The sequence below is a fragment of the Enterococcus sp. DIV1937 genome (genome assembly GCF_050535975.1).
GTDB classification, from domain to species: Bacteria; Bacillota; Bacilli; order Lactobacillales; family Enterococcaceae; genus Enterococcus; species Enterococcus faecalis.
This window is the reverse complement of sequence record NZ_CP172909.1, coordinates 2325001-2440343: the sequence shown is the minus strand read 5'-3', so window position 1 is coordinate 2440343 and position 115343 is coordinate 2325001. Positions and strand designations below refer to the sequence as shown.

The window sequence follows — 115343 nt, the reverse complement described above, 5'->3', positions numbered from 1 at the left end:
AAGGCATTTTAACAAAGTACAGTATTTTTAGAATCGTCTATGTGTCGGTACTCATTATGGTGCCAGGTTACCTCATGGCGTTACAATTTGAGGGCCAAGCCTTACAGCAAACGTTCCTCTTACAAAGTATCGTCTTAGCGCAAGCAGCGTATATGATCAACTGTCGTAAGTTGGTTGATCCGTCGTTAAGCACAGGATTTTTCCAAAATAAAGTGTTGTTTGCTTCATTAGGAATCCTCTTTTTACTACAAGCGCTAGTAGTTTACTGGCCAGTAGCGCAGCAATTAATTGGCACAACTTCTTTAAATGGCCTTCAATTAGCAATGATTTTCGTCCATGTTGTGAGTCTGTTTTTCCTTGTTGAAGGGGAAAAATATATAACCAAACGATTCATGACGAAAGAAAGCAAAAAAACTAGCGAATGTCCTCGCTAGTTCCTTTAAAAATAAGAATGAAGAGTGAGCTCTGCTAGTCGGCGGAGTTCATTTTTTGTTGGAATTAAAGAGAGATAAAAGACAGGAAGATCAAGATGATCCAAGGGAAAATTGGAAATAATTATGTCGACTTCATTTAACGTCAACTGGCTTAGTTCCACATATTCAATGGCTTGTAATTTCACACGAGTACCTAAATAAGCAGCTAATTCTTGTTGTAAAAAAGCTTTCCAAGCAGGTTCCCCTTGAAAGAGGAAATAGGCAGTCATCGTTTGCGTCTGAATAGAATAACTGGCTTGTTTTTCTAACAAAGAAGCCAAACTAAGAAAATAAGTCGGTTCTTCAATCGTGGTGTAGCGAGATAAAATCTCCAAAAGTTCTTGGTTGCTCTTTGATAACGCAAGGTCCTCTGCGGCTTGTTCGGTCATTAATTCTTGATATTCCAATTGAAATTGCTCAGAAAGTGTTGGGGACTCGGTATATTTAATGAATAACAATAACAGATTATCCAATAAATTTGTTTGGATTAAATCAGGCCGGGCTTCTTCAGTGGACAAATTAGTGACAAACTGTTGTAACGACTTTCGCAGCTGACTGTAATGAGTGTGGAGCGCAGAAGCCAACGTTTCGCCATAGACATTATCGTAATTCCAACTTTCTAAGAAACAAAAGAAGGCGAAAAAACTTTCTTCTCCTTGCAAATAGATGCCTTCAGAAGCATAAAGCTTTGCCAAGGACGGTTGATAAAGTTGAAACAAGACATCTTTTGAATCAAAAGAAAATTGACTCACTCGGCAATTGGCTTTGTTGCGAATCGTGTTAATGAAAAACCAACAAGCACCAAAAATTTCTTCCGTTTCCACCGTCAACTCACTACTGTAAACTTGTTTCAAAAATTGGAAATAATGCTCCTCATGAATAGAATAATCGTCAAAAAAATAATTATTATGAGTAAAAGGCACCAACAAACGATGATAAAAAATCCGAATATTGCTTTCTGCCCCGATTAACTGAATGGTGGCTGTGGTTAGCTGAATCGTTAAATGAAAATCACGTAAGGCCAGATTCATCTTTTTGATATGTCGCTTCAAAGTTTCATAAGAAACACCACTAGTGCTCAAAAAAGAAGTTGTCACTAACTCTTTCGTAAATAGTAGCTCTTTTAATAGTTGAATACTAATGGATTGAGGTAAAAATAATGACCAAAGCTCATTGGTTTGCGCATTCCCCTGATTGCGTAACCGAATACCACTGCTATCGGTTTCAATGGACCAGTCGGCGGGTAATTGACTGCGAATATACTGTAAATCCGAAAAAACGGTTCGCTCTGTCGTCTGGATTTGCGTGGCTAAACGCTTGGCTGTCAGCTGAGGAACATTTAACAACTGTTCCAACAAACGAATTTGCCGAAGCAAATCTTTTTCCGTTATCACACGTTTTAACATGGAGTACATGGCAAAACCTCCTTTTGCTTAAGAATACGGATAAAAAGGGGATTGGTCAATTAAAAAAAGAAGCGAATCGTCATTCGCTTCTTTTTATTCACTATACAAAAATATCAAATGTATGCAAAACGGCTGACAATAAAATGGTTACAACAGCCATTCCTGATACAAAGCCGACAGCACCAGGAACAAACGGAGGTAATCGTTTAGCAATATAGCTACCGACAGGGGCCGCACTAATTCCTGCTAAAACGGCGATGGTCAGGGAAAGCCAAAAGCCACCACCCATCATTAAAATCACACCAGGAACAATGCTGACCAGTGGCATAAACGTTGGATACCAACCTTCTTCAGCGAAATGTTTTCGATAAAGAAAAACACCAACAGCCGAAGCAATCATTTGTCCCATTAAAATGTCAGGAACCAAGCCAGAACCATTTGTAATATGATTAATATTGACAAACCAATCTGTTAAAACGCCTAGAATTACCAAACCTCCAACTAACTCATTTCCATAAAACCAAGCTTCGGAGAAGTCAGCAAAAGTGCGTCGTATTGACCATTGAAAGGTTTGCGTATTTTCAATTTTAGGTTGTTTTTGCCGCTTCTGAGCGGAAGGAACCATCCAAGGAAGTTGATGACAGATGGCTGAAACAATCCAGCCAACAAAAGCCATTGTGGTAACGTTGGAAACTGTCCCAGGTACATTTAAAAGGGGCATCAATTGCGCATTCAGCCAATTGGCAAACGGAAAGGTGAAAAGCGCACTCAACAGAGAAATCGTTCCTAATTTTTTCCAGCCAGGACCATAAACGAGCGTTAAAGCTGGCGGCGTGCCGACCACCACAATAAACGTTGGTAACCACAACACTTCTTTTGTAAAAAAGCGTGTAAAATCAAAAACATAAATAGTTAAAAAGAGGGAAAGTAGCTGAGAAGCAAGTACCCAAGGCCAAGCACCAGAACCACCAGCAATTGCAAATCCCTGCCATTTTGAATTTTTCCGATAAAGTTGCCAAGCAATCAGACCGCCGATTAGTAAGAAAAGCGTTGTAAAAAGTCCACCGTAAAATTCCCCTTCCGTGAAGTTCATAACAAAATAGATAAATTTGTAAAATCCCTGCTGATTCACTTTGGTAACTACGTCATTGTAAGGAAAAAAGTTAGACACATGTCGAAAGCCATTCATGATCCAATACAGGAACATTCCCAAAAAAATTTTTACAACAAGAGCTAAAACGGCTTCGTAATTGATCGATTTATTTTTCATATGATCGCTCCAAAAAAATGACATTTTACTAAGTTTTTGAAATTAGTTTATTTTAGCTACTAAAGCTTTTAGTGCCTCGTTAAAGACATTTGCTGGCGGATTAGTCAATCCAGCGCCAATCATACCAATCCCCGGTTCTTTATGAGCAATAGCAGTATTAATGACAGGCAGCATCCCTGTTTCTAAGACTTTTAAGACATCGATGCCTGAAGGAATCCCCATAAAATCTAAAACAGGAATCGTGACATTGGGATTTTCTTTCGTAGTAATTTCCAGCATTTCTTTTGAATAATTCAATGCTTCTGCCACTGTTCCGCCAACTAATGGGACAATTGCTGGTGCAGCTGCCATGGCAAATCCGCCAACACCATACGTTTCTGTAATAGCACTATCGCCCATATCCAAACCAGCATCTTCTTGTGTGTAACCAGCAAACATCGGACCAATCACCCGTTGGGCAGGCCCCTTAAACCAGTGATTTCCACCAATCCCACTGACACGAATCCCAAATTCGACCCCGTTGCGACACATGGTGGTGACAATTGTACTATTCTCCACATTATGACCAGCATCTAACGCACATTTAGCGGCACCCATCCAAGTTGGACCAGAAAAATAGTCAGAACTGCCAAGAAATTCAAATACTTCTTTTAATTGTTCACGAGAAAAATCAGTTTGAACCATGTAAGGTGTTAATGCTTGGACTAACAACGTACTTCCAGCTACATTGCGATTATGACACTCATCGCCCATATGCAAGGCTTGCGAAAGCATTAAGCGTAAATCAATGCCTTCTGGACAAAAAGTCATGGCATCATGAAGTAATGGACCTAAAACATCGCGCATCCAAATCAGACGATTCACGACGGATTGATCATTTGCACCAAATCGTAAAACTTTCGCCAATTGTTCACTTAAATTAGTAAAAGCCGTGTTGCCGTACGTTTCATTTTTGATAATATGAACGTACATATTCGGAGAAGTCACGCCAGCCATAGAACCAACGGCATCATGTTCATGACAAGGAGAAAACGTAATCGCGCCAGAACGAGCAACCCGATCGGCATCAGCTAGATCTTTTGCTAATCCTTCAAAAACAAGCGCTCCTTGAACGGCACCTTTCATCGGTCCGCACATATTTTCATAAGTAATGGGTGGCCCAGCATGTAAAATGGTCTTTTCAGTCATATCGGGCATGACATTAATTGCTTTATCAAATCCTACTAAAATAGGTTTTGATTGAATAATGCGGGTAACCGCTTCTTCGTTGGCTTGTTGGATTTTTTCATAAAGTGTTGGATTTTTTAATTGATCCAATAATTTTAATAGCTCTGGGTCACCATTGGCTGGCGGTGCCCAATTTACTTGATGTGAAGGAATCCCTTGTTTTTTCATATCTTCATGAATAAAGTCAATGCCTACATTGATCGTATCTAAAGGCTGGTTAAAAAGATCATTTCTGCTCATGTTCGTTCGCTCCTTTTACAAAAGTTTTGGTGGCTTCGCAAAGTTGATGACTGCTGTCGACAACGAGAACCTCTAAATCTTCTAAAATTTTCCGCTGTTCATGAATATCTTGTGGATCTTCTTCGGTCCCTAAAACATAGCCAATAATGGCTAACTCACGACCATCTGCTTTCGCTATTGCTTTGGCTTCCTTTAACGCCTCCGCTAACACGCCAACAGGATTTTCGTGAGAACCATAACCTAATTCAAAATCTAACGCTAAAACTGCCACTTCAGGATCTTTGGCTTCTTGAAGAATGCGAGTAATCCGAGAAGTCGGATCGATCATTGGATGTGGGCGGCCTTCTGTGAAACGATCATCACCGAAATCAATCAATGTATGTGCTTGGCTGTGGTCAGGATTTGCTAATTGTCGTTCAGGAATTTTATGAATATTACTATAAACATCATCAGAGACTTCTGTTAAAGCATATAAAAGTTCATCACAAAGAGTGCCACCACAGAACAACCCACGAACAAATTTTTGAGAAGGGGCTTGTTGCTGTTGGATGGCTGTTAACGTTGCGCCTGTCGGATTTTGATAGAGGCTGGTTTCCGCTTCCTGTGTTTGACTAAATTGAATCACTTTTTGAACTGCATCCAGAGAAGAAGTAGCAAAAGTGACGTTGTCTATTTTTCGTTCCGTTTGTTCACTGCCGATAAAATAAATAACAACTGGTTTAGTTGAAACAGCTAATTTTTTTAAAATTTTCTCTGTTACTTCTGGAGCAGGCGGTTTAGAAATAAGCAAAATTGCCTTAGTTTGTTCGTCAGCCATTAAAGCATCCAGCCCGTCAAGCATCATCAGCCCACCAATTTCAGCAGACAAATCACGGCCACCAGTACCAATTAATTGTGAAATCCCATAACCATATTTATGGATTTGAACACTAACTTCTTGGCTGCCTGTACCAGAAGCGCCGACAATTCCAATATCTCCTGAACGTACCTCGTTAGCAAAACATAACCCGACGCCATTAATAATCGCTGTTCCACAATCAGGGCCCATCACAAACAGTTCTTTTTCGTGTGCTTTTTGTTTTAACGCTAATTCCTCGTCAACCGTCACGTTATCACTAAAGAGCATGACGTGTTTTTGCTGATCTAAAGCTTTATGCGCTTCTCGTGCAGCAAATTTTCCATTGACAGAAATTACAACTAAGTTGGCATCAGGCTCTTCATGAAGGGCTGAATCTAACGTCTTATAGGTTACTTCAGAAGAAGCGGTTTTCTTTTTCTTCGTAAATAACTCGTCGACTTGCTGTAAAATTTCTTCTGAGTTCGCTTGGTCATCAAGATCTAAAACAATTAATAAATCGCCCGTTGTAACATGATCCAAGGCGGGTGTATATAAACCAACATTCCGAATCACTTCAAGATTCATGTCGGTTCCCATCCCAATCATTGCGGTTTTAACTCCAGCCAGTTCATTGGCTCGTGTTGAAATGGTCATTAAAGTAACTGAATCAAAATAGGCGTTCTCTTTAATTACTGTTTGAATTGTCATGATTATTCTCCTCACAAAATAGTTTTAAACCAAAAATAATGCCGCAAAGTATGTCGCTTCCTGAAGTTGAGCCCACCTCCTCTAAAGCTGAAACCGCTTGAGCCATTTCGTTTGTATTTCCACTTTCAATTGATAAAAAAACACGCTGAACTAGCTGAGAAAACCGCTCGTTCACTGCTTCATGGATTTCCGCATAACTGACCGCATTCGTTCGTTCCTTGGCTAGCACAGCCAGCTGTTGGAAATTCGAGGGAAGTTGCTGTAATGCAGAAAAACTAGCAAGTAATCCTGTGATAAAATCATCGCCAGTGGGGGTTAAACCAATCCCCAATCCCAAAATCTTCGTTAAACAATCAAGAGCTATTTTAAAAGATTTTTGCTCCCAAGCCTGTTGAAAATGAATCATTTCTTTTTGAATCTGGGTCCGACTATAAGAATCAAAAAGAAAGGTTGACGGCGAAGCAGGAAAAAGCGCTTGCCAAGGATTGAAACGAGTTTGCTGAATATACGTTAAAAAAATAGCTATTTTTGTTTTACTGGGTGTTAAATAAAGTGGCGTTGGTTGCCAAATTTGGGCATCGGCTAGTGTTAATTGTCGTCGGCCTAACCGGATAAACAGGGGCTCAATTTGGACAGGTAAATCAGCGAAATGGCTAAGTTTTTTTTCATCGAGTATAATCGTGTTAGGTGCTATATGTTCGGGATGCGTTGAAATGGTCAAGAGAATTTCTTGGGTGTCTACATGACCATAATTAATAGCGTGCGTAAAACATTGCAAACTAGTCAATGTTTGATGAGGGAGTTTCGATAAAATCGTTTGGTCATAAGCTAAAATTTTTGTCATTCCAACGACCTCCTTTTTAATAGCGCTTTCACGACTTCATAATAAAAGAATCCAGCACGCTAAACAATTGCTAAAAATGACATTGATTTACAAGTTTGAATGGACAATTTGTACATTGGGAGGATAAATGATGTTAAAAGTGAGTGATTTATTAACGTTAGAAGAATTACCTGGCATTACCTTAGTGGCAGGACATAAAAATCAGGACCAACCGATTTTAAAAGTCAATATTTTAGAAAATCCTGATATTTTAGATTGGCTAACAGCAGGTGAGCTGCTGTTAACGACAGGGTACATATTTAAAGATGATCGGAAATTACAGAAAAATTTTTTGAAAGAACTAGCCAAACACCATTGTGCTGCCTTGGGATTTAAAACCCAACGTTATTTTGAAGAAGTTCCACCAGACCTAATCAAATTAGCAGATGAAATGAACGTTCCTATTTTAGCAATTCCTTACAATTATACCTTTTCGCAAATTGCTGACGTATTGAAAAGTCGTGTCACGTTAGAACAATTTGACATGAATGCGCAAGAAACCGCATTGCATAATAAAATTTATCAAATCTTAGAAACGGGAAGTAGCAGTTTTCATTTGCTGCAGGATCTAGCAGAAACCATTCAAAATCCTGTCTTGTTATTGAATGACCATTTTGAAGGAGTTAATTTTTTTGACTTGCCTAAAAATCCAATTCGTATTTCTAGCATTTTAGAAGATAGACATGAAACCTCAGAGTTCCAAAAACAATTGCTGGAACAAAGTCATCCATTATTACGCTTTTATCAAGAACCGATTCATTTACAGTTGAAACTCCAGAACCAAGTGGTGCCAATTGAAATTTATCCAATTAAAAAGAAAAATGTTATTTTATATTATTTACTCGTCTGGAACACCTTGGCCCCATTACGACCAGTCGACGTGGCTCATTTTAAAATCACAGCTCATTACTTACTTTTACAATTGCAATTGGAATACTCACGGAAATTTGAAGAATACCAACAACGAAACGAATTATTTTTTAAGCTGATTGCGCATGAAAAAAGGGACCAAGCTGTTTTCCAACAATTTCAACAATATTATCGCTTGGCAATAGATAAGCCCTATGCGATTTTGCTAATTTCATTAACCTTAAATGAACGCCAAAGGCAAGAAAGAATGTCTATTTTAGGTAACCAGCTAAACCAAGTTATTTTAGGGGACAAACAAAAAATTGTTTGTATTGAAATTGACAGTTCCTTTGTCTTATTAGTTGAAAATCCACCTGAAAAAGAAGGCGATTATCTGAAAATGATGCAACGCCTAGCACAAAGTAGTATAAATCAGTTAATGAAAGTACAAGAAGATGTGGAACTTTTCCTAACAATAGGACCTAAGATTCAAGGTCTGACCCAGATTCATGAATCTTATCAACAAGCGATTGACGTTTTAGCCTTTCAACGCCAATTCGTTGCAGAAAAACCTGAAATGAGGATTGCTTCCTACGCGAATTTTCATTTTAGACAGACATTGCAACGTTATTTTTTAGCAGAAGGACAAGCAACCCTCAGAAAAAAATATCTTCAACCATTGCTGAAAAGTGATCAACAGCAACATACAGACTTTGTCCATACACTGAATGTCTATTTTCAATCAAAACGAAACTTGTCTCAAACAGCCAAAAAGCTCTTTATTCATCGTAATACTTTGTTACAACGATTGGAGAAAATTGAACAGCTAGTGCTGTTGGATTTTGATAAGGAAGTGGACTTGTTGGCGCTGGAAGTGGCGTTGTTTTTGAAAGATAAAAGGAGTACACTGTAAGAGAATTTATGCGTAAAAATAGGAGGCCTACAGTTGGAAGAAGAAGTATTAGCGTTGAAAGTAGTGAATGAGTCGTTAAAATTACCTGGTGTCAAAGTGAATCGAAATGCTTTTTTGACAAAAATGTTTCAAGATAAAGTGGACAATGTACAAGAATTATTTGATGACGGACCAGAAAAAGTCTTATCAAAAAAAGAACTAGACCGAGCCGCCCAAAAATGTATTAACCAAGCAGTTATGCAGTCGAGCGCAATTTCATTTGCGACAGGAATTCCAGGTGGTCTGGCTATGGCAGCTACCATTCCCGCAGATATTGCGCAATTCTATGGCTATTCTTTGAAATTAGCGCAAGAAATTTCTTATATTTATGGCTACCATGATTTATGGAACAATCAAGATGAATTGACAGAAGAAGCCAAAAATACACTGATTTTATACCTGGGAATCATGTTAGGGGTAACGTCAGCTGGTTCGGTCGTTCGGATTTTGTCTAATAGGTTGTCTATTCAAGCGCTAAAACGTCTACCACAAAAAGCTTTGACAAAAACGTTTCTCTTCCCAATATTGAAAAAAATATTAGCTGTTTTTGGGGCAAAATTAACAAAAGCAACTTTTGCGAAAGGTGTTTCTAAAGCAATTCCCGTTTTAGGCGGCGTTGTTTCCGGCGGCATTAATTATGCCTCTATGAAACCAATGGCTATGAGGTTAAAGGATGAATTAAGTAAAAACATAGGCTATACTCAAGAAGATGCAGAAAAAGATTTAGAAATTTTAGAAGCCGATTTTGAAGTTATTTCAGAACAACCTGAAACAGAAACAACTAAACATGCGGACGATATTTTTAGTAAACTAGAGCGAGCACATGCCTTATTTGAGAAAAAGATTTTGACAGAAGCCGAATATATAAAGCTAAAAGAAACGATTATACAAGAAGGATAATTTAATCAATAAAAAATGGAATCTTTTCAATAAAGATTCCATTTTTTATTGAAAAAGTTGGGGTAATTCATTACACTTACACTGTATGACAGCGTAAGTTCTTGTTGTTAGAGCGAGAGAAAAGGCTTTATTTACGGAATTTGTTCTCATTAAAAGCGAGAGGAAGTATTTAATTGGCAGAAGCAAAATTTGAAGAAGCGTTAATAAAAAAGCTTGAGTCTGAGGGTTGGACTTATCGTAGAGACTTATCGAATGTAAGTATTAAAAAGTTAGAGCAGCATTGGCACGATGTATTAAATGAAACAAATGCACATAAATTAAATGGTACACCGTTATCTGATAATGAATTCAAAATGATTCTCCAAGAATTACAACGTATTCGAACACCTTACGATGCTCAATTATTATTGGTTGGAGCAGGTGGTGTTGGCTCAATTCCGCTTGTTCGGGATGATGGATCAAGTTTAGAAATTGAAATTTTTTATTCAGATGATGTGGCTGGTGGTCGTTCACGTTATGAGGTTGTTAGCCAAGTAATGTTTAATAATTTACCTAAAGGTTTAACATCCAAGAGAATTATTGATTTAGCGTTATTGATTAATGGAATTCCTGTTGCGCATATCGAAGAAAAAGATGAACATTTACAAAATCAATGGCATGCATTTGAACAATTGAAAGGCTATCATGGCGATGGATTATATGAGGGCTTATTTGCTTTTGTACAAGTCCAATTTATTTTAAGTCAACACTCAGCGCATTATTTTGCACGACCTAATGCCTTTGAACATTATAATAAAACATTTGTTTTTGGCTGGCGTGATGAAAGAAATAAAGATATTACAGATGCTTTTGAATTTGCTCACCAAGTCATGGGGATTCCTGCATTACATCGGTTAGTCACTGTCAATATGATTCCAGATGCATCAAATGATAATTTGATGGTTATGCGTAGCTATCAAATTCAAGCAACACGAGGCATTTTACAACGTATGAAAGAAATGGAATCCAGTGGCCTAATTGAAAAAGAAGGCGGTTATATTTGGCATACGACGGGTTCAGGTAAAACGGTGACCTCTTTTAAAGTTGCTCAATTATTAGCTTCTGCGCCAAGAGTTCGCAACGTTTTGTTTATTGTTGATCGTGTCGATTTAATTGACCAGACATTAGAAAACTTTAAAGACTTTGCGTATATGCACTTTAAAAAACGAATCAAAAAAGTTAATGGCCGTGAACTTAAACGAGAACTAAAACATAAAGGTGCTTCACAAATTTTACTAATTTCTGTTCAAGGTTTAACAAAAGCGGTGAAAAATGGTCTAACAAATGATGAGTGGAATGTCATTATCATGGATGAAGCGCATCGAAGTGCCAGCGGTGAATCTGTTCAGTTAATAAAAAAAGCATTTAAGAAAACAACATGGTTTGGCTTTACTGGAACGCCCAATTTTTATAGTGATGAAATTAACGATGTGACAACATCAAGAGACATTTCAACACATGATATTTTTGGGAAACGATTGCATACCTATACCATTAAAGATGCAATTGGTGATGGCAATGTTCTAGGCTTTGACGTCACTTATTTCAAGCCTCATTGGGTCGTTGAAAATGCAGAAAGTGATTTTTCTGAACAAGAATATGAAAAAGAAGTCTATCAAAGTGATGTTTACCGTCGTCAAGTCGTTCAAGACATTTTGGACAATTGGAAAAAAACCTCTAGCGGACCGTTAATAGGTGGGGTCCGAAAAGAAAATACTTTTCAAGCAATGTTAGCAGTCTCTGGTAAACAAGCAGTAGTACATTACTACAATATTTTTAAAGAAAAAGCACCGCACTTAAATGTAACCATGACTTTTTCAACGGATGAATCAAATAAAAATGGTACAAAAGAGCAAAATGAAGCTTTAAAAAAAGCAATTAAGGCTTACACAGAAAAATTCAATGTACCAAGTATTCTTTCTGCGAAAGACCCAGCACGTGCGTATATGATTGATATTACTAAACGACTAGCTCGTAAGAAACCATACAATCAAGGAAAAGAAGAAGATCGTTTAGATTTAGTGATTGTTTCAGATCAACTGCTCACAGGTTTTGATTCAAAATTTATTAACATGATTTATATGGATAAAATGCTTAAAGAAGGTATGCTGATTCAAGCGATGTCGCGTACCAATCGAACGCTGAACCGTGACAGTAAACCACATGGAAAAGTTCGCTTCTATCGCCAAGGCGATGCCATGAAAGAATATGTAGAAAATGCATTGCGTATCTATACACGAGGCGGAAACGATACATTACAAGAAGCGGAAGAAGAAGCTGGAAATCAAGAACTTAAAGATTTAGAAAATGATGATATTTTAGCTAAACCACAAAGTCATCAAATCCAAGAATTAGAAGGAACAATTGCTCGTCTAAAAGAACTAGCAGGGGATGATTTTAGCCAAGTGCCTCGTGGAACTAATGATATCAGAGAATTTGTCAACTTGGCTTTTCCAGCGCAGAGTAAGATTCAACAATTGATTCAGCAAGGATATGAGTTAGGAACCGAGATTGATGTTTTAGATGATAACAATGAACCAACTGGTGAAATGATCCGTTTAGATATTGCCAATACTGACGAATTTGGCGCGTTACAAGCGAGATTATATGATACTAAAGAAAAACTACCTGAATCAGAACGCCCCGATTTAACTGAAATTAAAATAGGAATTGAATTTTTTGACCATGAAATTATTGACTATGATATGTTAGTTGAATTGTTAAATAACTTTATGGATGAAAAAACAGAGCATAATCGAGAAGCGATTGATAAACATATTACTCCAATGGATGATGAAAGTCGTCAAGAAATTAATGAAATTGTCGATGATATTGAATCTGGTGAAATTACGGAACACTTCACTACTGAAACGCTTCAACAAGAGCGTAAGAAAAGACGGACAAATCTTCGAGAATTGAAAATTCGGCGATGGGCGGCTGACCAAGATGTAAATGGAAATCGAGTAGTTGAGGCATTTGATTTATTTTTACCTGGTCACACACTCATTGATAATCCTAATTTGGCAGATTTAGTTCGTGAAATCGAAAAAGAAGAAAATATTGACTTTTTTGGTGCCGCCGAGTTTGAAGAGGCCCTAATGAAATTTTTCAATTCATTATAATTAGAAAGAAGGACAGAATACGATGGCTTTATCACAAGAACAACAAACGAAGATGTGGGCGATGTTGAATCAAACACGTGGACAAATTGGTTTGACAGCATATAAAGATTATATTTTTGGTATTTTATTTTATAAATACCTATCAGAAAAAGCAACACGTTGGCTAGATGATGTCACACGTGGAGAAACTTGGGAAAACATTTATGCACAGAATCCCTCAAAAGCATTAGAATATATGCAAAAAAACTTAGGTTATGCGATTCAACCAAATGATTTTTTTGATGATTGGAAAAAAGCAATCGATGAAGATCGTTTTAATATTGGGATGATGACTGATACATTTGGTCATTTCAATCAGCAAATTGCCTTTGAAGCAAAAGGCGATTTTGAAGGGATTTTTGATGGTATGCGCTTTGATAGTGCCGATTTAGGCGCGAATGCACAAGCTCGTGCTAGTGTCATGATTTCAATGATTGAGCTGCTTTCTTCACCAGAATTTGATTTGTCAGGTAGTGATGATACAGTATCAGATATCTATGAATATTTAGTTGCTCAATTTGCAACAGTCTTGGCTTCTGATATGGGTCAATACTATACACCGAAAGAAATCTCTAACGTAATGGCACGAATTTTAACATCTGGTCGTGAGGAAGAGGAAAGTTTTTCAATTTATGATCCAACGGTTGGTTCGGGGTCGTTGTTGTTAACAACAGCTAGCTATATGAAAAATTCACATAAGCGAGGTATGATTAAATATTTTGGGCAAGAAAAAGATGCCACACCGTATCGCTTATCGCGAATGAACTTAATGATGCATGGTGTAGAGTACAATGATATCAGTATTAATCATGCGGATACACTTGAAAGTGACTGGCCAGATGGCGTAGTAGATGGGAAAGATAATCCAAGAATGTTTGATGCGGTCATGGCAAATCCACCCTACTCAGCTCATTGGAACAATAAAGATCGTGAAGATGATCCTCGTTGGCGTGAATATGGTATTGCGCCGAAAACCAAAGCGGATTATGCGTTTTTACTCCATTGTTTATACCATTTAGAAGACAATGGCCGAATGGCGATTATTTTACCTCACGGCGTATTATTTAGAGGAGCCGCAGAAGGTCGTATTCGAAAAGCGTTAATTGACAAACACCAAATTGAAACAGTGATTGGATTCCCAGATAAATTATTCTTGAATACATCTATTCCAGTTTGTGTCTTGATTTTAAGAAAAAATCGTACGGCTTCTGATATTTTATTTGTTGATGCAAGTCGAGAATTTGAAAAATTAAAAAAACAAAATCATTTGCGCCTAGAAGATGTCGATAAAATTGTCGATACTGTGGTTCAGCGCAAAGAAATAGAGAAATATTCACATCTCGCAACGTTAGATGAAATTAAAGAAAATGACTATAATTTGAATATCCCTAGATATGTTGACACATACGAAGAAGAGCCACCTGTTGATTTAGTGGCGCTAAACAACGACATTAAAAATACTAACGAGGAAATAAAAAAAGTAGAAGCTGAGTTATTATCTATGCTTGATGACCTAGTGGTAACGGAAGAAACCCAAGCACTGATAGATGCCACGAAAGAGGTGTTTGGAGGATGAGGGACGAGATGAAAAAGGTCCCTCGACTCCGGTTTCGTGGGTTTAGTGAAGAGTGGGAACAGTGTAAGGCTGAAGAGTTATGTAAAATTTCTACAGGTAAGGGGAATACACAAGATAAAGTAGAAAATGGAAAATATCCTTTTTATGTACGTTCTGAAAATATAGAACGAAGTAATTATTTTCTTTATGACCAAGAAGCTGTACTTACAGTCGGAGATGGAGTTGGTACAGGAAGAGTTTTTCATTATGTGTCTGGGAAATACAATTTGCATCAACGTGTATACAGAATGTATGATTTTAATAAACAAATTTCGGCAAAATATTTTTATTACTATTTTTCTTTAAATTTTCACCGTAGAGTTCGTTCTCTAACAGCGAAAACATCTGTAGATTCTGTTAGATTAAATATGATTGCAGATATGGAAATAAAATATCCATCAGAGCTAGAACAATTGAAGATATTTTCATTTTTGGATTACCTTATTAAATCTATCACTCTTCATCAGCGTAAGTTAGAACAGCTAAAAGAGTTGAAGAAGGCTTATTTACAGCTGATGTTTCCAAAGAAAGATGAGACTCTTCCTCGGGTGAGATTTGCTGATTTTGAGGGAGAATGGGAACAGTGTAAGTTAAAGAATTTATTTTTAAAAGGCGGTTCTGGTGGAACACCAACTTCTAGTAATTCTGACTATTATAATGGAGATATACCTTTTTTGAGTATATCAGATATAACTAAATCAAATGGATATATTTATACAACTGAAAAATGTATTAGTTTAGAGGGACTTAAAAATTCTTCTGCTTGGATTGTTCCAAAAGAATCTATATCTTTAGCTATGTATGCTTCAGTAGGAAAAGTTGCTATTTTAAAGTTAGATATAGCAACATCACAAGCTTTTTACAATATGATATTTGAAGATATTAATACAAGAAATTACATTTATCACTATTTAATAAAAAAAGAAGTATTCAATGAATGGATTACTTTAATCTCCACAGGAACACAAGCAAATTTAAATGCTGATAAAGTTAAGAATACTTTTGTTCTGATTCCTTCTAATAATGAACAAAAAAAAATAGCAGAGTTATTAAGATGCATAGAAGTATCTATTGATATTCAACAGAAAAAAATCCATATCCTAAAATCCCTAAAAAAATCCTACCTCCAAAATATGTTCATATAAAACTGAATATTTACACACTTTCCTACCTCCGAGATAATAAAAAAGATGATTCGTTCATCAACAATTATCAAGGAGGTTTTATTTTGGTTAAGAGAAAGAGAACAGAGCAGTTATTTCATGAGTATTTTAGTGAATGGGTGGAGCTATATAAGGTAGGGGCGATTCGGGATATTTCGTTGCAAAAATATTATATTGCGGAACAACGGCTTGCTGAGTTGGCACCTGGTTTAAAAGTAAAACATTTGGATCGGCAACGGTATCAGCAGTTATTAAATGACTACGCATTAACCCACGAACGGCAGACAACCATGGATTTTCATCATCAATTAAAAGGAGCAATTTTAGATGCAGTCGATGAAGGACTTATTTCAAAAAATCCAACACGAAAAATTGTCATTAAAGGAAAAGCACCACGTCCTAAAAAATCAAAATTTTTAAATCAATTTGAAGTTCAAGCTCTTTTGAAAGAATTAGAGTTAGGCGAGCAACTAAACTGGGATTGGTTTATTTTATTGGTAGTTAAAACGGGCCTACGCTTTTCCGAAGCATTGGCGCTAACGCCAAAAGATTTTGATTTTTCTAAACAAAAAATAACTATTGAAAAAACATGGAATTATAAGAACCCCACTGGTTTTTTCCAATCAACAAAAAATGAATCTTCTAAACGCAAAGTACAAATTGACTGGCAAACAGCAATGCAATTTTCTCAATTGATAAGAAATATGCCACCAATGGAACCAATTTTTGTGAAAGGACGTGTCTTTAATTCTACGATTAATAGTCGCTTAAAAGTCTTATGTAAACGTGCGCAGATTCCAGTGATTACCGTCCATAGTTTACGCCACACACATGCCTCGCTATTATTATTTGCTGGTGTTTCAATTGCCAGCGTAGCGACTCGGCTAGGCCACTCTAGTATGACAACTACGCAAGAAACTTATCTGCATATTATTCAGGAACTAGAGAATCAGGATAACGATAAAATTATGCGTCATTTGGCGATGTTGATGTAAAAAAAATAACTCCTCGCGGATTGCGGGGAGTTATTTTTTAGATGAACATGTTTTGGAGGTAGGATTTTTTTAGGGATTTTAGTTGGTTGAGTTTATTTTGAGTAAGAGTTATGAGAATATCTATATTTTTTAAGAATAGTCCAATGAATTTTTGTTCATTATCAGTAGTTTTTTGAATTTCTAGATTCATTAAAGTTGGTTTCTGAATGTTTGGTAAACCAGTTCCTACTCTCAAACGCATTATTTCTTCTTGAATAGAACACAAATAAAAAAATAAAAATAAAGTATCAGTTACATTGTTAACTATTGTATAATTATGTCCACCAGAGAAAAATTTTTCTTGTACGAAGTTAACAAACCCAGCAGAATTCCCCCCCTCGGATATAGTTATAGCATTTTCTCTATTATAAATATTAGTGTATCCAGAAGGATTTATTCCTCCGTTATACACAGGATAAGGGGTACAATTATTTTGATTAGTTGATAACTCAGACTTGCTTTTTTGTGTTCCCTTAATTATATCTAAAATTCCAATTAACTTACACAATTCCCATTCTCCTTCAAAATCAGCAAACCGTAACTTTGGTACTCGTTCCTCTTTTGTAGGAAACATCAACTGTAAATAAGCCTTCTTCAACTCTTTTAGCTGTTCTAACTTACGCTGATGAAGAGTGATGATATCATCGAGTTGTTTGAAGAGAGTGCCGATTTTTTCCTGTTCATCAAAAACTGGGAGATGTATTGTTGTTTCTAAAATATTTTTATTATACAGTCGCTTAATTGTACTTCCCTCTAATCCATGCCATTTAACAATGCTATAAAATTGTTTTAAAAATAAATTATTTATTCTATCATCGTGTTTAAGCCATACAATATTGGAGTCTTGAAAATATTCATCGTTACCTTTATATTCTACAACTCTGCCAATACTTCCAGAGGCAGAAATCAACAAATCCCCTATTTTAGGATATGGATATTTTTTCTTATACGTTTCAAATAACTCTCTTGAAATAAATGCATCTGCAGTAGCGCCAAAAGTTCCTATTTTATAAAAAGGAATGTCGCCACTTTCCGAAGTTTGTTCTTTGAAAATTCTTTTATTCATTGCAACAGAACCTAAATCCCCCAACTTACACTGTTCCCAAACACCTATCAGCGTAAATCCAATCAACAAATTCAAATAATAATAATAATGTAAAACGATAGCTTTTTATAACCTCAATTTTTTCAAAAAAATAAATCCTTCCCAAAATCTTCAAACACAAACCACTAACTATCTGCTACTATAAAAGAAACAACTATCATTTGGAGGAAGTATGCGTAACAGAAAAATGTGGACAATTATCGTCAGCGGGTTATTTTTAAGTAGTATCATCGCGGGAATTTCAGGAGCGTTTTTAATCATTGAAGGAGAGCTAACGACTCTGCTCTGGGAGGTGTTGCCAGCGCAAATGAAGTGGCCAATCCTCTATTATTTTGTCTTGTGTGTGCTAGGAGCGTTGGTATTGAGTTATCTGAAGAAACGCTTCGGGCAAGTACCACAAACGGCGCATGAGGCGCTGACAGAATTGAAGGCGAAACAATCGGTCGATTATTCAGGTGTGTTTAGAAATTTATTGGCCGCCTTGGTAATTTTAATTTTCGGGGCTGGTGTCGGTCCTGAAGCTGCATTGTTGGGAGCAATTATTTCGTTGTCAGTCTGGCAATCTGATAAGTTATGGTACCTTTATTTTCATTATGACGAGCAAGAACAGCAAGCATTTTGGACAAAAATCCAGCGCTTGCTACATCCGCAACAGTTTGTTCAGCGCTACGATACGATGCTCGCTCCTGTAGATAAAAAGAAACTGAAACAAGTGATGAACGGGTTATTTATTGTGAACGGGTTGGTGGTGTTTACCTTTTTAATGAAATTGGTGGGACACCCATCGTTTATTACGAAGTTAGGAACTGGAAAAATTGAAATGGCTTCGTTATGGCTGATTTTACCCGCTTTATTAACTGCTTTTGTGATTGGTAACGCCTATCAATGGTTGCAAGCTGCTCTGGCTAAACTATGCCAACCTTTTGAAGAAAAGCAAAGCATACTGGTAAGCTTTGGTGCAGCCTGTATTTTTCTTTTTGTTATTTTAATGCCAAGATTACTATTTTCAGGACAATCTTTTATGCATTTAGTTCCTAGTTTTGGTAGTCAACAAGCCTGGTATATCTTGGTGGTCGCTGCGATAATGAAACTAGTATTTTTACAAGTTTGTTTACAGACAGGTTGGATAGGTGGCGATATTTTTCCCGTCGTTTTTTCAGCTATTTTAATCGGGTTTGCGGTCGCACAATTTTTCCCAACAATTGACTCGCTTTTTGTTGTCGCAATTTTTGCTACGAGTTTAACAACCCAGATTTTAGGGACGATTCTTGTACCAGGCATTTTTGTGGGGCTCTTTTTCCCAATCACGCTTTGGCCAATTGTAGTCCTTGTGTTATTTTTACAATGGCTATTGAAAAATAAAATTATTAAGAGTAATTAGAAGATACTAAAAAGAGGGAATAAAATGAACCTAACCCATCAAGACTTCAATCTATTCAACCGAGAAATCTTCACATTTAAACAACTCAAAGAGCAACAAACATCAGCAGAAATCGATGACTTAAAGCAAACCTACAAGCAACATTGGGAAAAGTGGAAAGCCTTAAACCTCGCAATCGCTCAAGGTTTACCAGCTGAACTCGGCATCACTAAGCCGAAAATCGAAAGCTGGACCAACGGCTGGAATTTACGCAGTCATTTCTGGGTTGCGTATCGCAGTGAGCAACGTCAAGCGGAAAATGCTTGTCTGGCATTGTTATTAAATAAAAAGCAATTTCAAGTATATTTGATGTTTCAACATTACAAAAGTGAGGAGCGGGCAGGCTCAGTCGTCGCTTACAATCAATTGCTTAATCGTTTAGAAGCTTGGAGTCAAACCATCGACTGCGAAGGCTATTATATTTGGCCGCAGGAGGAGCATGAACTAGTGGACCATTTGCCTTTAAAAGATTATTTAGCAGATGAAAAACAACGGAAAATTCTAGAAGAGCGGATAGGCAATCGCTCATTTCAGATCGGTAAGTTGTGGTTTGCGACGGAAAAGCTTGAAACGATTGAAGAAAAAAGTTGTCAGGCGCTTCAAGAATTAGCGCCGTTGTATAACGCATTATCTGAAAAATGAACGAAACAACGTCTCTGACCAATTACCTGGTCAGAGACGTTGTTTGTGTTTTTATTGATTTAAATCTGTTAGTAGTAGCTCGTTAGAAACAGCAAAAGTAGTAACTTCTGTTAAAGCTGGATCCAAAGTGTATTTTGTAAATGAGGTAGTACTTTCTGGTTGGACATACATGGTTAGATTAGTCACATCATATCCTGACCAATAATGTGTGAAATCAGACAGAGAATTACTTTGACCTAAATGGCCAATTCCCCGAGGAATCATCACTGTTTGGAAGGCGCGATAGAGTTGCATAATCCCTTCAGAGCTATCAAATTCTTGGAGATTGTCAGAATAGTATAACGCACGAATGAAGCGTGACGGCGAAGTGAAGTCTCCTGGGATTCCTAATAGTCCGTAAGAAGTCCCACCTTCAATTGGGTCAAGTGTTGCGCCTGATTTTAAAGTGTAAGGTTCTTTAATAGCGTAGTTGCGCATTCCGATATAGTTTCGTGCATTGGTTAAATGATAATTGTATTCTGGGCTGTTTGTGACTACGCCAATCGAATCATAAATGACGAACGCTCCGTTATCTGTTGGTTGCAAAACGATACTATTATTATTTTTATCATTAATGGTCCAGTGTAAGGTGAAATGAACTTCCCCCAATGAATCAAGTTGGAATTTTTGATCTAACAGGCCGATTTTTTCAAAAGCTACTTTTACTTCGTCAACGCTTTCAAAATTACTCAAAATATAAGCAAGTACTTCTTCTGCAATATGAGGTGTTAAACCACGATCTGCTAAACTTTCAGCAGGTGCTGTTGAAGATTCCATTAAATATTGAATATCACCAGATAAGCCGGCTTCGTTGATACCATCTGTGATAGCAAGGCTGACGGTTTTACCATCGTTCGCTGGTTGATCTGTGCCTGACATTGCTAGTCCCATAAAGGCATATTTTGCCGTCCAAGGATTTAGTTGGCTGTTTAGAACTGTACCTTTTGGAAATTGAGCAATTAGAGTAGGGATTTTTGGTGCAATTGGATCTTCGTTGCCAAAAAAGTCAAACGTAAAATCCATCGTACGTCCATAAAAAATATCATTTGTTTTGGAAATAATCTTGATGCCTGTACACATAATAGTTTCCCCCAATTAATGTAAGTTTGTGAAGCCTGTTTACTAGTTAAGCATATCATACTCTAGGAAACAGCGGTGGCTAAATTCTTAAAATATTAGACAATTTTGTCTAAATGAGGTGAAAAAAATTTTTAGCGATTTCCTTCACAAAACACCTTATTATCTTTCCGAAAATATGATATCTTTAGAATGGAAATTTCATGAAAAGAGGATGCGAATGTTTAAAAAGTACACACAAATGATAAGGGATGAATTTAAAGGGTATAATCAAAAAAAATTGAAAAAAGATTTCTTGGCAGGTTTGACTGTCGCAGCCGTCGCGTTGCCGTTAGCGTTAGCGTTTGGGGTCTCTAGCGGCGCCACTGCAGCAGCTGGCATGATCACGGCGATTATCGCTGGAATTGTGATTGGGAGCCTTTCGGGTGGGTTTTATCAAATTTCAGGACCAACAGGTGCGATGGCAGCTATTTTAATGTCAATTGCGGCAGTGCATGGCATGCAAGGGATTTTGTTGGCCACCTTTTTGGCGGGAATTTTCTTGCTTTTGGCAGGGACTTTGCGTTTAGGGAGCTTGACTTCTTTTATTCCGTCACCGGTCATTACCGGGTTTACTTCAGGAATTGCTATTATTATTGCGTTGGGGCAGCTTGATAATTTCTTTGGGGTTCGTTCAGAAGGCCACAATTTAATTGAGAAAATCAGCAGTTATCGTTCATTGGGCTTTGATTTAAGTATACCAACGACGGTTATGTCGATTTTAGTGGTGCTTGGATTAGTGTTCTTTCCGAAAAAGTGGAATGCGATGATACCAGCTTCATTGGTGATGATTATTTTAGCTACGTTAGCAACAGTGGTTTTTCAACTGCCAGTGGCCACTGTAGGGAAAATTCCGACAAGTATTTTTAGTGATACACGTTTGGAACTTGGTTCGCTTCAATTAAGTGCGTTTCAGGATATTTTGGTGCCTTCGATTAGCATTGCTATGTTAGGTATGATTGAAAGTTTGCTTTGTGGCGCTTCGGCTGGTCGCATGACAGGGAAACCATTAGACAGTAATCAGGAACTAGTGGCACAAGGAATTGGCAACTTAATTTTGCCATTTTTCGGTGGCGTGCCTGCGACGGCAGCGATTGCCCGGACGAGCGTAGTGATTAAATCTGGTGCGCAAACACGTTTAGCGGGTATTTTTCATGCGGTCTTTTTATTGTTATCGATGTTGCTTTTATCGCCAGTCATGTCTAAAATTCCCATGCCTGCGTTAGCTGGTGTTTTAGTGGTGACAGCGTGGCGAATGAATGAATGGTCGGTGATTAAAGAATTCTTCCAGAAACGTTTCCACACAGCCTTATGTTTATTCTTTTTAACGATGGTAGCGACCGTTATTTTTGACTTGAGTTTAGCGATTGTTTTAGGGGTCTTAGCGGGTTGCCTGTTTTTCATTGCGAAAAGTGCCGTGATTACGATTAATGTCGAGGAAGTTGATTGGTCAAGAATGGGGCTAGTACCGACCGATTGTACGGAAAATTGGGTGGTGGTTTATTTGAGTGGCCCGTTATTTTTCATGTCTTCTGAACGATTGAAACAAACGTTACTGCAATTGGAAACAAAAAGTGGTGTAGTATTTTCAATGCGAGGAGTTCCTAGCATTGATAGTACGGCGTTAGATATTTTAGAAGAATTTTGTCTCGCAGCAGAAGGTCGCGGACAACAAGTTCAGTTTGCCGCTCTGCAACCAGAAGTTGAGAAAATGATTCGAACCATTCAAGGAAATCAAGAGAAAGAATACCATTTCTCAGTCGCAGAATTTTTACAAACGGTGCATGTTGCAGAACAATAATTCATTTTTAAATGAAATGTTCTATTTTCTATCGCGGGCTTAATGGGTGAAGAAATAAGAAAAATAAGTGGGGACTAAAACGAGTTTCTAGAGGAGTTCCTAAAAAATAATAAAGAGAAAACTTCTAAGTATGAAGTTTTCTCTTTATTATTTTTTAGGTTATTTATTGAATTACTTCTAACATAACGTCTTTTTGATCATCCGTAACATTGCCTGCGTAGTTAGGAGTGATTAAAGATTTCGAACCATTTTTATTGTTGAATAAGTATAAAGTGCCCGATCTATTTTGTTCATCGTTTGAAGAAATATTAGTTCCTAAAATTAATTCTGTATTTACTTTAACGGTGCGAATACTGTTATCGGCCGCTGAAAATATTCTAATCTCTTTTGTAGGAATTGTATTTATAGATAGCTCATATTTATTAATGGCTTCTTTCACTTGACCATTTTCAGCCCCAAACAATTTAGTTCGGAAGGTAGCAGTTGGTGTTGAATTTAAGTTTTCTAACGTAATTGAAGTTGGCACATTCATTCCTTTAAAATTAAATACGAGTGGATTGTTTAAACTACTAAGATCGACAGCATAAGGTGTTGCTTCTAAAGAATTTGTTTCTTCGACATTTGTGGATACTTCATTTTTAGACTTTGACGAAGCCTGAGCGGTACTGGCACTTTCTGAAGTTTTTTTTAGTTTATTATTAGAGCTTGTTTCTGTGCTAGAACTGTAATGATTAGTACTGCTTTTCATTGATGTTGTATGATTGGTAGAATTTTCTTGTTTTTTAGGTTCATTCGCTTTTTGAGAACTACAACCTGTTAAAAAAATAACTAAAATAACACAAAATAATTTTTTCATACTATTCCTCCTATAGACGCTATAACTAATTTTATCTTACTTGTTAATATAACAAAAGGAATAATTATTTTATTTTCACAAATGCTCAAATTGTTTAAATCTGTAGTTTTTATACTTATTTTTGTTGCATTTGCAACAAAAATAAGTTAAAGTAATGACAATCATAAAATATTAGCGAAAGGAAGTGTCCTAGTGACAGATATTTTAAGAGAAATTGGCATGATTGCGCGGGCCTTAGATTCAATCAGTAATATTGAATTTAAGGAATTATCTTTAACACGAGGACAATATCTTTATTTGGTCAGGGTCTGTGAAAATCCTGGAATTATCCAAGAAAAGATCGCCGAACTGATTAAAGTTGATCGAACCACAGCAGCGCGGGCGATTAAGCGTTTGGAAGAACAAGGCTTTATTTATCGTCAAGAAGATGCAAGCAACAAAAAAATTAAGCGGATTTATGCCACAGAAAAAGGGAAAAACGTTTATCCAATCATTGTGCGCGAAAATCAACACTCGAATCAAGTTGCTTTGCAAGGCTTGTCAGAAGTGGAAATTTCACAATTGGCAGATTACTTAGTCCGGATGCGTAAAAATGTCAGCGAAGATTGGGAATTTGTCAAAAAAGGGAACACTCGAAATTATTAAGGAAAGGACGACTGATTGATGGGAGAAATAAAACAATTAACAATAGAAGATGCACCAGCGTTACAAGAAATCAGCATTGAAACTTATACAGATACTTTCGGACCATATAATACCCCAGAAAATATGCAAGCCTATTTAGTAGAAGCCTACAATTTAGAAAAATTACAAAAGGAATTGGCTAATCCCCACTCTGACTTTTATTTTATCTTTGTCGATAATCAATTAGCTGGCTACATGAAATTAAATCGTGAGAGGGCACAAACGGAACCGATGGGGCCAGAAAAGCTCGAGGTTGAGCGATTGTATATTTTGCCTGCGTTTAAAGGAAAGAAGCTGGGGACACAATTGTTAGAACTGGCGGAAGAGAAAGCTCGTGAATTTGGTAAAAACGCACTGTGGCTAGGTGTCTGGGAACACAATGATGCGGCGCGGGCATTTTATAAAACGATTGGCTACCGCTATTACAGTCAACATTCATTTTTTATGGGAGACGATGAACAGACGGATTTTATTTTGTTAAAGGAATTATAGCAAGAAAATTTAGAAACAAAGATTTCTGATAAAATCAGAAATCTTTGTTTATTTTTTTGATTAAAATTAAGCATTTTTTATTTTCAAAATGTTATTTTTAAAAACGTAAAAATTGAAAAAGAAGATTTTGAATCTGTGAAAAGTTGTCGATCTTGTGAGAAAACTCTTTTGTCAGTGTCTTTTTTCAGGATGGGTCTCTTCCTGAAAATCCACTTCAGTTTATCTATTTTGTGTGTTTTTGATTAAAAAACGTTGTGCTGGATTTCATTTAACTGTATAATTTATTTATGTCATTTTTAATAATAAGCGTATTTTAGCATTGAAAAAGAGAAGTTGTACATAATATGTGAATAAAAAGATTTGTTTCTTACTTTCTAGAGTGAGAGGACGATATAAAAAAGGTTGCTATTTTTTCGTTCAAAGTGAACAAAGAATCGTTTGTTATTTAGTTGGGGTAACTAATGATTCTTGTTATGAAAAGCGCTTACAATTTGTGTGATGAGAGTAGTACGCATGTTTGTGCAAAAGTGACAAAAAAGAGAAGGCAGGGTGTTTTAATAGAAAAAAATTTTTAATAAAAAGGAGAGTTTGTCGTGGAGAAAAATGTGTCTCAAGTAACAGCTCAAGAAGAAACAGCGATGAAAGCACGTGGCTACAATGAGGATTTGTTGCCAAGTAGCCCGAAACAACGGACAATGGGCGCGCGCAATTTTTTTACATTATGGATGGGTTCGATTCATAATATCCCGAATTATGCAGCAGTGGGCGGCTTTATTTTCTTAGGTTTATCGCCGCTGCAAGTTATGCTGGCAGTTGTGTTAAGCTCATTCATTGTAGCAACTTTCATGAATTTGAATGGCGTGGCTGGCTCTAAATATGGCATTCCTTTTGCGATGCACTTACAGTCTACTTACGGCAGTCTCGGGGCAAAACTGCCAGGGTTCTTAAGAGGTTGTGTGGCCGCGATTGCTTGGTTTGGTCTGCAAACATTTACAGGATCGCTGGCTTTATTAATTATTCTCGGGAAATTTTGGCCGAACTTTTTAGAAATTGGTGGATCATTCCAGTTTTTTGGTCTCAGGCTACCTGAATTAATGGCGTTTACTCTTTTCTGGCTCTTAAATGTGGCAATAGGTTTCGGTGGTAGCAAAATTTTGAACCGTTTTACCGCCATTTTAAGTCCGTTGATTTATGTCGTTATTATTGGATTAACGATTTGGGCCATTCGAGCTGGGGGCGGTTTAACACCAATTTTGTCCTATCAAGTTTCTGGTGCGATTCGTTCAGTCAATCCACTGGTGGCGTATCTGATTATTTTTAACTCGGTTGTGGCCGTTTGGTCAGCGCCTGGTGCGAGTGTGGCGGATTTTACTAAGAATGCGCGCTCGACACGTGCTCAGATTGTGGGGCAAACAGCAGGTTTAGTTGTTGGTTATGGGATTTTCGCTTTTTCCAGTGTGGTTATTCTGTTAGGTGGTTCGCTGTATTTTGGGATTCAAGAATGGAATATTTTAAACATTATTGATCGTTTAGATAATGTGGCAGTGGTGATCTTAGCCATGTCGGTTTTCTTATTAACGACTATTTCAACGAATGCAACGGGGAACATCATTCCGGCAGGTTATCAATTGGCGGCGCTGTTTCCTAAAAAAATGACGTATAAAAAAGGCGTCATGATTGCCAGTGTTATCAGCTTTCTTATTATGCCTTGGAAACTGATGGAAAACGCCGATAGTATTTTTATTTTTCTGAACGCAATTGGGGCTGTTTTAGGACCAGTCGCTGGTGTGATGATTGCGAATTATTATTTTGTTCAAAAGCAACAAATTAATTTAAATGCTTTATACGTAGATAAACACAAAAAAGAGGAAGCCAATCCTTTTTACGGATTAAACAAGCCGGCGTATGTCGCTACTATTCTGGCGTTGGTTCTTTCCTTAAGTGGTCAATTTATTCCACAGGTTAAAATCATTGCTGATATTTCGTGGTTTGTGGGCTTTGCCACAGGTTTTGTGCTGTACTTAGTGTTAAAAAAATGGACTTGGGATTCAAAAAAAGTGAAAGAAACAGCTTATCAGGAGGGAAAATAAATGCAAGCAGAGTTAGTGATTAAAAACGGGTTAGTTATTTTAGAAACTGGAGAAGTCATTACGGATGTCGCCGTTCAAGGAGGAAAAATCGTAGCGATCGGGCAAGACTTGTCGGGAGAACGTGTGATTGATGCGACGGGTTTGGTCGTTAGTCCTGGGATGGTGGATGCTCATGTTCATATTACCGATCCTGGTGGTGGTTACCGCGATGAATGGGAAGGGTATGTCACAGGAACGGCCGCTTGTGCCAAAGGGGGCGTGACGACCTTTATGGAAATGCCTTTAAATCAGATTCCAGCAACCGTGGATAAGACCTCTCTTGAGATCAAATACAAGGCAGGAGAAAATAAACTAAAAGTAGATGTAGGGTCATTTGGCGGCGTGGTCCCGACCAACTTGGCTGGCGGGATTCAGGAACTTGATGAAGGAGGCGTTTCCGGCTATAAATGCTTTTTAGGAACGTGCGGCGATCGTTCAATTGAAGGAGATTTTCAAAATGTCGACGATTATTCACTATATGAAGGAATGAAACAAGTTGCTAAGACTGGCAAAGTGCTAGCAATCCATGCAGAAAATGCGCCAATTACGGATAAATTAGGCGCGTTAGCTTATCAAAATGGTGAAACGACTTTAGCGGCATATGTAGCTACACGTCCTGTGTTTACCGAAGTTGAAGCGATTCAAAAAGCCATTTTATTTGCCAAAGAAACAGGTTGTCGGATTCATATTTGTCATGTGGCTTGCCAAGAAGGCGTGGAAGAAGTTTTAAAAGCCCAAGCAGAAGGGGTAGATGTGACTTGTGAAACATGTACGCATTATTTATATTTTACCACGGATGAACTTGATGCCATTGGTCCAGTTGTCAAATGTTCGCCGCCGATTCGTGACGCGGACCAACAAGCCGCCTTATGGAACCACGTGCAAACAGGCGGAATCGCGTTTGTAACCTCTGACCATTCTCCTTGTACGCCAGACTTAAAAGATACAACCAATGCTTTTGAAGCTTGGGGCGGCATTTCTGGTGTTCAAAATAACGTCGACGTGTTATTTGATGAAGCCGTCCAAAAACGTGGTTTATCCTTGAAACAATTCGCGGATATGATTGCAGCAAACCCAGCTGACCGTTATCACTTAGCGCAAAAGGGCCGCATCAGTATTGGTAAGGATGCCGATTTTGTACTAATTAAACCTAATGCGCCGTATATCTTAAAAGCAGAAGATTTAGAATATCGAAATAAAATTAGTCCTTACATTGGTCGTGAAATTGGGGCCCAAGTGATTCAAACAATTTTAAGAGGCAAAACAATTTACGCACAAGAAACTGGGGTAACCGAGGCGTTTAACGGCGTATTTATCAAAAATTAAACACCTATTTTAGAAATGAAAAGGGACAGAAGCGTAATTGAATTAGCGCCTCTGTCCACGAGTTACGGGTTATAAATTGGTTGTTTTGCACAAAAAAAGGCTTAATTTTGTTTGATAAGTACAATGAAGATGACTAGGGAAACGTTTACAATCAGAGTGTAATCAGTCAGGAGGTTTTGTGATGGACTTGGAAAAAGTTTTAAAACAAAGAATCGAAGAGTTGTCAGCAATTGGGAGTGATCCTGCTGGAGGGATGACACGCTTACTTTATACAGATTCGTGGTTGGCAGCACAAAAGTATGTGCAAAGCCAAACTGAGGCGTTTGGACTGGGAACGCAATTTGACGAAGTCGGGAATCTGTTTTGTCGAGTGGCAGGAACGGAATTTCCTCAGGAAACGATTTTAACTGGGTCACATATCGACACAGTAGTTAATGGTGGGACCTTAGATGGTCAATATGGTGTTATTGCTTCCATGACAGCTGTTCAATATTTATTAGACAAATATGGGAAACCACGGCGTTCTTTAGAAGTGCTTTCCATGGCTGAAGAAGAAGGGAGTCGTTTTCCAACGGTTTTCTGGGGAAGCAAAAATGTCGTTGGTGAAGCCAAACGTGAAGAAGTAGTCGATATCTCTGACAACGAAGGCAAAAAGTTTGTTGATGAGATGCATCGCCAAGGCTTTGATTTTCGGCAGGAGCAAACTAGACGTGAGGACATTGAAGCATTTGTCGAAATTCATATTGAACAAGGCAATATTTTAGAGAACGAAAAGCTCCAAGTCGGTGTTGTTCATAGTATTGTAGGGCAACGTCGCTACACGGTTAATTTAAAAGGGCAAGCCAATCATGCAGGCACTACGCCAATGAGTTACCGTCATGATGCGGTGTACGGCTTTGCTAAAATTTGTGCAGAAGCCATTGATCGTGCGAACGAAATTGGGGATCCGTTAGTTTTAACATTCGGCAAAGTCATTCCGAAACCCAATACAGTCAACGTGGTGCCTGGAGAAGTGGAATTTACAATTGACTGCCGTCATACCGACGCTGCTTTTTTACGACATTTTACCGGTGAATTAGAAGAACGGATGAAGACAATTGCTCAAGAATTAGGCTTAACGATTGCGATTGACCGCTGGATGGATGAAGCCCCTGTACCGATGAATCAAGCAATTGTAGAAGTTATTGAACAAAAAGCCAAAGAAGGCAAGTATCAGTATCGTATGATGCATAGTGGTGCTGGGCATGATTCGCAAATTATTGCGCCTCATTACCCGACAGCGATGATATTTGTGCCAAGTATTGGTGGGATTAGTCATAATCCTGCAGAAGCAACGGCATTTCCAGATTTGGTTGAAGGCGTCAAGCTTTTAGCAGATACCTTATATGAATTAGCATATAAATAAGATAGAAAAGGAAGAATTGTGATGGGTTATAAAAATAATCGAGTTGGTTACCAAAAAGAATTGTTAACATCAAGAGCTGTGATAAAAAAAGACAATTACGCCATTATTCCCCATGATGGTTTGGTGCAAAATGCAGTACTTGGTTTTGAAAATGTCGATATTTCCATTTTGGGATCGCCTAAATTAGGTGCGACATTTGTGGATTACATTGCTACGTTTCATAAAAATGGTCAACAAACAACTGGTTTTGGTGGCGACGGGATTCAAACGTTGGTTTATGTCATTGACGGTCGTTTGCGCGTTTCAGATGGTCAAGAAACCCATGAGCTTGAAGCCGGGGGCTATGCCTACTTTACGCCTGAAATGAAAATGTATTTAGCGAACGCACAGGAAGCGGACACAGAAGTTTTCTTATATAAAAAACGCTATCAGCCGTTGGCGGGCCATCAACCTTATAAAGTGGTTGGGTCAATTCATGACCAACAACCAGAAGAATATGAAGGAATGACAGACGTTTTACTTTGGAGTTTATTGCCGAAAGAGTTTGACTTTGATATGAATATGCATATCTTATCTTTTGAACCAGGCGCTAGTCATGCCTACATTGAAACGCATGTCCAAGAGCATGGTGCGTATTTAATTAGTGGCCAAGGGATGTACAATTTGGACAATGAATGGTATCCAGTGGAAAAAGGGGACTATATTTTCATGAGTGCCTATGTGCCACAAGCAGCCTATGCGGTTGGCCGTGAAGAACCGCTAATGTATGTTTACTCCAAAGATGCCAATCGTGAACCAGAATTATAAAGAAAAGCCGAATGTAAAGTAATGACCTCGGAACAATAGGATTTGAACACGCAGTGGTGAACGGTAGAGTCCTTTTTCTTGGTAGACGTTACTTTTATTCGGCTATTTTCCTGTTAATTATTTTTCTGAAAGTTCCAACGCTACCCGTAAGAGTAAACTCGTCTCAGGCTCTTGAATAGAGGTTCCTAATAATTTTTCACATTGATTCATGCGATATTTAATGGTGTTTCTGTGAAGGTAAAGAGCGTTGGCCGTTTTAGTAATTTCGCAATTGAAATCTAAAAAAACTTTCAAGGTTTTTCGTAATTCTTGTAACGTCGGTTCCGTCGGATAGGCCAACTCTTTCAATTGTTGCTGGCAAAAGTATTCAACATCTTCAGTGCCAATCTTTTCAAAAAGTCCAGCTAGGCCTTTGGGATGGAACAATTGCACAGTCGCTGGTTTTTGAGCGTGTAAAGAAGCCTCTAATGTCGAGGAAGCTTCAATATAAGAATTAGGCAAATCTTCTAGGTTTTCATAAGCATTGCCTAAAGCAAAGCGAATGGTAATAGGCAAAGCCTGTTGCAAACGTTCAGCGAGGTTTTGCAAAATCATCAAATGGTCATTTTTTTTAGATTGAAAAATCAAGATACTTTTATTTTGATTTTTTAATTTAAACAAGGCGACATCTGGCAGGATTTCCGGCAATTGTTCTTTGAGCCATTGGAAAATTAGTTGCCCTTCCGCTTGCTGATAACGAATATGGGTTTCATTTTCTGGTTTAGTCACGCCGTAGACAATCGCTAATTGATAATAATCACTGTTGATTAAACGATAATTTTTCCAAAGTTCCAACCAATTTTGATGTTTACTCAGCGCTTCTTGATGTGTATCAAGCAAGCGGTCCAAAAAGTCTGTTTTGAGATGCTCAAAAGATTCAGCAATTTTCTGGTTTTTAAATAACATAAAAGTCAAAACTAAAATGGCCTGATCAATGGCAAATTCAGAAATAGGATAAGGAATCTGTTCAGGAGATAAGACCAATAGATAATAGGGAAAATAATCGTTCACACGAATTGGAAAGCCAGCTACTTGAATGTTTTCTTGTCGCTCATCCTGTAAACGAAAGATTTTCTTTTCTTGTGCCAATTGTTGAAAGTGGTCTTTTGATAATTGTTCGATGAAAAACTCCGCCGATTTTTGATTGCCATAAAAATAATTCGAGTGGGCAATCACCTGTTGCCAAGGACTTAATAAAATAATTGGCGCATTTAAAATTTTCGCAAATTCAGCGATGAAGCGCGTAGCATCAACATCTTGCATTAATAATGTTGAAAAACGCTTTTGTATGTCAAATGCTACAGACATCTGTTCGGTTTTGCTATCACGAAGATAGCCTACAATTTCATGCAACAACCCGCCTAGTGGCTGTGTGCTAGGAATTTTAATCAGGGGCAAATCAACGGCACTGGCATAGGCAACAATTTCTGGTGAAATTTCGTCAAGGAACCGCCCAACTTTGATTCCTAAAGCCGTACACTCTGCTTGTTTTAGCGAGTCAATAAAAGGTTTCAATTTTTCTTGATCATCTTTATAAATCATTGCCGTTGTTAAAATCATGACATTTTTAGGGATAAAATCAGCCACATCAGGTGTTTCCGTGATTTCTACACTTTCCAAGGGCTGTGTTAAGTTTGAGTGAGACGATAATAATTGTAAGTCAGAAAATCTTGGTAAAGCCAAGACCTCAGCTAATATTTTCATCACAACAACCTCCTTTTTTTATAGTATAGCGAAGAATAAAAAGGAGTACAAAAGATAGTTATTGAATATGTCTAAAAAACAAAGTCAAAATAGTGCAAATTGAACAATGAATTTCTGGGTTTTTCCAAAGATAATAAAAGAGAAGAATTAAAAATGAAGTGAGGGATTACTATGTATCAACAACCAAATTTTGTACGGCGAACAATCATGACGCCGGGACCAGTCGAAGCCCATCCATCGGTACTTCGTCAAATGGGTCAACCAATTTTAGGGCAATTTGATCCAGAATTTCTACAGATTATGGACGAAGTTCGGGAAATGATTAAAGTACCTTTTGCCACAAAGAATCAACAAGCCTTTGCCATTGATGGCACGTCACGTTCAGGCTTGGAAGCGGGGTTATTTGCGTTGATTGAGCCAGGCGACAAAGTGCTTGTGCCTGCGTATGGCCGGTTTGCTTATTTATTAGGTGAAATTTGCGAACGCGCCCGGGCCGAAGTCATTTATTTAGAAAAGGACTGGCTCGCACCGTTTGAACAAACAACGGTGATTGAAGCGATTAAAGAACATCAACCAAAAATTGTTGCGATGGTCCACGGCGAAACGGCGAATGCACAAATGCAACCACTGGATCAAATTGGCGCCTTTTGTCGGGAAAATGAAATTTTCTTCGTAGTAGATATGGTGGCGACTTACGGCGGTGTTGAAACAAAGGTCGATGATTGGAAGATTGATATTGCGGTAGCAGGCACTCAAAAATGTGTCAGCGTACCTTCAGGCCTTTCTTTAATTACCTACAACCAACGTGTAGCCGATTATCTGGTGGGCCGTTACCAAAAAGAGTTAGGGCTTGGCGCGGATGCGCGGAATGAACGGTTCATTCAAAGTAACTACTTGGATTTATCGCAATTAGAAAAATATTGGGGACCAGAGCGCTTAAATCACCATACAGAAGCGACTACAATGATTTATGGGCTACATGAAGGGCTGCGCTTGTTACTTCAAGAAGGCATGGAAAATGTCTACGCACGCCATCGGAAAAACGATCGTATTTTAGTTGAAAGTCTGCAAAAAATGGGCTTAGAAATTTTCGGGAAGTTAGACACAAAAACACCAACAGTCATTCCTGTGGTCATTCCAGAAGGAATTGATGGTGAAAAAGTGCGGAGCTTATTACTGGATCATTTTAAAGTTGAAATTGCCTCTTCCTTCGGTGATTTAAAAGGAAAAATTTGGCGGGTCGGTAATATGGGTTACAGCAGTCGGGAAGACAATGTGCTGCATTTTTTAAGTGCTTTTGAGACTGTATTGAAACACCAAGGCTATCAATTTGAAGGCGGTAGCGGTAGTACTCATGCATTGGCTGAGTATTTAAACTAAAAAAGAAGGTAGGACAAAGGTCACTACGTAAAAAAGCGTAGTGCTTTTGTTCCTTGTGAAACGTTAACCAAAAAAATGATTGGTGGAGGAAAAGAAAATGACAGACAAGACAAAAAGTTCGTTGGCTTATTGGAAAAAAATCGTTATTTTACTATGTATGGGCTGGGTAACAATCTGGATTTATCGTTCCGCGCTTTCTCCTGTTTATCCACAAATTCGTGCGTCTCTAAATGGTAACGCTTCCGATACGGCCCTAGGGTCCATTTCTAGCTTTTATTTTCTCGGTTACGTAGTCATGCAGATTCCTGCAGGCTTCTTGGTAGACAAAATTGGGAAAAAACGTGTATTAATTCCAGGCTTTATCTTGTTTGCGCTGGCAGCATTACTGATTGCCCAAGCCCAAACGATTGGAACAATTTACTTAGGTAGCTTATTGGCAGGCTTAGGATGTGGTTCTTTCTATGGCTCGGCTTACTCGTTGACGTCGCAAAACATTCCTCAAGCCAAAAAAAGTTTTGCAACAGCTATTGTCAACAGTGGTTCAGCAGTTGGTTCAGGTTTAGGGATGATTTTATCTAGTTATTTAGTTGCCCAAAAAGGATTACCTTGGCAAGTGATGATGTACATTTCCGCCTTTATGATTATTTGTATGTTAGTGGCTTTTCAAGTGATTATTCGCAATCATAAAGAAGACATGGCCTTGATTCAGCCAACCGTTGTTGATGAAAAAGATAACGGAGCGGTAAAAGAAAAAGTGCCCTTTAAAAAACTGTTTGCGCCACATATGCTATTTGCGTATATTTTATATTTTGGCACTTGTTATGCATATTATATGATTGTGACTTGGTTACCTAATTTTTTAAGTACCGAACGCGGTTTCCAAGGAGCGGCAATTGGATTGTCCTCTTCGCTGGTCGCATTTGCCTCTATTCCAGGAGCGTTATTTTTTAGTCGGTTGGCGGATAAGTACATGCATAAAAAAGTTCAATTCATCGTTGTTTTAGAATTTTTAGCAACAGCTATGCTCTTGTTAACTGTACAAGTAAGTAATGCAACGTTGTTATTAATTGCTTTAATTATGTATGGGTTCTTAGGAAAATTAGCTGTAGAACCGATTATTATTTCTTGGCTAGGTGAAAATGCACCAAAAATTGGAATTGGCACTACTTTGGGCGTGTTTAACTTTTTCGGTATGATGTCATCTGTGATTGCCCCAGCTTTAACTGGGAAAATTTCAGACACAACGGGTTCGAAAGTCATGGGCTTTTATATTGCCGTCGTGATTTTACTAATTGGCACGATTCTTTTTATGCTTGTCAATTTAAAAAAACGCAGGGCAGATTCGTCTAATAAATAAAAAAACAACGCAAACTTATCTTTCATTGAATAAGTTTGCGTTGTTTTACTTTTTGACAATCATATTAATCGCTTGTGCTAATCGCTCTTCTTGTTCTTTAGGATCTTTTTCAGGATTTTCAAAGCAATGCTTTAAATTCTCCGCAACTATCATTCCCATTACGCGATCAATACTAGAACGGACCGCACTCAACTGAGTGATAACATCGATACATTCTTTTTCTTCATCAATCATTTTTTGAATCCCGCGAATTTGACCTTCTGTGCGGCGTAAACGATTCAGCACTTTCTTTTTTTCTTCAGTCATTTTGCCCCTCCTTAAGAGTAGTGATTGGTTTAAAATATACCTACACGAGGTATTTTTGTCAACTATCTTTTCTTTGAATCTAAAAATGGCAGAAATCTCTTCAGTTGACAAGTCTAACTTTTTCATGTTAAATATACCCCATAAGGTATATAAGAAAAGGAGAACAAAATGTTATTTCAATTGTTTAAAAAAACGCCAAGTATTTCAACAAAGGAATTGCAGTCACGTTTATCTAAAGAGATAACGTTATTAGATGTCCGGACACCTAGCGAATACCGCGCAGGGCATATTCCACAAGCGATTAATGTCCCACTTAACAAAATTCCCGCCTACAACAAATCCGCTAACGAAGTCTATGTGATTTGCCAGTCCGGCATGCGCAGCAAAAATGCGGCCAAAATTTTAGCGAGAAAAAACTATCACGTGATTAACGTTCGTGGCGGGATGTCCCAATGGTCTGGTCAAATTAAAGGAGGAAAATAAATGAAAATTGTAATTATCGGAGGCGTGGCTGGTGGTATGTCAGCAGCGACACGTTTACGTCGCTTAATGGAAGATGCTGAAATTGTTGTCATGGAAAAAGGCCCTTTTGTTTCATTTGCAAACTGTGGTTTGCCTTACTACGTTTCTGGCGAAATCGCAGAAAGAGAGCAACTGCTTGTTCAAACACCCGAAGCGTTAAAGGCACGGTTTAATTTAGATGTTCGTCCTCACCATGAAGTCGTGGCGATTGATCCAATAGAAAAAGTGATCACAGTGAAACATGAAACAGAAATTTTAACAGAACACTATGACAAATTAATTTTATCACCAGGGGCGAAACCTTTTGTGCCACCAATTACAGGATTGGCAGAAGCCAAAAATGTTTTTTCATTAAGAAATGTTCCTGATTTAGATCAAATTATGACAGCCTTGACACCAGAAACAAAACGAGCCGTCGTGATTGGCGCAGGCTTCATTGGCTTGGAAATGGCAGAAAACTTGCAAAAACGCGGATTAGAAGTCACTCTCGTGGAAAAAGCGCCTCATGTTTTACCGCCATTAGACGAAGAAATGGCCGCTTTTGTCAAAGCTGAATTAAGCAAAAACAATGTTCAAGTAATTACGGGACAATCTGCGGTTGCTTTTGAAGAAGAAGGGCAAGTGATTCGCTTAGAAGACGGTCAAACATTAGCTTCTGATTTAACCATTTTGTCGGTGGGTGTCCAACCAGAAAATACCTTAGCAGTTGAAGCAGGTGTAGCAACTGGTTTACGTGGCGGTATTGTTGTTGATGAACACTATCAAACGAATCAACCCGATATTTATGCGGTTGGGGATGCTGTTGTAGTGAAACAACAAATCACTCAAGAAGATGCGCTGATTTCTTTAGCTTCTCCTGCCAATCGCCAAGGACGTCAAGTAGCGGATGTGATTGCTGGGTTAGAGAGAAAAAATCAAGGAAGCATTGGGACTGCCATTGTGCGAGTCTTTGATTTAACCGCTGCTTCAACTGGTTTAAGCGAACGGGCTGCTAAAGCTGCTGGACTAACAACAGCTGTTGTGCATATCAGTGGAAAAGACCATGCGGGGTATTATCCTGGCGCAACAGATCTTCAGTTAAAATTAGTTTTTCATCCTACGACAGGGGAAATTTATGGCGCACAAGGAATTGGGGCAAAGGGCGTAGATAAGCGGATTGATATTCTTGCGACCGCTATTAAAGGACAGTTAACTATTTTTGATTTGCCTGAATTAGAGTTTACCTATGCGCCGCCGTTTGGTTCAGCGAAAGATCCTGTGAACATGTTAGGCTATGCAGCGATGAACCTTGCAGAAGGATTGAGTGAAAACGTTCAATGGTATGAGTTATCCAACGAATTAGCTAATGGGGCTGTTTTATTAGATGTCCGTAATCCCGCTGAACAAGCCAATGGTCAATTTAAAAATGCTGTGTCTATTCCTTTAAATGAGTTAAGAGAACGTTTGGAGGAATTAGACAAGTCAACGAAGTACATTGTTAGTTGTCACAGCGGTTTGCGTAGTTATATTGCAGAACGGATGCTAAAACAAGCAGGCATCTCAGCCAAAAATTTAGATGGTGCTTTTGCGCTATATCGAATGGTAAAACCGGAGGAACTAGAAAATGTATAACACGATTGGCATGCCTGAATTTTATCAGGAAGCAAAACGAAAAAAATTACCGATTATTGATGTACGAGAAGAAATGGAATACCAACTGGGGCATGTCCCTCAGGCCATCAACTTACCTTTAAGTACTTTAACCGAAAATTATCAGCAATTAGATAAAAACCAACCCTATTATCTGATTTGTCAAATGGGATCGCGCTCCGCACAAGCGTGTGCGTTTCTCAGTCAACAAGGGTATCAAGTAACCAATGTTCTAGGTGGTACATCTGGCTGGTTGGGTCAATTAGAACAATAAAATAACAAAAAACGTTTATCCTTTTACACAGGATAAACGTTTTTTTGTTAGATAAAGATGTGTCAAAACTGTAAGAGGAATGATAGGAAGATGAAGGGACCAGTTTTTTTATTCATTATATACTAAATAAAATGACAAACTCGTCAACAGAAATCAAGGAGGAACAAATAAATGAAAAAGTCAGGCCAGAAGAAGCGAAATAAAAAAGTGTGGTTCGGTATTGGTGCCGCAGTGGTCGTCGTCGGATTTATCGGAGCAAAAACAGTTTTTTCTTCAAAAGAAGTTGAACCTGAATACACAACGTATACCATTACAGAAATGGCCTCATTAAAATTAGATGGTCAAGTGAGTTTTTTAGATACTCGGGATATTTTCTTTGATCCTTCTTTAGGAAAAATTGCCGAAATAAATGTTGAAAATGGTAAAGAAGTCAAGAAAGATAGTCCATTGTTAACGTACAATAACTCAGACATCCAAGCCACAGAAACAGAACAAGCGAATGCTGTTAATCGAAACAATCTTCAAGTCCAACAAGCACAAGAGAACGTTAACTTAGCAACTCAAAAATACAATGAAGCCTTAAACAAAGTTGCTGCAGCCAAGCAAAAATTAAACACCGCAAAAGAGGCTGAAGAGAAAGAAACACTAAATGCGGAAATTCAGCAATTGAATGAAGCTGTTAGTGCTGCGAATAGTGAAGTCGCCCAAGCTAACCAAGCCCTTCAATTAGCCAACAGTGATGCCGTCGGAGCAGCAAACACGCTTGAACAAACACGTGGCAAAGTCAACACAGTCGTTACAGCACCAATTGATGGCCAAGTCACTGTCGATGCTAGTGCTATGAGTAGTACCGACAAACCAGTCATTAAAATTGCAACACAAAAGAAAAATATTCAAGGAAAAGTAACCGAATATGATTACGATAAATTACAGACAGGGGAAGAAGTAACAGTGACGACCGTTGGTTCAGGCAAATCAGCGCCAGGCAAAATTGTTTCCATTGCGCAAACCCCAATAGCTAAAAATGAAGGCAATCCAGTAGTGAGTTATCAATTTACAGTAGAAGGTGATTTTCCTTGGGCAGAAGGCTTGTCTACTAGCATCGCTGTGCCGCAAAAGCAAATGATTATACCGACAGCAGCAATCCAAAAAGAAGGCGAAAAAGAATTTGTCTATGTTTACAAAGCGGGCAAAACGAAAAAAACACCGATTGAAACAGAAACAAATTTAGGTCGTAAAGTTGTCAAAAGTGGCTTGAATTGGAAAGACCAAGTGATTGCCAATCCCAATAAAGAATTAAAAGATAATCAAGATGTTCAGGTAGCTGCCAATGATTAAGCTAGCCCATATTCATAAATATTATTATTCCGAAGAAGAAACACTGCATGTGTTAGATGATATTAACCTCCAAGTAGACGCTGGAGAATTTTTAGCGATTATGGGTCCTTCTGGTTCTGGGAAATCGACTTTGATTAATTTGCTAGGCTTTATTGATAAAAAGTTTGAAGGAACGTATTTATTTGAAGACCGTGAAATTGGCGACTTTTCTGATAAGGAACTATCCCGAATTAGAAATGAAGCAGTCGGCTTTGTCTTTCAGAATTTTAGTTTAATTGAAACACTAACAGTTGAAGAAAACATTGAATTACCTCTTTTATATAGTGGGTTAACCCCAAAAGAAGCCAAAGATCGTGTCCACGAAGTTCTGACAAAAGTCGGCTTGCCAGATAAAGGCAAGAAGCATCCAAAACAACTTTCGGGCGGACAACAACAACGTGTTGCCATTGCGCGTGCGATTGTCAATCGGCCAAGTTTTATTATTGCAGATGAACCAACTGGGGCTTTAGATAGTAAAACATCGGAAGAAATTTTAACGCTCTTTCAGCAATTAAACAATGAAGGTGTCACCATTATTTTAGTGACACATGATGAAGAAACAATTGAATACTGCAATCGTTTGATTAAAGTTCGTGATGGAAAGATTTTAGAGGAGGTGCTGAAATGAAACGTTCAATTATTTGGAAAACCGCCTTCCGTTCCATTTTGAAAAATAAGCGACGCAGCTTGTTAACGATGCTAGGGATTGTCATCGGGATCGCTTCGGTGATTACCATCGTGGCTATCGGTAACGGCTTTAAAGAAGACATGGTCGATAAATTATCTGCTGAAAAACAAAAAGAAAATGTGAAAAAGATTTCTTTTTCGGCCTACAACACTTCGGATATGTTTAGTGACCAAGCGATGTTTACCGACAATGATTTAGGGGTCGTGCGCATGGTTCCTGGCGTAGAAAAAATTGATTTTGATCAAAGAGAAGTTGATGGCGCCCAAAAAGGTACACTGAATTTTCAAGCAGGACCGAAAAATCTTTCTGTAACCTATGAACTTGCCAACAAAACCACCAAAGAATTGTTGGCGGGACGCCAACTGAATGATGGAGACAATGCAAAACTGGATAAAACAGTGGTGGTGGATGAACTGGTTGCCAAAGAACTCTACCAAGACCCAACTGCAGCAGTTAATCGAACTTTTCCATATAAAAATCAACTTTTTACCATTGTTGGCGTGACAACCAATACCAGCGGTGCCATTGGTCCAGGTAATGATGACTCATTGCTTTATTTTCCCAAAAAGACCTATGAACATTATTTCGGCAAGCTAAAAGATACATCTACGTTGAAGCTAACAGTAGCACCTGGCTATCAACCAGATCAAGTATTGAAAGAAACAATAAAAACTCTCTCTCAACAAGGAACCATGAAAAACAGCGGGACGTATCAAGAATATAATGTTAAAGATACCATCAAAGAAATGGGCTCTTTATTAAATAATTTAACCTTGTTTATTTCCGCAATTGCGGCCATTTCACTGGTAATTGCTGGGGTCGGCGTTATGAATATGATGTACATTTCGGTCTCAGAACGGATTAAGGAAATTGGTATCCGACGTGCATTGGGCGGGACAGCCAGTGATATTAAAAAGCAATTCTTAACAGAAGGGATTGCCTTGACCTTAATCGGCGGAATTACTGGTTATCTTTTAGGAATGATTATTGCCTACTTAGCCTCAATGGCACTACCGTTTTCTGTTCGTCCAGACTTAATGACGGTTTCATTAGCCATCGGTATTTCTGTCTTTATCGGGGTTGTATTTAGCTATTTCCCTGCCTCGGCAGCTTCGAAAAAAGACTTGATCGATATTATGAAATAAATATAAACAGCAAAGAAACAGCCACTTTTGGCTGTTTTTTTTAGTGAAAGTAGAAAAAAATCCAAAGATTTCAAGAGAAAATAGCTAACAAACGTCAAAAGGTTGATATTAGCTACCAACCTTTTGACGTTTGTCAGCTAAATAAAAAAAGAAAAAATTAAAAAAATAGCATGTTGAGGATTAAATAACAAATATTTTTTAAATAAGACTATTGGAAATCCTTTATAAATCTGGGATTACGGGAATGACTGTTAATGACTGATTTGCTTGTAAATTTCTAAATTTTAATTCGAAAAATTTCCAGTATACTAAATATATCAAAACAAAACACGAAAATTGAGAAAATTTTGAACTAAAAAAGAATTAAGGAGGAATCAAGAATGAAAATAATGGTCATCACAAAAAATATTTTATCAGAAACTGCTTTTCAAAATCGCTTACAACATTTAGATCACCAAGTTTTTTGTACGACGTGTCTGATTGGTGAAATTAAGGAAAGTCATTTGTTTTATCGAAAATTTGATGCCATCATTCTCAGCGAAACGATTCCTCGCAAAGAACAATATTTATATCTAAAGGAATTAGCCAGAGTTAAAACGCCGTTGTTTCTTCGCTCGGAAGACATTCCTACCTCGGAAGAATTGAGCATTAGCTATCAATATGGCATTCTCAATTGGTTACGATTGGATGCGACTTTGGATACATTAAGAGAAAATCTCCTTTTGGCAGAATTAAATAAACCCATCCAACGAGAAGATGAAAAGTTAGATGTAGAGGGGATAAAGCTAACAGCCGCAGAACGTGCACTACTGGCTGTCTTGTATAGTACGCCAAAAGAACACTTACCAATGGAGCGCCTTTGTAAATTAATATATGACACAGAAGAAACAGCCAATAATCGAAAAAAAATGACCAAACAGCTGACAAAATTAAATAAAAAAATTCAAGTAGGGGGCTTTAAAAAACAAGGTATCCAAAATACACGGTATAAAGGCTACAAACTGCATCCGCAGTTGCTTCCTTACATTGGCGAATTATTTACTTAAAATAAAGAAACTCTTGACGAATGAAAATCACCATCACAGGATGACCCCTAAAAACCATGCTATACTAATAAGGAATAGTATAGGAGGTGGGTCTGTATGAAAGACGGACTATATTGGGTACAACAATTAAAAGAACAGAAAGTAAGTCACACAGAACTCTTAAAGGATATTGAGAAAAAAGTCCAAAAGTTAAATCCAAAGATCAATGGCTTTGTAACCTTTGACAGCCAAAAAGCAGAAGCAACTTATCAAAAAAATAAACAGCAGGACACACTATTTGCTGGTTTGCCATTTCCTTTGAAAATGTTAGGCCAAGAAAAAGCGGGGTGGTCAGCAACGGCTGGCTCGCAACTTTTTAAAAATAGTACTGCAACAACGACTTCTAACTTTGTCAAACAAGCAGAAACGATTGGCTTGATGCCTTTAGGACAAACCAACGCCCCAGAGTTTGGCTTTAAAAATATTACGGATCCTGCGCTTTACGGGCCAGCCCGCAATCCTTGGAACCTGGAACATTCGCCAGGCGGTTCCAGTGGCGGCGCTGCCGCAGTTGTCGCTAGCGGGATTGTTCCTATAGCCGGCGCTAGCGATGGCGGTGGCTCCATCCGAATTCCCGCCTCTTTTAGTGGCTTAATTGGCTTAAAACCTAGCCGTGGCTCCATGCCTGTCGGCCCAGAAGGCTGGCGAGGCTGGCAAGGTGCCTCGATTGACTTTGCGTTGACTATTTCTATGAGAGACACCAAAGCGTTATTTTATGGCCTACGTGGTAGCCACAGTGGCGCCCCCTACCAAGCGCCCTTGGCAGAATGGCAAACACACCCTAAAAAACAACGGCTAAAAATTGCTCTGTGTACCGCTTCGCCTATCGGCTCAATGATTTCGCCAGAAGCAACACAAGCGGCGAAACAAGCGGCTGATTTTCTGGCAGCCGCTGGCCATGAAATCATTGAGATTCCTTATCCAGTCGATGGTGCAGCGCTGATTCGCTCCTATTATCAAATGAACGGCGCAGAAACTACAGCGATGATGAATAGCATTCAACAGGGGCTCGGGCGCCCAATTCGTAAAGAAGAAATCGAACCTTTTTCATGGACCATGCATCAATTTGGCCAAAAGATTCCAGCAGCCACCTATGTTCATTCATTACAGTTGTGGGATCAAGCAGCAGTAACGATGGAAGAACTTTTTCAAAAATTTGATCTGTTTTTATCACCAACAACGGCTTTTTCAGCACCAAAAATTAACGAAGATTTGCAAAGTGAGCACATTCGTCAACGAATGGAGCAAGCAGCAGAATTAACAGAAGCAGAGCTAGCTGAATTAATCTATGATTATTTTGATAAAAGTTTACAGCTAACACCGTATACTCAACTAGCGAACTTGACAGGACAACCAGCTATCAGCTTGCCCACACATGTTACGGCAACGGGGTTACCCTTAGGCATTCAATTGCTGGCTGCACGTGGACGTGAAGATCTCTTATTCCAAGTAGGCGAACAGTTTGAGCAAGAAGGAAAATTTAAATTACCAGAAAGTTACCGCTAAATAGGGTGTTATTGTGACCAAATTTCAGATAAAATAGACACAAGACAAAAAACTGAGGTGGAAAAATGCTGTACGTAGTGAGACATGGTGAAACAGATTATAATGTGGCCCGTAGAATTTGTGGTCATGCGGAAGCGCAATTGACCGAAAAAGGCTATCAACAAGCGGAATTGGTAGCTGAAAAAATTGCCAAACAAGGAATTCAAATCGACCGTTTACTGGCGTCGCCTTTAAAACGGGCGCAAGAAACAGCACGTAAAATTGCGGAACGAAATCAATTGACGATTGAAACAGAACCTCGTTTAATTGAGATGAATTTTGGCATTTATGATGGTGAACCAATTGAAACAACGGCTTTCCAAGAAAATCGTTCTGAGATTTCCTTGCCATTTCCAGAAGGGGAATCGGTCCTAGATGTTGCGGGTCGAATTTATCCCCTGATTGAGGAAGCCTTGGCTTCAGAGGAAACTTACCTATTTGTTTGCCACAATGCGGTTATGCGAGTCATTGATAACTACTTCAATGGTAAAAAAATCCAAGATTTCTTGGACTTTCATTGTGAAAATACACAACTTGTACAATACGGAGAATAAAAATCAAGTCTTTAATCTTTTGGTTAAAGACTTGATTTTTTTTATGGTAAATAAGAAACCGCTTCCGTTTTAATGTATAATAAATTAACTTTTGGATCAAAAAAGAAATGGGGAAAAGACTATGAGAATTGATAATATTCATCAAGCGTTAAAACAGTTTCACGTACAAAATCCAAGTAGCAAAGAAACCTTGTTGCCCGCAACGGCTTCGCAATTAAGTCAGACCTCTGGCTATACCCGAACCGCTGTTAGTGAAGAGCTTTCAGAATTAGTGAGAAAAGACCAAGTCGTTAAAGTTAAATCAAGACCGGTGTTATTTTTTGATAAAGACTACTTAGAGGAACAGTTTCCTTTTTTTAAAAGTAGCACGTGCTACGATTCCCTCGCTTCGCTGCAAGAGGACATTTATCAACAGACAGAACAGATACATAAGAAAAAGCAGCTACTGAAAATGAATCCATTTGCGAACGTAATTGGTTTTGATGGGAGCTTAGCAGACGCCATCAAGAAGTTGAAAGCCGCTATTTTATATCCGCCTAATGGCTTGAATATTTTACTTACTGGAGAATCTGGGGTGGGGAAAACCTTAATTGCAGAACAATTACACCAATTTTATCAAGTTAAAATGAACCAAGAAGTTCCGTTTATTTATTTTAATTGTGCAGAATATTTCAACAATCCAGAATTATTAACTTCGCATCTGTTTGGCTATAAAAAAGGCAGTTTCACTGGTGCCGTCAATGACCAAAAAGGTTTAGTGGAGTTGGCAGATGGCGGTTTTTTATTTTTAGATGAAGTCCATCGATTAACGAGCGAAGGCCAAGAAAAATTGTTTACAGTTTTGGATAAAGGGTATTTTACACGGATGGGCGAAGCCGAAAAACAAAGAAATGTATCGATAAAATTTATTTTTGCAACAACCGAAGCCGTCAATCAACATTTTTTGAAAACGTTTTTAAGAAGGATCCCTGTGACATTAGCCATTCCAGCTTTAGCCGAGCGCTCTTTGAAAGAAAAAATTCAATTGATTTTGTCCTTTTTCTTAGAAGAAAGTCAACGGATTCAAAAGAATATCCACATTCGTTATGAGGCGTTGAAACAATTAACGTTTACTCATTTTGAAGCCAACGTTGGTGAATTGAAAGCGGCGATTCAATTTATGAGCGCACAAGCCTATTTAGAAGTGTTCGACCAATTAACGGAAACTATTTGCATTGAAGCAAACGAGGGGACAGTCAAAGAGCAACCTGATGTAGAAAGTCTGCTGGCTTTTAATGAGTGGATACCTAACGATGGCCTCACGATTCAATACAACCATTTTTATTTAAGCAGTCAAGAGTTACTCAAATCGGAAAGTCTGAAAAATGATCGTTTTTATAATTTTCTATTGAAAGAATATGCGGATTTGAAAAAATTAACTCTTTCGACAGAGGATGCGCTAGCAATCATGCAAAACAAAGTCGAGCAACTTTATGATATGGACATTTTTGCTCAAGAACCGCTAGCCTTAGAGGCCATTGACGAAACATTGCAGCCAAAAATTCAAGAAGCCATTGTCTTTTTTGAACAATTAATCCAAGAAAAATTGACAGAGGATTTCCAGAATATTTTAATTGTCCACCTTTATTCTGCTGTTTTTTATTCTGCACAAATGAATGAAACGTTTTATTCAGATACCAAAAATATCTATTCTGGCAAAGTAACCCAGTATCAAGCTGCTAAGACCATGGTGGACTTTCTACAAACATTGTTTGGGATTTCTTTTGCTGATACGGAAATCCTCTTTTTCGATCTATTTATTCGTAAAGTCACAGCTAAAAAAAGAGCGCACTCAGATGAAGAAAACTGTGGCGTTATCGTCGTTGCACATGGTGCCGCGACGGCCAGTAGCATGGTTGAGTACACCAACCTTCTGTTTTCAACAACGGTCATGCGTGCAGTTGATATGCCGATTAATCAATCAGTGGAAGAAACATTAGAAAAAGTCCGTGCAATTGTAAAGCAAAATCAGTATAAAAAAATTATTTTAATGGTGGACATCGGTTCCCTGGTTTACTTTGGTAATGCTATCAGTCAAACGTTTCAAATGGAAGTGCTGCTAATTAGCAATATCAATCTCTTAACATTGCTAGAAGTGGCCCGAGAAGTCATTTATGAATCGACGGCATTTGAGTATCTATTACCAGTCTTAAAAGAAAAAAATCATCGCGCCTTGATTTGCAGTAAAGGTCGCTTCAACGAGGCAAAAGTTCTCATTATTTCCTGTCTAACTGGCATGGGGACTGCTATTAAAATTGAACAGTTGTTACTAAAAACTTTTCCCAATGAATTACTAACGAATGTACGCATCATTACTTTAGAGAAAAGAGAAGTGGAAGACATTGATCGCTTGCATTCTTTTGTTCGGAAAGAAGAGAAAATCGTTGGCATCATTGGCACCGTAAAGACAGAAGTGCCAGATATTCCGTTTATTTCTTTACAAGATTTACTATCGAAGCGGGGCATTCAGCTAGTTTTCGAATTATTAGGCCATCATTTAGAAGAAAAACAAAACCAAGAGTTACTAAAAAAAGTTTCAGCTAAATATATTCAAGGATTATCAATCGAAGCTATTACAGACTTACTAACGGTTTTGAATCCTACAACCATTTCAATCGAATTAGCTAAGATTTATTCAGACATTTGCTTGCAAACTAAAATAAAAAGTGACGAAAAGATTTTACTTCGTTTTATCATTCATTGTGCTTGTATGTTAGAACGGCAATTGTTGAATCCAGAATATGACCCGACAGCTTATGAAGTGTCATATCGAGAGTTGCCAGAAGCTGTATCTGTCATAAAAATGGCGTTTCGACCGCTTGAAGTGTCCTATAATCTGTTGATTCCACCTTTGGAAGTGCGCTATATTTATGAATTGCTCTTTGAAAAGGCTTAATTCAAACGGAAATGAAAGTTGGCACACTTATTGCTTTTAATAAAATGATTAATTAGCAAAGGAGTTTGTTTATGGAAAATGAACCAATTTTACTTTTAACACACAATGGTTGGGGCTTGGAATTAGTCAAAAGCGTCCAGATGATTGTTGGAGAAGTCACAAATGTACATGAAGTTGCATTACAAGCAGAGGATTCACTGGGGGATTATTTAGAACGAGTCACAGAAAAAATTGACCAATTAACGTGGCACAACCAGTTGCTAATTTTAACAGATGTTAAAGGCGGCACACCTAGTAACGTTGCATTACGTTTATCAAAAGATTATGACCTCCTGATTGTGTCAGGATTATGCACATCGTTATTATTAGAATCCGTCATGAAACAAAGTGGTCCTGGGTTTCGTTTACAAGATGCAGAGATGATTCAACAAGCAGCAGTAGACAGTTGTCAAATTTTAGAAATTCCAAAATAAGAAAGTACAGGTGAACAGAATGTCAAAAATCGTATTAACAAGAGTCGATAGCCGTTTAATCCATGGACAAGTAGTGACTAAATGGTTACAACAATCAGGTGCAAATGAAATTTTGGTAGTGAGTGATGAACTAGAGCAAGATGAATTTTTACAAAGTATTTATTTAATGGCGGCGCCTCCAGGGGTTTCTGTAGTAATTAAAGGGATTGAAAGTGCCAAAGAATATTGGGAATCGCAAGAAAAGGAAGAGAAAAAGGTGTTATTTTTAGTGCCAGATTTAACGACCTTAAAAGCGATGGTGGACCAAGAAATTATTAAAGAGGAGATTCAAGTTGGTGGCTTAGGTGGCGGACCAAATCGGAAAAATGTTTTAAAAAATATCAATTTATCTGAAGAAGATGTTGCAATTTTGACTGAACTTTTAACGAAGGGCATCCATGTTTTCTTCCAAGCGATTCCCGAAGAAAATCCCCTACCAATTCAAAAATTAATTGAAAAATATCAATCACTATAATCAGAGAAAAAGGAGAGAATCATATGGGCGTTTTAGGTGTTTCAATTATTATGGGACTTTATTATTGGTTTGCACGTTTGCGTTTTGGGTACACATTTTCAGGCATGCTGTCTCAGCCATTAGGTGCAGCGTTGGTGGCTGGTTTAGCAACAGGAAAACTTAGTGAAGCAATGGTTGTGGGGGCGGGGATTCAACTTGTTTATCTAGGAGTCACCTCCACACCGGGCGGCAATGTGCCTAGTGATCCGGCTTTAGCTTCAGCAATCGCGATTCCGATTGCTTTAGGTGTGGGAATGAATGCCGAGGCGGCTGTTGCACTAGCTGTTCCTTTTGGTGTGTTAGGCGTCTTTATGGATCAATTACGGCGGACCATCAATGCGACTTGGGTGCATATGGCTGATAAATATGCAGAAGAGTTAAATTATGGGGGGATTTACCGAGCTGCGTTTGTTTATCCAGCTTTAGCGGGATTTTTAATTCGCTTTCCGTTGGTTTTTGCGGCGAACTTTTTTGGTCAATCCGTGGTGAATAAAGTCTTAGAAGTTATCCCAGCATGGTTGATGCACGGCTTTGAAGTAATGGGTGGTATTTTACCAGCGTTAGGCTTCGCCTTAACAATTATGGTAATTGGCAAGAAAAATTTGATTCCTTATTTTTTAATTGGTTTTGTTGCAGTAGTATATTTTGGCGCAGAAGTTATGGCCGTCGCTATTTTAGGAATCTGTATTGCCTTTTTAGTTAGAAACAAGGCATTGAGTGAGGAGGCAGCATAATGGAACAAATGACACAAGCAAATGAACAACAATTGGAACAGAAAAAAATTACTAAAAAAGAATTATCCAAAGCCTTTTGGATTTATCAACTAGGCTGTGAATTATCAAATTCTTATGAACGTCTTCAAAGTTTAGTTTTTTGTGCATCGATGATTCCAGCAATTAAAAAACTTTACGCAGACGATGAAGAACAACAAAGAGAAGCTCTGAAACGTCATTTGAATTTTTTTAATACTGAAGGAACAGTAGGGGCTTCCATTCAAGGGATTGCAATTGCTATGGAGGAAGAAAAATCCAATGGTGCAGCGATCTCTGATACGGCGATCACATCGATTAAAACTGGGTTGATGGGTCCGCTGGCTGGGATTGGCGATTCGATTATTTGGGCAGCATTAATGCCGTTAATCATTTCCATTTTTATTCCAATGGCTAAAGGAGGTAACGTGATTGGAAGTATCGGTCCGTTGGTTCTGTACACAGCCATTACATTATACATCAGTTGGACGTTAGTGAATAAGTCCTATACATTAGGGCGTAATTCAATCTTAAGTTTGTTAAAAGACGGCAAAATTAAGCAAGTCATTTATTCAGCAAATGTTTTAGGAATGATGATGATGGGCGCTTTAAGTGCGAGTTATGTTAAAATTGCTAGCCCGATGACGTTTAAAGTTACTGGCGGTGCCACGATTGTTTTACAAGATATTCTAGATCAAATTATGAAAGGGTTACTTCCTTTAGCAGCAGTCATGGCTATTTATTTCTTCATGGTAAAAAAAGGCCCACGTTACGGTATCATTATCGGCACGATTGTCTTAGTTAGTTTGGTCACTTCATTCTTTGGTTTGTTATAAAGGAGAAAATAATGAATAGTTACGAAAAATTCCACTTAAAAGAAGTCATTAATGCTTCTGGCAAAATGACCATTCTAGGTGTCTCCAAAGTTTCGGAGGCAGTCCTCGCGGCTCAACGATTCGGCGGCGAACATTTCTTTGAAATGAGTGAACTTAGTGTGCAAACAGGGGCCTTTTTAGCCAACTTGTTGAAGGCAGAAGATGCCCAAATCGTTTCCTCGGCTTCGGCGGGGATTGCCCAATCGGTGGCTGCCTTGATTGGAAAAGGCAGCTTGTACCACGCGTATCATCCTTATACAGAAAAAATTGAACAGCGAGAGATTGTTTTACCTAAAGGGCACAACGTGGACTACGGCACGCCTGTAGAAGTTATGGTAGCGCAAGGCGGCGGCCAAGTGGTGGAAGCTGGCTACGCCAACATGTGCAGTCCAGAACACGTGGAAATGATGATTTCTGAAAAAACAGCGGCCATTCTATACATCAAAAGCCATCATACCGTGCAAAAAAGTATGCTGACGGTGGCCGAAGCGGCCAAAGTGGCGCAACGCCACAAGGTGCCGCTAATTGTTGACGCGGCAGCAGAAGAAGATCTTTTTAAATACACCGAAGCAGGCGCTGATTTGGTGATTTACAGCGGCGCCAAAGCCATTGAAGGGCCAAGTGCCGGTTTAGTGGTCGGGAAAAAAGAATACATTGACTGGGTGCGCCTACAAGGTAAAGGCATTGGTCGAGCAATGAAAATTGGCAAAGACAATATCTTGGGCTTTACGCAAGCAGTGGAAGAATATTTGGCGCATGGCAGTGAATCAGGGGCTTCGATGCAAGAGCGTTTAAAACCGTTTGTTGAAGCTATCAACAACTTGTCAGATTTAACCGCCAAAATCGTCCAAGATGGCGCTGGCCGAGACATTTATCGCGCCAGTGTCAAAGTGGACGGCAGAAAAACCGCTAAGGAAGTCATCCAAGCATTAAAAGCAGAAAGTCCAGCCATTTATACGCGAGAATATCAAGCCAACAATGGCATCATTGAATTTGACATTCGTTCTGTCAATCAAGAAGAAATGAACAAAATCGTGCAACGATTACAAGAAATTATGGACACAAAGGAGAAATAAGCCATGTCATTAAAACCTAATTATTTAGAAGAACGCATTTGTTTAAACGTCTTAGCCAATTCAGTAGAAAATGCCCAAGCCTGTTATGAAGCAGCAGAAGGGCATGTTGTGTTAGGCATCCTTTCAAAAAACTATGAAACCGATGAAGCAGCCATTGACGATATGAAAAAATACCAAGCAGCAACCAACAACGCTTTATCTGTCGGCTTAGGGGCTGGCGATCCTAATCAAAGTCAAATGGTGGCTCGCTTATCAGAAGTTCTACAACCGCAACACGTGAACCAAGTCTTCACAGGTGTCGGCGCTTCGCGGGCCTTACTTCGTCAAGACGAAACAGTGATTAATGGCTTGGTTTCACCCACAGGCAAAGTTGGCTATGTTAACATTGCGACAGGTCCGTTAAGCTCGGGTGCGCCAGCGGCGGAAGTACCTATCGAAACCGCCATCAAATTGTTGAAAGACATGGGAGGCAGTTCCATTAAATATTTCCCGATGAAAGGCTTGGCTCACAAAGAAGAATACCAAGCAGTAGCAGCAGCTTGTGCCAAGTATGACTTTTATTTAGAGCCAACAGGGGGCATTGATTTAGAAAACTTTGAAGAAATTGTTCAAATTGCGGTGGATGCCGGCGTTAAAAAAATCATTCCTCATGTCTACAGCTCAATTATTGATCAAGAAACAGGGGACACTAGAACAGAAGACGTGAAAACGTTACTAACCATGATGAAAAACACATTGAATAAGTAAAGGGCCAATCTTTAGTTGACTTTCTTCGCCAGATTTGCTACTCTCAAGTGGAGAATAAATAAAAACCAACAAATGAATGTGGGGTATTTTGGTGAGTGTCGTAGGTATCTAATTGATAAGTTGAATAACCAGTGAACCAAGCAAGGTTTATTTGGTGTGCTTAGAAAGTGATACCTGTCAGTCATCTCAATTACTAAATACCTCCTTTAAAAGAGGTTTCTTTAGTAACCTTTATCCAATGATAAAGAGGACAGCGGTAGAACGCTGTCCTCTTTTTTCTGTAGAAACTGGTTTTTATTTAAAGGCGCCAGGTATTCTTTTCGTGATAGAAAGGAAGAAAAAACAAATGAATCATGAAACCATTCAAAAATTACAATTTACAACAATTCTTAAAGAAGTTCAAACACGTGCGATTGGCGAGTATAGTAAAGAACGGTTGGCGAAAATGGTCCCTGCAACACGTTTAGAAACAGTGCAGTCCCGCTTAACGGAAACAACCGAGGCCCGCTTAATTATTGATAGCGGACAACACGTCCCTTTCATGGGCTTGAGCCAAATTACCCGCTTGCTTCAACAAGTGAAAAAAGGCTTAATCCTTACACCAAACGAATTGATTGAGGTCGCTGACTTTTTAAGAAGTAGTCAGCGAATCCAGAAGTTTTTTGAAAAAAATCAATACCAAACACCACGCCTATTTAGTTACAGTCAGCACTTAGCTGATTTCAGAGCAATTGAAGAACAAATTTATACGAAAATCCATAATCAAAAAGTTGCCACCGATGCTTCTCGACAACTTCGGAAAATCCGGCGTCAAATCAATGAATGCCAACAAGAAATTGAAACAAAAGTCACCAAATTTTTACGTAATAAAAATAATCAACTGTATATTCAAGAAAATATGATGGTGAAAAAAGGGGAACATTACACGGTACCAATCAAAGCTAGCTATAAAAATAAGGTTTCAGGCACAATCATTGAGCAATCCAATAAAGGACAAACGGTCTTTATTGAACCTGTAGCAATTAGTAAATTAAATGAACAATTGACACTCTTAAAAGCGGAAGAAACAGCGGAAGAATATCAAATTTTGGCGGAACTAACTGGGTTAATTAATGAGCAAGAACGACTTGTCGATCAAGCCGTCGATACAATGACCACCTTAGATATTATTTTTGCACGAGGAAAGTATAGTCGCGAAATTGGTGGGATTACGCCAAAAGTAAACAAAGAAGAACGCTTGCGCATTGTTCAAGGAAAACACCCTCTTTTATTAGAACACGCAGTACCATTGACGTTTTCTTTAGGAGCAGAGTATCGAGGACTTGTCATTACAGGTGCCAATGCTGGTGGTAAAACGGTTGTCTTGAAAACAGTTGGCTTATTGACTGTCATGGCACAATTTGGGTTGCAAATTCCAGCACAAGCGGGCACAGAGATTCCAGTATTAGATGAAATTTTTGTCGATATTGGTGATCAGCAAAATCTGGAAAATGCGTTAAGCACTTTTTCTGGGCACATGAAAAATATTGCGGAAATGTTGCGTAATGTTAAGCGACACACGCTTGTTTTATTAGATGAAATTGGCAGTGGTACCGAGCCGAACGAAGGAGCTGGCTTAGCGATTGCGATCATGGAAACGATGTATCAAAAGGGTGCCTTGGTAGTTGCGACGACCCATTATGGTGAAATTAAACGTTTTGCCCAAGAACATGATGATTTTGTGCCCGCCGCAATGGCCTTCGATCGTGAAACATTAACGCCCAAATATCAATTGAAAATTGGTGAAGTTGGCGATAGTCAGGCGCTTTGGATTGCACGTAAAATGAAGATGGAGCCACAGCTCATTGAAAAGGCGGCTCATTATATTCAGCGGAAAGAATACCCTACTAATCGAAGTCTATTTAAACCCCTGAAAGCAAAAGAAACGACCTTTGCCACGTTTGTAGAAGAAACAGACCGTTATCAAAAAGGTGATCGTGTCCTATTGACAGAAACACAACAAATTGGGTTGGTTTTTACAGATGAGGGTGAACAAGAAATCCAAGTATTTGTGAATGATAAAATTGAAAATGTACCACGAAGACGGTTGAAATTACAAGCGAAAGCACAAGATCTATATCCGCAAGACTATGATTTAGAAAGTTTATTTACAGATTTCCATGAACGAAAGAAACTCAAAGATATTGAACGCGGCTCAAAAAAAGCGCAGAAACAATTACGCAAAGAGGCCGAAAAAAGAGCAGCAAGACGCGACAAATAAGGAACTTAACAGAAGCAATACAACAACTTAACACTTTGTTTACTTGTTATTTATCAGAAATCAACTAAGACTTGTTATAGTCAATGTATGGGTAGATATGAAGGAGGAAACAAGGAAATGAAGAAAAGAGCTTTGCTAGGGGTTACCTTATTAACATTCACAACATTAGCGGGTTGTACAAATTTATCTGAACAAAAAAGCGGCGAAAAACAAACAGAGGTTGCTGAAGCGAAGGCAACTGAATCTGAAAAAGCACCAGTAAAAAATGTTATTTTTATGATTGGAGATGGCATGGGGAATCCGTATACAACGGGCTATCGCTATTTCAAAGCCAATCACTCAGACAAGCGTGTTCCCCAAACAGCTTTTGATACCTATTTGGTCGGACAGCAAGCCACTTATCCAGAAGATGAAGAAGAGAATGTCACCGATTCAGCTTCCGCAGCGACAGCGATGGCTGCCGGAGTAAAAACCTATAATAATGCTATTGCACTCGATAATGACAAGTCCAAAACAGAAACAGTGCTGGAACGTGCGAAAAAAGTGGGGAAATCAACGGGTCTTGTAGCAACATCTGAAATAACACATGCAACCCCTGCTGCATATGGCGCACATAATGTTTCACGCAAAAATATGGCAGAAATCGCCGATGACTATTTTGATGATCAAATCGACGGACAACACAAAGTCGATGTGTTACTTGGCGGCGGCTCCGAATTATTTGCGCGGAAAGATCGTGATTTAGTCAAAGAATTTTCCCAAGCGGGTTATGGTCATGTCACAGACAAAAAGTCGTTAAATGAGAACCAAGACGACAAAATTTTAGGCTTGTTTGCACCAGGCGGGCTACCTAAAATGATTGACCGAACGGAAGAAGTCCCTTCATTAGCTGATATGACAGAAGCGGCTCTTCAACGGTTAGATAAAAATGAAAAAGGTTTCTTTTTAATGGTTGAAGGTAGTCAAATTGATTGGGCCGGGCATAGCAATGATATTGTTGGCGCGATGAGCGAAATGCAAGACTTCGAAGCGGCGTTTGAAAAGGCCATCGATTTTGCCAAAAAAGATGGTGAAACATTGGTGGTTACAACTGCAGATCATTCAACAGGGGGCTTGTCTTTAGGCAAAGGGGATCAATACAACTGGTTGACGGAGCCTTTACATGCGGCAAAACGCACGCCTGATTTCATGGCAGAAGAAATTATTAAAAATGGTAATGTGGAAAAAACAGTGACTGAGTATATTGATTTTCAATTAAGTGAGGCTGAATTGAAAGCAGTGAAAACAGCGGCGGAGTCAAAAGATGTTGAAAAAATCGCTCAGGCATTAAGAAAGATTTTTGATGAACGTTCGAATACTGGTTGGACTACTGGCGGACACACAGGAGAAGATGTAAATGTCTATGCTTATGGCCCACAAGCAGAAGCTTTTTCAGGACAAATTGATAATACAGACCAAGCGAAGATTATTTTTGGCTTAGTAGATGGCACCGGGCAAAAAGCTGAGATTAAAGATAAAGGTATTGGTAAATAACAAAATGAAGAAAAAGCAGAACGTATAGAAGTTCTGCTTTTTCTTCATTGAAGGCATAAAAATTTTATCTCTGTTATAATGAAGGTAACCAGATAAAAGTGAGGTCAAATAATGAAAAAAATGCATGTTGAAAGTGAATTTGCACCGTTGCGTTCAGTTGTTTTAGCACAATCGCAATTTTGTTTACCAGATAAATTTGATGAAGCGGATACGACTTTTTTAACAGAGGAAAATGCCCGTTTAACACAGAATAATGAAGGGCGTGATTTAGCAGACTTTGCACCAGAACAACAAGTGCGTTGGGAAAAAGAAAAAGAAATCATGCAAGGAGTATTAGAATCTTATGGCGTAGAAGTATTTCGTCCACGTTTATTGACAACCTATGAAAAAGAACATGGCAAGGAATTGGGCGTAGGATATAGTAACTTCTTTTCACGAGACCCTTTTTTTACAATTGGCAATCTCTTAATAGAAGGAAACTTAAGATTTCAACACCGTCGACAAGAAATTTTACCAATTCGTCCGATTATTCAGCAGTGGACACAAGAAGCAGAAGGCTATTATTTTGCTGCGCCACAACCTGACATTTCTGAAGGGGCTTTAAGTGAAGCAGGTCCCTTTATTGAAGGCGGCGATGTTTTAGTTCTAGGAAAAACAATTTTTGTGGGCTACTCTGGCTTGGCAAGTAACCTAGCAGGAATTCAGTGGTTAGCCAATATGATTGGTCATTTTGGTTATGAAGTGGTGCCGGTTCGGTTACATCCGCATATTCTCCACTTAGATTGTGCGTTGAGCTTGTTGAGAGAAGGCTTGATGATTGTTTGTGAAGAGGCCTTTTTGGATGGACTTCCTGCGCAATTAGCAAACTGGGAAAAAATTCACGTTACTTTGCAAGAAGCAGCGTATTTAGTGACAAATGGTCTACCGCTTAACGAAGAAACGTATATAACGGACCAATCGTTTACAACTTTAATTCCTCAAATAGAAGCAAAAGGTATCAAAGTTGAGGCAATTGATTACCATGTTTCTAGAATGTTAGGTGGTTCCTTCCGCTGTACAACGCAAGCTTTGATTAGAGAATAGTCAGCGAGTGATTATCAATTTTCGTAAGAAAAAATGTACGTTTTGTCTATGAAAACGATATAATTTTAGTTTTCACTATTTTTTTTAAAAATATTGAGGAAATTTCGATTTAATAAATGCGAGAAAACGTCAAAATGTTAGTGTTTGTTACTAATGTTTTGACGTTTTCTCGCTGTTTTTTTATAAAATTACTACTTTATATGTGAAAAAAAACAATATCTTTTTTGAAAATTACGTTTTCAAAGACACAAAAAGTCGTTGGAACCTTGCTGTTATAGTAAATTCATTTTTTTTGCATGAGGTGTTTAAAATTTGAAATCACAAGCAGTCTTTTTTTCGCTATACTTAGTTTACGTTCTACTGAGATAGAAAAGTTTTTCACTTTTTTATTCATTAATTAACCAAGATATAAAGGAGAGAGTAAAATGAAGAAAAAAACATTGGTAACTTTATTTGCAGGAACGGCAATTTTAGGGGCAAGCATCGCTCCTGCAGCAGCACATGCAACAACGACTGGTACAACACCAGCAAACGTAGAGATGACAAGTGGTTCATTACCAGGCGGTACGGGTGATGGAGATGACGGAAGCACACAAGAACCAGAACCAGGCTCGAATACAAATTTTGATTTGTTATATGTTCCAACAGAATTCAAATTTGCTTCGACAGAAGTTAGTTCTGATTTATCAGCGATTTCGTTAGATGCGACAGGTACCCAAACAAAACGTTATGCCGTTGGGGATGTTCGTGGAACACAAGCGGGTTGGTCAGTTACTGCCGGCGTTGCTGAAATGAAAAATGGCACTGCTACTTTAGAAGGCTCAATTACCTTTGCACAAACAGGAGCAGTAGCGAAATACGATGAAACAGCAAAAACATACTCACGTGATGTAGCTGCCTTTGCAGCAGATCCAGGAAGTCCTGAATTTGCTGGAACAACTATTCCAGTAGGTGGAGCAGCTGTATCAATTGCTACAGCAGCAGTTGGTAAAGGTCAAGGTACATGGGATTCTGAATTATCAAATGTAAAATTAAACATTACAACACCTAGTTCACAAATTACAAATGGTGCGTATACAGGTAACGTAACTTGGACATTAGTGGCTGCGCCATAAAAAGTTACTAACGAGAATACTGCATTACTAGAAAAGGAGCTGCGCAGTGGTGCACGGCTCCTTTTCGATACATAGGAGGAACAAATAATGAAGACAATGCGCTGGCTAATCGTCACAGTTTTTATTTGTGTGATGGCATTAAGCATCCCTTCTGCTGTACAAGCAGAAGAAGCGGATGACAACATGAATACAAAATTTACAGTTAAACCCAATATTCCTGAGAATCAAGCGAAAAATACGCAATCCTACTACGATCTCATTGTAAAACCAGGACAGAAACAAGAAGTCGAATTATCTTTAATTAATAAAACAGATGAAGAATTGACGATTGATTTAAATTTGGCGAATGCTGTGACGAATGACAATGGTTTAATTGTGTACAATGATTTCGAGAAAAAACCAGATTCAAGTTTAAAAGTACCCTTGACAACATTAATTAAATTACCTGAGGAACATGTAAAAGTTCCCGCTAAGAAAACCGTAACAGCCAAAATGACTGTCGAAATTCCAGCGAATGGTTTCCAAGGATTAGTTTTGGGTGGTGTTTATGCTTCGCTTGCAGAAGATGAAAAGGAAGAAAAAGGAAAATCAACGGGTTTAACCAGTCGATATGGATTTAATGTAGCAATTGCTTTACGAATGTCAGAAGATACACCGATGTATCTAGCAGAGACTCTTCAATTAGTTAAATTAGTTCCGACCATTGCTTTAGGAAATAAATCGGTCCAAGCGGTTATTCAGAATCCGACATCCGCTATTTTTCCTGAAGTACGTTTAGAAGGAAAAGTAACGAAAAAAGGCGAAACGAAAGAATATGCCAAACGGATTTTACCAAGTGTTCGTTTTGCGCCAAATTCGACGATGAACTTCCATTTAGATTTCGGGAAAGAAGATGTTCGTCCAGGAACCTATATTTTTGAAGGAAAAGCGGTCTTGAAAGAAGATGAACAACAAGTGTGGCCGTTTAAGCAAGAATTTACCATCAGTAGTCAAGAAGCCAAAAAATTAAATAAAGAAGCAGTAGTGAAATTGGTCCTACCGACTTGGTGGAATCAAGCTTTTTATGGCTTGTTAGTTGCAACAATTGTGAGTCTAATTCTAGCTATTTGGCGTTTTACGCAACAGAAAGCAACACTGAAACAACAAGCCTATTTACAACAAGAAAAACAGGCAGCCTTGAAAAATAGACAAGGAGTACGCTATGATGACAATGAAAAGTAAAGGGTCACTTCTGGTGACGTTGGGAATACTTTTAACCGTTGGCATTGCGAGTCTAATTGTTTCTTCTGAGAGTTTTGCAGAAGAAGTAGGGCAAACGAATATCGGTGTAACGTTCTATGGAGGGAAAGAGCCACTAAAAACGGAAGGTGTCATTAAGCCAATAGAGCAACCAGTCACTGATAAAGATAAAAAAACGTCACAACAACAAGACAAAGTGAGCAGAAAAACCACTGCTAAAACGAATCCGACTAATGCACAGACGTCATTACCAAGGACAGGTGAACGAAATAGCACGTGGCTTTACAGCCTTGGTATTGCATGTTTACTCGTAGTACTAACAAGTTTCTATTATTTGAATAAAAAAAGGAAAAAGGAAAAATAATGTGCTGTTTTTATAAATAGAGTTAATGTAGAAGGAGGAATATAGATGGAGATTACGATGTGGATTTGGATTTGTGCTGGCTTGGCCGTCCTTTGTTTTGCTTTATTTTTACTGTTCTTAGTAAATAGCATGAATTTTGTACATCTGGCAAAGCCTAAGCAGTCTTTAGTAAAACAATCAATGTTTAGTTGGCTGCTTCTGGTGATGTGTGGCGGCTGGGTAGCGGTGGCTATCTTGCTGAATATCGCATTACAAACACAATTAACATAAAGAAAACCCGTTGTAAGTTTTTAAGAAACTTGCAACGGGTTTTTGTTAACTTTAAAATAAAGAACGGTACAATTTATCAAAAAATTACAGTAGACATTTGTACCCAACTTAGATAGAAAATAAAGCGCTATCATTATATGATGATTACAGGAGGAGGACACAGCTGTGAATTATAAAATAAGTTATCTCCTTGACGAGTATGCAGGGCAAAAAATTGCGCTCTCTTTGGCTCAACAAATAACCGATCTTTCGCAACGAGAATTAGTGACACAACTTTCGACAATAGGCGGAGAAGTTCAACAGAATACCGTCAGCATTCCAAACCTTTCCGCAAATGAATGGGGAAAACAACTTTTTCAACAACATCAAGTGATTTATAGCGAAACAGAAAGACAAGCACTTATTTTTTTGCTCACTTATTCAGAAATCGAAGAACTATCGGTGTATCATTACCAAAATTTTTTAGACGTTTCGAAAGGCACTATTTTAGCGGACATCAAAAAAGTACGACACCAACTAGCAACTGAAAACATTGCTTTATCCTACGAACGAAAACGAGGGTTTTACCTAGAAGGAGATGAATTTCGGATTCGTCGTTTCGGGAAAAATTGGCTTGCCCGCCTCTTACAACAAAAGTCGGGCACCTTTGCTTTATTTTGCTGGCTCAGTCAGCATCAAATGAGCCAATACGCAAAAATGCGTGACGGCATTCAATTAGCCGTCCAGGAAGCACAGCTTCAACTGGTACCCAGCAGATTAGATGAAATTAGTTACTTTCTTGCTTTTTCTCAAAAAAGATTAGGCAAATATAAAACAGTCGTCTGGCCTGAGAACCAGTTAATTCAGTCCTTACGCGCTTATCCCGTCAGTCGTCGTATTTTAAGTGATTTAGTTGGGCCAGTGGCGAATGTAGAAACTGAGAGTCTTTTTTTCACGATTTGTTTAATGACAGCCTTGCAAGGAGAATTGCGAGATACGAAGTTAGAGTTTTTATTAGATATTTCTGGTGAAATTATTCGGAAAATGGAATTGTTGGCCGTTGTTCAATTTGAACAGCCTCGTGAATTGCTCATGAATGTGTATTATCATCTGGTTCCTGCCTATTTTCGGATTAGCTATGGCTTTTACTTGCCGAATGTTTTAATCAAGGATATTCGACAATCGTATCGGTCGCTTTATCATCTTTGTGAACAAGCGTTAGCTCCTTTAGAAAAATTAACGAAACGGTCAATCCCGTCAGAGGAAATCGGTTTTTTTACCATATTATTTGGTGGAGAAATTTTCGGCCAAAAAAATGAGCAGCGGCAAGAAAAGCTAAAAGCGCTAATTGTTTGTCCCAGTGGTATCAGTTCTTCGTTGATTTTGCAATCGGAATTGCGTCGGCTATTTCCAATGATTGAATTTAAAGAAACGAATGCGGTGAGGGAAATAGAGAATGTATCTGAAAAAAGCTATGACATCATTTTCTCAACGGTCCCTATTGAAACAGCCAAAAAGGTTTATCTTACCAAGCCCATTATGAGCTCTTTGGAGAAAAATCAATTGATGCACCAAGTTCAATCAGATTGGCTATTGCCAGGTATTTCCATGCCAGATGTTAAAGATATTTTAGATGCGTTAAAACCTTACATTTCCTTAAAAAAAGGAGTCACAGAAGCGCAGTTATATCGTGTCTTGCATCGTAAAATGAACAAAATTTTAGAAAAAGAGGAGGATCTGCGTCCAATGTTATCGGAATTATTAACAACAGAAACAGTCCAAGTCCTGCCTGAAGTTGCAGACTGGCGAGCGGGAATTACAGAAGCTGCCAAGCCGTTATTAAAAAATGGCAGTATTACGGAAAAGTACATTGATGCGATGATTCAAAAAGTCGAATCGTTTGGGCCATTTATCCATATTTGTCCAGACGTAGCATTGCCTCATGCGCGACCAGAAGATGGCGTTAATCAGTTAGGTATGTCATTACTAAAAATCCAAAAAAGTGTCGATTTATTAGAAGATCCTAAGCATGAAATTCACCTTTTTATTTGTTTAGCTGCTTCAGATAACGAAACACATTTACGGGCCTTATCTAGTCTGACAAAAATTCTATCAAAAAAAGAATCATTACATCGCTTAGTGGCGGCTGAAACCGTCCCAGAAATACTATCAATTATCCAAGAAGGAGAGAAATAAGATGAAGATTTTTACAGTTTGTCAAAGTGGTTTAGGAACAAGTTTTATGGTGCAAATGAATATCCAACAAATTTTAGAGGAAGTCGGTGTTGATACAGATAATTTTCAAATTGATCACACAGATGTCGGGAGTGCCAGTGGCGATATGGCTGATTACTTCTTTGTCGAAAAAACATTGCAAGATGCTTTAGGGTCAATTCCTGCTGAAAAAATCATTCCTTTAAATGCGATTATTGATTACGATGAAACGAAGGAGAAAGTCTTGAAAGTTTTAGATGACAATGGCATTGCACATCAATAAGAAGGAGGAAAAACATGGAAACTTTATTGAATTTATTTGTTTCAATTGTTAGCCAGCCAGCGATTCTGGTTTCATTAATTGCTTTGTTGGGATTAGTTTTACAGAAAAAGAAATTTTCTGATGTTGTTCAAGGAACGTTGAAAACATTCGTCGGCTTTTTAGTTTTAATTGGTGGCGCAGGGCTATTAGCGAATTCGTTAACGCCCTTTGCGGAGATGTTCCAAACCGCGTTAAATACACAAGGCGTGGTGCCTAGTAATGAAGCAGTTGTAGCGATTGCCTTGCAACAATATGGGACACCAACTGCTCTGATTATGTTGGTGGGCATGGTTGTTAATATTCTGTTGGCGCGTTTTACACGTTTTAAATATATCTTTTTGACAGGTCAAGCGATGATGTACGTTTCGTGTTTGACAGCCGTTATTTTAGTGGGGGCCGGTTTTAGCGTTAGTTTGCCAATGATTCTTTTAGGTGGTTTATTTGAAGGAACTTTATTAACAGTGACACCTGCTCTTTGTCAGCCCTTTATGAAACAAATTACTGGAAATGATAAAGTAGCAATGGGGCATACAGGGAATATTGGTTATGCGGCAAGTGGCTTTATTGGAAAAGTCTTTGGGAATAAAGAAAAGTCAACGGAAGATATTAAAATTCCTAAAAGTTTTGGTTTTTTAAGAGACTCAACCATCTCAATTATGATTTTGATGTCGATTGTCTATGTGATTTTGGCTTTGCTGGCTGGGACAGGCTATGTCGAGCATGAGTTAAGCAATGGCGAAAATGCGATCATCTTTTCATTAATTCAAGCAGGAACCTTTACGGCTGGTTTCGTAGTGGTTTTACAGGGTGTGCGGATGGTTTTAGGAGAAATTGTGCCAGCTTTCCAAGGAATTGCTAAAAAATTAGTGCCTAATTCTAAACCAGCACTTGATGTTCCCATTATCTTTCCTTATGCGCCAAATGCTGTCTTGATTGGGTTCTTTGTGAGCTTTATTGTGGGAACTATTTCAATGTTAGCGATGGTTGGTCTGAATACCACCGTGATTATACCAGGCGTTGTCGGGCACTTTTTCTGTGGTGCCGCGGCAGGCGTTTTTGGAAATTCCACAGGGGGACGTCGGGGAGCGATTTTAGGGGCTGCGTTTAATGGCTTATTAATTAGTTGGTTACCGTTATTCATTTTACCAGTCTTGGGTGATCTACAGTTAGCATCCTCAACGTTTGCGGATACAGATTATTTAATCCCAGGCCTATTTTTAGGCAAATTAGGTGAGGCAGGTCCGAGTCTTTTAGTAGGAGGAATCATTGCTTTTGTAGTGGTTGTTCTTTTGGCTAGCGCTGTTTTGACTATGCGGGAGAAAAAAGTCGCCGAAGAAAACTAAGTGTTTTGTTCTAAAAAGGCAAGTGGGACAGAAGTCGTTTTGACTTCTGTCCCATTTGCCTTTTACCATTGTTCTTGGATAAATTGTGCAATTTGTTTCCGCGCTTGTTGTCCTTCTGGCAAGTACTGTTTCATTGCGAAAACGTGTTGCATGCCAGGCACCAATCGGCAAGTATCTTGTGGTCGTGGCCCTAATTGTTTTAAAAATTGGTGATAGGAAGGGCAAAAAACTTCATGTGTGCCGCCCACGAAAAAAAGTGGCGGAAATTTTTGATAATCAAAGGACAAGCAATTTAAAGAAAGCGTGGAGTGATTGGCCGTGTCGTCAATCTCTTGGGCAATTAATTGTAAATAGTTCATGCCAATCATTTTGTCCTTTTTTTGATAACTTTTGGCAACAGGAATGTCTAAATGTCCATCTAACCAAGGAGAAATTAAAACAGCAGCTTTGGGTAAGCGTTCAGGAAAATCGATGGCTAAATTCTGCAATACGTTTAAAACCAATGTACCACCAGCAGAATCACCTAATAAAATAACATCTTCGGGATCATAATGCTGTAAAATTTCTTGGTAAGCAGCATAGCAATGATTATAAATATCAGCAAAAGACTTATTTGGTGCTAATGGATATACAGGGATAAAATAATCTGTTGCAAAAGAGAGATCTTCAATTAGTTTATAACTAAAGTCTAATTGGCTATAGGCGAGATTCAATGTAAAGCCCCCACCATGCAGGTACAGTACAGCTTTCTTGGTAGGCGCAATAACGGAGTTTGACATGCGATACATCGTAGGAAATTGAGTCGTTTCTTGAAGAGGAAAAAGATGACGTAAATGTTTTGGCAAAGTTACTTGTTCATTTAATGATCGTTGCCAATGATAAAAAGCCTTGGTGACTTTCGGATTTCGTTCAAGGCGAGCAATTTGGGAAAGACGTAAAGAATCTTCAAAAAGACAGGCTTTTAAGGATTTTTGACGAGAACGTGCGTGAAACAAATATGCGCTAGCTAACAACAAACCAATCGATTTCTTTTTCAATTAAGGCCCTCCATTCAGCAAAAAGTAAATCATTTTTTCTACAGTATAACATTTTAAAAGTAGAACAACGAAATTTGTTGAAGGGATGAAAGGACGGTTTAAACGAATGGACGTATTTATTTGTGGTTGCGTAAAGTAAATGATTGTAGTAAATTAAATGAGATTAAGAGGTCCGGTGAATGGGCGCGTTCACGGCAAGGAGAGAAGTAGGATGACAAATAAAAAGGTTACAATTAAAGATGTTGCCAATGACTCAGGTGTCTCCATTACTACCGTTTCACAAATTTTAAACGGGAATGGGGCACGGTTTAGTGGGAAAACGGTCGAAAAAGTATTGGCTGCAAAAGAGCGATTAAACTATCAGCCCGACTATTTTGCGCAACGTATGGTGATGAAAAAAAGTAAGACGATTGGCGTAATCGTACCTGATATTACTAATCCATTTTTCGCGCAATTGATTCGAGGAATTGAAAGTGTTTTATACAAAGAAAATTTTATACTGATGTTATGCAATGCAGAACAAGATGTTACAAGAGAACATGAATATTTAACAGAGTTGATTCGTCGCAGTGTCGATGGTTTTGTGATTGCAAGTTCTGAAATTTCCAATCAAACGATTAATGAAACGTTACGTGCGAAAAAGATTCCGTTTATTGTACTTGACCAAAAAAAAGCAGAAGGCTTTAGCGACGCTGTTTTGACAGACGATTATAGAGGTGGGCAACTAGCAGCAAAACATTTACAAGAGCAACGACATGAACAGGTCAGCGTGGTAATGCCACCACATGCGCCAGTCAATATTCAGCAACGGTTAAAAGGTTTTTGTTCTGTTTATACGGAAAAGGTCCAGTTGATCGAAACAGAATTATCAAAAACTGGCGGCTACCAAGCTGTCCCCGAAATTTTAAAAACAGAGAGCACCGGAATTTTTGCTATCAATGATGAAATTGCTTTTGGTTTATATCGAGGATTAGCAGAAGCGGGCAAAAAAATTCCTGAGGATTATAGTATTATTGGTTATGACAATGTTGATATGTGCGAGTATGTTTCGCCGCCGCTAACAACAATTGCTCAACCTGTTTTTCAATTGGGGCAAACTACGGCGACTTTATTATTGGAAAGAATCCATCAGCCTGCAAAAGATTGGGAGGAGCAAACCTTGCCGGTCCAACTGATTGAACGATTTTCGACAGCACCCTTGAAATAGCTTTCAAGGTGTGCTATATTTTTGTTGTGGAATTAAAACGTTTTACTAAAACGTTTTAATTAGAATGAAAAAATAAATTTTATTGAGGTGGATGAAAATGAACGCGGTTACAATTATCGGAAGTATCAATTTAGACACAACATTAAGAGTCAAAGAAATGCCAAAACCAGGCGAAACAATTCACGCCATTGAACATTTTACAGCAGGTGGTGGTAAAGGAGCAAACCAAGCAGTTGCAGCGAAACGTTCAGGCGCAGAAACATATTTTATTGGTGCTGTGGGAAATGATGGCGCTGGAGCTATGATGACTGATTTAATGAGTCAAGATGAAATTAATTTAACTGGGGTCACCACTTTAGAGAAAACAGCTACTGGCCAAGCCTTTATTATGGTAGATAACGCTGGTGAAAATAGCATTATGATTTACGCGGGAGCCAATAACGCCTTTACGCCAAAACAAGTACAGGAACATCAAGAAATTATTGAAAAAAGTGATTTTGTGATTGCCCAATTTGAAAGTGCGATTGATAGTACGATTGCAGCGTTTAAAATTGCTAAAAAAGCAGGTGTCAAAACGATTTTAAATCCCGCACCTGCGTTAGAGCAAGTTCCTGAAGAATTACTAAACGTGACAGATATGATTGTACCAAATGAAACAGAAACTGAAATTTTAACAGGCATTAAAATCACAGATGAAGCGAGTATGCGTAAAGCCGCAGAAGCACTTCATCAATTAGGGATTGAAGCAGTAATTATTACAGTAGGTAGTAAAGGCGCCTTTTATGACGTCAATGGACGAAGTGGTATTGTGCCTGCTTTTAAAGTGAAAGCGGTTGATACAACGGCTGCTGGCGATACTTTTATTGGCGCATTAAGTAGTATATTAGAAAAAGATTTTAGCAATTTGGAAGAAGCTATTCGCTATGGAAACAAGGCGTCCTCGTTGACTGTTCAACGTTTTGGAGCCCAACCTTCGATTCCTTATCAACACGAATTGGCAGACAAATAAAAAGGAGCGAGCGACATGAAAAAAACAAAAGTTATTAATTCAGATATTTCCCGCGTTATCGCACAAATGGGTCATTTTGATAAATTAAGTATTGGTGATGCAGGCATGCCAGTGCCTCGGACTACAGAAAAAATTGATTTAGCAGTTACCAATGGCGTCCCTAGTTTTATGGAAGTTTTAAACAATGTCCTTGAGGAATTGGCAGTTCAACGAATTTATTTAGCAGAAGAAATTAAAACAGAAAATCCTGACATGTTGGCAGCAATTGAAACTCGTTTACCAGAAACTCCCATCAGTTTTATTCCTCATACAGAAATGAAACAAGAATTAAACAACTGCCATGCATTTATTCGGACAGGGGAAATGACTCCTTACGCAAATATTTTATTAGAAAGTAACGTTGTCTTTTAAACGAGAGAGGGGAAATAGAGATGAATGCGACTGCATTATTAATCGGTTTAGGACCGCTTCTAGGTTGGGGGCTTTTCCCGACAATCGCTTCCAAAATTGGTGGTCGTCCAGTGAATCAAATTCTTGGTACCAGTTTAGGAACATTAATTTTTGCCGCTATTTTTTCAATGATTAATGGTTTAGCTTTTCCAACGGGCATGGATTTATTCTTTTCAATTTTATCTGGTGTCGGTTGGGCCTGTGCGCAAATCATTACGTTTAAATGCTTCACGATGATTGGTTCATCACGTGCCATGCCAGTAACGACCGCGTTCCAACTTTTAGGTGCTTCTCTCTGGGGTGTCTTTTTCTTAGGAAACTGGCCAGGTGCGACAGCCAAATTGTTAGGCGCATTTGCCTTAGTGTTAATCATGATTGGTGCCAAAATGACGGTCTGGTCGGAAACGGAGTCCGCTGAGAGTGCTGGGATTATGAAAAAAGCAGTTCTTCTATTAGCCGTTGGTGAAATCGGCTATTGGGCGTACTCTGCAGCACCCCAAGCGACGGCAATTGATGGCATGCATGCCTTTTTACCACAAGCAATAGGCATGGTAATTGTGGCAGTTATTTACTCAGCAGTTGTCACTATTAAGGGTGGGGAAACATCACCATTTATAGAAGCTGTTTCTTACAAACAAATTTTTTCAGGCTTTTTCTTCGCCTTTGCAGCGTTAACTTATTTAATTTCAGCGCAGCCAGATATGAACGGCTTGGCAACTGGCTTTATTCTATCCCAAACATCAGTTGTGCTTGCAACGTTGACAGGTATTTGGTTCTTAGGTCAAAAGAAAACAGCCAAGGAAATGACCGTAACGATTATCGGCTTAGTTTTGATTTTGGCAGCAGCTACGATCACAGTGATGATTTAAAAAAGTATTCAACGACCTATTATTCAGGGCGTTGAATACTTTTTTTTATTTGTTCTAAAAATAATGCAGCAGCTGTGGAAAGAACCGTATTTTTGCGCCAAATTAAACTAATTTTGGCTGTTAAAGCAGGATATAGCGGGATAAAACGTAAATTTGTTTGCTTTGTTTCTAGAATACCATCAATGCTTAGGGCGCTACCTAGACCAGCTTCTACCATCAGTGAAGCGTTGTAAAGTAAGTTGTAGGTCCCAACGATTCGGAACTGATCTAGACTTGCTTCGAGCCAATCAGAGAGTTGGCTCGGAACTTGTGCTTGTCGAGAAATAAATAAAGGTTCTTCTTTTAAATCGGCTGCAGTAATAACATTTTTAGTGGCTAAGGGATGGTCCTTTACAGTAATTAAGCCCCATGTATCTACAACTGGTAATGTTAAATAGCTATATTTTTGTTTAGGTGCAGGCTCAATAATTAAACCAAAATCTAATAATCCTTTGTCTAGCCGTTCTATTACATCATCTGCATTCCCACTGTATAAATGAAGGTGAATATCAGCTGAGTGCTGGCTTGTTATTTGTTGTAGTGCATTCGCTAAAAAAGACATAGCTTTTGTTTCGCCACCACCAATCGTGATTTCGCCATTAATGAATTCATTTTGCGACAAGTTGGTGACTGTTTTATTCGCTAAGCTTAAAATATCTTGCCCTTGTTTAGCTAAATATTCTCCTTCAGGTGTTAGTTGTATTTGTCGATTTCCTCGTATAAATAATGTCACGCCTAATTCTTCCTCTAATTCTTTTAATTGCTTAGATAACGTTGGTTGTGATACATGCAATTGTTTGGCTGCGCCACTAATCGTTTTTTCTTGGACCACTGCTAAGAAATAGTGAATCACTCGTAATTCCATTACTTTCCCTCCTATAACTAAAACGCATACTTATCTATTTATTATAAGTATTAGACAGAGGAGTTGTCACGTATTACGATAAATTTAGCAAAAGGAGGCGATTAGGAATGCTTACAAAAAATCTCCAAGAACTAATTGCAACAGGGAGCATTGATAAAGATGAACCACTATTTCAACTTATTCATCAGATTCAAGAGGAAAATAGTCGCTATTTAATAGAATTAAATCAACAAGCCTATACACATAATGAAGTAAGGAATCTTCTTGCCACGATTATCCAAGACAAAATTGACGAAACCGTTACGATTTTATTGCCTTTTTATACAGATTTTGGACGCAATATACATTTTGGTAAAAATATTTTTATTAATCGGGCAGCTATGTTTGTTGATTTAGGGGGCATTATAATTGAAGACAATGTTTTAATTGGTCCGCGCGTTAATCTCTTAAGTGTCAATCATCCGGAACTGCCAATGAAACGGCGAGGTGTATTGCTAGCACCAATTACCATTAAAAAATTTGCGTGGTTAGGCGCGGGTGTCACTGTTTTACCAGGTATTACGATTGGTGAAAATGCTATCGTAGCAGCTAATGCGACTGTAACTAAAGATGTGCCAGCTAACGCTATTGTTGCAGGAACACCAGCTAAAATTATTCGTTGGATTCAGGAAGATAAGGAGGAAATATAATGAAATCATTATCAGAAAAAGTTATTGTTATCATGGGCGCTTCCAGTGGCATCGGTGAGGCAACAGCCCGTTTACTTGCCAGAAAAGGAGCGAAGTTAGTCATTGCAGCACGTCGACAAGAACGTTTAATTGCTATAAAAAAAGAACTTCCTGAAGCAACGATTCTCGTGCAACAAGCAGATGTAACGAAAGAAGAGGAAGTTCAGCATGTAATCAAGCTTACAATGGAAAAATATGGACGAATTGATGTTCTTTTTAACAATGCAGGAGTTATGCCAACGGCGCCTCTTATTGAAGCACCAAAAGGAGAATGGCGTCAAATGCTAGATATTAATATTATGGGTGTTTTAAATGGCATTGCGGCAGTTCTTCCAATTATGGTTGAACAAAAATCAGGGCAGATTATTGCTACTGATTCTGTGGCAGGACATGTCGTTTATCCAGATTCGGCTGTCTACTGTGGAACAAAGTTTGCTGTTCGAGCAATTATGGAAGGATTGCGACAAGAACAAAGAGAGAATAACATTAAATCAACGATTATTTCACCAGGTGCTGTACAAACAGAACTTTATCAAACAATTTCTAATCGAGTAGTAGCTGAAACGTTACATCTAGAACAGTTAAGTTGGGGCTTAAAGGCGGAAGACATTGCGCAAGCAGTGGTCTTTGCCATAGACACGCCAGATCGTATGTCAATCAGTGAAATGGTTGTTCGCCCGACCACACAAACGATTTAATTTAAAAAGTATTCCTAGAAAGGAATACTTTTTTTAATCGTGATTGTTCGTTTTTTACAGAATTTAGAATTTGATATTTACTTATTTGTTGGTTTATTATATGATTAAACACGTTGTTTCATTAATAAATTGAATATTTTACGAACATTGTAAAATGTTTAGATTTTAGGAGGACGGAACATGAAAGAAAAAATAAGTTCATATTTTGAACTTGAACAATTGAATACGAATATGAAACGAGAAATGTTAGCTGGTTTCACCACATTTATCTCAATGGCGTATATTTTGTTCGTTAATCCAACCGTACTTGGTGCTTCTGGCATGGACGAAGGCGCTGTTTTTACTGCCACCGCTTTAGCGAGTGCCTTAGGTTGTATTTTAATGGGTGTGTTGGCGAAATATCCGATTGCGACAGCACCAGCTTTAGGAATTAATGCATTCTTTGCTTATTCAGTCTCTGTTGGTATGGGGATTCCTTGGCAAACGACATTAGCAGGCGTTTTTGTGGCTTCATTGATATTTATTTTAATTACAATTTTTAAATTACGCGAGCTAATTATTGATGCAATTCCTGCAGACTTGAAATTTGCCATTTCAGGTGGGATCGGGTTGTTTATTGCTTTTCTTGGTTTAAGCCAAGGTGGCTTAATTGTGGCTAATGATGCGACACTCGTTGGCTTAGGACCTTTGAATGTTGGTTCAACGTGGGTTACCATTGTCGGCTTAGTCGTAACTGCAATTTTGTTAGTTCGTCGAGTACCGGGTGGTATTTTTATTGGGATGGCGATTTCAACGATTGTTGGTTTAGCGACAGGCGTTATTCCAATGCCTGATAAGATTATTTCAAGCGCGCCAAGTTTAGAACCAACATTTTTAGTGGCGTTAGGACATGTGAAAGATATCAATACGATTCAAATGTGGGTCGTGGTTTTAACGTTCCTATTAGTAACATTCTTTGATACGGCTGGTACGTTGGTGGGCTTAGCCAATCAAGCAGGTTTTATGAAGGACAATAAAATGCCGCGTGTGGGGAAAGCTTTAGCCGCTGATTCAACAGCGATGTTAGCTGGTTCTCTATTAGGGACATCGCCAGTTGGCGCATATGTCGAATCATCTGCGGGGATTGCTGTGGGTGGTCGTTCAGGAATCACAGCTATTACAACCGGGATTTTATTTATTTTCAGTTTGCTATTTTCTCCTTTGTTAGCAGTTGTCACTTCGCAAGTTACAGCACCAGCGTTGATTATTGTTGGTGTTTTGATGGCACAATCCTTAAGCAAAATTAAATGGAACGAGATGGAAATTGCGATTCCTTCCTTCTTAATCTTGTTAGGAATGCCATTGACATACAGCATTTCAGATGGGATTGCCTTAGGCTTTATCTTCTATCCAATTACAATGATTGCGGCAAAACGTGGGAAAGAAGTTTCGCCAATTATGTATGGCTTGTTCTTTGTTTTTGTCGGATTCATGTGGATCCTGAATGCGCAATAAGCAAGAGAGAAAGTTATCAAATAGTTGATTCATAAGACAATGAACTTATGAATCAACTATTTTTTTTCGACTAAGCACTAGAAAAACGCCCCTTATTTGATGTATAATTTGCAAAGACATTGACCTGTGAAGATACAGGAACAGAGAGGAATTAATTGAGTGAAGTATACAGAAATTATGGTTCGCTATGGCGAATTATCAACTAAAGGAAAAAATCGTAAAACGTTTATCATGCAGTTAGCACAAAATGTGAAACGTGCGTTAGCTGATTTTCCAGCATTGAAAATCCATGCAGATCGAGACAGAATGCATATTTTATTAAATGGGGAAGATAGTGAAGAAGTGATTCCAAAACTAAGTAAAGTGTTTGGAATTCAAAATTTTTCGCCAAGTATTCGTATTGAAAAAGAAATGCCAGCGATTCGTGCAATGGTTCAAGAGGTTGTTCGGGAAGTTTATACGCCAGGTAAGACGTTTAAAATTACTGCTAAACGTTCGGACCATTCATTTGAACTTGATTCAAATGGCTTGAATCAAGAATTAGGTGGGGCTGTTATTGAAGCCATTCCGGAAATTCAAGTACAAATGAAAAAGCCTGATATCAACTTAAGAATTGAAATTCGTAAAGATGCGGCGTATTTATCTTATGAAACGATTCGCGGTGCGGGTGGATTGCCAGTGGGCACCAGTGGTCGTGGCATGTTGATGTTGTCAGGAGGCATTGATTCACCAGTTGCTGGTTATTTAGCTATGAAACGTGGCGTGGAAGTAGAAGCTGTCCATTTTGCTAGTCCGCCTTATACAAGTGAACAAGCGTTACAAAAGGCTAAAGATTTAGCTGGAAAATTAGTCCCTTATGTAGGAACTATTCAATTTATTGAAGTGCCCTTTACAGAAATTCAAGAAGAAATAAAACGAGTTGTTCCCCAAGGCTACTTAATGACCATTACACGACGTTTAATGTTACGCTTAACAGATGCAATTCGTGAAATGCGGAAAGGTTTAGTCATTATTAATGGTGAATCGTTAGGACAAGTGGCTTCGCAAACACTTCAAAGTATGGTAGCAATTAATGAGGTTACCTCAACACCGATAATTCGACCCGTTGTTTCAATGGATAAGACAGAAATTATCGAAATTGCCGAAAAAATTGACACGTTTGAATTAGCCATCCAACCCTTCGAAGATTGTTGTACAATTTTTGCGCCACCGCAACCGAAAACACGACCTCGCTTGGATAAAGCGCAAGATTATGAAGCGCGCTTAGACTTAGAAGGTTTAATGGCTCGGGCCTTAGAAGGACTCAAAATTACAGAGATTTCAGCAGAAACAGCGAAAGATAAACAAGAAGACGAATTTGCAGATTTCCTATAAGAAATAAATACAGTGACGGTCGCTTAGACGTCACTGTATTTATTTTGTACTTATTTCACAAACAAGTTGCTCGGAGAGGGGAACCGTGATAAACTGAATATGTGAAGTAGGTAACAAGGAGGACAGAGGATGGAGAAAAAAATGCCTAAAGCAACGGCAAAACGTTTGCCGGTTTATTTACGTTATTTAAAAATGTTAGGGGATTCTGGTGTTAAACGCATTAAATCACGAGAGTTTAGTGAAATGATCCAGATTCCTTCTGCAACGATTCGGCGTGATTTTTCCCACGTTGGTGAACTGGGCCGAAGCGGTTATGGTTACGATGTGCCGTATTTAATTGAGGTATTTAGTAATATTTTAAATACGCAAGAAGAAAAAAGAATTGCTCTGATTGGTTGTGGCAATTTAGGCAAGGCATTATTAAAAAATAATTTTAGACGCAACGAGAATTTGAATATTGTCTGTGCTTTTGATAATGATTCGGCTTTAGTCGGCACCACGATTAATGGATTATTAGTTCATGATATGTCTGAGTTAGAAGCATTCGTTCGACAAGAAGGGGTCACGGTAGCCATTTCTACAGTACCAAGTCACCATGCCCAAAAAGCCATCGACAAAATTGTTCAAGCGGGTGTGACTGCGATTTTAAATTTTGCGCCAGACCGTGTCAGTGTGCCAGCCAACGTTAGTGTGCAGTATATTGATTTAACAACGGAACTGCAAACACTGATTTATTTTAATGAAACTTTTTCACTAGCAAATAGCCCAAAGCAATAAAATTGTCTTCATAAAAATCCTCTACTATACTTATTATTGAAAGTGGAAAAGGAGGATTTCAGAATGAATGTTACAAGAAAAGGGCACGTATTAGAATTGACAGGTGAACAGCCTAAAGTTGGCACAAAAGCCCCCGTCTTTTCTTTGAAAAATTTAAACAACCAAGAAATCAACTTGGCAGATTATAAAGGTAAAACGGTTTTAATTAGTGTGGTTCCTGATATCGACACACGTGTTTGTTCACTGCAAACGAAACGTTTCAATCAAGAAGCGGCGAAATTAGACGGTGTTCAGATTATCACGGTTTCCAATAACACAGTTGAAGAACAAGCAAATTGGTGTGCCGCTGAGGGTGTCGAAATGGAAATGCTTCATGATACTGAAGACTCATTTGGTGCAGCTTATGGTTTGTATATTCCAGAAATGGGCCGTTTAGCACGTGCTATTTTTGTGATTGACCCAGAAGGAACGTTAGTTTATGAAGAAATCGTCTCAGAAGTTTCGTCGGAACCCGATTATCAACAAGCGTTAGAAGCTGCAAAAAAAGTGTAATCCCTCTAGATTACAAATTGACTTTGCTTGGGCTTCATTGTAGAATGAAGCAAAGACAGCGAACAAGAGGAGTATCATTGGCGTCGTTTTAGAGAAAAAGTCGTTCAGGTGCAAGACTTTTACACAACCAGTGAGAAGGTAGCTTGTGAGTCAATGGTTTGAACACAGTACGTTAGTAGAACGATTCGTTTCGTGAACGTTATCTCACGAATGAGTGGCATTTGAATGAATTCAATTCAAATGCAATTTAGGTGGTACCGCGTAAATAAGATGAATCTACGCCCTAAAATACGAAAGTATTTTAGGGCGTATTTTAGTGTTTAGCCAAAAAAACTCATTTGTAAAATAATTACCGCTCCAAATCGCGTATTTTAAGAAAGAAGGGGAAAAAATGTCAGAAGAAAAAAACTTACCAACGAAATATCAACCGACAGAAATCGAAGCTGGCCGTTATCAAAAATGGCTAGATCAAGATTTATTTAAACCAAGTGGCGACAAAAAAGCGAAGCCCTATTCAATTGTTATTCCACCACCCAATGTAACAGGGAAACTACACTTAGGGCATGCTTGGGATACAACATTACAAGATATGATTATCCGCCAAAAAAGAATGCAAGGCTTTGATACGTTATGGCTGCCAGGAATGGACCATGCTGGAATTGCTACGCAAGCAAAAGTAGAAGAGAAACTAGCACAACAAGGAATTTCACGTTACGACTTAGGTCGTGAAAAATTTGTTGATCAAGTGTGGGAATGGAAAGAAGAATATGCTTCTCACATTCGTGAACAGTGGGCAAAAATGGGCCTTTCTTTAGATTACAGCCGTGAACGTTTTACTTTAGATGAAGGGCTATCTGAGGCCGTTCGTAAAGTGTTTGTCTCTCTTTACGAGAAAGATTTGATTTACCGTGGTGAATATATCATTAACTGGGATCCAAAAGCGAAAACAGCATTGTCTGATATTGAAGTAATCCATAAAGATATTGAAGGAGCTTTTTACCACATGAGCTACCCATTATCAGATGGTTCTGGCGTTGTTGAAATTGCGACAACGCGTCCTGAAACAATGTTGGGAGATACGGCGATTGCGGTCCATCCAGAAGATGAACGGTATCAGGAACTTATTGGTAAGACAGTTGTCTTGCCATTAGTAGATAAAGAAATTCCAATTATTGCAGATGACTATGTAGATATGGAATTTGGAACAGGGGTTGTAAAAATCACACCTGCCCATGATCCAAATGACTTTGAAGTCGGTAATCGTCATGACTTACCTCGAGTAAATGTTATGAACGAAGACGGCACGATGAATGAACTGGCTGGAAAATACGAAGGAATGGATCGTTTTGCTGCACGTAAAGCGATTGTCTCTGACTTGAAAGAATTAGGTCGCTTAATTAAGATCGAAACAATGAATCACAGCGTGGGCCATTCAGAACGAACAGGCGTTGTCGTGGAACCACGTTTATCGACCCAATGGTTTGTAAAAATGGGACCATTAGCTGAAAAAGCAATGAAAAATCAAGAAACAGAAGACGCTGTTGAATTTTATCCACCACGCTTCAATCAAACATTTTTACGTTGGATGGAAAATGTACATGACTGGGTTATTTCGCGACAATTATGGTGGGGCCACCAAATTCCTGCTTGGTATCACAAAGAAACGGGCGAGATGTATGTTGGGATGGAAGCGCCAGCCGACAGTGAAAATTGGGTTCAAGATAGTGACGTCTTAGATACATGGTTTAGTTCTGCTTTATGGCCATTTTCAACGATGGGTTGGCCAGATGAAGCAAGCGAAGATTATCAACGTTACTTCCCAACAAGCACATTAGTTACTGGCTATGATATTATTGCCTTTTGGGTAAGTCGTATGATTTTCCAAAGCTTAGAGTTTACAGGCGAACGTCCCTTCCAAAATGTCTTAATTCACGGCTTAATTCGTGATGAGCAAGGACGCAAAATGAGTAAATCATTGGGGAATGGGATTGATCCAATGGATGTCATCGAAAAATATGGCGCAGATGCGTTACGTTGGTTCTTATCAAATGGTTCAGCACCTGGTCAAGATGTTCGTTTTAGTTATGAAAAAATGGATGCTTCTTGGAACTTTATCAATAAGATCTGGAATGCAAGTCGCTTCGTTATCATGAATGTAGAAGGTATGACTGCTGCAGATATTGACTTTAGTGGTGAAAAGACTGTCGCTGATCGTTGGATTTTAACGCGCTTAAACGAAACAGTCGCCCGTGTGACAGAATTATTTGATCGCTTTGAATTCGGTGAAGCAGGTCGCCAATTATACAACTTCATCTGGGATGATTTCTGTGATTGGTATATTGAAATGAGTAAAGAAATTCTTTACGGAGACAATGAAGCAGCTAAACAAACAACACGGAGCATCTTGGTGTACACATTGGATCAAATCTTACGCTTATTGCATCCAATTATGCCGTTTGTAACAGAAGAAATTTGGGAAAAAATTCCGCATCAAGGTGAGTCATTGGTTGTGGCAGAGTACCCAGTTGTTCATGAAGAATTTAACGATGAAGCAGCAGCTCGAGGAATGGAAGTTCTGAAAGAAGTTATTCGTTCGGTTCGGAATATTCGAGCAGAAGTGAATACACCACTTTCTAAACCAATTACTTTGTTAATTAAAACAAACGATACAGAAGTAGAAGAATTTTTAACAGCTAATACTAGCTACTTGGAACGCTTCTGTAACCCAGAGGAATTAGTCATCAGTCGTGAAATAGAAGCGCCAGAATTAGCCATGTCCGCTGTATTAACAGGCGCAGAACTATTCCTACCATTAGCTGGGTTGATTAATATCGAGGAAGAAATTGCTCGCTTAGAAAAAGAATTAGACAAATGGACAAAAGAAGTCAAACGTGTGCAAGGCAAACTTTCAAATGAACGTTTTGTGTCAAATGCACCAGATGAGGTCGTGGAAGCAGAACGTGCAAAAGAAAAAGACTACCTTGAAAAACAAGAGGCTGTCAAAGAACGGATTGCCCAATTACGTTCAATCTAAAAAAGAAAAGACAACAAAACCAAACGTTGGTTTTGTTGTCTTTTTGTTATAATTTGCCAAATAATTGAAACAAATACAACATTAAGTAGCTGTAAGTAGCCACAGACCAGAATTTCAATAAAAGAACAATTTTCATGAATTCTTTTAAAGAAATATCTGTAATTCCCGCCACTAAACAAACAATATCATCTGGAGCGAAGGGGACTAACATAGTAAAGATTAAGAGCTTTTTGACATTGTGTTCATTTTTGTCTAAAATCTCTTCAAATTTTTTGTATTTATTGGGTGAAAGGATTATTTTTACAAAGCTACGTCCATAGTAACGAACCAGTAAAAAGCCAATAAACTCACCAATAATCAATCCAAGATAGCTATACAAAAGTCCTTGCAAATTGCCAAACATCAACATTCCTGCAACAGAAGAGATTCCTCCAGGTAGAATAGGGATAATCACTTGGACGATTTGTAAAAGAATGAAACACAGAACCGCATAGTTACCAAACTGTTTAATAAAAGCTTGCAAGGAAGCAACAGAATGAAAAATTCCTCTGGAATATCCCCATAAAATTAAGCCGAAGAAAAGCACCAGTCCAACTAGGGGTAACCACCGAATGAGTCCATTTAAAAATTTTTTCTGATTAGTCATGAGTGGCCTCCTGACGTTTTCGACGGTATTTTTTAAAGCCAAGATAACCAGCCGTTCCCAGTAAAACCGTTCCGCTGACGGCAGTACCGAGATAAATCATTCTTGGATGATAGGCAAAGGTTAACTGCTGTTTGCCAGCTGGGACTTCAACAGCTAAAAAGCCACCTAGAATGCGTTGTGTTTTTAAGGGTTCTTTTTGTAGCGACGATTTGACTTGCCAATCTTGGTCATAAGGAATGGACGTATACAGTAACTGAGTGTCATTTCCAGGTACATTCAGTGCGCCATTTAAATGGCCTTTTTTAGTTGCATTCACGTGAAGAGCTTGTTGGCGTAATTTGTCAACCGCACGATTAAAGGCTGTTTGGTCTAAAGTTTGAAGTTGCCAATTGGTTAAATCAACCACTTGTTCAGCAGTTAGTGACAGGGTCACGGTAGTTCCTTTTTCAAAATGCCCTAAATTGAACAGTTGATTGGTTGCAATATAAATCGGCGTCGAGATAACTTGTTGGTTTACCTTCAATTGTGTAACCTTTTTCCATTTTAAATTCGGAATATAAAGATGCAAGTCACCAGTGCTATTCACTTTAAAGGTTGCTTCAATTGTTTCGTTGGTATGATGAGGTTCATTTATCAACGAAGCTGTTTTAAAGTAAGGTTTATCCGTCGGCACGAGCGTTTGCAGGAGTTCTTCTTGGGCATCTAAAGGATTATTTTTTGCTAATTTTAACTTGGTTAATGCGGTTGGCGCCAAAAAGCCCATACCGATCGCTTCATCATTTTCCATGATTTTCGTGGAACCAACTGTTTTTAGCAATTTTTCACTCGTAGGTTTTTCAATTGGTAAAAAGTCATATTTCACATTTAAAAGTAAATTGGTTAATTGTGAATTATCCACATAGGCAATCCGGCGATCATTTTTTCGATATAAACCTAGCGCACTTAATGTGTCTTGGGTAGTGGCAGTTAAAGTCGAAGTATAGCTAGAAACGCCAGCATAGCCATAAAGTAAAGGATTATTGTAGCCGTTATTGATTTCACGGAACCCTGTTTCTTTGGAAGGAATGACTTGTTTCATGCGATAAAGTTCTGGTGCTGAGGCCATTTTTTCATCGATTAATTGGCTGTGTTTTCGGTAATCTTGGGCAAATGTTGCTTGGCTACCAAAGGGCATGTGTTTAAAAGAAATCCAGAAATTCGTTGTTAATTCTGTGCTGACCAGTAAGAATAAAGCAACGACTACATAGTTTCTTAAGGCCTTTTTGTGTGCTAAACGCAAGCAAAAGAAAATCAACCAAATAAAAAGTAAACTTAGCCATAAATAATTGATCGAAATTAAGAGATTCTTTTGTGGACCATAATACAAAGATCCGTAGCCAATGACTAACAGCAGACTAAAAATAATAGGTGCGGTCCAAGGAATGGTCACTTTTTTAAGCCAAACTTCATAGGCAAAGACAATCAATAAAAAGCTAAAGATAAAGACATTTCGGTAAGGGAACCCAGCTGGGCTTTGAAACATGTGCCACACAGTGTTAAAGGCTTCTAACCAAAAGCTTAAAAAGAGAATGAATAAAAGAATTGCTGAAGCTATTCTTTCTTTTAACGCAATTTGTTTCGTTTGAAAATAGGCAACACAGAGGAGTGTCACAAATAATCCAGCAAAAACGGTTGGTAAATGGTCTAAACGCAACTCATAATTAATAGAACCTAAGCCTAATTGCGAGAAGAACGAAGTGTTGAACTTAGGCGTTAAAAAGAACGTCGAGACATCAAAATCTGCTTTTTTTGTATAGAGCATCCCTTCTGCTGCAGGTAATAATAAAAAGCTAGTTGCAGTTCCTGTTAAAAAAGAAACGAGGATGAATAACGGACTTTGTTTAAAAAATTGCCGAATAGCATGGGCTTGGGTATTCTTTTTAAAGAACCAATAGATACTGTAAAATACAGCAAAGAGACAAATCATATAACCCATGTAGTAATTCGTCACAATCGCTAAAAACAGGGTTATACTGTATAAGCCCCATTTGCGTTGATCCCATAAACGTTGGAGTCCCAATAAGATAAGCGGGAATAGAATCAGTGCATCCAACCACATAAAGTTTTGGCTATAGACGGTGACAAAGCCACAGAAACTATAGGACGTTGAAAAAAGTAACGTGGTGCCATCAACTTTTTGATAGGTGTATTTTAAATAGCTAAACATCGTCGTGCCCATCAAGGCAAGTTTTAAGGTAATAATCCATAAAATTGCTATAGGTAATTGTTCATAAGGAAAAAAGAAAGCCAACACATTAAAAGGGCTCAGTAAGTAATAGGCTGCCAAAGGAACAATCGACTCACCAATCTCATTGGAAAAAGAGTAGAATGTAGTTATTCCCTCGTGAAAAGAGCGTTTTAAAAAACTCAAGAAAGGCATGTATTGTGTGCCTAAATCACTAACTAATAAGTTGTTGTCACCAAAAGGCGCAAGTTGTAATGTCATCCATACAAGCAACAGAAGTAAAAACGGCAAGAAAAAACTTCCTAACCATAAAAGCTTCGATTTGTTTTTCATCAAAATAAGTCCACCTTTATAAAAAAATCATGAATAAGCGTGTTGAACGCTTTAAAAATAGTTTTTAATTGGCTGGCTGGAACGAACCATCCAGAATGTTAGTTTACCATAAGTTCATTAATGTATCCGCTAATAACGCAAAATTATGAAAAATGCAAAAAGTTTTCAAGAAAAAGTTTCAATTGGTTATTAGTGAAAAAGTCACCTAACTTAGTTATAATGTAGAAGAAGACAAGGAGTTGGACAAGATGCAATTAACAATAGAAGAAGCCATTGAATGGATTCATAGCCGGTTACCCTTTGGTTCAAGACCTGGTTTGGATCGGATCAATGCGTTATTAGAAAAAATTGATCATCCAGAAAACAAAGTGCCAACGATTCATATCGCAGGAACCAATGGTAAAGGCTCAACCGTGACATATTTACGCTGTCTATTAGAAGAAATGGGCTTGAAAGTCGGAACCTTTACCTCTCCTTATATTGAATCATTTAATGAAAGAATTGCGATAAATGGTCAACCAATTTCAGACGAACAATTGATTACCTATGTGGAAAAGTATCAACCAATCATTAAAGAATTAGACCAGATCACTGAAGTGGCTGGAATTACAGAATTCGAAACATTGACAGGAATGGCCTTGGACTATTTCGTGAATGAACAAGTGGATATCGCCGTTGTTGAAGTTGGCTTAGGTGGATTACTTGATAGCACCAATGTCGTGAAGCCATTATTGACGGGAATTACGACAATTGGGAAGGATCACACAGAAATTTTAGGTGAAACAATTGCTGAAATTGCCTATCAAAAAGCGGGTATTATTAAAGAAAAAGTCCCAGTAGTAACAGGCAACATTTGTGCTGATGCGCTAGCAGTCATTGAAAAAGTCGCACAAGAAAAACAGAGTCCAATTTTTCGTTTTGGCAAAGAGTATCAAGTGGAATATCTACATCCTGATACACAATGGGGGGAAGTATTTAATTTCTATGGAGAAATGGGCAAACTGACAAAAATTAAAGTTCCCTTGTTGGGGCGTCACCAAGTAGAAAATGCGGCGGTAGCTATTCAATTATTTGACAAGTATTGCCAACTACAACATTTGCCATTTAAAGAACGAGACATTACTCAAGGGTTGGCTAAAGCGCAATGGCCAGCTCGAATGGAACGTCTTAGTGATGAACCGTTGATTGTTTTAGATGGTGCCCACAATGATCATGCAGTAAAACGCTTAGTTGAAAACTTGCGCAAAGAGTTTCCACAACACACGATTCATATTTTATTTTCAGCTTTAGCAACTAAAGATGTGGATGAGATGATTCAGGACTTAAAGCAAGTACCGAATGCGCATCTTTACTTAACTAGCTTCGATTATCCTAAAGCTATTGCACTTACAGAAATGGAAAAATATGAAGACGATTTAACAGAAATTGTGTCTTTATGGCAATTTGGCTTAGGCGAAATTTTAGAAAAAATGTCGACAGATGATTTATTATTAGTAACAGGTTCATTATATTTTGTTTCTCAAGTAAGAGAATTACTTTTAACTATAGGAGGAAATGATGAAGAAATTTGATGGCGTAATTTTTGATATGGATGGGTTGCTTTTTGATACGGAGTTGATTTACTATACATCTACTCAAAAAGTAGCAGATGCAATGGGGTTACCATATAGTAAAGAAGTCTATTTAGACTATGTTGGGATTTCCGATGAAGAAGTACAAGAGAATTACCGACGTATTTATGCATCTTATGGTCACGACACAGTGGAAGAATTTATCCGCCGTTCTTATGATGATACCTTGCAAGAGTTTCGATCTGGTAACGTCCCTTTAAAACCAGGGGTGGTGGAATTTCTCGACTTTTTAGATGATCAAAAAATTCCTCGATTGGTTGCTTCAAGTAACGTCCGTCCAGCAATTGAAATGTTATTAAGCCATGCTGGGATTCAGGATCGTTTTGTAGGAATTGTTTCAGCAGAGGACGTTAAACGAGCAAAACCAGACCCAGAAATTTTTCAAAAAGCTCGTCAACTTTTAGGAACAGAAGCCCCGAAAACCTTGATTTTCGAAGACTCATTTCATGGGGTAAGTGCGGCTCATAGTGCGGGCATTCCAGTGATCATGGTACCTGATTTATTGCAACCAACTGAAGTTATCCAAGAGAAAACATTACATGTCTTGGAGAGTTTACATCAAGCGCCACATTATTTAAAATAATAAAAACAACACTCCTTTGCGTAGTTTATTAATGACTAGCAAAGGAGGTTTTTTTATGCAAGTATCGGATCTGTTTATTCGTGAGATGCCGAGTGATTGTTTACCACGAGAACGGCTCTTAGCGATAGGAGAAAAAGCATTATCGAATCAAGAGTTGTTGGCGATTCTGTTACGTACTGGCTCAAAAGAAGCAGACGTGATGACTGTTGCCGCAACGCTGTTAAAACAGTTTAAGCAACTTTCTTATTTGCAGCAAGCCACGTTGAACGAGTTAATGGCTATTAAAGGCATTGGCCAAGTGAAAGCCATTGAATTACGTGCAGCCATTGAATTAGGGTGTCGAATTTATCAAAGTAGTCAAATCAAATTTGGCAAAGTTACGTCCAGTCAACAAGTCGCTCAACGATTACTCCAAGAGATGAAGGGGCTGCAACAAGAACATTTAATTTGTATTTACTTGAATACCAAGAATGACATTATCCAACAGAAAACGATTTTCAAAGGATCACTGAATCAAAGTATTGCTCATCCACGCGAAATTTTTCGGGAAGCGGTTAAATATTCTTCTGCTCGCATACTATTAGCTCATAATCATCCATCTGGCAATCCGACACCGTCTCCACAAGATATCCAATTTACCAAACGAATGGAAGAATGTGGCGAAATGATGGGGATTCAATTGTTGGATCATATTATTGTTGGTGATAGCGGATACATTAGTTTGAGAGAAGAGAATTTTTTTGCTTCAGAATGAGGACAATTCTTGCAAAAATATTTTATCACGTGTAAAATGAAAGGGTAATCTTGTTTGGAATTATGTAGACTTTTTAAATTTTTTTAAATATTCTATTGGAAGCGAGCAAAGTTACGACTATTTATGTGCAAATGCACGAGGAGGAACAAAAGAATGGAACAAGGAACAGTAAAATGGTTTAACGCAGAAAAAGGTTTTGGGTTTATCTCACGCGAAGACGGAAGCGACGTATTCGTACACTTCTCAGCTATCCAAGGTGATGGTTTCAAAACTTTAGAAGAAGGTCAAGCAGTGACTTTTGATGTTGAAGATTCAGACCGTGGCCCTCAAGCAGTTAACGTAGAAAAAAACTAATAAAAAATAATCCAAAAACACCTAACATGCGTTAGGTGTTTTTTTGTTAGAAAAAATAGAGAAGAAAAATGGACAAGCATTTTTCTTCTCTATTAAATGAGAGCTTTATTGATCACTAACTGTGGCAGTCATAATCATTGGCAGAATCATTGGATGACGTTCTGTTTGTTCAAACAAGAAAGGCTGTAAAGCGGTCGTCATGGCTTCGCCTAATTTTGCTTCGGTACAGTTTTTATCTTTCATTGCTTCACGTAGAGCATTGAATAAAAGACGTTGGCCTTCATGAATCATATCACCAGACTCACGCATGTAGACAAAACCACGGGAAAGAATGTCTGGACCAGCCATAATTTCTTTATTTTTAATATCAACCGTTGCTACCGCTAAAACTAAACCTTCTTCAGATAAGATACGACGATCCCGTAAAACAACATTCCCGATATCGCCGACACCATTTCCATCAACGTACACGTCGTTAGCGTTGAAGTGACCAGCAGGACGTGCGCTATCAGCCGTTAAAGCTAAGACATCGCCGTTGCCCATGATAAAGCAATTTTCTTCAGGAACCCCTGTATCTTGAGCGAGCGAAGCATGGATTTTTAACATTCTAAATTCACCATGAACAGGCATGAAATATTTAGGCTTCATCAAGCGAAGCATTAATTTTTGCTCTTCTTGTCCACCGTGACCAGAAGTATGGATATTATTGATTTTTCCGTGGATAACTTCTGCACCGGCTTCAGATAATAAGTTGATTAAACGGTTAACGCTTGTCGTATTCCCAGGAATTGGTGAACTTGAGAAAACAACTGTATCGCCTGGTTGAATACTAATTTGGCGATGTGTACCGTTAGCAATCCGACTAAGCGCGGCCATAGGTTCTCCTTGAGAGCCAGTACATAAAATCATTGTTTCATTTGCTGGCAATTGATTCAGTTCCGCCGCATCGACAAACGTTCCTTTTGGCACTTTGATGTAGCCTAAGCGTTCGCCATTGACAATGGCATTTTCCATGCTACGACCAAAAACAGCAATTTTGCGACCGGTTTTCACGGCTGCATCAGCAGCTTGTTGTAAACGGAAAATGTTTGAAGCAAAACTGGCAAAGATAATCCGACCATCAATTTTTTCAAAGATTTTTAAAATAGAGGTCCCAATTGTTTTTTCGGATTTTGTAAAGGTGGGTATTTCAGCATTGGTACTGTCTGAAAGAAGACAAAGGACGCCTTCTTCACCTAATTTCGCCATTCTGTGTAAGTTGGCTGGCTCGCCAACGGGTGTAAAGTCAAACTTAAAGTCACCTGTTGCGACAATGTTACCAGAAGGCGTTTTAACCACAACGCCCAAGGCATCAGGAATACTGTGAGTCGTCCGGAAAAAGCTAATCGCTGTTTTTCTAAAACGAATCACCGTATCTTCATTAATTTCGTGTAATTCTGCTTCTCGCAATAAACCATGTTCATCTAGTTTGTTGGTAATTAAAGCCAAGGCTAGTGGTCCCGCATAGATTGGGATATTCGCTTGACGTAAAAGATAAGGAACGCCACCAATATGGTCTTCATGACCGTGGGTAATAACGAGTGCTTTGACTTTATGCAAATTTTGAACGATGTAGCTATAATCTGGAATCACGTAGTCAATCCCAAGTAAATCATCTTCTGGGAATTTGATCCCAGCATCAATAATGATAATTTCATCTTGGAATTGTACCCCATATGTGTTTTTTCCAATTTCGCCTAAACCACCGATTGCAAAAACGCCAGTTTCGTTATTTTTTATGTTTACTTTCATGTTAAAACTCCGTTAGAGTGAAGTCCGCATGTTCTTGCTCGTAAGCAAGATGTTTTTCGTCTAATAATTGAACGTATTCAATATTGTATGGGGTATTTTCTTCAACTAATTGGCGCACGATTACATCGCTATCGGCTTCCATGTAAAGAGATTTTGTGTCTTCTCTTTTTGGGTTTCTGATTTTTGTTTCTTGATAGTATACTTTGTAAATCATCGATTCATTTCTCCTTCAGCTACTAATAGTAGCAATTTATAGTTTTTTTCATTTTAAGACAGAAAATTAAACACAACAAAACGAGGTGCTGATCACCTAAAAAAGAATGCTCATCAAAAACATCTGTTAATGATGAAATGAAGCCTCGACTTTGCTTCATTCTGGGTATTTGATTTTATGTGTTCTTTTTTCAACCGTCCCGTGTGTTGTGAATAACAACAATTAAGCTTATTTTATCATAGAATGATAAGGAAGTATAGAAACACTCACTGGACTTTTAAAAAAAACAAACTTCTTGTTTCACCTTATTCTTGATCAAGTTCGAGTGCCTTTTTTTTAGGACGCCAATACCAACTTAAGCCGATCACGTGGGCTAAATAAACAATCGCTAAAGTCGTAGTCATCAACGTATTTCGGACAATTAAACACGGAATGGCAAATAAAAGAAACATGGAAATAAATAGTTTCCATTTACCTTTACGAGTAATTTTTTTCTCAAAGAAGGCTTCTTGGATATATTTTTGATAATAAGAAGAAGCTAAAAATTTGTTATAAAGTTTATCTGAACTACGCATCCAAAAAAAGGCCGTTAATAAATAAAAACCAGTGGTGGGTAAAAGCGGCAAAAAGATTCCTAACGTGCCTAAAGCAAACGTACAGGAACCGAGAAAAATGAAGAATAATTTTTTCATTCAAAGGGTCCTTTCAGTTTTTCCCAATTATGGCACAATCAAAAGGAAGTAGCAATTTTAATCGTATAAGTAAATCATTAAAATTATCTATTTTTTAGAAAATCTAAAAGAGAAAGGATAGAAAGAGAAAGGCTGTTTTTTCTAGCCAGACAGCTTGTATTACCGATTTCTTTTTGATACAGTGGGAGTACTAGAAAATTTAAAGTAAGATAAGAAGGAGATGATTAATTGAAGTTAATGTGGCGTTACACAATGCGTTATAAGAAATTACTTTTCGCTGATTTTATTTGTGTGTTTGGTTTTATTTTGATTGAATTAGGCTTGCCGACCATTTTAGCACGAATGATTGACAAAGGAATTATTCCTAGAGATATGGACTATATTTATCAGCAAGGGATTTGGATGGTTGTAATTACGATTATTGGTGTCGCAATGAATATTTTGCTGGGGTACTTTGGTGCCAGAATTACAACAAACATTGTTCGTGATATTCGTGATGATTTATTTGAAAAGATTCAAACTTTCTCACATAGTGAATATGAAAGTATTGGGGTTTCTTCCTTAATTACGCGAACTACCAATGATGCATACCAAATTATGCTCTTCATGGGAAATATTTTACGTCTTGGCTTTATGACGCCAGTGATGTTTATTGCCAGTCTTTACATGGTGATGCGAACGAGTCCGTCGTTAGGAATGTACGTTTTAGGTGCCTTGCCTTTTCTGCTGCTAGCAGTTGTCGGGATTGCTCGTTTGTCAGAACCGTTATCTAAAAAGCAACAAAAGAACTTAGATGGAATCAATGGGATTTTAAGAGAAAATCTTTCTGGATTGCGGGTAATACGCGCATTTGTTAATGAAAAATTTGAAGAATCTCGTTTTAATAAAGTCAATGAAACTTACACTAAAAGTTCAAAAAGTTTGTTTCGTTTAATGGCAGCAGCCCAACCAGGCTTCTTTTTCTTATTTAATATTGTGATGGTCTTAATCATTTGGAGCGGGACTGTTCAAATCAGCCATGGGGATTTAGAAGTTGGGAATTTAATTGCTTTTATTGAATATATTTTCCATGCGCTGTTCTCGTTTATGTTATTTGCCAGTGTCTTTATGATGTATCCGCGGGCTGCGGTTTCGGCTTCACGGATTCAAGAAGCCTTAGACATGGAACCAGCTATTCGTGAAGAAGAAGGCGTAACAGAAACAGCTACTAAAGGCTATCTAGAGTTTAAAAATGTAACCTTTGCCTATCCTGGACATGCGGAAAGCCCAGTCATCCGCAATGTAAGTTTTAAGGCGTCACCTGGTGAAACAGTGGCCTTCATTGGGAGCACAGGTAGTGGGAAATCAACATTAATTCAATTGATTCCACGGTTTTATGATGTATCAGAAGGTGAAATTTTAATCGATGGAGTGAACGTAAAAGATTACCAACTTAGTGCATTACGCAATAAGATTGGCTATATTCCACAAAAAGCGTTACTTTTTACTGGTACAATTGCTGATAATCTTCGCTACGGTAAGGAAGATGCGACGTTAGAAGAAATGGAACGAGCAATTGACATTGCTCAAGCTACAGAATTTGTTTCACAAAAACCGCAAGGCTATGATGAACCTCTTTCAGAAGGTGGCACGAACTTTTCTGGTGGTCAAAAACAACGTTTAGCTATCGCACGGGCGATTATTCGCAATCCGGAAATTTATATATTTGATGATAGTTTTTCTGCGTTAGATTATCAAACAGATGCAAATTTACGAGCGCGTCTGAAAAAAGAGACAACAGAATCTACTGTTTTAATTGTGGCACAACGTGTTGGAACAATTATGCATGCGGACCGCATTGTTGTTTTAAACGAAGGCGACGTGGTCGGAATTGGCACACATCGTGAATTACTTGAGACTTGTCCAATTTACTATGATATTGCGGCTTCTCAATTGTCAGAGGAGGAATTAGCATGAAACACGCCTTTTCTTCTATGAAACGAATCGGTCGCTATATTAAACCGTACCGAGTGACGTTTTATTTAGTTATTTTATTTACAATATTAACCGTTGCCTTTAATGCAGCGTTACCTTATTTAACTGGATTACCAACGACAGAAATTAGCCGTAATATTGCGGCCGGTGAATCAATCAATTTTGATTATGTAATCCAATGTTTAATTTGGATTTTAGTTGTGGGAACAGGTTATTGTGTGGCACAATTTTTGTCAGGCTTTTTAATGACGAATGTCGTTCAACAATCCATGCGCGATTTACGTCGCGATATTGAAGAAAAAATCAATCGTTTGCCAGTTTCTTATTTTGATAAGAACCAACAAGGAAATATTTTGTCACGGGTGACGAACGATGTGGATGCTGTCAGCAATGCGATGCAACAAAGTTTTATTAATATTGTTTCGGCAGTCTTAGGGATTGTGATGGCGGTAGTGATGATGTTCTTGATCAATCCGCTGATGGCGATTTTTTCAGTGATTATGATTCCGTTGTCTCTGATTATTTCCAGAACAATTGTTAAAATCTCCCAGAAATATTTCCAAGGAATGCAAAATTCTTTAGGAGACTTAAATGGTTATGTTCAAGAAAATATGACTGGGTTCAGTGTCTTAAAACTATATGGCCGGGAAAAAGAAACTCTTGAAGGTTTTAAACAAGTCAATCACCGTTTAAATGGTTTTGGCTTCAAAGCATCCTTTATCTCAGGATTAATGTTGCCATTGGTTCAAATGACTGCTTATGGGACCTATATCGGGGTAGCTGTCCTTGGTAGTTACTATGTGGTTGCTGGTGTGATCGTAGTGGGGCAATTACAAGCGTTTATTCAATATATTTGGCAAATTAGCCAACCAATGGGGAATATTACGCAGTTGTCTGCAGCTTTACAAAGCGCTTCAGCTTCGACCATGCGGATTTTTGAAATCCTAGATGAACCAGAAGAAGAACTTAACGAACAAGATGTTCCTTTGCCAGAACCTATTTTAGGCTCTGTTGAATTTGAAAATGTCAGCTTTAGTTATGACCCAGAAAAACCGTTAATTCGTAATTTGAACTTTAAAGTTGATGCGGGCCAAATGGTTGCGATTGTGGGACCAACTGGCGCTGGGAAAACAACCTTAATCAACTTACTGATGCGTTTTTATGATGTAACAGAAGGCGCCATTAAAATTGATGGTATTGACACGAAAAAAATGAACCGTAGTGATGTCCGTTCTGTATTTGGAATGGTATTGCAAGATGCTTGGTTGTATAAAGGTACCATTGCAGATAATATTCGTTTTGGGAAGTTGGATGCCACGGATTATGAAGTTGTGGATGCAGCGAAAACGGCCAATGTGGATCACTTCATTCGGACAATGCCAGATGGGTATGAAATGGAAATCAATTCTGAGGGAGATAACGTTTCCCTTGGTCAAAAACAATTGTTGACCATTGCCCGAGCGGTAATTTCTGATCCAAAAATTTTGATTTTAGATGAGGCGACTAGTTCAGTCGATACACGCTTGGAAGCCTTAATTCAAAAAGCAATGGATCGTGTTATGGAAGGACGAACGAGTTTCGTTATTGCCCACCGCCTATCAACTATTCGTGAAGCTGATTTAATTCTTGTTATGAAACAAGGAGAAATCATTGAAAAAGGTACGCATCATGAGTTGCTGGAACAAGGTGGCTTCTATGAAAAACTATACAATAGTCAATTTGCTGAAGAAGGCGACTATGAGGAATAAAAAGAGGTCGGGACAGAAGCGTTTAACTCCGAGAAATAAGAAGGAATTTCCGAAAATTGTTCTGTAATTTTTGGAGAATTCCGGCTTATTTCCGAAGGAGTTGCTTTTGTTCCCGCCGTTTATCAGTTTTTGAGCGTGGAGCAAAAATCCAAAGTGATTTTTGTCCCACGCTCTTTTCTTGTCTTTTTTACTATGAAAGTGAGGAATTCTTGTCTATACTTAATGAAAAGAGGTGACAGAGTTTGAAAAAAGAGTATTTTATTGCTGCTAGTGCAGATGTCTATGGAAACGTACAACTAGCGAAGGATAGTAATATTTGGTTTCAGTCGGTCTTAAGAGGTGACAGTAACACAATTACCATTGGTGAAGGTAGTAATATTCAAGATGGCACGATTATTCATGTTGATGAAGATGCCCCGACAATTGTAGGCAAGTATGTAACGGTGGGCCATCAATGCATGTTACACGGTTGTAAAATCGGTGATGGTGCTTTGATTGGCATGGGTTCAACCATTCTAAATAACGCTATTATTGGAGAAAACAGCCTGATTGGTGCGGGCTCTTTAGTGACAGAAGGCAAAATTATCCCGCCAAATGTTTTAGCATTTGGTCGACCCGCGAAGGTTATCCGTCCGTTAACGGCAGCAGAAATAGCCAGTAATCATACGAACGCCTTACATTATATTCAACGAGCAGAAGAATTTCGCCAACAAAAATACCCGAAACTAACATAGAATTAGGAGGAAAATGATGAAGAAAATTAAAGTAATGACGGTTTTTGGAACACGGCCAGAAGCAATCAAAATGGCTCCCTTAATCAAAGTTTTAGAAGAGCAAAGTCAAGGATTTGACTCTGTAGTAGTCGTAACAGCGCAACATCGCCAAATGTTGGATCAAGTGTTAGAAGATTTTCAAATTACACCGAATCATGATTTAAATATCATGAAAGATGGGCAAACCTTAACAGATATTACAAGTCGTGTTTTGAATTTATTAACTGAGGTTCTTGTGACAGAACAGCCGGATATTGTCTTGGTTCATGGCGATACAACCACGTCATTTGCGGCTGCATTGGCTGCTTTTTATCAACAGATTCCAGTGGGACATGTGGAAGCAGGATTGCGGACCTGGCAAAAATATTCTCCGTTTCCGGAAGAAATGAATCGTCAACTGGTAGATGTGTTAACTGATATTTATTTTGCCCCAACCACTCAAAGTAAGGACAATTTAATCAAAGAAAATCATCCAGAAGAACATATTTATGTGACTGGCAATACAGCAATTGACGCGATGGCGTACACCGTTGATGCCCACTATCAAAATGATTTATTGGAAAAAATCCCTACAGACCAACGCATCGTGCTAATTACAATGCATCGTCGTGAAAATTTAGGCCTGCCAATGGCAAATGTGTTTAAAGCTGTTCGTCGACTTGTAATGGAACATCCAGAAATTGAAGTCATTTTCCCTATGCACAAAAATCCCAAAGTCCGTGAAATAGTAGCGGAACACTTAGGTGAATTAGCTCGTGTGCATTTAATTGAACCATTGGATGTCAAAGATTTTCAAAATTTTGCAGCGAAAAGTTCTTTAATTTTAACTGATTCTGGCGGTGTGCAAGAAGAAGCTCCTTCCTTAGGTGTGCCAGTTTTAGTTTTACGAGATACAACGGAACGTCCAGAAGGCGTAGCGGCAGGAACATTGAAATTGGTTGGTACAGACGAACAAGTAGTCTATCAAGAGGCGAAAACATTATTGACTGATTCTGATGCTTACCACGCGATGGCGCATGCACAAAATCCGTATGGGGATGGTCAAGCTAGCCGCCGAATCGTTGAAGCCATTGCCTATGAAATGCAGCAATCAGATAAAAAACCAGATACGTTTACAGCAAAATAAATAAAAAGGCAGAGAAGCGCTGAAAAATGTGCTTCTTTTGCGTATCTTATTTTGAAGAATCAATTAGACAAAAAATGCTAGAAAGTAGTGAAGTGAAGATGTATCAAACGATTTTATTTGATTTAGATGGCACAATTACGGATTCTGGTAGCGGCATTATGCGTTCTATTTTATACGCAACAGAACAATTAGGCTGGCCAGCTCCTAGCGAGGAGACGTTACGTTCTTTCATAGGGCCGCCTTTATATGAATCATTTTTGCACATGGCGCCTTCAGCTGAAGCAGCGCAACAAGCCGTGGGTCATTATCGAGCGTATTATCAGAGAAAAGGTATGTTTGAAAACCATGTGTATCCAGGGATTCCAGAAGTGTTAACAAGGTTAAAGGAAGCGGGAGCAAAGTTATACATTGCGACTTCCAAGCCAGAAGAATTTGCTAAAAAGATTATTACTCATTTTGATTTAGATCGTTATTTTACAGGCATCTATGGAGCGAGCATGGACGGTCATCGTTCTAAAAAAGCAGATGTGATTCAGTATGCATTAACGGAAGCTCAATTAGCCCCAACCAAAGAAGCAATTATCATGGTTGGTGATCGTAATCATGACATTCTTGGTGCTCAACAAAATGGCTTAGATAGTATAGGTGTCTTGTATGGATTTGGTGAAGAAACAGAATTACAAGAGGCGGGAGCGACATTCCTAGTACAATCGCCTAAAGACTTAGGTGCTATTTTGCTACAAAATTCTTAATAGAAAATGGATTTTCGATAAATTTAGGAGGATTTTAAGATTTATTATCGTTTCAATAGAAAAGCGCCATCATAGGCTTTAAACGTTGTCAATGATGAATTTTTTATCAGGGAATGACGGTCTTTTTATTAAAAACATTTAATTTTAAAGAGGTTTCATGTATAATAGTTTCAGTCATAAACGATAGAATAGTAAGGAGGGTTAGTTTTGGCTAATGATAACCAAAATAACCAAGATCCCAAATCTTCGCTTAGAGATCAAGTAACTGGGTCTTTAAATGGTAGAAATGATGGCGATCAACCTGATTCCTCTGAAAAAAATGATAGGTCACCCCAACCTTCATCTGATGAATCACAAGAAACAGCGAGCCGCACAACACAAACACGTGCAGGTTCTAGAGCTGCTCGAAGACGTGGGAAAGACAAGACAACACAGACAGTCGAAGAGCCAACCCCGATTGAAACAGACGAAAAGCCAACAAATACAAAAAAACAAACACGTAAAAAAGAAGATCGTTTAGTCGGTCGTATCGTGTTAATTGTAGTTTCTGTATTAGTTTTAATGATGGCAATCTTTGGGTTTACTTTTTATAAATATGTAGATGCTGGGCTACAGCCACTAGACAAGAACAATAAGAAGCTTGTTCAAGTGCATATCCCAGAAGGATCTTCTAATAAGCAAATTGCTGCGGTTTTAGAAGAAAGCAACGTCATTAAAAGCGGAATGGTTTTTAACTACTACGTAAAATTTAAAAACTTAACAGATTTTCAAGCGGGCTATTATCAAATGTCTCCAAGCATGACACTCGATGAAATTGGTGAAATGCTAAAAGAAGGAGGTACGCCAGAACCAACTAAAATTGCAGATGGCAAAGTAACGATTCCTGAAGGCTACGATATAGATAAAATTGGCGAAGCTATTGAAAAAAATACAGATTTCAAGAAAGCAGATTTCATTGCATTAATGAAAAACGAAGACTTCTTCAATCAAATGAAGGCTAAGTATCCTGATTTACTTGAAAGTGCTGCAACCGCAGAAGGTGTTCGTTATCGCTTAGAAGGGTATTTATTCCCGGCAACTTATGATTACTACAAAAAAGCAACACTTCCTGAATTTGTCGAACAAATGATTGCTAAAATGAACACAGTAATGGAACAATATACGCCGACAATTCATGCAAAGAATTTAACCAATCAGCAAGTCTTAACGTTAGCTTCATTGGTTGAAAAAGAAGGAGTCAAAGAAGCAGACCGCAAACAAATTGCGCAAGTATTCTTTAACCGCTTGGCTGCCGATATGCCAATCCAATCAGATATTTCTATTTTGTATGCTCTAGGAGAACACAAAGAAACTGTAACGTATGCTGACTTGGAAGTGGACTCGTCTTATAACTTGTATAAAAATACTGGTTATGGACCAGGACCATTAGATAGCCCAAGTGAGGAGTCAATTAAAGCAGTCTTGAATCCGACACCAAGTGACTATTTATACTTTGTAGCAGATATTTCTACAGGAAAAGTCTACTTCTCAAAAACATATGAAGAACATCAAGTATTAGTAAATCAGTATGTCAATAATTCAAGTAGTGAATAAAATGAAAACATAAAAGAGCTTGGTGAATCAATTTTGTATGATTCACCAAGCTTTTAGATACTCAAAAAGTAATCTGTTTAACAGAGGGAAAGAGTAGCAACTAGAAATTTATATAAATAAAATTTAGCAAAATCACAAAAATTCAATAATTATATTTACAATTTAGAAAAAGCGTGGTACTCTTTTGTGGATTGAAAGCGGAATTTTTTTCAATAACCAACCAAGAACTACGTATCGTTAAGCGAAAAAGGAGAATTAACATGGTAGAAAAAGTATATCCAATGACTCTTGAAGGAAAAGAAAAATTAGAACAAGAGCTAGAAGAATTAAAAACAATTAAACGTAAAGAAATCGTAGAGCGTATTAAAATCGCTCGTAGCTTTGGGGATCTTTCAGAGAACTCAGAGTATGAATCAGCTAAAGATGAACAAGCTTTCGTTGAAGGACGTATTACAACGTTAGAAAATATGATTCGTTTTGCAGAAATCATCGATAATGATGGCGTGGACCAAGACGAAGTTTCCATCGGTAAAACAGTTACTTTCCAAGAATTGCCTGATGGAGAAGAAGAGGAATACACAATCGTAGGAAGTGCCGAAGCCGATCCATTTTCTGGTAAAATTTCTAACGATTCACCGATTGCGCAAGCCTTAATTGGTAAACAATTAGGCGACCAAGTGATTATTGCAACACCTGGTGGCGACATGACAGTTAAAATTACAAAAGTTGAAGCAAACTAAATAATTGAGTAGGGCAGGCAGCTTCCAAGGCCTGTCCTTTCGCAATCTAGGACATTTAGGGCTAAAGTCCTATGGTAACCTGAGGCGCAAACCACTATGATTAAATAAAATAAACGAGTAAAATAAATGACAGAGGGAGGAGGCAAATCTATGAATAACCCTTGGCGCTTTTTTATCGTCGCAGAAGCATTACTTTTTATTCTGGCGTTATGGCAAATTGTACATAATCCTGGATTAGCTGTTTTATTAACAATTGGCGTTTTACTTGTGGCCTACGTTTCCAGGAAAGCATCTAAAACACATTTTAACAACTTTCAATTCGTCCTCGGCGTTGTTTTTATTGTCATTGGTGCAATGAACAGCACGGCTGTTTGGTTTATGTTGATTTTTGGCGTACTCTTTATCGGCTTAAAAGGCTTTGAGATTTCAGGCGTGGATATAGCTGAGCGAGCACCTTGGCGAAAAAAACAAATGATTATGGTGGAGACGGCGGCAAAAGAACCTAAAAATGGCAAACGATTTAAACGCCGCTGGTTTGCCAACGAACGCATTGGTAACAATATCTATGAATGGGACGACATCAATATTGATTTAATCTCTGGGGACACCATTATTGATTTAGGTAATACGCTACTACCGAAAGAAGACAATATTATTATTATTCGTAAAGGTTTTGGCCGCACGCGAATTCTAGTGCCGTTAGGTGTAGCTATTTTGTTAGAACATTCAACTTTTTACGGAACGGTACGTTTTGAAGAAGAAAAATATCAATTGAAAAACGAATCATTAAAAATTTACAGCAATGATTACGATACCAATCTTCGTCGTTTGAAAATTATGACGAACACTTTAGTAGGAGATGTTGAGGTGATCCGTGTATGACCGATCGGATTTCAAGACGCATGATTTCATTATATGCGTCCCTTAGCACCTTTATTGTTATCTTAATTACATTGTTTTCATATTTTCATTCGATTAAACAAAACCGGTGGCTATTAGAGCTTCTTCAGAGAAAAGTCTTTTATTTACCACTAATTGTGCACATTGTTCTCATATCCTTACTAATAGGCTTATTGACCTTTTTACTGATTTCATTGGTTCAAAAAGGGCAATATGGACGGATTGAAGAAAAACTTCGGTTATTGGCCAACGGTAATTATGAAAGTCCAGTCTTAAACAAACCAACGACCAGTGAAAATCAAGACCATTATCTAACCGAAGTCGAACAAGATATTTGGTCGATTAAAAATAAATTATTAGAGATGTCTAAAGAATTGCAATTATTAAACAGTCGACCGCAATTAATGGATGGGCAAACAAAAGAAGAAATTTTAGAGAACGAGCGGCATCGTTTGGCGCGGGAGTTGCATGATTCAGTCAGTCAACAACTTTTTGCAGCCATGATGATGTTGTCTGCCTTAAATGAACAAGCACAACGAACAGAAACTCCTGAACCATATCGCAAACAACTAGCCATGGTGGCAGAAATCATTAATGCCTCCCAATCGGAAATGCGCGCGTTACTATTGCACTTGCGTCCTATCAGTCTAGAAGGAAAAAGTTTGCGTAAAGGTATTGAACAATTACTGAAAGAACTACAAACAAAAATTAAAATTGAATTGATTTGGGATGTTGAAGATGTTCATTTAAATAGCAGCATTGAGGATCATCTTTTCCGAATTGTGCAGGAATTACTTTCAAATACCTTAAGACATGCCAAAGCAAAGGAATTAGAGGTATACTTACACCAAGTCGATAAAAACGTGTTATTGCGTATTGTTGATGATGGTGTCGGCTTTGATATGAAGGAACAAAGTAATAAAGCCGGTAGTTATGGCTTAAATAATATCCGAGAACGTGTTGTCGGCATGGGCGGTACAGTTAAAATTATTAGTTTTAAAGGGCAGGGAACCAGCGTTGAAATTAAAGTTCCTGTCATAAAGGAGGAAACTGCAAGTGATCAAAGTAATGTTAGTGGATGACCATGAAATGGTCCGTTTAGGCGTTTCATCATATTTATCTATTCAAGAGGATATAGAAGTCGTAGGCGAAGCAGAAAACGGTAAGATTGGCTATGAAAAAGCATTGGAACTACGTCCAGATGTTATTTTGATGGATTTGGTAATGGAAGAAATGGACGGCATTGATTCAACCAAAGCGATCTTGAAAGATTGGCCAGAAGCCAAGATTATTATTGTGACGAGTTTTATTGATGATGAAAAAGTGTATCCGGCGATTGAAGCTGGTGCAGCGGGCTACCTATTAAAAACATCAACAGCACATGAGATTGCTGATGCAATTCGGGCGACTTATCGCGGAGAGCGTGTGTTGGAACCTGAAGTGACGCATAAGATGATGGAACGGTTAACAAAAAAACAAGAGCCGGTGTTGCACGAAGATTTGACAAACCGGGAACACGAAATTTTAATGTTGATTGCACAAGGTAAAAGTAATCAGGAAATAGCTGATGAACTCTTTATCACTTTGAAAACAGTTAAAACACATGTTTCAAACATTTTAGCAAAACTAGATGTGGATGATCGGACCCAAGCGGCGATTTATGCTTTTCAACATGGTTTAGCCAAATAAATATCAGATAAATCCATAAATAAATTCTAGGAAATCCTTCTAGGAATTTATTTATGGATTTGTTATACTAATTTTAACGAACAGACAGGAGCGGTCAGAAGAAATGAAACAAAATTTTGCAATTATTGGTTTAGGACGTTTTGGCGGCAGCATATGCCAAACTTTGGTGGAAGCTGGTCAAGAAGTTTTGGCCATTGACAGCAGTGAAGACCGTGTCAATGAATATATGAATATTGCAACGCATGCAGTGGTGGCTAACGCCCAAGATGAAATGACGTTGCGTTCTTTAGGAATTCGGAATTTTGATCACGTAGTGGTGGCAATTGGTGAAGATATTCAAGCGAGTATTTTAGTGACACTAATGGTTAAAGAGATGGGGGTTCCCAATGTCTTGGCCAAAGCAGTCAATGAATATCATGCCCGTGTCTTAGATAAAATTGGGGCAGACATGGTCGTTCACCCAGAGCGAGATATGGGTATTCGAATTGCCCATAAACTTGTTTCACGCAATATTTTAGATTATATTGAATTATCTAGCGAATTTTCATTAGCTGAGGTTCGGGTCACCAATCCAAAATTTTACAATAAAACCTTAGCAGAATTAAATTTCCGTCAGCGATTTGGTTTAACTGTGGTAGCGATTCGCCGCTCGAAAACAGAAGTAATTGCTTCGCCAGATGCTTCTGAAATTGTTCGAGAAAACGACAATTTATTAGTTATCGGTGATACCGCAGATGTTGATTTATTAGATGAAAAAATGAATGGCTAAGCACTTTATTCTCTAAAAGCACTGCGCTGTGCTACAATAAATGGCGACAGAGATGTGAAGGAGGAACAAAGAATGAAATTAGAAGTGACACCGAAAGCCCAACAATGGTTTAAAGAAGAAACCGGGGTTCAGCCTGAGACAGGCATTCGTTTTTTCGGAAAAATTTACGGAAAAACACCTGTTCATGATGGTTTTTCCATTGCGATGTCTGTAGAAGCGCCAGATGAGCCAATGATTAAAGAGAACCTAGATGGGATTACCTATTTTATTGAAGAAACAGATGATTGGTTCTTTAAAGGGTATGATTTGATTGTTGATTATGATGAAAAGAATGATGAACCGCGTTATCAATTTGAAGCAAACCAAGAAGATTTAACAAAATAATTTTAGTGCTAAACAAAAGAGGCTGAAGTAGTGCGTAGGACTATTTCTGTTGCTTTCGTTTAACCGCTAGTCAGCCTGAGAAAAAATCGTTTTGGATTTTTTCTCAGGTTCTTTCTATTTAAGTTATTTTTAGTTGGATATCGTTATTTAATAAGGCTATTATATGGTATAATGATAATTAACTGAAGTGTGGAGGAAATAAAATGTTATCAATTGTTGTCCCTTGTTATAATGAGGAAGCAGCGATTCCGCTGTTTTTTGAAGAAGTAGAAAAAATTAGCCAGCAACTGTCTCATTCAGTAGAATATATATTTGTGAATGATGGCTCAAAAGATAAGACGTTAGCTGTTTTAAGACAGCTTTATCGCGAACATCCAGAGAAGGTCCGTTATCTTTCTTTTTCACGAAATTTTGGGAAAGAAGCAGGCTTATACGCTGGTTTAAAAGAAGCAACAGGTGACTTAGTGACAGTCATGGATGTTGATTTACAAGACCCGCCTGAGTTATTACCTCAAATGATTGAGATGATTGAAACCAGTACAGATTTAGATTGTGTTGGCACACGACGCGTAACAAGAGACGGCGAACCGCCCATTCGTAGCTTTTTTGCACGGATGTTCTATAAACTCATTAATCGAATTGCTGAGACGGAAATGGTGGATGGTGCCCGTGACTTTCGTGTCATGACCCGACAAATGGTCGATGCGATTTTAGAGTTATCTGAGTATAATCGTTTTTCAAAAGGGATTTTTAGTTGGGTCGGCTTTAAAACAGAATATATTGAATTTAAAAATCGAGAACGAATTGCTGGAGAAACCTCTTGGTCTTTCTGGAGTCTATTAAGTTATTCAATTGACGGGATTGTCAATTTTTCAGAAACACCATTGAATATTGCTTCATACGTTGGCGCCTTTTCGTGTATTGGTTCTGCACTAGCAATGTTAGTGATTATCTTTCGAACATTAGTTAATGGTGATCCAACAAGCGGCTGGCCTTCAATGGTTTGTATTGTACTTTTTGTAGGTGGTTTGCAACTATTATGTTTAGGAATTATTGGCAAATATATCGGCAAAATTTTCTTAGAAACGAAAAAACGACCAATTTATATTGTAAAGGAATCAGAAAAAGATTCTAAAAAATAACCAAAAAAGCAGAGAAAAATTCTCTGTTTTTTTGTTGTGCATTAAAAAAAGTGTAAATAGGCTTTTCAGAAAAACAACATTTTTTACATAAAAAATACATTAACTTTACCTATTTTTATCTTAATGAAACAGCTTTGCTCTCGCGGTTGCAAGAAATAAATGTTAAAATCAAAAGGTATGCTATTAAATGTTTTTTTGGAGGTTGGGTCATGATAGAAGTTATCGACTTGAAAAAAGTATTCGATAATGGGTTTGAAGCGTTAAAATCGGTCAATTTTACGATTGAGCAAGGGGACTTGGTTTGTTTGTTAGGACCAAGTGGGTGTGGGAAATCCACAATTTTAAACTTAATTGCAGGTTTATTGCATCCAAGTGATGGAGATATTCAGTTTCGACAGCAATCGGTTGTCAAAACAGCACCAAAAGATCGGAACATCGGGTTCGTTTTTCAAAACTATGCCTTATATCCACATATGACTGTTCTAGAAAACGTAATGTTTCCTTTGACGGTAGGAAGTAAGAAAGTTCCCAAGGCAGAGGCACAAGCTATTGCCGAAGAATATATGAAACTAACGAATATTGAAGAGTTAAGCCATAAAAAGCCAGGCACACTTTCTGGTGGTCAACAACAGCGTGTTGCGATTACCCGGGCGTTAGTTCAAAAACCAGATGTTTTATTATTAGATGAGCCTTTAAGTAACTTGGATGCACGTTTGCGTTTGAAAATTCGTGAAGAAATCCGCCGCTTGGTGAAAGAAGTAGGGATTACAACAATCTTTGTAACGCACGACCAAGAGGAAGCGCTATCAATCAGTGATAAAATTATTTTATTAAACGAAGGGGTTATTCAACAAAATGATGAACCTCAAAACCTTTACTTAGAACCAAATAACTTATTTGTTGCTCAGTTCATAGGTAACCCAATTATTAATTTATTGTCTGTTGAAGTGAAAGACGGCAAAATGTACCACGAAAGTTTTGAAATTCCGCTTGAGCGTTTTGAGCAAGCACGCTTTAAAATGCCAATGACTGACGGGAAATATACGTTTGCTTCTCGTCCAGAAGATGTGGTACCAACTGAAACAGGTCTCTTTACCACAACGACAGATTTAGTGGAATTGATTGGTCGAGAACGTATTTTACGATTTACATTAGGAAATGAACAAGTGAAATCAATTGTAAGTGTAGAAGAAGCGATTGAAGAAGGAGACACTTTATCTTTTGATTTTTCATATAAAAAAGTATTTATCTTTAACGAAGCGGGAGACCGGGTTTACTAATGAAAAAATACAATCCAGAAAATCAACCAAAAGCATGGCTCTTCCTTCTCCCATCATTAGGAATCATTTTACTGTTTAGCGTTTATCCACTGTTTCGTTCTTTGTGGATGAGCTTCCAAAAAGGTTCCTTAATTAACCAACGCTACGCTGGTTTAGAAAATTATCAACGTGTATTGAATGATCCAATCTTCTATAAAGCGTTAAAAAATACAGCGCTCTATGCATTTGCTGTGGTACCGATTGCCTTGATAATTTCCCTAGCAATTGCTTGGATTATCTTTGAAAAAGTTAAACATAAGAGTTTCTTTGAAACGATTTTCTTTATGCCTTATGTAACGAGTACGATTGCCATTGGGATTGTCTTCCGTTACTTCTTTAATGGCGATTATGGAATTGTCAATTACGTCTTAGGCTTTTTCGGCATTCCTTCTGTCAACTGGCTAGATAATGTTCAAATGAGTATGCCGACATTGATTATTTTTGGGGTTTGGACGAGTTTAGCATTTAATATTATTATTTTGTTGGCGGGCTTGAGAAATATTGATGAAGAACACTTTAAAATAGCGAAAATGTTTGGTGCCTCAGACGGCGAAATTTTCCGACGTATTACGTTTCCGCAGCTAGTCCCGACCATTGCCTTTTTATTAACGGTCAATTTAATTGGCGCCTTTAAAGTTTATACACAAGTTTATGCTTTATTCGGTGGTCGTGCGGGGATTGCCAACAGTGCCACAACCGCAGTGTACTATATTTATGACAAATTCCACATTGCAGGGCGTCCCGGAATTGCGATGGCCGCCACAGTGATTTTATTTGTGATTATTTTAGTGGTCACTTTCTTACAAAATAAACTCTTAAAGAAAGTGGGGCAATAAGCCAATGAAAAAAGTTTTAACGATTATCGCATTTGTTTTCTTAGGCATTTTAGCCGTTATTACGTTATTTCCATTTGTCTATATGATTTTAGCTGGTTTAATGAGTTACTCTGAAGCGACCAGCATGCCGCCAACCATGTTTCCAAAACAACCACAATGGCAAAACTACACAGAGGTCTTTCAAAAAGCACCCTTTCTTCGGTATTTCTTGAACACAGTCTTTGTTTCAGGCGTTACAACGATTGCTACGGTAGTCACCGCCGTTTTAGCTTCATTCGCGTTAACGAGTTTGAAGTTCCGTTTTAAAAATGTGGTCATTGCTTTGATGATTTCGTTGTTAATGGTTCCGTATGAATCTATTATTTTTACCAATTATCAAACGATTGCGCAATTAGGTTTGTTAAATACTTACAGCGCCTTAATTATTCCATTTTTAACTAGTATTTTTTATATTTACTATTTAAACGGTTATTTAAAAGGTATTCCTGATACTTTTTACAAGGCTGCCAAGATTGATGGCGCTAGTGATTTAGAATATATTTGGCGTATTTTAGTACCAATGTCAAAACCAGCGTTGGTAACAGTAGGGATTTTAACATTCATTTCTAGTTGGAATTCTTTCTTGTGGCCATTGTTGGTGACGAACGAGAAAAAATACCGTCTATTGAATAATGGACTATCGGCCTTTGCGACAGAGAGCGGTAGTGACGTACATTTACAAATGGCTGCTGCAACATTAACCGTTATTCCAATTTTAATTATTTACTTGATTTTCAGAAAAGAAATTATCAGAGGAGTTGCAAAAAATGGAATCAAAGGCTAAAACAACTGTGACTTTTCACAGTGGCATTTTAACAATTGGAGGAACCGTGATTGAAGTGGCGTATAAAGATGCCCACATCTTCTTTGATTTTGGTACAGAATTTCGACCAGAATTAGATTTGCCCGATGATCACATTGAAACCTTAATTAATAATCGTTTAGTGCCAGAATTAAAAGACTTATATGATCCACGTTTAGGTTATGAATATCATGGTGCAGAAGACAAAGAGTATCAACACACCGCTGTTTTCTTATCTCATGCCCATTTAGATCATTCACGCATGATTAATTATTTAGACCCAGCTGTTCCGTTGTACACCCTAAAAGAAACGAAAATGATTCTAAATAGTTTAAATCGCAAAGGTGATTTTTTGATTCCATCACCGTTTGAAGAAAAGAATTTTACCCGAGAAATGATTGGTCTTAATAAAAACGATGTGATTAAAGTTGGCGAAATTTCAGTGGAAATCGTACCTGTTGATCATGACGCGTACGGTGCTTCGGCATTACTGATTCGCACGCCTGACCATTTCATCACATACACAGGTGATTTGCGCTTACATGGCCATAATCGTGAAGAGACTTTAGCTTTTTGTGAAAAAGCCAAACATACTGAATTATTAATGATGGAAGGCGTAAGCATTAGCTTCCCAGAACGTGAACCAGATCCAGCCCAAATAGCGGTTGTCAGTGAAGAAGATCTTGTTCAGCACTTGGTTCGTTTAGAACTAGAAAACCCGAATCGACAAATTACCTTTAATGGTTATCCAGCAAACGTAGAACGTTTTGCTAAGATTATTGAAAAGTCACCACGTACAGTCGTTTTAGAAGCAAATATGGCTGCGTTGTTACTTGAAGTATTTGGAATAGAAGTTCGTTATTATTATGCTGAATCTGGTAAAATACTAGAATTGAATCCAGCGTTAGAAATCCCGTATGACACGTTACTAAAGGACAAAACAGACTATTTGTGGCAAGTTGTGAACCAGTTTGACAACCTCCAAGAAGGTAGTTTATACATTCACAGTGATGCCCAACCGTTAGGGGACTTTGATCCACAGTATCGCGTGTTTTTAGATTTGTTGGCTAAAAAAGACATTACTTTTGTCCGCTTAGCTTGTTCAGGACATGCAATTCCAGAAGATCTGGATAAAATTATTGCATTGATTGAACCTCAAGTATTGGTTCCAATCCATACGTTAAAACCAGAAAAACTGGAAAACCCGTATGGTGAAAGAATATTGCCAGAACGTGGCGAGCAAATTGTTTTATAAATTTTTTTAAGGGAGAGAAAAAAATGAAGTTCAAAACTCTAGCAACAACAGTGTTAGCAACCGCAGCTATTTTCGCATTGGGGGCTTGTGGTAACAGTAATGGGGCCAAAGAATCAAACGATATTGTGAAAGAAGTGAAGGAAGATACGACAATCACTTTCTGGCATGCAATGAATGGGGTTCAAGAAGAAGCGTTAACAAAATTAACGAAAGACTTCATGAAAGAAAATCCAAAAATTAAAGTGGAATTACAAAATCAATCTGCTTACCCTGATTTACAAGCCAAAATCAATTCGACTTTAACTTCACCAAAAGATTTACCAACAATTACGCAAGCGTACCCAGGCTGGTTATGGAATGCTGCACAAGATGAAATGTTAGTGGACTTAAAACCATATATGGATGATGACACAATCGGCTGGAAAGATGCAGAGCCAATTCGTGAAGTATTGTTAGACGGCGCCAAAATCGACGGCAAACAATACGGCATTCCATTTAATAAATCGACAGAAATGTTATTCTATAATGCTGATTTGTTGAAAGAATATGGTGTTGAAGTACCGAAAACATTAGAGGAATTAAAAGAAGCTTCTAAAACAATTTACGAAAAATCCAACAAAGAAGTCGTTGGTGCTGGTTTTGACTCGTTAAATAACTATTACGCAATTGGAATGAAAAACAAAGGCGTTGATTTTAATAAAGACTTAGATTTAACAAGCAAAGATTCACAAGAAGTCGTGGACTATTACCGTGATGGTATCGAAGCAGGTTACTTCCGCACAGCTGGTTCAGATAAATATTTATCTGGCCCATTTGCAAACAAAAAGGTAGCAATGTTTGTCGGTAGTATTGCTGGTGCTGGTTTTGTTCAAAAAGATGCTGAAGCTGGTGGCTATGAATACGGTGTTGCACCACGTCCTGAAAAAATCAACTTACAACAAGGAACAGATATTTATATGTTCGATAGTGCTACGCCAGAACAACGGACAGCGGCATTTGAATTCATGAAATTCTTAGCTACTCCTGATTCACAATTGTACTGGGCACAACAAACAGGTTATATGCCAATTTTAGAATCTGTTTTACACAGTGATGAGTACAAAAACTCTAAGACAACCAAAGTACCTGCACAACTTGAAAACGCAGTAAAAGATTTATTCGCTATCCCAGTAGAAGAGAATGCTGATTCAGCCTATAATGAAATGCGGACAATTATGGAAAGTATTTTTGCTTCATCAAATAAAGACACGAAAAAATTATTGAAAGATGCAACATCACAATTTGAACAAGCATGGAACCAATAATCAATAAATAAACAGACGTGGGAGGTTGGGATCTGAGTCGTTATGGCTCGTGTTCTAACCTTCCTGTTCTTTTGGGCGGAAGAAGGAGAGAAACAAAATGCAAATAAAAATTTTAGCAACAAGTGATATGCATGGGTACATTATGCCAACAAGTTATAGTGAAAAAAAGATGGATTTGCCTTTTGGAACCGCAAAAGCAGCAACCATGCTGAAAAAGTTACGTGCGTCTGCCAAAGGACCAGTTTTTCAAATTGAAAATGGGGATTTTATTCAAGGTTCGCCGCTTAGTTATTACGTAAGAAAAGCAGAAACACATTCAGTGGAAGCCATCACTAAGATCATTAATCAAATGGATTATGATGTTAGCATTTTAGGTAACCACGAATTTAATTACGGATTAGATTATTTAAAGGAAACGATTGCCAGTTATCAACAGCCAGTTTTAGCTGCCAATATTCTTGGTAAAGATGGACAACCTTATTTCGGTCAGCCGTATGTCATCATAGAAAAACAAGGGGTTAAAGTAGCCATCCTTGGCGTGACGACTCAATATATTCCTCATTGGGAACAGCCGGCAACAGTCAAAGATTTAACGTTTAAAAGTGTCGTTGAAACAGCGGCAGAATACGTGCCAAAACTGCGGGAAGAAGCGGACCTAGTTGTTGTCGCTTACCATGGCGGTTTTGAAAAAGATTTAGAAACAGGGGAACCCACGGAATTACTAACAGGAGAAAATGAAGGCTACGATTTATTGGAAAAAGTTCCTGGGATTGATGCCTTAGTCACTGGTCACCAACATCGAGAAATTGCTACAAAACTGAATGGAATACCTGTGATTCAACCAGGTTTTCGAGGAGCTTTCGTTGGAGAAATTACTTTAGAAATTGAACCTATGGCTAAAGGCTATCACGTTATTGGAAGTGACGCAGCTATTCATCCTGTTGGAAACGAACAACCAGATACAGAAGTTTTAGCTTTGACAACAGCGTTACATGACGAGGTAGAAGAGTGGCTTGACCAACCAGTGGGAAATGTGGAAGGGGATATGACGATTCAAAATCCGAATGCCGTACGCCTCAAAGAACATCCATATATAGAATTTATTAATAACGTCCAAATGGCTTCAAGCGGAACGGATATTTCAGGGACTGCACTTTTTAACAATGAAGGCAAAGGGTTTAATAATCAAATTACGATGCGCGATATCATTACCAACTACATTTATCCAAATACCTTGGCTGTATTGCGTGTCACTGGACAAGACCTCCGTGAAGCGTTAGAACAAAGCGCTACTTATTTTGTGTTAGAAAAAGGCCAACCAATTTTTAACCCGAAATATGTCGATCCAAAACCACAATACTATAATTATGATATGTATGAAGGCATTGAGTATACGCTTGATTTAAGACAACCGTTTGGTGAAAGAGTGACGAAACTTAATTATCATGGCAAAGCAGTGCAAGCAGAAGATGTTTTGGAAATCGTGACAAATCAATACCGAGCAGTCGGTGGCGGAAACTATCAAATGTTCCAACCTGAAAAAATTATTCGAGAAATTCAAATTGATATGACGGAACTGATTGCAGAATATTTAAAAAAACATCCAATCATTCAAGCGTCGACAAATGATAACTTCAAGGTTATCTGGTAAAAAATAGCAAAAAAAAAGCCTTCAACCATGCAATTACTTGAAAGATGGTTGAAGGCCTTTTTTGAGTTAATAGCCTTTTTTTAAGGAAACTTGGTTTTTGACGAGGGTCTGATCCGTCACAAATTGATTTAAGTTTGGAATAAAAATCGCCAGTAATTTTGATTTGAACTTCGGTGTCATGCCAGAAATATGAGGTGTTAATAAAACATTCTGCATCTCCCATAAAGGGCTATCTTCGGGAAGAGGTTCTTCTTCAAAGACATCTAAGGCAGCAAAAGCAATGGTTTTATTGTTTAAGGCAGTTATCAAATCGTTCGTTGCTACTGAGGCGCCTCGACCAACATTTACGAAAATTGTTTCAGGAGCCATTTTTTCAAAAAGTGCCTGATTGTATAAATGTTTTGTTGTTTCAGTCAAAGGAAGAATGTTCACAACAATGGACATTTCATGGATAATTTTACTCATATTCTTCTGTGAATAGCATTCAATGAAGCCTTCCGTCACATGTCCAGAGGTATTCACGCCATAAACTTGAAGATTTAAACCTTTAGCAAATTTAGCTAATTGTTGTCCGATTTGCCCGGTGCCTACGATTAACATTTTTTGCCCAGAAAGTTGTTGATAGGAAGGGGCTGTTTGATTCCATGTGTGTTGCATTTGTTGTTGGATACTTTCTTGCAGTCCGCGGGTATGTGCTAATAAAACGCCTAAAACATGTTCTGAGATAGAAACACTATGGATTCCGCTACCATTAGACAACAGAATACCCTTTTCTCTTAATTTATCAAAATCCATATAATCAGCACCAGCAGAAATGAGCTGAATCCATTTTAGGTGACTAGTATCAGAGGCTAATAAACGCGGACCAATTTCTTTATGCCAGCCTAACATAATTTCGATTGCCTCTTCTTCAGCAGATGATAAATGATCGGTAGATGTTTTAACTAGATAATTGGGCGCCACAGCTTTCACTTGTTCCAGTTGTTCTTCGTTGAATACTTCATTTAAATAAATAATTGGTTGGTTCATCTTTCTTCCTCCTAGCACTTTTTATTGTATCAAAAATAAATTTAAAAGAGAAAAAGAAAGGCTTTTCAGTAAAGCAGAAAGCCAAGGACAAAAATCCGATTTAGATTTTTGTCCTTGGCTTAAAAACTGCTAAAGTCCAGTGCTAACCTTATTTAGGTACGCCGTTTTCAAATAAACTTGTACTATGAACTGGTTGACGTCGAGCATCGGGCCGTAAGTAATGTAAAGCATTATTTACGGCAGTAGGTGCCTCACCAAAGCCTGTAGCGATTAATTTCACTTTTCCCTCATAGGAACAGATATCCCCTACAGCGTATACACCAGGAATGTTAGTTGACATATCGGAATGAACATTAATAGCATTTCTAGAAACGTCTAATCCCCATTCTTTGAGGTGTGTTAAAGAAGAAGTGAAGCCATAATTGATAATTAAATCATCCAGAGGGAGATCCAATGTTTGGTCACCTTTTGTCTCCGTTAATTGGATGCCTGTGAACGTTTCGTTTTCCTTTAAAATATCACTAATGATATAGGGAGTTCTGATAGAAACACTAGATTTTTCCAGTTGTTCCACGCTATGTTCGTGGCCGCGAAATTGTGGGCGACGATGGATAATAGATACTTCTTCTGCGACGTTTTCTAGCATTAAAGCCCAGTCAATTGCGGAATCGCCGCCACCAGCAATCGCAACTTTTTTGCCAGCGAATTTTTTCATGTCAGTCACATAATAATGGATTGACTCACCTTCAAAGGCTTCAACATTTTCGATAGCTAAACGTCGAGGTTGGAAAGCGCCGTTACCAATCGCAAAGATAACCGTTTTAGAATAATGTGTGCCTTTAGTTGTGTCTAAGCGCAAAAGTCCATCTGCTTCCTGTGCAAGGTGTGTGACCTCTTCTTCCAAGCAAACATCGTGCTGAAATGGCTGCATCTGTTTTTCCAAATTGGCAATTAACTCACCGGCTTTAATAGCAGGGAATCCAGGAATATCATAAATATATTTTTCGGGATACAGCATTGTTAGCTGACCACCTAATTGCGGCAGGCTATCAATGATTTTCGTTTTTGCTTTACGAATTCCCGCATAAAAAGCGGCAAATAATCCAACAGGACCGCCGCCGATAATCGTTAAATCATAAATATCTTTTTCATCAGACATTTGAAAATTCCTCCTAATTCATTTAGGGTTGAGACAACTATTGATCGTTTTGCGAACACTTCACAAAATAGCACGGCTTTTCGAAAAAAGCAAGTTTGGCTAACGAATCAAAGCATTCTTTAATCATTGGAAAAAGATCATAGCAATTTTCAGCATTTTTCGATATGATGGAACTATAAAATAATTATCTAGGAGGACATTCTCATGTCACAATTTCCACAATTAGATTTAGAAAATGCTAAAGGCCCAAAAGCGGTCATTAAAACAAACCGAGGCGACATCACTGTTCAATTATTCCCAGAACAAGCGCCTAAAACGGTTAAAAATTTTGTTGAATTAGCGAAAAAGGGCTACTATGATGGCGTTATTTTCCATCGTGTGATTCCTGATTTTATGATTCAAGGCGGTGACCCAACCGGAACAGGAATGGGCGGCGAAAGTATTTATGGAGAAGCATTTGAGGATGAATTTTCTCGGGATGTTTTCAATTTGCGTGGCGCATTGTCAATGGCAAATGCTGGTCCTAACACAAATGGCAGCCAATTCTTTGTTGTTACTAATCAAAATGTTCCAGCTCAAATGATGAGTCAGTTAGAAGATGCTGGTTTTCCAGAAGAAATTATTGAAGCTTACAAACAAGGCGGAACACCTTGGTTAGACTTCCGTCATACTGTTTTTGGTCATGTTGTTGATGGTATGGATGTAGTGGATGAAATTGGTGGAGTCCAACGGGATGCCCAAGACCGTCCAACATTTGACGTCGTGATGGACACAGTTGAAATCATTGGTGAATAAGTTTAACCAATTGAAAAAGAGAGTACCAACGAGGGACAAATTCGTTGGTACTCTTTATTTTTTTCTTAAAACGACTAACTTTTTTTTAAAAGCATCCAAATCGCTTCTTTTAATGAAGTCTTTATAGGATACTGAATTAAAGAATAGAAGGAGAGGAAGCGAATTTGTTAGAAAAATACAGATATCCAATGGCCTTGGCTTTGTTTGCAGTAATACTCCCCTTTATAGGAACGTTTTTTACGTATGTAGATCAGCAAGGAATCGTTCATGAACCAGGATTTTATACAATAATAATTGGAGAAATTTTACTTATATTTTCAGGTATCTGGTTCGTCAGAGTTTATTTAGCTAAACGCAAAAGAAAGAATTAAAAACAGCTGTCCTAAAAACTAGGACAGCTGTTTTTAATTAAAGGCTTTTTTGATACGTAAAAGGCCTTCTTCGAGAGTTTCTTTTGAACAAGCTAAGTTTAAACGCATGTGTTGAGAACCTTGGGGACCGAAACTAATTCCTGGATTTAGAACCACTTTCCCCTTATGAATTAAGGTATCGCGAAGTTCCCGATCCGTTAGCGAATAAGAACTAAAGTCTAACCATAAAAGATAGGTTCCTTCAGGCTCCATTACACGAACGCTAGGCAGCTCTTCACGGAAAAAAGAAAGGGCAAAATCAATATTTTCTTTTAAATAATCAAGTAATGCCGTTAGCCATTCCTCCCCTGTTTGATAGGCAGCTGCCGTTCCAACGTAGCCAAAAGTATTGATGCCGCCTTGATGATTTTTGTCTTGTAAAGATACGAAAGATTGCCGTAGTTTTTCATTAGGAATGAACAGCATTGAATTTTTGATCCCCGCTAAATTAAAGGTTTTCGTTGCCGCTGTTAAGGTAACAGTGAATTCCTTAAATGCTTCATCAGCGACAGTGAAGGAAGTGAAGGTATGCGGTTTGAAAATCAAATCCTGATGAATTTCATCGCTAACCACAGTTACTTGGTGTTTTTGGCATAAACGGCCAATTGCTAGCAATTCTTCTTTTGTCCAAACACGTCCACCAGGATTATGGGGATTACAAAAAAGTAACAGTTTCACCTTTTTTTCGATTATCTGTTGTTCCATTTTAACCAAATCAACTTCATAATGTCCGTTAACTTCTAGTAAGGAATGTCGCACGAGTCTACGCTCATTTTGTTTTACCACATCTGCAAAAGGGGGGTAGACTGGATCACAAATCATGACAGAATCAGCAGGTGCTGTATACGCTTGAACGGCTGTGGCCAAACTGGGTACCACGCCACTATTAAACAAAATTTCTTCTTTTTCAACAATCAATTGATGGTGTTGACGTTGCCAATCTTGAATTGCTTGATACAGTTCATTAGGTGCAACCGCATATCCTAGAATGCCCTGTTCAATAACTTGTGACAAGGCATCAAGAATAGGCTGATGTACTTTGAAATCCATATCAGCAACCCATAAAGGTAGTAAATCTTTTTCGTGGTAACTCGTTTCAACGGTGTCCCATTTAACACAATTCGTGTGGCGACGATCAATGGTTTCATTAAAATTAAACATAAGATAACTCCTTTTCTTCTATATAAAGTCTTACTTCCTATAGTATAGTAGATTTTGCTTAAAAGATGAAACAATAGTTTTAACAACTAGGGAAGAAATAATGCACAAACGTTGAAAAAATGCTATTATTTTAAATGAGTAGAAACGGAAAAAGAAATTTATCGTATGAAAAGAGGAAATTTGATGAAGTACAAAATTGGTATGGTACTTTCTGGCACAATTACCGGACTTCAACCATATGGCGCATTTGTTTCTTTAGACGAAGAAACACAAGGACTGATTCATGTTTCGGAAGTACAAGCTGGCTTTACCAAAAATATCCATGGACTCTTAACCGTTGGACAAAAAGTAACCGTTCAAGTTATTGATGTTGATGAATATTCTCAAAAGATTAGCTTATCTTTACGGACCCTTGAAGACAAAGTTCATTCAGTGAACCATCGACGTAAAAAATATTTTACGGATAAGAATAAAAAAATTGGCTTTGCAACCTTAGACAAAGAACTTCCAGAATGGATTGATGAAGCAATGGATAAGTTGCTTGAAAAATAATTCTGTATTTTTTCAGAAAGTGTGTTACAATTTCTTTTGTTAGTGAATCTAAAAATTAATTGAGGTGGATGTCGTGTCTAACAAAAAAGTCGCTGGAACAATCATACTGAACTTAAACGATGGTAGTAAAAAATTTTTGATGCATCCAATAGGTGAAGCGATTGAGTTTGCGATGGCAAAAGTTTCTGATGAGATGACGGGTTTAGCTAGTATGCTACAATGGTTCAAAGAAGAGGTTCAATTGGACGTTACTTCAATTAGCTTAGTAGAATTAACTAACGCGCATATCAATAAAGAAAATGTTCCGCTGTTTGTCTTCGAGATGGATGAACAAGCACTTAAAAATGAAATGGATAAAGACTATACATGGGTAGCACCTGCAGAATTAAAAACGATTTGGTCAAAATATCATATTGAAGGTGTCCCAATGTTTTAAACAAAAAAGAAAGAATCTGTCGATAATCGAACAGATTCTTTCTTTTTTTATGTTGTACGTAAAAAAGTTAATCGAACTATTTCAAATATATGATTCAAATTGTTCGATTTTTAGTAAGGGATTAAACTGTTTTGATAGACAATTAGGATTTAAAAAGTTTAAAAACGAAATAATTGAAAAGAATGAAAACAGATTGAAAACTTCTTTTAATTTTTTTGAAAAAAAGTGTTGACCAAACATCAAAATCTTGATATATTATTACATGTCGCAAGGCGAGTCACACAGCTGAGCGATTCAGAAATCAATAATTAAATAACAATTCTTGGTTTCAAATCTCTCGGAAAAAGTTTGAAAAAACAACAAAAAAGTTGTTGACAAATAACAAACGAGATGATAAGATATAGAAGTTGTCACAACAGACGACAACAACCGAGCAAAACAACTTAAAAAACTTTTTTAAAAAAGTTCTTGACATTCAAACGAAAGTTTGTTATGATATAAAAGTTGCTGCGAGGTAACGTAGACCTTTGAAAACTGAACAAAGAATAGACGAACCAAATGTGTAGGGCGCCTTGATTCAATTCAAGACAACAAACATTTTTAACAAGCAAGCAATATGCTAGCAAACAAATTGAGCTTAACAATCGCAAGGTTGTTCTAACTTTTATTATGAGAGTTTGATCCTGGCTCAGGACGAACGCTGGCGGCGTGCCTAATACATGCAAGTCGAACGCTTCTTTCCTCCCGAGTGCTTGCACTCAATTGGAAAGAGGAGTGGCGGACGGGTGAGTAACACGTGGGTAACCTACCCATCAGAGGGGGATAACACTTGGAAACAGGTGCTAATACCGCATAACAGTTTATGCCGCATGGCATAAGAGTGAAAGGCGCTTTCGGGTGTCGCTGATGGATGGACCCGCGGTGCATTAGCTAGTTGGTGAGGTAACGGCTCACCAAGGCCACGATGCATAGCCGACCTGAGAGGGTGATCGGCCACACTGGGACTGAGACACGGCCCAGACTCCTACGGGAGGCAGCAGTAGGGAATCTTCGGCAATGGACGAAAGTCTGACCGAGCAACGCCGCGTGAGTGAAGAAGGTTTTCGGATCGTAAAACTCTGTTGTTAGAGAAGAACAAGGACGTTAGTAACTGAACGTCCCCTGACGGTATCTAACCAGAAAGCCACGGCTAACTACGTGCCAGCAGCCGCGGTAATACGTAGGTGGCAAGCGTTGTCCGGATTTATTGGGCGTAAAGCGAGCGCAGGCGGTTTCTTAAGTCTGATGTGAAAGCCCCCGGCTCAACCGGGGAGGGTCATTGGAAACTGGGAGACTTGAGTGCAGAAGAGGAGAGTGGAATTCCATGTGTAGCGGTGAAATGCGTAGATATATGGAGGAACACCAGTGGCGAAGGCGGCTCTCTGGTCTGTAACTGACGCTGAGGCTCGAAAGCGTGGGGAGCAAACAGGATTAGATACCCTGGTAGTCCACGCCGTAAACGATGAGTGCTAAGTGTTGGAGGGTTTCCGCCCTTCAGTGCTGCAGCAAACGCATTAAGCACTCCGCCTGGGGAGTACGACCGCAAGGTTGAAACTCAAAGGAATTGACGGGGGCCCGCACAAGCGGTGGAGCATGTGGTTTAATTCGAAGCAACGCGAAGAACCTTACCAGGTCTTGACATCCTTTGACCACTCTAGAGATAGAGCTTTCCCTTCGGGGACAAAGTGACAGGTGGTGCATGGTTGTCGTCAGCTCGTGTCGTGAGATGTTGGGTTAAGTCCCGCAACGAGCGCAACCCTTATTGTTAGTTGCCATCATTTAGTTGGGCACTCTAGCGAGACTGCCGGTGACAAACCGGAGGAAGGTGGGGATGACGTCAAATCATCATGCCCCTTATGACCTGGGCTACACACGTGCTACAATGGGAAGTACAACGAGTCGCTAGATCGCGAGGTCATGCAAATCTCTTAAAGCTTCTCTCAGTTCGGATTGCAGGCTGCAACTCGCCTGCATGAAGCCGGAATCGCTAGTAATCGCGGATCAGCACGCCGCGGTGAATACGTTCCCGGGCCTTGTACACACCGCCCGTCACACCACGAGAGTTTGTAACACCCGAAGTCGGTGAGGTAACCTTTTTGGAGCCAGCCGCCTAAGGTGGGATAGATGATTGGGGTGAAGTCGTAACAAGGTAGCCGTATCGGAAGGTGCGGCTGGATCACCTCCTTTCTAAGGAATATTACGGAAATACACATTTCGTCTTTACTTTGTTCAGTTTTGAGAGGTCTACTCTCAATCAAATAAGTTCGGGGCCTTAGCTCAGCTGGGAGAGCGCCTG

General features: G+C 38.3%; 103 protein-coding genes, 1 tRNA gene, 1 rRNA gene and 1 other annotated feature (2 of these 106 only partly in view). Of the genes, 85 read left to right on the top strand and 20 right to left on the bottom strand.

The window, feature by feature from the left end; translation table 11 throughout:
• Positions 1-434, top strand: the 3' portion of a protein-coding gene (locus IGL13_RS11750; RefSeq protein WP_194180215.1) for a cation-transporting P-type ATPase. It extends 2119 nt beyond the left edge of the window; only the last 434 of its 2553 coding nucleotides appear in the window; the start codon falls outside the window, past its left edge; the stop codon is at positions 432-434.
• A 5-nt stretch (positions 435-439) separates the two neighbouring features.
• On the opposite strand, the gene IGL13_RS11745 is transcribed toward IGL13_RS11750, so the two are convergent.
• The 5 genes from IGL13_RS11745 to IGL13_RS11725 all read right to left on the bottom strand — a co-directional run bounded on the left by IGL13_RS11745 (position 440) and on the right by IGL13_RS11725 (position 7006).
• Positions 440-1879, bottom strand: coding sequence for a helix-turn-helix domain-containing protein (locus IGL13_RS11745; protein WP_002401611.1), 1440 nt, complete (start codon positions 1877-1879; stop codon positions 440-442).
• A 100-nt stretch (positions 1880-1979) separates the two neighbouring features.
• Complete coding sequence (locus IGL13_RS11740; RefSeq protein WP_002378784.1) at positions 1980-3149, bottom strand: hypothetical protein; 1170 nt, start codon at positions 3147-3149, stop codon at positions 1980-1982.
• 42 nt (positions 3150-3191) lie between these two features.
• Complete coding sequence (locus tag IGL13_RS11735; protein WP_002378783.1) at positions 3192-4616, bottom strand: DUF1116 domain-containing protein; 1425 nt, start codon at positions 4614-4616, stop codon at positions 3192-3194.
• Positions 4603-6162, bottom strand: coding sequence for an acyl-CoA synthetase FdrA (fdrA, locus tag IGL13_RS11730; RefSeq protein WP_002378781.1), 1560 nt, complete (start codon positions 6160-6162; stop codon positions 4603-4605). Before fdrA ends, IGL13_RS11735 begins: the two co-directional genes overlap by 14 nt.
• Positions 6140-7006 (bottom strand): DUF2877 domain-containing protein, encoded by an 867-nt coding sequence (locus IGL13_RS11725; protein ID WP_002361070.1) that lies wholly within the window; start codon positions 7004-7006, stop codon positions 6140-6142. The genes fdrA and IGL13_RS11725 overlap by 23 nt, the downstream gene beginning before the upstream one ends.
• Before the next feature lie 127 nt (positions 7007-7133).
• On the opposite strand from IGL13_RS11725, the gene IGL13_RS11720 reads away from it, so the two are divergent.
• The 6 genes from IGL13_RS11720 (at position 7134) to IGL13_RS11695 (ending at position 16719) form a co-directional block, all read left to right on the top strand.
• Entirely contained in the window at positions 7134-8807 is a 1674-nt protein-coding gene (locus IGL13_RS11720; protein ID WP_002378780.1) for a PucR family transcriptional regulator, read from the top strand.
• A 33-nt stretch (positions 8808-8840) separates the two neighbouring features.
• The gene (locus IGL13_RS11715) at positions 8841-9746 is read left to right on the top strand and encodes an EcsC family protein (protein ID WP_002401609.1); all 906 of its coding nucleotides are present in this window, start codon (positions 8841-8843) and stop codon (positions 9744-9746) included.
• A gap of 173 nt (positions 9747-9919) precedes the next feature.
• Positions 9920-12907, top strand: coding sequence for a DEAD/DEAH box helicase family protein (locus tag IGL13_RS11710; RefSeq protein WP_002378778.1), 2988 nt, complete (start codon positions 9920-9922; stop codon positions 12905-12907).
• Between the two features lie 22 nt (positions 12908-12929).
• Positions 12930-14522, top strand: coding sequence for a type I restriction-modification system subunit M (locus tag IGL13_RS11705; RefSeq protein ID WP_002378777.1), 1593 nt, complete (start codon positions 12930-12932; stop codon positions 14520-14522).
• Positions 14519-15706 carry a restriction endonuclease subunit S gene (locus IGL13_RS11700; RefSeq protein ID WP_002378775.1) on the top strand — a complete coding sequence of 396 codons (1188 nt, stop codon included), beginning with the start codon at positions 14519-14521 and terminating at the stop codon, positions 15704-15706. The genes IGL13_RS11705 and IGL13_RS11700 overlap by 4 nt, the downstream gene beginning before the upstream one ends.
• A gap of 83 nt (positions 15707-15789) precedes the next feature.
• A complete protein-coding gene (locus IGL13_RS11695) occupies positions 15790-16719 on the top strand; it encodes a site-specific integrase (RefSeq protein ID WP_002365301.1) in 930 nt (309 codons plus the stop codon).
• 37 nt (positions 16720-16756) lie between these two features.
• On the opposite strand, the gene IGL13_RS11690 is transcribed toward IGL13_RS11695, so the two are convergent.
• Positions 16757-17890, bottom strand: coding sequence for a restriction endonuclease subunit S (locus IGL13_RS11690; RefSeq protein ID WP_025187358.1), 1134 nt, complete (start codon positions 17888-17890; stop codon positions 16757-16759).
• A 145-nt stretch (positions 17891-18035) separates the two neighbouring features.
• Between IGL13_RS11690 and IGL13_RS11685 the strand changes: the two genes are divergently transcribed.
• Complete coding sequence (locus IGL13_RS11685; protein ID WP_002378772.1) at positions 18036-19244, top strand: chloride channel protein; 1209 nt, start codon at positions 18036-18038, stop codon at positions 19242-19244.
• A 24-nt stretch (positions 19245-19268) separates the two neighbouring features.
• Positions 19269-19925, top strand: coding sequence for a glucose-6-phosphate 1-dehydrogenase family protein (locus IGL13_RS11680; protein ID WP_002378771.1), 657 nt, complete (start codon positions 19269-19271; stop codon positions 19923-19925).
• A 51-nt stretch (positions 19926-19976) separates the two neighbouring features.
• Here the strand turns inward: IGL13_RS11680 and IGL13_RS11675 are convergent, their stop codons facing one another.
• Positions 19977-21044 (bottom strand): choloylglycine hydrolase family protein, encoded by a 1068-nt coding sequence (locus tag IGL13_RS11675; protein WP_002367364.1) that lies wholly within the window; start codon positions 21042-21044, stop codon positions 19977-19979.
• Between the two features lie 175 nt (positions 21045-21219).
• Here IGL13_RS11675 and IGL13_RS11670 point away from each other — a divergent pair, with 175 nt between their 5' ends.
• Positions 21220-22881: a SulP family inorganic anion transporter gene (locus IGL13_RS11670; protein WP_016615581.1), complete on the top strand. Its 1662-nt coding sequence runs from the start codon at positions 21220-21222 to the stop codon at positions 22879-22881.
• Positions 22882-23044: 163 nt separating this feature from the next.
• On the opposite strand, the gene IGL13_RS11665 is transcribed toward IGL13_RS11670, so the two are convergent.
• Positions 23045-23737 (bottom strand): hypothetical protein, encoded by a 693-nt coding sequence (locus tag IGL13_RS11665; RefSeq protein WP_002378769.1) that lies wholly within the window; start codon positions 23735-23737, stop codon positions 23045-23047.
• 192 nt (positions 23738-23929) lie between these two features.
• Here IGL13_RS11665 and sylA point away from each other — a divergent pair, with 192 nt between their 5' ends.
• The 6 genes from sylA to allE all read left to right on the top strand — a co-directional run bounded on the left by sylA (position 23930) and on the right by allE (position 30580).
• A complete protein-coding gene (gene sylA, locus IGL13_RS11660) occupies positions 23930-24382 on the top strand; it encodes a transcriptional regulator SylA (RefSeq protein ID WP_002359121.1) in 453 nt (150 codons plus the stop codon).
• An 18-nt stretch (positions 24383-24400) separates the two neighbouring features.
• A complete protein-coding gene (locus tag IGL13_RS11655; protein WP_002401605.1) occupies positions 24401-24913 on the top strand; it encodes a GNAT family N-acetyltransferase in 513 nt (170 codons plus the stop codon).
• Between the two features lie 593 nt (positions 24914-25506).
• A complete protein-coding gene (gene allW, locus IGL13_RS11650) occupies positions 25507-27003 on the top strand; it encodes an allantoin permease (RefSeq protein WP_002378767.1) in 1497 nt (498 codons plus the stop codon).
• The gene (gene allB, locus IGL13_RS11645) at positions 27004-28368 is read left to right on the top strand and encodes an allantoinase AllB (protein WP_002378765.1); all 1365 of its coding nucleotides are present in this window, start codon (positions 27004-27006) and stop codon (positions 28366-28368) included.
• A 181-nt stretch (positions 28369-28549) separates the two neighbouring features.
• The gene (gene allC / locus IGL13_RS11640) at positions 28550-29773 is read left to right on the top strand and encodes an allantoate deiminase (RefSeq protein WP_002401603.1); all 1224 of its coding nucleotides are present in this window, start codon (positions 28550-28552) and stop codon (positions 29771-29773) included.
• Between the two features lie 21 nt (positions 29774-29794).
• Positions 29795-30580 (top strand): (S)-ureidoglycine aminohydrolase, encoded by a 786-nt coding sequence (allE, locus tag IGL13_RS11635; protein ID WP_002401602.1) that lies wholly within the window; start codon positions 29795-29797, stop codon positions 30578-30580.
• 117 nt (positions 30581-30697) lie between these two features.
• On the opposite strand, the gene IGL13_RS11630 is transcribed toward allE, so the two are convergent.
• Positions 30698-32323, bottom strand: coding sequence for a PucR family transcriptional regulator (locus IGL13_RS11630; RefSeq protein WP_002365289.1), 1626 nt, complete (start codon positions 32321-32323; stop codon positions 30698-30700).
• A gap of 171 nt (positions 32324-32494) precedes the next feature.
• Here IGL13_RS11630 and IGL13_RS11625 point away from each other — a divergent pair, with 171 nt between their 5' ends.
• Positions 32495-33703, top strand: a complete 1209-nt coding sequence (locus IGL13_RS11625; RefSeq protein WP_142429192.1) for a pyridoxal-phosphate-dependent aminotransferase family protein — start codon at positions 32495-32497, stop codon at positions 33701-33703.
• 97 nt (positions 33704-33800) lie between these two features.
• On the top strand, positions 33801-35060 hold the full coding sequence (locus IGL13_RS11620; RefSeq protein WP_002378762.1) for an MFS transporter: 1260 nt from the start codon (positions 33801-33803) through the stop codon (positions 35058-35060).
• A 45-nt stretch (positions 35061-35105) separates the two neighbouring features.
• Here IGL13_RS11620 and IGL13_RS11615 read toward each other — a convergent pair whose 3' ends face one another.
• Entirely contained in the window at positions 35106-35366 is a 261-nt protein-coding gene (locus tag IGL13_RS11615) for a metal-sensitive transcriptional regulator (protein ID WP_002355063.1), read from the bottom strand.
• Between the two features lie 168 nt (positions 35367-35534).
• Between IGL13_RS11615 and IGL13_RS11610 the strand changes: the two genes are divergently transcribed.
• The 26 genes from IGL13_RS11610 to IGL13_RS11485 all read left to right on the top strand — a co-directional run bounded on the left by IGL13_RS11610 (position 35535) and on the right by IGL13_RS11485 (position 63315).
• On the top strand, positions 35535-35849 hold the full coding sequence (locus IGL13_RS11610; RefSeq protein ID WP_002365287.1) for a rhodanese-like domain-containing protein: 315 nt from the start codon (positions 35535-35537) through the stop codon (positions 35847-35849).
• On the top strand, positions 35850-37499 hold the full coding sequence (locus IGL13_RS11605; protein ID WP_002378761.1) for an FAD-dependent oxidoreductase: 1650 nt from the start codon (positions 35850-35852) through the stop codon (positions 37497-37499).
• Positions 37492-37791, top strand: coding sequence for a rhodanese-like domain-containing protein (locus IGL13_RS11600; RefSeq protein WP_002355066.1), 300 nt, complete (start codon positions 37492-37494; stop codon positions 37789-37791). The genes IGL13_RS11605 and IGL13_RS11600 overlap by 8 nt, the downstream gene beginning before the upstream one ends.
• A 171-nt stretch (positions 37792-37962) precedes the next feature.
• Positions 37963-39129 carry an efflux RND transporter periplasmic adaptor subunit gene (locus tag IGL13_RS11595; RefSeq protein WP_010818544.1) on the top strand — a complete coding sequence of 389 codons (1167 nt, stop codon included), beginning with the start codon at positions 37963-37965 and terminating at the stop codon, positions 39127-39129.
• A complete protein-coding gene (locus tag IGL13_RS11590; protein WP_002401601.1) occupies positions 39122-39796 on the top strand; it encodes an ABC transporter ATP-binding protein in 675 nt (224 codons plus the stop codon). Before IGL13_RS11595 ends, IGL13_RS11590 begins: the two co-directional genes overlap by 8 nt.
• On the top strand, positions 39793-41001 hold the full coding sequence (locus IGL13_RS11585; RefSeq protein ID WP_002401600.1) for an ABC transporter permease: 1209 nt from the start codon (positions 39793-39795) through the stop codon (positions 40999-41001). Before IGL13_RS11590 ends, IGL13_RS11585 begins: the two co-directional genes overlap by 4 nt.
• A 380-nt stretch (positions 41002-41381) precedes the next feature.
• Positions 41382-42047, top strand: coding sequence for a helix-turn-helix domain-containing protein (locus IGL13_RS11580; RefSeq protein WP_002359135.1), 666 nt, complete (start codon positions 41382-41384; stop codon positions 42045-42047).
• A 96-nt stretch (positions 42048-42143) separates the two neighbouring features.
• A complete protein-coding gene (locus IGL13_RS11575; RefSeq protein WP_002378757.1) occupies positions 42144-43592 on the top strand; it encodes an amidase in 1449 nt (482 codons plus the stop codon).
• A gap of 65 nt (positions 43593-43657) precedes the next feature.
• Positions 43658-44185, top strand: a complete 528-nt coding sequence (locus tag IGL13_RS11570) for a histidine phosphatase family protein (protein WP_002359138.1) — start codon at positions 43658-43660, stop codon at positions 44183-44185.
• 121 nt (positions 44186-44306) lie between these two features.
• Positions 44307-47120, top strand: a complete 2814-nt coding sequence (locus IGL13_RS11565) for a sigma 54-interacting transcriptional regulator (RefSeq protein ID WP_002378756.1) — start codon at positions 44307-44309, stop codon at positions 47118-47120.
• A 71-nt stretch (positions 47121-47191) separates the two neighbouring features.
• Positions 47192-47593, top strand: coding sequence for a PTS sugar transporter subunit IIA (locus tag IGL13_RS11560; protein ID WP_002365282.1), 402 nt, complete (start codon positions 47192-47194; stop codon positions 47591-47593).
• Between the two features lie 19 nt (positions 47594-47612).
• A complete protein-coding gene (locus IGL13_RS11555) occupies positions 47613-48107 on the top strand; it encodes a PTS system mannose/fructose/N-acetylgalactosamine-transporter subunit IIB (RefSeq protein WP_002355078.1) in 495 nt (164 codons plus the stop codon).
• A gap of 23 nt (positions 48108-48130) precedes the next feature.
• A complete protein-coding gene (locus IGL13_RS11550; protein ID WP_002355079.1) occupies positions 48131-48880 on the top strand; it encodes a PTS mannose/fructose/sorbose/N-acetylgalactosamine transporter subunit IIC in 750 nt (249 codons plus the stop codon).
• Positions 48880-49731, top strand: coding sequence for a PTS system mannose/fructose/sorbose family transporter subunit IID (locus IGL13_RS11545; protein ID WP_002359140.1), 852 nt, complete (start codon positions 48880-48882; stop codon positions 49729-49731). Before IGL13_RS11550 ends, IGL13_RS11545 begins: the two co-directional genes overlap by 1 nt.
• An 11-nt stretch (positions 49732-49742) precedes the next feature.
• Positions 49743-50846 (top strand): DgaE family pyridoxal phosphate-dependent ammonia lyase, encoded by a 1104-nt coding sequence (locus IGL13_RS11540; protein ID WP_002378755.1) that lies wholly within the window; start codon positions 49743-49745, stop codon positions 50844-50846.
• Positions 50847-50849: 3 nt separating this feature from the next.
• Positions 50850-51593, top strand: a complete 744-nt coding sequence (gene dagF / locus IGL13_RS11535; RefSeq protein ID WP_002378754.1) for a 2-dehydro-3-deoxy-phosphogluconate aldolase — start codon at positions 50850-50852, stop codon at positions 51591-51593.
• A gap of 346 nt (positions 51594-51939) precedes the next feature.
• Positions 51940-53853: an endonuclease MutS2 gene (locus IGL13_RS11530; RefSeq protein ID WP_002378753.1), complete on the top strand. Its 1914-nt coding sequence runs from the start codon at positions 51940-51942 to the stop codon at positions 53851-53853.
• Between the two features lie 87 nt (positions 53854-53940).
• On the top strand, positions 53941-55386 hold the full coding sequence (locus IGL13_RS11525; RefSeq protein ID WP_002381148.1) for an alkaline phosphatase: 1446 nt from the start codon (positions 53941-53943) through the stop codon (positions 55384-55386).
• 111 nt (positions 55387-55497) lie between these two features.
• A complete protein-coding gene (locus IGL13_RS11520; RefSeq protein ID WP_002378752.1) occupies positions 55498-56469 on the top strand; it encodes a dimethylarginine dimethylaminohydrolase family protein in 972 nt (323 codons plus the stop codon).
• A 425-nt stretch (positions 56470-56894) separates the two neighbouring features.
• A complete protein-coding gene (locus tag IGL13_RS11515) occupies positions 56895-57584 on the top strand; it encodes a WxL domain-containing protein (RefSeq protein ID WP_002365278.1) in 690 nt (229 codons plus the stop codon).
• An 87-nt stretch (positions 57585-57671) separates the two neighbouring features.
• Positions 57672-58805 (top strand): DUF916 and DUF3324 domain-containing protein, encoded by a 1134-nt coding sequence (locus IGL13_RS11510; RefSeq protein WP_002394060.1) that lies wholly within the window; start codon positions 57672-57674, stop codon positions 58803-58805.
• A complete protein-coding gene (locus tag IGL13_RS11505) occupies positions 58786-59187 on the top strand; it encodes an LPXTG cell wall anchor domain-containing protein (protein ID WP_002355092.1) in 402 nt (133 codons plus the stop codon). The genes IGL13_RS11510 and IGL13_RS11505 overlap by 20 nt, the downstream gene beginning before the upstream one ends.
• Positions 59188-59232: 45 nt before the next feature.
• Positions 59233-59457 carry a hypothetical protein gene (locus IGL13_RS11500; RefSeq protein WP_002355093.1) on the top strand — a complete coding sequence of 75 codons (225 nt, stop codon included), beginning with the start codon at positions 59233-59235 and terminating at the stop codon, positions 59455-59457.
• 165 nt (positions 59458-59622) lie between these two features.
• Positions 59623-61632 (top strand): BglG family transcription antiterminator, encoded by a 2010-nt coding sequence (locus IGL13_RS11495; protein WP_002401333.1) that lies wholly within the window; start codon positions 59623-59625, stop codon positions 61630-61632.
• A gap of 1 nt (position 61633) precedes the next feature.
• Entirely contained in the window at positions 61634-61933 is a 300-nt protein-coding gene (locus IGL13_RS11490; protein WP_002367331.1) for a PTS sugar transporter subunit IIB, read from the top strand.
• Between the two features lie 14 nt (positions 61934-61947).
• The gene (locus IGL13_RS11485) at positions 61948-63315 is read left to right on the top strand and encodes a PTS ascorbate transporter subunit IIC (protein WP_002355097.1); all 1368 of its coding nucleotides are present in this window, start codon (positions 61948-61950) and stop codon (positions 63313-63315) included.
• Positions 63316-63377: 62 nt separating this feature from the next.
• On the opposite strand, the gene IGL13_RS11480 is transcribed toward IGL13_RS11485, so the two are convergent.
• On the bottom strand, positions 63378-64352 hold the full coding sequence (locus IGL13_RS11480) for an alpha/beta hydrolase (protein ID WP_002378750.1): 975 nt from the start codon (positions 64350-64352) through the stop codon (positions 63378-63380).
• 211 nt (positions 64353-64563) lie between these two features.
• Here IGL13_RS11480 and rbsR point away from each other — a divergent pair, with 211 nt between their 5' ends.
• The 4 genes from rbsR (at position 64564) to rbsU (ending at position 67887) form a co-directional block, all read left to right on the top strand.
• The gene (rbsR, locus tag IGL13_RS11475) at positions 64564-65559 is read left to right on the top strand and encodes a ribose utilization transcriptional repressor RbsR (protein WP_002378749.1); all 996 of its coding nucleotides are present in this window, start codon (positions 64564-64566) and stop codon (positions 65557-65559) included.
• Between the two features lie 91 nt (positions 65560-65650).
• Positions 65651-66568: a ribokinase gene (gene rbsK / locus IGL13_RS11470; protein ID WP_002381157.1), complete on the top strand. Its 918-nt coding sequence runs from the start codon at positions 65651-65653 to the stop codon at positions 66566-66568.
• Between the two features lie 15 nt (positions 66569-66583).
• Entirely contained in the window at positions 66584-66979 is a 396-nt protein-coding gene (gene rbsD, locus IGL13_RS11465) for a D-ribose pyranase (RefSeq protein ID WP_002359153.1), read from the top strand.
• 20 nt (positions 66980-66999) lie between these two features.
• Entirely contained in the window at positions 67000-67887 is an 888-nt protein-coding gene (rbsU, locus tag IGL13_RS11460) for a ribose/proton symporter RbsU (protein ID WP_002359154.1), read from the top strand.
• Between the two features lie 19 nt (positions 67888-67906).
• Here rbsU and IGL13_RS11455 read toward each other — a convergent pair whose 3' ends face one another.
• A complete protein-coding gene (locus IGL13_RS11455; protein WP_002370030.1) occupies positions 67907-68791 on the bottom strand; it encodes a LysR family transcriptional regulator in 885 nt (294 codons plus the stop codon).
• A gap of 107 nt (positions 68792-68898) precedes the next feature.
• Between IGL13_RS11455 and IGL13_RS11450 the strand changes: the two genes are divergently transcribed.
• The 7 genes from IGL13_RS11450 (at position 68899) to IGL13_RS11420 (ending at position 77448) form a co-directional block, all read left to right on the top strand.
• On the top strand, positions 68899-69480 hold the full coding sequence (locus IGL13_RS11450; RefSeq protein ID WP_002355105.1) for a DapH/DapD/GlmU-related protein: 582 nt from the start codon (positions 68899-68901) through the stop codon (positions 69478-69480).
• Positions 69480-70217 (top strand): SDR family oxidoreductase, encoded by a 738-nt coding sequence (locus IGL13_RS11445; protein ID WP_002378748.1) that lies wholly within the window; start codon positions 69480-69482, stop codon positions 70215-70217. The genes IGL13_RS11450 and IGL13_RS11445 overlap by 1 nt, the downstream gene beginning before the upstream one ends.
• A 180-nt stretch (positions 70218-70397) precedes the next feature.
• Positions 70398-71711 carry an NCS2 family permease gene (locus IGL13_RS11440; RefSeq protein WP_002355107.1) on the top strand — a complete coding sequence of 438 codons (1314 nt, stop codon included), beginning with the start codon at positions 70398-70400 and terminating at the stop codon, positions 71709-71711.
• A 159-nt stretch (positions 71712-71870) separates the two neighbouring features.
• Positions 71871-73085, top strand: a complete 1215-nt coding sequence (gene thiI, locus IGL13_RS11435) for a tRNA uracil 4-sulfurtransferase ThiI (protein ID WP_002371401.1) — start codon at positions 71871-71873, stop codon at positions 73083-73085.
• A gap of 129 nt (positions 73086-73214) precedes the next feature.
• Positions 73215-73862: a redox-sensing transcriptional repressor Rex gene (locus IGL13_RS11430; RefSeq protein ID WP_002365189.1), complete on the top strand. Its 648-nt coding sequence runs from the start codon at positions 73215-73217 to the stop codon at positions 73860-73862.
• 63 nt (positions 73863-73925) lie between these two features.
• Positions 73926-74414, top strand: a complete 489-nt coding sequence (tpx, locus tag IGL13_RS11425) for a thiol peroxidase (RefSeq protein ID WP_002361107.1) — start codon at positions 73926-73928, stop codon at positions 74412-74414.
• A 49-nt stretch (positions 74415-74463) separates the two neighbouring features.
• Positions 74464-74703, top strand: a binding site (T-box leader).
• Between the two features lie 102 nt (positions 74704-74805).
• Entirely contained in the window at positions 74806-77448 is a 2643-nt protein-coding gene (locus IGL13_RS11420) for a valine--tRNA ligase (protein WP_002378747.1), read from the top strand.
• 46 nt (positions 77449-77494) lie between these two features.
• Here IGL13_RS11420 and IGL13_RS11415 read toward each other — a convergent pair whose 3' ends face one another.
• On the bottom strand, positions 77495-78094 hold the full coding sequence (locus tag IGL13_RS11415; RefSeq protein WP_002355114.1) for a TVP38/TMEM64 family protein: 600 nt from the start codon (positions 78092-78094) through the stop codon (positions 77495-77497).
• Positions 78087-80651: a YfhO family protein gene (locus tag IGL13_RS11410; RefSeq protein ID WP_002401334.1), complete on the bottom strand. Its 2565-nt coding sequence runs from the start codon at positions 80649-80651 to the stop codon at positions 78087-78089. The genes IGL13_RS11415 and IGL13_RS11410 overlap by 8 nt, the downstream gene beginning before the upstream one ends.
• Before the next feature lie 248 nt (positions 80652-80899).
• Here IGL13_RS11410 and IGL13_RS11405 point away from each other — a divergent pair, with 248 nt between their 5' ends.
• The 4 genes from IGL13_RS11405 to IGL13_RS11390 all read left to right on the top strand — a co-directional run bounded on the left by IGL13_RS11405 (position 80900) and on the right by IGL13_RS11390 (position 83973).
• Positions 80900-82222, top strand: coding sequence for a bifunctional folylpolyglutamate synthase/dihydrofolate synthase (locus IGL13_RS11405; RefSeq protein WP_002355117.1), 1323 nt, complete (start codon positions 80900-80902; stop codon positions 82220-82222).
• The gene (locus IGL13_RS11400) at positions 82206-82865 is read left to right on the top strand and encodes an HAD family hydrolase (RefSeq protein WP_002385286.1); all 660 of its coding nucleotides are present in this window, start codon (positions 82206-82208) and stop codon (positions 82863-82865) included. The genes IGL13_RS11405 and IGL13_RS11400 overlap by 17 nt, the downstream gene beginning before the upstream one ends.
• Before the next feature lie 55 nt (positions 82866-82920).
• Positions 82921-83619: a RadC family protein gene (gene radC, locus IGL13_RS11395; RefSeq protein WP_002365188.1), complete on the top strand. Its 699-nt coding sequence runs from the start codon at positions 82921-82923 to the stop codon at positions 83617-83619.
• Between the two features lie 153 nt (positions 83620-83772).
• A complete protein-coding gene (locus tag IGL13_RS11390) occupies positions 83773-83973 on the top strand; it encodes a cold-shock protein (protein ID WP_002355121.1) in 201 nt (66 codons plus the stop codon).
• A 105-nt stretch (positions 83974-84078) separates the two neighbouring features.
• Here IGL13_RS11390 and rnjA read toward each other — a convergent pair whose 3' ends face one another.
• From rnjA to IGL13_RS11375, 3 genes are all read right to left on the bottom strand, one after another.
• Positions 84079-85764 (bottom strand): ribonuclease J1, encoded by a 1686-nt coding sequence (gene rnjA / locus IGL13_RS11385; protein ID WP_002355122.1) that lies wholly within the window; start codon positions 85762-85764, stop codon positions 84079-84081.
• Position 85765: 1 nt separating this feature from the next.
• Positions 85766-85978, bottom strand: a complete 213-nt coding sequence (locus tag IGL13_RS11380; protein ID WP_002355123.1) for a DNA-directed RNA polymerase subunit epsilon — start codon at positions 85976-85978, stop codon at positions 85766-85768.
• Positions 85979-86283: 305 nt separating this feature from the next.
• On the bottom strand, positions 86284-86670 hold the full coding sequence (locus IGL13_RS11375; RefSeq protein WP_002355126.1) for a YbaN family protein: 387 nt from the start codon (positions 86668-86670) through the stop codon (positions 86284-86286).
• A gap of 228 nt (positions 86671-86898) precedes the next feature.
• On the opposite strand from IGL13_RS11375, the gene efrA reads away from it, so the two are divergent.
• The 19 genes from efrA to IGL13_RS11280 all read left to right on the top strand — a co-directional run bounded on the left by efrA (position 86899) and on the right by IGL13_RS11280 (position 107466).
• Complete coding sequence (efrA, locus tag IGL13_RS11370; RefSeq protein ID WP_010710228.1) at positions 86899-88626, top strand: multidrug efflux ABC transporter subunit EfrA; 1728 nt, start codon at positions 86899-86901, stop codon at positions 88624-88626.
• Complete coding sequence (efrB, locus tag IGL13_RS11365; RefSeq protein ID WP_002365186.1) at positions 88623-90392, top strand: multidrug efflux ABC transporter subunit EfrB; 1770 nt, start codon at positions 88623-88625, stop codon at positions 90390-90392. The genes efrA and efrB overlap by 4 nt, the downstream gene beginning before the upstream one ends.
• A gap of 242 nt (positions 90393-90634) precedes the next feature.
• A complete protein-coding gene (locus tag IGL13_RS11360; protein WP_002355129.1) occupies positions 90635-91126 on the top strand; it encodes a gamma carbonic anhydrase family protein in 492 nt (163 codons plus the stop codon).
• Positions 91127-91139: 13 nt separating this feature from the next.
• On the top strand, positions 91140-92291 hold the full coding sequence (wecB, locus tag IGL13_RS11355; RefSeq protein ID WP_002385282.1) for a non-hydrolyzing UDP-N-acetylglucosamine 2-epimerase: 1152 nt from the start codon (positions 91140-91142) through the stop codon (positions 92289-92291).
• Between the two features lie 74 nt (positions 92292-92365).
• Complete coding sequence (locus tag IGL13_RS11350) at positions 92366-93043, top strand: HAD family hydrolase (RefSeq protein ID WP_002392521.1); 678 nt, start codon at positions 92366-92368, stop codon at positions 93041-93043.
• A 207-nt stretch (positions 93044-93250) separates the two neighbouring features.
• On the top strand, positions 93251-94636 hold the full coding sequence (gene mltG / locus IGL13_RS11345) for an endolytic transglycosylase MltG (protein WP_002389176.1): 1386 nt from the start codon (positions 93251-93253) through the stop codon (positions 94634-94636).
• A gap of 260 nt (positions 94637-94896) precedes the next feature.
• Positions 94897-95376, top strand: coding sequence for a transcription elongation factor GreA (gene greA, locus IGL13_RS11340; RefSeq protein ID WP_002355133.1), 480 nt, complete (start codon positions 94897-94899; stop codon positions 95374-95376).
• 150 nt (positions 95377-95526) lie between these two features.
• Positions 95527-96258 carry a cell wall-active antibiotics response protein LiaF gene (liaF, locus tag IGL13_RS11335; protein ID WP_002381168.1) on the top strand — a complete coding sequence of 244 codons (732 nt, stop codon included), beginning with the start codon at positions 95527-95529 and terminating at the stop codon, positions 96256-96258.
• On the top strand, positions 96255-97358 hold the full coding sequence (locus IGL13_RS11330) for a sensor histidine kinase (protein ID WP_002365182.1): 1104 nt from the start codon (positions 96255-96257) through the stop codon (positions 97356-97358). Before liaF ends, IGL13_RS11330 begins: the two co-directional genes overlap by 4 nt.
• Positions 97333-97965 carry a response regulator gene (locus IGL13_RS11325; RefSeq protein ID WP_002355137.1) on the top strand — a complete coding sequence of 211 codons (633 nt, stop codon included), beginning with the start codon at positions 97333-97335 and terminating at the stop codon, positions 97963-97965. Before IGL13_RS11330 ends, IGL13_RS11325 begins: the two co-directional genes overlap by 26 nt.
• 103 nt (positions 97966-98068) lie before the next feature.
• Entirely contained in the window at positions 98069-98734 is a 666-nt protein-coding gene (locus IGL13_RS11320; protein WP_002355139.1) for a potassium channel family protein, read from the top strand.
• A gap of 54 nt (positions 98735-98788) precedes the next feature.
• Positions 98789-99118 (top strand): HesB/YadR/YfhF family protein, encoded by a 330-nt coding sequence (locus tag IGL13_RS11315; RefSeq protein WP_002355140.1) that lies wholly within the window; start codon positions 98789-98791, stop codon positions 99116-99118.
• Positions 99119-99321: 203 nt separating this feature from the next.
• Entirely contained in the window at positions 99322-100260 is a 939-nt protein-coding gene (locus tag IGL13_RS11310; RefSeq protein ID WP_002361118.1) for a glycosyltransferase family 2 protein, read from the top strand.
• 146 nt (positions 100261-100406) lie between these two features.
• Positions 100407-101540 (top strand): ABC transporter ATP-binding protein, encoded by a 1134-nt coding sequence (locus tag IGL13_RS11305; protein WP_002385276.1) that lies wholly within the window; start codon positions 100407-100409, stop codon positions 101538-101540.
• Positions 101540-102415, top strand: coding sequence for a carbohydrate ABC transporter permease (locus tag IGL13_RS11300; RefSeq protein ID WP_002355143.1), 876 nt, complete (start codon positions 101540-101542; stop codon positions 102413-102415). The genes IGL13_RS11305 and IGL13_RS11300 overlap by 1 nt, the downstream gene beginning before the upstream one ends.
• 4 nt (positions 102416-102419) lie before the next feature.
• Complete coding sequence (locus IGL13_RS11295) at positions 102420-103238, top strand: carbohydrate ABC transporter permease (RefSeq protein ID WP_002355144.1); 819 nt, start codon at positions 102420-102422, stop codon at positions 103236-103238.
• A complete protein-coding gene (locus IGL13_RS11290) occupies positions 103222-104511 on the top strand; it encodes an MBL fold metallo-hydrolase (RefSeq protein ID WP_002371395.1) in 1290 nt (429 codons plus the stop codon). Before IGL13_RS11295 ends, IGL13_RS11290 begins: the two co-directional genes overlap by 17 nt.
• Before the next feature lie 23 nt (positions 104512-104534).
• Positions 104535-105815: an extracellular solute-binding protein gene (locus tag IGL13_RS11285; RefSeq protein WP_002378740.1), complete on the top strand. Its 1281-nt coding sequence runs from the start codon at positions 104535-104537 to the stop codon at positions 105813-105815.
• Positions 105816-105912: 97 nt separating this feature from the next.
• Positions 105913-107466: a bifunctional metallophosphatase/5'-nucleotidase gene (locus IGL13_RS11280; protein ID WP_002378739.1), complete on the top strand. Its 1554-nt coding sequence runs from the start codon at positions 105913-105915 to the stop codon at positions 107464-107466.
• Between the two features lie 66 nt (positions 107467-107532).
• Here the strand turns inward: IGL13_RS11280 and IGL13_RS11275 are convergent, their stop codons facing one another.
• Both IGL13_RS11275 and IGL13_RS11270 read right to left on the bottom strand, forming a co-directional pair.
• Entirely contained in the window at positions 107533-108495 is a 963-nt protein-coding gene (locus IGL13_RS11275; RefSeq protein WP_002355148.1) for a phosphoglycerate dehydrogenase, read from the bottom strand.
• Between the two features lie 148 nt (positions 108496-108643).
• On the bottom strand, positions 108644-109654 hold the full coding sequence (locus tag IGL13_RS11270; protein WP_002368301.1) for an NAD(P)/FAD-dependent oxidoreductase: 1011 nt from the start codon (positions 109652-109654) through the stop codon (positions 108644-108646).
• Positions 109655-109858: 204 nt separating this feature from the next.
• Between IGL13_RS11270 and IGL13_RS11265 the strand changes: the two genes are divergently transcribed.
• Positions 109859-110449, top strand: a complete 591-nt coding sequence (locus IGL13_RS11265; protein WP_002355150.1) for a peptidylprolyl isomerase — start codon at positions 109859-109861, stop codon at positions 110447-110449.
• Positions 110450-110613: 164 nt separating this feature from the next.
• Positions 110614-110820: a DUF3955 domain-containing protein gene (locus IGL13_RS11260; protein WP_002361121.1), complete on the top strand. Its 207-nt coding sequence runs from the start codon at positions 110614-110616 to the stop codon at positions 110818-110820.
• Positions 110821-110853: 33 nt separating this feature from the next.
• Here IGL13_RS11260 and IGL13_RS11255 read toward each other — a convergent pair whose 3' ends face one another.
• Positions 110854-112020 carry a MalY/PatB family protein gene (locus IGL13_RS11255; protein WP_002378737.1) on the bottom strand — a complete coding sequence of 389 codons (1167 nt, stop codon included), beginning with the start codon at positions 112018-112020 and terminating at the stop codon, positions 110854-110856.
• A gap of 183 nt (positions 112021-112203) precedes the next feature.
• Between IGL13_RS11255 and IGL13_RS11250 the strand changes: the two genes are divergently transcribed.
• The 5 genes from IGL13_RS11250 to IGL13_RS11230 form a co-directional block, all read left to right on the top strand.
• Positions 112204-112572, top strand: coding sequence for a CvfD/Ygs/GSP13 family RNA-binding post-transcriptional regulator (locus tag IGL13_RS11250; RefSeq protein ID WP_002365178.1), 369 nt, complete (start codon positions 112204-112206; stop codon positions 112570-112572).
• A gap of 64 nt (positions 112573-112636) precedes the next feature.
• Positions 112637-113008, top strand: coding sequence for a hypothetical protein (locus IGL13_RS11245; RefSeq protein ID WP_002385270.1), 372 nt, complete (start codon positions 112637-112639; stop codon positions 113006-113008).
• Positions 112992-113240: a hypothetical protein gene (locus tag IGL13_RS11240; protein WP_002401337.1), complete on the top strand. Its 249-nt coding sequence runs from the start codon at positions 112992-112994 to the stop codon at positions 113238-113240. The genes IGL13_RS11245 and IGL13_RS11240 overlap by 17 nt, the downstream gene beginning before the upstream one ends.
• Before the next feature lie 433 nt (positions 113241-113673).
• Positions 113674-115234: ribosomal RNA gene (locus IGL13_RS11235) — 16S ribosomal RNA — on the top strand.
• A gap of 79 nt (positions 115235-115313) precedes the next feature.
• Positions 115314-115343 (top strand) — tRNA-Ala (locus IGL13_RS11230) (it continues 43 nt past the right edge of the window).

What these genes read in the sequence shown, in the direction of transcription:
- IGL13_RS11680 (WP_002378771.1), top strand. Translation starts at nt 19,269, where the DNA reads ATGAACCTAACCCATCAAGACTTCAATCTATTCAACCGAGAAATCTTC.
- IGL13_RS11415 (WP_002355114.1), bottom strand. Translation starts at nt 78,094, where the DNA reads ATGACTAATCAGAAAAAATTTTTAAATGGACTCATTCGGTGGTTACCC.
- rbsD (WP_002359153.1), top strand. Translation starts at nt 66,584, where the DNA reads ATGAAAAAAACAAAAGTTATTAATTCAGATATTTCCCGCGTTATCGCA.
- IGL13_RS11455 (WP_002370030.1), bottom strand. Translation starts at nt 68,791, where the DNA reads ATGGAATTACGAGTGATTCACTATTTCTTAGCAGTGGTCCAAGAAAAA.
- IGL13_RS11600 (WP_002355066.1), top strand. Translation starts at nt 37,492, where the DNA reads ATGTATAACACGATTGGCATGCCTGAATTTTATCAGGAAGCAAAACGA.
- rbsU (WP_002359154.1), top strand. Translation starts at nt 67,000, where the DNA reads ATGAATGCGACTGCATTATTAATCGGTTTAGGACCGCTTCTAGGTTGG.
- IGL13_RS11405 (WP_002355117.1), top strand. Translation starts at nt 80,900, where the DNA reads ATGCAATTAACAATAGAAGAAGCCATTGAATGGATTCATAGCCGGTTA.
- IGL13_RS11705 (WP_002378777.1), top strand. Translation starts at nt 12,930, where the DNA reads ATGGCTTTATCACAAGAACAACAAACGAAGATGTGGGCGATGTTGAAT.
- IGL13_RS11685 (WP_002378772.1), top strand. Translation starts at nt 18,036, where the DNA reads ATGCGTAACAGAAAAATGTGGACAATTATCGTCAGCGGGTTATTTTTA.
- IGL13_RS11520 (WP_002378752.1), top strand. Translation starts at nt 55,498, where the DNA reads ATGAAAAAAATGCATGTTGAAAGTGAATTTGCACCGTTGCGTTCAGTT.
- IGL13_RS11390 (WP_002355121.1), top strand. Translation starts at nt 83,773, where the DNA reads ATGGAACAAGGAACAGTAAAATGGTTTAACGCAGAAAAAGGTTTTGGG.
- IGL13_RS11330 (WP_002365182.1), top strand. Translation starts at nt 96,255, where the DNA reads ATGACCGATCGGATTTCAAGACGCATGATTTCATTATATGCGTCCCTT.
- IGL13_RS11380 (WP_002355123.1), bottom strand. Translation starts at nt 85,978, where the DNA reads ATGATTTACAAAGTATACTATCAAGAAACAAAAATCAGAAACCCAAAA.
- IGL13_RS11310 (WP_002361118.1), top strand. Translation starts at nt 99,322, where the DNA reads ATGTTATCAATTGTTGTCCCTTGTTATAATGAGGAAGCAGCGATTCCG.
- IGL13_RS11550 (WP_002355079.1), top strand. Translation starts at nt 48,131, where the DNA reads ATGGGCGTTTTAGGTGTTTCAATTATTATGGGACTTTATTATTGGTTT.
- IGL13_RS11275 (WP_002355148.1), bottom strand. Translation starts at nt 108,495, where the DNA reads ATGAACCAACCAATTATTTATTTAAATGAAGTATTCAACGAAGAACAA.
- liaF (WP_002381168.1), top strand. Translation starts at nt 95,527, where the DNA reads ATGAATAACCCTTGGCGCTTTTTTATCGTCGCAGAAGCATTACTTTTT.
- efrB (WP_002365186.1), top strand. Translation starts at nt 88,623, where the DNA reads ATGAAACACGCCTTTTCTTCTATGAAACGAATCGGTCGCTATATTAAA.
- allB (WP_002378765.1), top strand. Translation starts at nt 27,004, where the DNA reads ATGCAAGCAGAGTTAGTGATTAAAAACGGGTTAGTTATTTTAGAAACT.
- IGL13_RS11250 (WP_002365178.1), top strand. Translation starts at nt 112,204, where the DNA reads ATGAAGTACAAAATTGGTATGGTACTTTCTGGCACAATTACCGGACTT.
- IGL13_RS11485 (WP_002355097.1), top strand. Translation starts at nt 61,948, where the DNA reads ATGGAAACTTTATTGAATTTATTTGTTTCAATTGTTAGCCAGCCAGCG.
- IGL13_RS11450 (WP_002355105.1), top strand. Translation starts at nt 68,899, where the DNA reads ATGCTTACAAAAAATCTCCAAGAACTAATTGCAACAGGGAGCATTGAT.
- IGL13_RS11350 (WP_002392521.1), top strand. Translation starts at nt 92,366, where the DNA reads ATGCTAGAAAGTAGTGAAGTGAAGATGTATCAAACGATTTTATTTGAT.
- IGL13_RS11675 (WP_002367364.1), bottom strand. Translation starts at nt 21,044, where the DNA reads ATGTGTACAGGCATCAAGATTATTTCCAAAACAAATGATATTTTTTAT.
- IGL13_RS11615 (WP_002355063.1), bottom strand. Translation starts at nt 35,366, where the DNA reads ATGACTGAAGAAAAAAAGAAAGTGCTGAATCGTTTACGCCGCACAGAA.
- IGL13_RS11440 (WP_002355107.1), top strand. Translation starts at nt 70,398, where the DNA reads ATGAAAGAAAAAATAAGTTCATATTTTGAACTTGAACAATTGAATACG.
- IGL13_RS11515 (WP_002365278.1), top strand. Translation starts at nt 56,895, where the DNA reads ATGAAGAAAAAAACATTGGTAACTTTATTTGCAGGAACGGCAATTTTA.
- tpx (WP_002361107.1), top strand. Translation starts at nt 73,926, where the DNA reads ATGAATGTTACAAGAAAAGGGCACGTATTAGAATTGACAGGTGAACAG.
- allC (WP_002401603.1), top strand. Translation starts at nt 28,550, where the DNA reads ATGGACTTGGAAAAAGTTTTAAAACAAAGAATCGAAGAGTTGTCAGCA.
- IGL13_RS11290 (WP_002371395.1), top strand. Translation starts at nt 103,222, where the DNA reads ATGGAATCAAAGGCTAAAACAACTGTGACTTTTCACAGTGGCATTTTA.
- IGL13_RS11490 (WP_002367331.1), top strand. Translation starts at nt 61,634, where the DNA reads ATGAAGATTTTTACAGTTTGTCAAAGTGGTTTAGGAACAAGTTTTATG.
- IGL13_RS11610 (WP_002365287.1), top strand. Translation starts at nt 35,535, where the DNA reads ATGTTATTTCAATTGTTTAAAAAAACGCCAAGTATTTCAACAAAGGAA.
- IGL13_RS11320 (WP_002355139.1), top strand. Translation starts at nt 98,069, where the DNA reads ATGAAACAAAATTTTGCAATTATTGGTTTAGGACGTTTTGGCGGCAGC.
- IGL13_RS11720 (WP_002378780.1), top strand. Translation starts at nt 7,134, where the DNA reads ATGATGTTAAAAGTGAGTGATTTATTAACGTTAGAAGAATTACCTGGC.
- rnjA (WP_002355122.1), bottom strand. Translation starts at nt 85,764, where the DNA reads ATGAAAGTAAACATAAAAAATAACGAAACTGGCGTTTTTGCAATCGGT.
- IGL13_RS11510 (WP_002394060.1), top strand. Translation starts at nt 57,672, where the DNA reads ATGAAGACAATGCGCTGGCTAATCGTCACAGTTTTTATTTGTGTGATG.
- fdrA (WP_002378781.1), bottom strand. Translation starts at nt 6,162, where the DNA reads ATGACAATTCAAACAGTAATTAAAGAGAACGCCTATTTTGATTCAGTT.
- IGL13_RS11605 (WP_002378761.1), top strand. Translation starts at nt 35,850, where the DNA reads ATGAAAATTGTAATTATCGGAGGCGTGGCTGGTGGTATGTCAGCAGCG.
- IGL13_RS11655 (WP_002401605.1), top strand. Translation starts at nt 24,401, where the DNA reads ATGGGAGAAATAAAACAATTAACAATAGAAGATGCACCAGCGTTACAA.
- IGL13_RS11700 (WP_002378775.1), top strand. Translation starts at nt 14,519, where the DNA reads ATGAGGGACGAGATGAAAAAGGTCCCTCGACTCCGGTTTCGTGGGTTT.
- IGL13_RS11595 (WP_010818544.1), top strand. Translation starts at nt 37,963, where the DNA reads ATGAAAAAGTCAGGCCAGAAGAAGCGAAATAAAAAAGTGTGGTTCGGT.
- radC (WP_002365188.1), top strand. Translation starts at nt 82,921, where the DNA reads ATGCAAGTATCGGATCTGTTTATTCGTGAGATGCCGAGTGATTGTTTA.
- IGL13_RS11725 (WP_002361070.1), bottom strand. Translation starts at nt 7,006, where the DNA reads ATGACAAAAATTTTAGCTTATGACCAAACGATTTTATCGAAACTCCCT.
- wecB (WP_002385282.1), top strand. Translation starts at nt 91,140, where the DNA reads ATGATGAAGAAAATTAAAGTAATGACGGTTTTTGGAACACGGCCAGAA.
- IGL13_RS11625 (WP_142429192.1), top strand. Translation starts at nt 32,495, where the DNA reads ATGTATCAACAACCAAATTTTGTACGGCGAACAATCATGACGCCGGGA.
- IGL13_RS11560 (WP_002365282.1), top strand. Translation starts at nt 47,192, where the DNA reads ATGGAAAATGAACCAATTTTACTTTTAACACACAATGGTTGGGGCTTG.
- IGL13_RS11570 (WP_002359138.1), top strand. Translation starts at nt 43,658, where the DNA reads ATGCTGTACGTAGTGAGACATGGTGAAACAGATTATAATGTGGCCCGT.
- IGL13_RS11665 (WP_002378769.1), bottom strand. Translation starts at nt 23,737, where the DNA reads ATGAAAAAATTATTTTGTGTTATTTTAGTTATTTTTTTAACAGGTTGT.
- IGL13_RS11565 (WP_002378756.1), top strand. Translation starts at nt 44,307, where the DNA reads ATGAGAATTGATAATATTCATCAAGCGTTAAAACAGTTTCACGTACAA.
- IGL13_RS11295 (WP_002355144.1), top strand. Translation starts at nt 102,420, where the DNA reads ATGAAAAAAGTTTTAACGATTATCGCATTTGTTTTCTTAGGCATTTTA.
- allE (WP_002401602.1), top strand. Translation starts at nt 29,795, where the DNA reads ATGGGTTATAAAAATAATCGAGTTGGTTACCAAAAAGAATTGTTAACA.
- IGL13_RS11270 (WP_002368301.1), bottom strand. Translation starts at nt 109,654, where the DNA reads ATGTCTGATGAAAAAGATATTTATGATTTAACGATTATCGGCGGCGGT.
- IGL13_RS11590 (WP_002401601.1), top strand. Translation starts at nt 39,122, where the DNA reads ATGATTAAGCTAGCCCATATTCATAAATATTATTATTCCGAAGAAGAA.
- IGL13_RS11410 (WP_002401334.1), bottom strand. Translation starts at nt 80,651, where the DNA reads ATGAAAAACAAATCGAAGCTTTTATGGTTAGGAAGTTTTTTCTTGCCG.
- IGL13_RS11500 (WP_002355093.1), top strand. Translation starts at nt 59,233, where the DNA reads ATGGAGATTACGATGTGGATTTGGATTTGTGCTGGCTTGGCCGTCCTT.
- IGL13_RS11285 (WP_002378740.1), top strand. Translation starts at nt 104,535, where the DNA reads ATGAAGTTCAAAACTCTAGCAACAACAGTGTTAGCAACCGCAGCTATT.
- IGL13_RS11670 (WP_016615581.1), top strand. Translation starts at nt 21,220, where the DNA reads ATGATATCTTTAGAATGGAAATTTCATGAAAAGAGGATGCGAATGTTT.
- IGL13_RS11430 (WP_002365189.1), top strand. Translation starts at nt 73,215, where the DNA reads ATGGAGAAAAAAATGCCTAAAGCAACGGCAAAACGTTTGCCGGTTTAT.
- IGL13_RS11580 (WP_002359135.1), top strand. Translation starts at nt 41,382, where the DNA reads ATGAAAATAATGGTCATCACAAAAAATATTTTATCAGAAACTGCTTTT.
- IGL13_RS11555 (WP_002355078.1), top strand. Translation starts at nt 47,613, where the DNA reads ATGTCAAAAATCGTATTAACAAGAGTCGATAGCCGTTTAATCCATGGA.
- IGL13_RS11375 (WP_002355126.1), bottom strand. Translation starts at nt 86,670, where the DNA reads ATGAAAAAATTATTCTTCATTTTTCTCGGTTCCTGTACGTTTGCTTTA.
- IGL13_RS11265 (WP_002355150.1), top strand. Translation starts at nt 109,859, where the DNA reads ATGTCACAATTTCCACAATTAGATTTAGAAAATGCTAAAGGCCCAAAA.
- dagF (WP_002378754.1), top strand. Translation starts at nt 50,850, where the DNA reads ATGTCATTAAAACCTAATTATTTAGAAGAACGCATTTGTTTAAACGTC.
- IGL13_RS11445 (WP_002378748.1), top strand. Translation starts at nt 69,480, where the DNA reads ATGAAATCATTATCAGAAAAAGTTATTGTTATCATGGGCGCTTCCAGT.
- IGL13_RS11255 (WP_002378737.1), bottom strand. Translation starts at nt 112,020, where the DNA reads ATGTTTAATTTTAATGAAACCATTGATCGTCGCCACACGAATTGTGTT.
- IGL13_RS11630 (WP_002365289.1), bottom strand. Translation starts at nt 32,323, where the DNA reads ATGAAAATATTAGCTGAGGTCTTGGCTTTACCAAGATTTTCTGACTTA.
- IGL13_RS11505 (WP_002355092.1), top strand. Translation starts at nt 58,786, where the DNA reads ATGATGACAATGAAAAGTAAAGGGTCACTTCTGGTGACGTTGGGAATA.
- IGL13_RS11585 (WP_002401600.1), top strand. Translation starts at nt 39,793, where the DNA reads ATGAAACGTTCAATTATTTGGAAAACCGCCTTCCGTTCCATTTTGAAA.
- IGL13_RS11525 (WP_002381148.1), top strand. Translation starts at nt 53,941, where the DNA reads ATGGGTAGATATGAAGGAGGAAACAAGGAAATGAAGAAAAGAGCTTTG.
- IGL13_RS11740 (WP_002378784.1), bottom strand. Translation starts at nt 3,149, where the DNA reads ATGAAAAATAAATCGATCAATTACGAAGCCGTTTTAGCTCTTGTTGTA.
- IGL13_RS11745 (WP_002401611.1), bottom strand. Translation starts at nt 1,879, where the DNA reads ATGTTAAAACGTGTGATAACGGAAAAAGATTTGCTTCGGCAAATTCGT.
- rbsK (WP_002381157.1), top strand. Translation starts at nt 65,651, where the DNA reads ATGAAAATGAACGCGGTTACAATTATCGGAAGTATCAATTTAGACACA.
- IGL13_RS11735 (WP_002378783.1), bottom strand. Translation starts at nt 4,616, where the DNA reads ATGAGCAGAAATGATCTTTTTAACCAGCCTTTAGATACGATCAATGTA.
- IGL13_RS11545 (WP_002359140.1), top strand. Translation starts at nt 48,880, where the DNA reads ATGGAACAAATGACACAAGCAAATGAACAACAATTGGAACAGAAAAAA.
- IGL13_RS11540 (WP_002378755.1), top strand. Translation starts at nt 49,743, where the DNA reads ATGAATAGTTACGAAAAATTCCACTTAAAAGAAGTCATTAATGCTTCT.
- rbsR (WP_002378749.1), top strand. Translation starts at nt 64,564, where the DNA reads ATGACAAATAAAAAGGTTACAATTAAAGATGTTGCCAATGACTCAGGT.
- IGL13_RS11575 (WP_002378757.1), top strand. Translation starts at nt 42,144, where the DNA reads ATGAAAGACGGACTATATTGGGTACAACAATTAAAAGAACAGAAAGTA.
- IGL13_RS11620 (WP_002378762.1), top strand. Translation starts at nt 33,801, where the DNA reads ATGACAGACAAGACAAAAAGTTCGTTGGCTTATTGGAAAAAAATCGTT.
- IGL13_RS11530 (WP_002378753.1), top strand. Translation starts at nt 51,940, where the DNA reads ATGAATCATGAAACCATTCAAAAATTACAATTTACAACAATTCTTAAA.
- greA (WP_002355133.1), top strand. Translation starts at nt 94,897, where the DNA reads ATGGTAGAAAAAGTATATCCAATGACTCTTGAAGGAAAAGAAAAATTA.
- IGL13_RS11280 (WP_002378739.1), top strand. Translation starts at nt 105,913, where the DNA reads ATGCAAATAAAAATTTTAGCAACAAGTGATATGCATGGGTACATTATG.
- IGL13_RS11300 (WP_002355143.1), top strand. Translation starts at nt 101,540, where the DNA reads ATGAAAAAATACAATCCAGAAAATCAACCAAAAGCATGGCTCTTCCTT.
- IGL13_RS11400 (WP_002385286.1), top strand. Translation starts at nt 82,206, where the DNA reads ATGATGAAGAAATTTGATGGCGTAATTTTTGATATGGATGGGTTGCTT.
- IGL13_RS11420 (WP_002378747.1), top strand. Translation starts at nt 74,806, where the DNA reads ATGTCAGAAGAAAAAAACTTACCAACGAAATATCAACCGACAGAAATC.